This is a genomic window from Neolewinella marina, assembly GCF_002631205.1.
GTDB lineage: Bacteria > Bacteroidota > Bacteroidia > Chitinophagales > Saprospiraceae > Neolewinella > Neolewinella marina.
Genome location: NZ_PDLO01000002.1, coordinates 1 through 115343, shown reverse-complemented (window position 1 = coordinate 115343; position 115343 = coordinate 1). Strand labels below are relative to the sequence as shown.

The 115343-nt window shown below is 62.6% G+C and carries 91 protein-coding genes (1 of these 91 running past the window's edge); 46 read left to right on the top strand and 45 right to left on the bottom strand.

Going from position 1 to position 115343, the window contains the following annotated elements; genetic code table 11:
* Positions 1-767, bottom strand: partial view of a T9SS type A sorting domain-containing protein gene (locus tag CGL56_RS06000; protein ID WP_099105629.1) — the 5' portion only. The gene continues 229 nt to the left of window position 1, outside the view; the window shows 767 of its 996 coding nt (coding positions 1-767); its start codon is at positions 765-767; its stop codon lies beyond the left edge, outside the window.
* 263 nt (positions 768-1030) lie between these two features.
* Positions 1031-2053, bottom strand: coding sequence for a T9SS type A sorting domain-containing protein (locus CGL56_RS05995; protein WP_099105628.1), 1023 nt, complete (start codon positions 2051-2053; stop codon positions 1031-1033).
* 340 nt (positions 2054-2393) lie between these two features.
* On the opposite strand from CGL56_RS05995, the gene metG reads away from it, so the two are divergent.
* The 5 genes from metG to CGL56_RS05970 all read left to right on the top strand — a co-directional run bounded on the left by metG (position 2394) and on the right by CGL56_RS05970 (position 8333).
* On the top strand, positions 2394-4532 hold the full coding sequence (metG, locus tag CGL56_RS05990) for a methionine--tRNA ligase (protein ID WP_099105627.1): 2139 nt from the start codon (positions 2394-2396) through the stop codon (positions 4530-4532).
* Positions 4533-4689: 157 nt separating this feature from the next.
* Positions 4690-5715 carry an acyltransferase family protein gene (locus tag CGL56_RS05985; protein WP_099105626.1) on the top strand — a complete coding sequence of 342 codons (1026 nt, stop codon included), beginning with the start codon at positions 4690-4692 and terminating at the stop codon, positions 5713-5715.
* A gap of 58 nt (positions 5716-5773) precedes the next feature.
* Positions 5774-6436, top strand: a complete 663-nt coding sequence (locus CGL56_RS05980) for a phosphatase PAP2 family protein (protein WP_099105625.1) — start codon at positions 5774-5776, stop codon at positions 6434-6436.
* Between the two features lie 118 nt (positions 6437-6554).
* Entirely contained in the window at positions 6555-7298 is a 744-nt protein-coding gene (locus CGL56_RS05975) for an electron transfer flavoprotein subunit beta/FixA family protein (protein ID WP_099105624.1), read from the top strand.
* Positions 7299-7373: 75 nt separating this feature from the next.
* Positions 7374-8333, top strand: a complete 960-nt coding sequence (locus CGL56_RS05970) for an electron transfer flavoprotein subunit alpha/FixB family protein (protein WP_099105623.1) — start codon at positions 7374-7376, stop codon at positions 8331-8333.
* A 9-nt stretch (positions 8334-8342) separates the two neighbouring features.
* On the opposite strand, the gene CGL56_RS18210 is transcribed toward CGL56_RS05970, so the two are convergent.
* The 4 genes from CGL56_RS18210 to CGL56_RS05950 all read right to left on the bottom strand — a co-directional run bounded on the left by CGL56_RS18210 (position 8343) and on the right by CGL56_RS05950 (position 13882).
* Positions 8343-8897 carry a T9SS type A sorting domain-containing protein gene (locus tag CGL56_RS18210; protein ID WP_099105622.1) on the bottom strand — a complete coding sequence of 185 codons (555 nt, stop codon included), beginning with the start codon at positions 8895-8897 and terminating at the stop codon, positions 8343-8345.
* A 1455-nt stretch (positions 8898-10352) separates the two neighbouring features.
* A complete protein-coding gene (locus CGL56_RS05960; protein WP_099105621.1) occupies positions 10353-11924 on the bottom strand; it encodes a helicase HerA-like domain-containing protein in 1572 nt (523 codons plus the stop codon).
* A gap of 8 nt (positions 11925-11932) precedes the next feature.
* Complete coding sequence (locus tag CGL56_RS05955; protein WP_099105620.1) at positions 11933-12832, bottom strand: DNA/RNA non-specific endonuclease; 900 nt, start codon at positions 12830-12832, stop codon at positions 11933-11935.
* Between the two features lie 24 nt (positions 12833-12856).
* The gene (locus CGL56_RS05950) at positions 12857-13882 is read right to left on the bottom strand and encodes a DUF2279 domain-containing protein (RefSeq protein ID WP_099105619.1); all 1026 of its coding nucleotides are present in this window, start codon (positions 13880-13882) and stop codon (positions 12857-12859) included.
* Positions 13883-14041: 159 nt separating this feature from the next.
* Between CGL56_RS05950 and rpe the strand changes: the two genes are divergently transcribed.
* From rpe to CGL56_RS05920, 6 genes are all read left to right on the top strand, one after another.
* The gene (rpe, locus tag CGL56_RS05945) at positions 14042-14716 is read left to right on the top strand and encodes a ribulose-phosphate 3-epimerase (protein ID WP_099105618.1); all 675 of its coding nucleotides are present in this window, start codon (positions 14042-14044) and stop codon (positions 14714-14716) included.
* Between the two features lie 94 nt (positions 14717-14810).
* Entirely contained in the window at positions 14811-15395 is a 585-nt protein-coding gene (gene cysC / locus CGL56_RS05940) for an adenylyl-sulfate kinase (protein ID WP_099105617.1), read from the top strand.
* Positions 15392-16300, top strand: coding sequence for a sulfate adenylyltransferase subunit CysD (gene cysD, locus CGL56_RS05935; protein WP_099105616.1), 909 nt, complete (start codon positions 15392-15394; stop codon positions 16298-16300). The genes cysC and cysD overlap by 4 nt, the downstream gene beginning before the upstream one ends.
* 55 nt (positions 16301-16355) lie before the next feature.
* Entirely contained in the window at positions 16356-17618 is a 1263-nt protein-coding gene (gene cysN / locus CGL56_RS05930) for a sulfate adenylyltransferase subunit CysN (protein WP_099105615.1), read from the top strand.
* A 12-nt stretch (positions 17619-17630) separates the two neighbouring features.
* Positions 17631-18449, top strand: a complete 819-nt coding sequence (locus tag CGL56_RS05925) for an MbnP family protein (RefSeq protein ID WP_099105614.1) — start codon at positions 17631-17633, stop codon at positions 18447-18449.
* 96 nt (positions 18450-18545) lie between these two features.
* On the top strand, positions 18546-18809 hold the full coding sequence (locus CGL56_RS05920; protein WP_099105613.1) for a YkoF family thiamine/hydroxymethylpyrimidine-binding protein: 264 nt from the start codon (positions 18546-18548) through the stop codon (positions 18807-18809).
* Here the strand turns inward: CGL56_RS05920 and CGL56_RS05915 are convergent.
* Both CGL56_RS05915 and CGL56_RS05910 read right to left on the bottom strand, forming a co-directional pair.
* Positions 18806-20128 carry an ABC transporter permease gene (locus CGL56_RS05915; RefSeq protein WP_099105612.1) on the bottom strand — a complete coding sequence of 441 codons (1323 nt, stop codon included), beginning with the start codon at positions 20126-20128 and terminating at the stop codon, positions 18806-18808. The two genes, CGL56_RS05920 and CGL56_RS05915, sit on opposite strands and share 4 nt — an antisense overlap.
* A gap of 6 nt (positions 20129-20134) precedes the next feature.
* Positions 20135-21109: an ABC transporter ATP-binding protein gene (locus tag CGL56_RS05910; protein WP_099105611.1), complete on the bottom strand. Its 975-nt coding sequence runs from the start codon at positions 21107-21109 to the stop codon at positions 20135-20137.
* 185 nt (positions 21110-21294) lie between these two features.
* On the opposite strand from CGL56_RS05910, the gene CGL56_RS05905 reads away from it, so the two are divergent.
* Together CGL56_RS05905 and CGL56_RS18430 are read left to right on the top strand one after the other, a co-directional pair.
* Positions 21295-22191, top strand: a complete 897-nt coding sequence (locus CGL56_RS05905) for a diacylglycerol/lipid kinase family protein (RefSeq protein WP_099105610.1) — start codon at positions 21295-21297, stop codon at positions 22189-22191.
* A 13-nt stretch (positions 22192-22204) separates the two neighbouring features.
* Entirely contained in the window at positions 22205-22360 is a 156-nt protein-coding gene (locus CGL56_RS18430) for a VOC family protein (protein ID WP_245184094.1), read from the top strand.
* A gap of 224 nt (positions 22361-22584) precedes the next feature.
* Here CGL56_RS18430 and CGL56_RS05895 read toward each other — a convergent pair whose 3' ends face one another.
* Together CGL56_RS05895 and CGL56_RS05890 are read right to left on the bottom strand one after the other, a co-directional pair.
* Positions 22585-24636, bottom strand: a complete 2052-nt coding sequence (locus CGL56_RS05895; protein ID WP_099105609.1) for a ComEA family DNA-binding protein — start codon at positions 24634-24636, stop codon at positions 22585-22587.
* A gap of 3 nt (positions 24637-24639) precedes the next feature.
* Positions 24640-25581 carry an NAD(P)-dependent oxidoreductase gene (locus CGL56_RS05890; protein ID WP_099105608.1) on the bottom strand — a complete coding sequence of 314 codons (942 nt, stop codon included), beginning with the start codon at positions 25579-25581 and terminating at the stop codon, positions 24640-24642.
* 73 nt (positions 25582-25654) lie between these two features.
* Between CGL56_RS05890 and CGL56_RS05885 the strand changes: the two genes are divergently transcribed.
* Positions 25655-28276, top strand: coding sequence for a TonB-dependent receptor (locus tag CGL56_RS05885; RefSeq protein WP_099105607.1), 2622 nt, complete (start codon positions 25655-25657; stop codon positions 28274-28276).
* Positions 28277-28371: 95 nt separating this feature from the next.
* Positions 28372-29490, top strand: a complete 1119-nt coding sequence (gene dnaN, locus CGL56_RS05880; protein ID WP_099105606.1) for a DNA polymerase III subunit beta — start codon at positions 28372-28374, stop codon at positions 29488-29490.
* Positions 29491-29553: 63 nt separating this feature from the next.
* Here the strand turns inward: dnaN and CGL56_RS05875 are convergent, their stop codons facing one another.
* Positions 29554-32832, bottom strand: a complete 3279-nt coding sequence (locus tag CGL56_RS05875) for a S41 family peptidase (protein ID WP_099105605.1) — start codon at positions 32830-32832, stop codon at positions 29554-29556.
* A gap of 286 nt (positions 32833-33118) precedes the next feature.
* Between CGL56_RS05875 and CGL56_RS05870 the strand changes: the two genes are divergently transcribed.
* Positions 33119-34312, top strand: a complete 1194-nt coding sequence (locus CGL56_RS05870) for a M16 family metallopeptidase (RefSeq protein WP_143470634.1) — start codon at positions 33119-33121, stop codon at positions 34310-34312.
* Positions 34313-34340: 28 nt separating this feature from the next.
* Here CGL56_RS05870 and CGL56_RS05865 read toward each other — a convergent pair whose 3' ends face one another.
* The 5 genes from CGL56_RS05865 to CGL56_RS05845 form a co-directional block, all read right to left on the bottom strand.
* On the bottom strand, positions 34341-36095 hold the full coding sequence (locus CGL56_RS05865) for a sulfatase family protein (RefSeq protein WP_143470633.1): 1755 nt from the start codon (positions 36093-36095) through the stop codon (positions 34341-34343).
* Positions 36096-36247: 152 nt separating this feature from the next.
* Entirely contained in the window at positions 36248-37489 is a 1242-nt protein-coding gene (locus CGL56_RS05860) for an Nramp family divalent metal transporter (RefSeq protein ID WP_099105602.1), read from the bottom strand.
* 70 nt (positions 37490-37559) lie between these two features.
* Entirely contained in the window at positions 37560-38297 is a 738-nt protein-coding gene (locus tag CGL56_RS05855) for a phytanoyl-CoA dioxygenase family protein (protein ID WP_099105601.1), read from the bottom strand.
* Positions 38298-38404: 107 nt separating this feature from the next.
* Entirely contained in the window at positions 38405-39874 is a 1470-nt protein-coding gene (locus CGL56_RS05850) for a potassium/proton antiporter (RefSeq protein WP_099106074.1), read from the bottom strand.
* 151 nt (positions 39875-40025) lie between these two features.
* Positions 40026-41327, bottom strand: coding sequence for a serine hydrolase domain-containing protein (locus tag CGL56_RS05845; RefSeq protein WP_099105600.1), 1302 nt, complete (start codon positions 41325-41327; stop codon positions 40026-40028).
* Positions 41328-41542: 215 nt separating this feature from the next.
* Between CGL56_RS05845 and CGL56_RS05840 the strand changes: the two genes are divergently transcribed.
* A complete protein-coding gene (locus tag CGL56_RS05840) occupies positions 41543-42625 on the top strand; it encodes a DUF3616 domain-containing protein (RefSeq protein ID WP_099105599.1) in 1083 nt (360 codons plus the stop codon).
* 14 nt (positions 42626-42639) lie between these two features.
* Here CGL56_RS05840 and CGL56_RS05835 read toward each other — a convergent pair whose 3' ends face one another.
* Positions 42640-44832 (bottom strand): T9SS type A sorting domain-containing protein, encoded by a 2193-nt coding sequence (locus CGL56_RS05835; RefSeq protein ID WP_167641621.1) that lies wholly within the window; start codon positions 44830-44832, stop codon positions 42640-42642.
* A gap of 497 nt (positions 44833-45329) precedes the next feature.
* Positions 45330-47810: an FtsK/SpoIIIE family DNA translocase gene (locus CGL56_RS05830; protein WP_099105597.1), complete on the bottom strand. Its 2481-nt coding sequence runs from the start codon at positions 47808-47810 to the stop codon at positions 45330-45332.
* 904 nt (positions 47811-48714) lie between these two features.
* Here CGL56_RS05830 and CGL56_RS05825 point away from each other — a divergent pair.
* Complete coding sequence (locus tag CGL56_RS05825; RefSeq protein ID WP_099105596.1) at positions 48715-52224, top strand: sulfatase-like hydrolase/transferase; 3510 nt, start codon at positions 48715-48717, stop codon at positions 52222-52224.
* Here CGL56_RS05825 and CGL56_RS05820 read toward each other — a convergent pair.
* The gene (locus CGL56_RS05820; RefSeq protein WP_099105595.1) at positions 52221-53729 is read right to left on the bottom strand and encodes a DASH family cryptochrome; all 1509 of its coding nucleotides are present in this window, start codon (positions 53727-53729) and stop codon (positions 52221-52223) included. The two genes, CGL56_RS05825 and CGL56_RS05820, sit on opposite strands and share 4 nt — an antisense overlap.
* Before the next feature lie 92 nt (positions 53730-53821).
* Here CGL56_RS05820 and CGL56_RS05815 point away from each other — a divergent pair, with 92 nt between their 5' ends.
* Entirely contained in the window at positions 53822-54622 is an 801-nt protein-coding gene (locus CGL56_RS05815; RefSeq protein ID WP_099105594.1) for an alpha/beta hydrolase, read from the top strand.
* Between the two features lie 2 nt (positions 54623-54624).
* Here CGL56_RS05815 and CGL56_RS05810 read toward each other — a convergent pair whose 3' ends face one another.
* From CGL56_RS05810 to CGL56_RS05790, 5 genes are all read right to left on the bottom strand, one after another.
* Positions 54625-55773: a mechanosensitive ion channel family protein gene (locus CGL56_RS05810; RefSeq protein ID WP_099105593.1), complete on the bottom strand. Its 1149-nt coding sequence runs from the start codon at positions 55771-55773 to the stop codon at positions 54625-54627.
* A 56-nt stretch (positions 55774-55829) separates the two neighbouring features.
* Positions 55830-57095 carry a hemolysin family protein gene (locus tag CGL56_RS05805; RefSeq protein ID WP_099105592.1) on the bottom strand — a complete coding sequence of 422 codons (1266 nt, stop codon included), beginning with the start codon at positions 57093-57095 and terminating at the stop codon, positions 55830-55832.
* A gap of 19 nt (positions 57096-57114) precedes the next feature.
* Positions 57115-58113, bottom strand: a complete 999-nt coding sequence (locus tag CGL56_RS05800; protein WP_099105591.1) for a sugar phosphate nucleotidyltransferase — start codon at positions 58111-58113, stop codon at positions 57115-57117.
* A 63-nt stretch (positions 58114-58176) separates the two neighbouring features.
* The gene (porQ, locus tag CGL56_RS05795; protein WP_099105590.1) at positions 58177-59223 is read right to left on the bottom strand and encodes a type IX secretion system protein PorQ; all 1047 of its coding nucleotides are present in this window, start codon (positions 59221-59223) and stop codon (positions 58177-58179) included.
* Between the two features lie 35 nt (positions 59224-59258).
* Entirely contained in the window at positions 59259-59918 is a 660-nt protein-coding gene (locus CGL56_RS05790; RefSeq protein WP_099105589.1) for a toxin-antitoxin system YwqK family antitoxin, read from the bottom strand.
* Positions 59919-59961: 43 nt separating this feature from the next.
* Here CGL56_RS05790 and CGL56_RS18045 point away from each other — a divergent pair, with 43 nt between their 5' ends.
* Together CGL56_RS18045 and CGL56_RS05780 are read left to right on the top strand one after the other, a co-directional pair.
* Positions 59962-60639 (top strand): hypothetical protein, encoded by a 678-nt coding sequence (locus tag CGL56_RS18045; RefSeq protein WP_143470632.1) that lies wholly within the window; start codon positions 59962-59964, stop codon positions 60637-60639.
* A gap of 9 nt (positions 60640-60648) precedes the next feature.
* The gene (locus tag CGL56_RS05780) at positions 60649-61215 is read left to right on the top strand and encodes an FKBP-type peptidyl-prolyl cis-trans isomerase (protein ID WP_099105587.1); all 567 of its coding nucleotides are present in this window, start codon (positions 60649-60651) and stop codon (positions 61213-61215) included.
* A 519-nt stretch (positions 61216-61734) separates the two neighbouring features.
* Here CGL56_RS05780 and CGL56_RS05775 read toward each other — a convergent pair.
* Entirely contained in the window at positions 61735-62346 is a 612-nt protein-coding gene (locus CGL56_RS05775; protein ID WP_099105586.1) for a DUF4294 domain-containing protein, read from the bottom strand.
* 61 nt (positions 62347-62407) lie between these two features.
* Positions 62408-63256: a hydroxymethylglutaryl-CoA lyase gene (locus CGL56_RS05770; protein ID WP_099105585.1), complete on the bottom strand. Its 849-nt coding sequence runs from the start codon at positions 63254-63256 to the stop codon at positions 62408-62410.
* An 83-nt stretch (positions 63257-63339) separates the two neighbouring features.
* Here CGL56_RS05770 and CGL56_RS05765 point away from each other — a divergent pair, with 83 nt between their 5' ends.
* Positions 63340-63561, top strand: coding sequence for a hypothetical protein (locus tag CGL56_RS05765; RefSeq protein ID WP_099105584.1), 222 nt, complete (start codon positions 63340-63342; stop codon positions 63559-63561).
* Positions 63562-63564: 3 nt separating this feature from the next.
* On the opposite strand, the gene CGL56_RS05760 is transcribed toward CGL56_RS05765, so the two are convergent.
* Together CGL56_RS05760 and CGL56_RS05755 are read right to left on the bottom strand one after the other, a co-directional pair.
* Positions 63565-65922 carry a TonB-dependent receptor gene (locus CGL56_RS05760; RefSeq protein WP_209280336.1) on the bottom strand — a complete coding sequence of 786 codons (2358 nt, stop codon included), beginning with the start codon at positions 65920-65922 and terminating at the stop codon, positions 63565-63567.
* 7 nt (positions 65923-65929) lie between these two features.
* The gene (locus CGL56_RS05755) at positions 65930-66541 is read right to left on the bottom strand and encodes an L-threonylcarbamoyladenylate synthase (protein ID WP_099105583.1); all 612 of its coding nucleotides are present in this window, start codon (positions 66539-66541) and stop codon (positions 65930-65932) included.
* Between the two features lie 196 nt (positions 66542-66737).
* Between CGL56_RS05755 and hscA the strand changes: the two genes are divergently transcribed.
* Complete coding sequence (gene hscA / locus CGL56_RS05750) at positions 66738-68621, top strand: Fe-S protein assembly chaperone HscA (RefSeq protein ID WP_099105582.1); 1884 nt, start codon at positions 66738-66740, stop codon at positions 68619-68621.
* A 7-nt stretch (positions 68622-68628) separates the two neighbouring features.
* Here the strand turns inward: hscA and CGL56_RS05745 are convergent, their stop codons facing one another.
* The gene (locus CGL56_RS05745; RefSeq protein ID WP_167641622.1) at positions 68629-70527 is read right to left on the bottom strand and encodes an ATP-binding protein; all 1899 of its coding nucleotides are present in this window, start codon (positions 70525-70527) and stop codon (positions 68629-68631) included.
* Between the two features lie 10 nt (positions 70528-70537).
* Positions 70538-71329, bottom strand: coding sequence for an alpha/beta fold hydrolase (locus CGL56_RS05740; protein WP_099105580.1), 792 nt, complete (start codon positions 71327-71329; stop codon positions 70538-70540).
* A 157-nt stretch (positions 71330-71486) separates the two neighbouring features.
* Here CGL56_RS05740 and CGL56_RS05735 point away from each other — a divergent pair, with 157 nt between their 5' ends.
* From CGL56_RS05735 to aat, 3 genes are read left to right on the top strand one after another with little or no spacing between them, the layout of a single operon-like run.
* Positions 71487-71957 carry a redoxin domain-containing protein gene (locus CGL56_RS05735; protein WP_099105579.1) on the top strand — a complete coding sequence of 157 codons (471 nt, stop codon included), beginning with the start codon at positions 71487-71489 and terminating at the stop codon, positions 71955-71957.
* A 28-nt stretch (positions 71958-71985) separates the two neighbouring features.
* Complete coding sequence (locus CGL56_RS05730) at positions 71986-72282, top strand: ATP-dependent Clp protease adaptor ClpS (protein WP_099105578.1); 297 nt, start codon at positions 71986-71988, stop codon at positions 72280-72282.
* 4 nt (positions 72283-72286) lie between these two features.
* A complete protein-coding gene (aat, locus tag CGL56_RS05725; protein ID WP_099105577.1) occupies positions 72287-72973 on the top strand; it encodes a leucyl/phenylalanyl-tRNA--protein transferase in 687 nt (228 codons plus the stop codon).
* A 17-nt stretch (positions 72974-72990) separates the two neighbouring features.
* Here the strand turns inward: aat and CGL56_RS05720 are convergent, their stop codons facing one another.
* On the bottom strand, positions 72991-74406 hold the full coding sequence (locus CGL56_RS05720) for a Gfo/Idh/MocA family protein (protein ID WP_099105576.1): 1416 nt from the start codon (positions 74404-74406) through the stop codon (positions 72991-72993).
* A gap of 158 nt (positions 74407-74564) precedes the next feature.
* Between CGL56_RS05720 and CGL56_RS05715 the strand changes: the two genes are divergently transcribed.
* Positions 74565-75881 (top strand): NAD(P)/FAD-dependent oxidoreductase, encoded by a 1317-nt coding sequence (locus CGL56_RS05715; RefSeq protein ID WP_099105575.1) that lies wholly within the window; start codon positions 74565-74567, stop codon positions 75879-75881.
* On the opposite strand, the gene CGL56_RS05710 is transcribed toward CGL56_RS05715, so the two are convergent.
* Entirely contained in the window at positions 75878-76627 is a 750-nt protein-coding gene (locus CGL56_RS05710; RefSeq protein WP_099105574.1) for a SpoIIAA family protein, read from the bottom strand. The genes CGL56_RS05715 and CGL56_RS05710 overlap by 4 nt on opposite strands.
* A 237-nt stretch (positions 76628-76864) precedes the next feature.
* Between CGL56_RS05710 and CGL56_RS05705 the strand changes: the two genes are divergently transcribed.
* The 5 genes from CGL56_RS05705 to CGL56_RS05685 all read left to right on the top strand — a co-directional run bounded on the left by CGL56_RS05705 (position 76865) and on the right by CGL56_RS05685 (position 84141).
* Positions 76865-77977 carry a glycosyltransferase family 4 protein gene (locus tag CGL56_RS05705; RefSeq protein ID WP_099105573.1) on the top strand — a complete coding sequence of 371 codons (1113 nt, stop codon included), beginning with the start codon at positions 76865-76867 and terminating at the stop codon, positions 77975-77977.
* On the top strand, positions 77967-79037 hold the full coding sequence (locus tag CGL56_RS05700) for a hypothetical protein (RefSeq protein WP_099105572.1): 1071 nt from the start codon (positions 77967-77969) through the stop codon (positions 79035-79037). Before CGL56_RS05705 ends, CGL56_RS05700 begins: the two co-directional genes overlap by 11 nt.
* An 83-nt stretch (positions 79038-79120) precedes the next feature.
* Positions 79121-81538, top strand: coding sequence for an endopeptidase La (gene lon / locus CGL56_RS05695; protein WP_099105571.1), 2418 nt, complete (start codon positions 79121-79123; stop codon positions 81536-81538).
* Between the two features lie 77 nt (positions 81539-81615).
* Entirely contained in the window at positions 81616-82263 is a 648-nt protein-coding gene (locus CGL56_RS05690) for a carboxypeptidase-like regulatory domain-containing protein (protein ID WP_099105570.1), read from the top strand.
* 45 nt (positions 82264-82308) lie between these two features.
* Positions 82309-84141 (top strand): ABC transporter ATP-binding protein, encoded by a 1833-nt coding sequence (locus tag CGL56_RS05685; RefSeq protein WP_099105569.1) that lies wholly within the window; start codon positions 82309-82311, stop codon positions 84139-84141.
* 191 nt (positions 84142-84332) lie between these two features.
* On the opposite strand, the gene CGL56_RS05680 is transcribed toward CGL56_RS05685, so the two are convergent.
* Positions 84333-86132 carry a glycoside hydrolase family 15 protein gene (locus CGL56_RS05680; RefSeq protein WP_099105568.1) on the bottom strand — a complete coding sequence of 600 codons (1800 nt, stop codon included), beginning with the start codon at positions 86130-86132 and terminating at the stop codon, positions 84333-84335.
* 247 nt (positions 86133-86379) lie between these two features.
* Between CGL56_RS05680 and CGL56_RS05675 the strand changes: the two genes are divergently transcribed.
* The 3 genes from CGL56_RS05675 (at position 86380) to CGL56_RS05665 (ending at position 91827) form a co-directional block, all read left to right on the top strand.
* Positions 86380-89508: a PD40 domain-containing protein gene (locus tag CGL56_RS05675; protein ID WP_099105567.1), complete on the top strand. Its 3129-nt coding sequence runs from the start codon at positions 86380-86382 to the stop codon at positions 89506-89508.
* A gap of 142 nt (positions 89509-89650) precedes the next feature.
* The gene (locus tag CGL56_RS05670) at positions 89651-90697 is read left to right on the top strand and encodes a glycoside hydrolase family 43 protein (protein ID WP_209280337.1); all 1047 of its coding nucleotides are present in this window, start codon (positions 89651-89653) and stop codon (positions 90695-90697) included.
* Between the two features lie 95 nt (positions 90698-90792).
* Positions 90793-91827 (top strand): FAD:protein FMN transferase, encoded by a 1035-nt coding sequence (locus CGL56_RS05665; RefSeq protein ID WP_099105565.1) that lies wholly within the window; start codon positions 90793-90795, stop codon positions 91825-91827.
* 89 nt (positions 91828-91916) lie between these two features.
* Here the strand turns inward: CGL56_RS05665 and CGL56_RS05660 are convergent, their stop codons facing one another.
* Positions 91917-92984, bottom strand: coding sequence for a branched-chain amino acid aminotransferase (locus CGL56_RS05660; protein ID WP_099105564.1), 1068 nt, complete (start codon positions 92982-92984; stop codon positions 91917-91919).
* Between the two features lie 119 nt (positions 92985-93103).
* Here CGL56_RS05660 and CGL56_RS05655 point away from each other — a divergent pair, with 119 nt between their 5' ends.
* On the top strand, positions 93104-93547 hold the full coding sequence (locus CGL56_RS05655; RefSeq protein WP_099105563.1) for a hypothetical protein: 444 nt from the start codon (positions 93104-93106) through the stop codon (positions 93545-93547).
* A gap of 107 nt (positions 93548-93654) precedes the next feature.
* Complete coding sequence (locus CGL56_RS05650; RefSeq protein ID WP_099105562.1) at positions 93655-94059, top strand: DoxX family protein; 405 nt, start codon at positions 93655-93657, stop codon at positions 94057-94059.
* A gap of 350 nt (positions 94060-94409) precedes the next feature.
* Here CGL56_RS05650 and CGL56_RS05645 read toward each other — a convergent pair whose 3' ends face one another.
* Positions 94410-95372, bottom strand: a complete 963-nt coding sequence (locus CGL56_RS05645) for an ATP-grasp domain-containing protein (RefSeq protein ID WP_099105561.1) — start codon at positions 95370-95372, stop codon at positions 94410-94412.
* Positions 95373-95572: 200 nt separating this feature from the next.
* The gene (locus tag CGL56_RS05640) at positions 95573-96562 is read right to left on the bottom strand and encodes a Gmad2 immunoglobulin-like domain-containing protein (protein WP_167641623.1); all 990 of its coding nucleotides are present in this window, start codon (positions 96560-96562) and stop codon (positions 95573-95575) included.
* A 156-nt stretch (positions 96563-96718) separates the two neighbouring features.
* Between CGL56_RS05640 and CGL56_RS05635 the strand changes: the two genes are divergently transcribed.
* Positions 96719-97543, top strand: coding sequence for an alpha/beta hydrolase (locus tag CGL56_RS05635; RefSeq protein ID WP_099105559.1), 825 nt, complete (start codon positions 96719-96721; stop codon positions 97541-97543).
* Here the strand turns inward: CGL56_RS05635 and CGL56_RS05630 are convergent.
* The gene (locus CGL56_RS05630) at positions 97540-99990 is read right to left on the bottom strand and encodes a TonB-dependent receptor domain-containing protein (RefSeq protein ID WP_099105558.1); all 2451 of its coding nucleotides are present in this window, start codon (positions 99988-99990) and stop codon (positions 97540-97542) included. The two genes, CGL56_RS05635 and CGL56_RS05630, sit on opposite strands and share 4 nt — an antisense overlap.
* A 219-nt stretch (positions 99991-100209) precedes the next feature.
* On the opposite strand from CGL56_RS05630, the gene CGL56_RS05625 reads away from it, so the two are divergent.
* The 5 genes from CGL56_RS05625 to CGL56_RS05605 all read left to right on the top strand — a co-directional run bounded on the left by CGL56_RS05625 (position 100210) and on the right by CGL56_RS05605 (position 103811).
* Positions 100210-100737 carry a hypothetical protein gene (locus CGL56_RS05625; protein ID WP_143470631.1) on the top strand — a complete coding sequence of 176 codons (528 nt, stop codon included), beginning with the start codon at positions 100210-100212 and terminating at the stop codon, positions 100735-100737.
* Positions 100738-100741: 4 nt separating this feature from the next.
* A complete protein-coding gene (locus CGL56_RS05620; protein ID WP_099105556.1) occupies positions 100742-101047 on the top strand; it encodes a hypothetical protein in 306 nt (101 codons plus the stop codon).
* A 41-nt stretch (positions 101048-101088) separates the two neighbouring features.
* Entirely contained in the window at positions 101089-101277 is a 189-nt protein-coding gene (gene rpsU / locus CGL56_RS05615) for a 30S ribosomal protein S21 (RefSeq protein ID WP_099105555.1), read from the top strand.
* Positions 101278-101397: 120 nt separating this feature from the next.
* The gene (locus CGL56_RS05610) at positions 101398-102966 is read left to right on the top strand and encodes an AAA family ATPase (protein WP_099105554.1); all 1569 of its coding nucleotides are present in this window, start codon (positions 101398-101400) and stop codon (positions 102964-102966) included.
* Between the two features lie 86 nt (positions 102967-103052).
* Complete coding sequence (locus CGL56_RS05605) at positions 103053-103811, top strand: (Fe-S)-binding protein (RefSeq protein ID WP_099105553.1); 759 nt, start codon at positions 103053-103055, stop codon at positions 103809-103811.
* A gap of 12 nt (positions 103812-103823) precedes the next feature.
* On the opposite strand, the gene CGL56_RS05600 is transcribed toward CGL56_RS05605, so the two are convergent.
* Complete coding sequence (locus CGL56_RS05600) at positions 103824-104672, bottom strand: transporter (RefSeq protein ID WP_143470630.1); 849 nt, start codon at positions 104670-104672, stop codon at positions 103824-103826.
* A gap of 26 nt (positions 104673-104698) precedes the next feature.
* Between CGL56_RS05600 and CGL56_RS05595 the strand changes: the two genes are divergently transcribed.
* On the top strand, positions 104699-105424 hold the full coding sequence (locus tag CGL56_RS05595; protein WP_099105551.1) for a polyprenol monophosphomannose synthase: 726 nt from the start codon (positions 104699-104701) through the stop codon (positions 105422-105424).
* Here CGL56_RS05595 and CGL56_RS05590 read toward each other — a convergent pair.
* The 6 genes from CGL56_RS05590 to CGL56_RS05565 form a co-directional block, all read right to left on the bottom strand.
* Positions 105421-107220: a DUF5060 domain-containing protein gene (locus CGL56_RS05590; RefSeq protein ID WP_099105550.1), complete on the bottom strand. Its 1800-nt coding sequence runs from the start codon at positions 107218-107220 to the stop codon at positions 105421-105423. The genes CGL56_RS05595 and CGL56_RS05590 overlap by 4 nt on opposite strands.
* Positions 107221-107272: 52 nt before the next feature.
* Complete coding sequence (locus tag CGL56_RS05585) at positions 107273-109669, bottom strand: S9 family peptidase (protein WP_099105549.1); 2397 nt, start codon at positions 109667-109669, stop codon at positions 107273-107275.
* A 150-nt stretch (positions 109670-109819) separates the two neighbouring features.
* The gene (locus CGL56_RS05580) at positions 109820-110173 is read right to left on the bottom strand and encodes a hypothetical protein (protein WP_099105548.1); all 354 of its coding nucleotides are present in this window, start codon (positions 110171-110173) and stop codon (positions 109820-109822) included.
* 122 nt (positions 110174-110295) lie between these two features.
* Positions 110296-111135: a M15 family metallopeptidase gene (locus tag CGL56_RS05575; protein ID WP_099105547.1), complete on the bottom strand. Its 840-nt coding sequence runs from the start codon at positions 111133-111135 to the stop codon at positions 110296-110298.
* A 224-nt stretch (positions 111136-111359) separates the two neighbouring features.
* Positions 111360-111746, bottom strand: coding sequence for a hypothetical protein (locus CGL56_RS05570; RefSeq protein ID WP_099105546.1), 387 nt, complete (start codon positions 111744-111746; stop codon positions 111360-111362).
* Positions 111747-111771: 25 nt separating this feature from the next.
* The gene (locus tag CGL56_RS05565; RefSeq protein WP_099105545.1) at positions 111772-112350 is read right to left on the bottom strand and encodes a DUF3575 domain-containing protein; all 579 of its coding nucleotides are present in this window, start codon (positions 112348-112350) and stop codon (positions 111772-111774) included.
* Between the two features lie 168 nt (positions 112351-112518).
* On the opposite strand from CGL56_RS05565, the gene CGL56_RS05560 reads away from it, so the two are divergent.
* A complete protein-coding gene (locus tag CGL56_RS05560) occupies positions 112519-113811 on the top strand; it encodes an ATP-dependent DNA helicase (RefSeq protein ID WP_099105544.1) in 1293 nt (430 codons plus the stop codon).
* A gap of 63 nt (positions 113812-113874) precedes the next feature.
* On the opposite strand, the gene CGL56_RS05555 is transcribed toward CGL56_RS05560, so the two are convergent.
* The gene (locus CGL56_RS05555) at positions 113875-114378 is read right to left on the bottom strand and encodes a cupin domain-containing protein (RefSeq protein WP_099105543.1); all 504 of its coding nucleotides are present in this window, start codon (positions 114376-114378) and stop codon (positions 113875-113877) included.
* Between the two features lie 136 nt (positions 114379-114514).
* Here CGL56_RS05555 and CGL56_RS05550 point away from each other — a divergent pair, with 136 nt between their 5' ends.
* Positions 114515-115180 (top strand): hypothetical protein, encoded by a 666-nt coding sequence (locus CGL56_RS05550; protein ID WP_099105542.1) that lies wholly within the window; start codon positions 114515-114517, stop codon positions 115178-115180.
* Positions 115181-115343: the final 163 nt, after the last annotated feature.

Sequence of the window (115343 nt, the reverse complement as noted above, 5' to 3'; positions counted from 1 at the left end):
GTGGGGGCGGCCTGGTCGTCGGGGTACTCGGATGTGATGACGGCGTAGACCGCTGCGGTGCCGTCCAGGTCGTACTGGGTCAGGCGGTAGTAGTTGGTGCCTGGGCTCGGGGAGGCGTGGCGGTAGCGGTAAGTGAGGGTGGCGGTGCTTTGGGCGAATCCGGAAATTTGCGTAATTGGAATGAAGTTCCGTCCGTCGGTGCTGTGCTCCACTAGAAAGGAGTGATTATTGACCTCCCGCTCCGTCGTCCATTCCAACTCCACGCTGTTGCGCGCGGAGCGGGCCTTCCAGTCCACCAGGGTGATGGGCAGGATTGCTTCGCCGCCTCCGGCAGGGGGGGCTACCGTTGCGGAGCCCGACATGCGGTTGGCGAAGTCGGAATAGTTGCGGCCCGTTTGGTTGGGTTGGTACAACACTCCGTAAGCCGAGATGCTGGAGTGTACGTGCTTGCCGAACTCTGCGGTGACGGTGGTCCCCCGGGCCACGGTGGGGGGTTGGGCAAAGGTGAGGTGGGACTTGAATTCGGTCCGGATGATCACGTCGACCGAGAAGGTAACGGCCGATAGGTCGGCCGCAGCGATGGTATAGGAAACGTTGTCAACCACCAGGGTGCCGGTGAATATGCCGTTAACCAGCGCAGGGTTGCTACCCTGGCTGCAAATCGTACGGAAACTCTGGTTGAGGTTGGTGCTGTTGATGGTACACAAAGCCTGGCCGTTCATCACGGCCACAAGACCGACGAGGAATAGGCTGAAAATGTGTTTCATGAATAATGAGTCTGGTGCCCGATCCCGGGAAATTCCGGCAATCGATCGTATCAAGGGGACTATCCCGCATTGAACATAGGATTTGACGCCGCGATATTCACTAAGTCATATTTAATGTAAGTACATTAATTAAAATATTTGCTAGCCTGCTGCCGGACGGAGCCTAAACCAAAAAAGCTCCTGCGGAAAGGCAGGAGCTTTTGATTTTTTGGGGGGGGGTAGGGGTGCGTCCGCGGCAGCGATTGCCGGAACCCAGTGATGGCTTACCGCACCAGCAGCCGTTGCCCCTGGCTGCCCACCCGCAAAAGATAGACGCCGGGCTGCAGGGAGTTTGGCAATTGGAACTGTGCGTCGAAGGCATTGGTGCCGACCGGAGTAGAGGCGATGAGGCGGCCGTCAAGGTGGTACAGGTTGGCGGTGGTGCGGGCCGACGGGGCCGCGAAACGAATGGCCTGACCGGCGGTTGCGGGGTTGGGGTAAATGCCGGTGGTCGGCGTTACGCCCTGGAATTCCGAGGTGATAACGGGGTAGGTGGTGAAGCTGCCGTCCAGGTCGTACTGGGTGAGGCGGTAGAAGTTGGTACCCGCCGCCGGTGTGGCGTGGTAGTAGTTGTAGGTAAGCTTGCCTTTGCTGTTGCCGGCGCCGGACTGCTGGGTCAGGATAGTGAAGTTCAGTCCGTCGGTGCTGTGCTCTACCACGAAGAAGTCGTTATTAGCTTCCCGCAGGGTCGACCACCGCACTTCCACGCCTTCGCGCAGGAGGCTGGCTTCCCATTCGAGGAGGGTGATGGGCAGCATGGTCTCTCCGCCACCACCCGGGGCGGGGGCGGGGCCGGGAACGGTGGTGCGATTGTTCTCCGGACTGGTCATCAGGGCGGCCAGGTCATTGTAGGAAGTGCCGTTGTTGCTCCGCGGGGTATACTGTACCCCAAATACCCAGATGTAGCCGCTGTGTACGTGGTGAGCTTCGGAAACCGTAGTCGTGGTACCGTCGGCGATCATCGGATCCGCGGCAAAGGTCAAATTAGTGTGGCGGGCAATCCAGATGTCGAAATTGCCGGCGAATTCAATTCCTGCCAGGCAGTCGGCGCTGATGGTGTAGCTGGTGTGGACTTCGAGGCTGCCGGTAAACACACCGTTTACCAACGCTGGGTTGCCACTATTTACGCCGGTGGTGCAGGCGGTACAAAAATCCTGGTTGGCATTGCTGGCGTCAATGACGCATACGCCTTGGGCGCCCAGGACGAGGGATAACCCGGTGAAGAGAAGGGTGTAAAACAGTTTCATGTTAAGGTCTCTGGTGTATGATCCCGGGAAATACCGGCGATCGAATCCGCTTAGTGTAAAACCTGAATTAAGCGTGATTCCCTTATAAAACGCTGATTATAACCGGGAATTGCCCACGTCAGGGGTTTTCCCGGCGGGGGAATCGTTTTATGTATTTACATAAATTTATCGGTGCTGGAACCGGTTTCAATCCCCCCAGTGACCGCTTTTTCCACCCTGGCAGAATATCGTTTGGTATTACAGCCCCCCTATTTTTTAACATATTACTAGCCGAAACCCGAGGCAGGTAATTTTTCCAGGAAGGCGGACGGTGTCCCGATTCTCCATTTACTTTGCGGCCATGCCCCACCTGCTCACCTCCGCCCTGCCGTACGCCAACGGCCCCCTCCACCTCGGACACCTGGCCGGCGCCTACCTGCCCGCCGACATTTACGCCCGTTACCTCCGCCTCATGGGCAAGGACGTACTCTGGGTCTGCGGCAGCGATGAGCACGGAGCGGCCATCACCCTGCGGGCCAAGAAGGAGGGGATCAGTCCGCGGGACATCATCGACAAGTACCATACCTTAAACAAGGAGAGCTTCGCGGCCCTCGGCATCAGTTTCGATTACTACCACCGCACCAGCGCCCCCCTCCACCACGAAACCAGCCAGGAATTTTTCCGCACCCTGGACAAGAAAGGCGACGAGTTCATCGTGCGCAGCACCGAGCAGTACTACGACCCCGAGTTCGGACAATTCCTCGCCGACCGCTATATAAAAGGTACCTGTCCCCGCTGCGGCTTCGCCGAAGCCTACGGCGACCAGTGCGAGCACTGCGGCAGCGACCTGAGCCCCACCGAACTCATCAACCCCGTGTCCACCCTGAGCGGAACCCAGCCGATCCTGCGGGAAACCAAGCACTGGTACTTCGACCTGGCCAAGCATGAGGAATTCCTGCGTACGTGGATTCAGGAAGGCACCGTCGACGGGGAGCAACAGCACGATCCGGCCCAGTGGAAGAAGCACGTCATCGGCCAGTGCATGAGCTGGCTCAACGAAGGCCTGCAGCCCCGGGCCATCACCCGCGACCTCGACTGGGGCATCAGCGTACCCCATCCGGAGGCGGAGGGCAAAGTACTCTACGTCTGGTTCGACGCTCCCATCGGCTACATCAGCAGTACCCGGCAGTGGTGTCTGGAAAACGGCCGCGACTGGAAAGACTACTGGCAGAACCCGGATACCGAACTGATCCACTTCATTGGGAAGGACAACATAGTTTTCCACTGCCTCATTTTCCCGGCCATGCTGCGGGCCCACGGCGGTTACGTCCTGCCCAAAAACGTGCCGGCCAACCAGTTTCTCAATTTCGAGGGCGACAAGTTCAGCAAGTCCCGCGGCTGGGGCATCGAGCTCCACGAGTACGTGGAGGAATTCAAGGACTTCCCCAACGGGGAGGACGCCCTGCGCTGGGCCCTGATCCGCAACCTGCCCGAACAGCAGGACGCCGACTTCACCTGGGACGGCTTCACCGAATACTACGACAAGGACCTGGCCGACAAACTCGGCAACTTCCTCAACCGCGTGACGGTGCTCACCCACAAGTTTTTCAACGGCAAGGTGCCCACCCCGGCCGGCGGCGCGCGGGTGCAGGAGCGGCTCAGCGAAGCCCTGGAACGGATCGGCTCCCACATCGAAGCCTTCCGCTTCAAGGACGCCGCCACCGCCTTCGTGGAACTGGCCACCTTCGGCAACACCTTCCTGCAGGAGGCCGCCCCGTGGACGCTGGCAAAAGCCGACCCGGACGACCCCCGCATCGCGGAGGTGATGTACGACTGCCTGCAGATCGCCGCTGTACTGGCCCTGACCGCCCACCCCTTCGTGCCGCTGGTCAGCGCCAAGGTGAGAACCGTACTCCGACAGGAGATCGTTGAGAACGGCGACTGGGCCCAGGCTCGCGACCAGCTTTCCGCCGGCAAACCCCTGCTCCGCCCCGGCCACGCGATCGGAGAAGCCGGAGTACTCTTCCCCAAGATCGTCGACCGCAAGGACGACCGCCTGCTGCAAATCATCCAGCGCCAGCGCGATAAACTCACCGCGGCTTTGCAGGAGCGCGACGCCGCGGCGGCGCCGGTAGCGGAAACCCCCGCCAGCGCCCTCCCGCCCGCCAAGCCGGAGATCAGCTTCGAGGACTTCACCAAGTTGGACCTGCGCACCGCCACGGTGCTCACGGCGGAGCCCATCAAGAAGTCGAACAAGCTCTTGCACCTCACCATCGACCTCGGGGGTGGGGAAACCCGCAGCGTGGTCAGCGGCATTGCCAAGCATTTCGATCCGGCAGACCTGCCCGGCCAGCCCGTCGTGGTGGTCACCAATCTGGCCCCCCGCAAGATGGCCGGGGTGCGGAGTGAGGCCATGATCCTGATGGCGGAAGACGGAGAGGGTACGCTCCAGTTCGTATCTCCCCCAACCGGTTTTGGCAACGGTTGGACGGTTCGGTAGGGGCGGACGAACGGGGATGGGGCGAAAATGTTTTGAACGGTAGGGAAAATGGGAGTTTTGGCTCTTTTTCCCCTTGATTGGCGTGTTGCAACAACCTAAATTGATGGGCAGAGACACTTGCTTCATTCGCAAACCTTTTTAGGTTACGCCATACACTATGAGAATTCACAAGATCGACCTGTTGCGGTCGATTGGGCTGTTGATGATTATTGCTGCCCACTTATCGCCCCCGGCCCTGCTGCACCAGTTGAGGAACTTTGATGTCCCGTTGATGGTGCTGATTTCAGGAGCTTCCTTTCAGACCAGTCACCGCTCCGGGGAACTATATCCCAGGTACGTGTGGAAGCGTTTCAAACGCCTGATCGTGCCCGTGTGGATTTTCCTCACCTTGCGGTTCGTGGTTTTCTACCTGGCTTCTCCCAACCACCCCATTATGGATCCGGCCGGTATTCGCGACAGCTACCTGCTTTCGGACCGGATCGACTACCTCTGGATCATCCGCGTATTCTTCCTGGTGGCCCTGGTAGCTCCCCTCCTGTATCGCCTGAATCAGAAGATCCGCTCGGGGCGCGTTTTTTTCTCGCTGCTTTTCTTTGGAATGGGGGCATATCAGCTGGCCCGGCACCTTGAACTGGAGACTATTTTTGGTGCCATGTTCACCGGGTTCGCCCATTCGGCCCTTTACTACCTGATTCCATACGGCCTGGTGTACCTGCTGGGTATGCGGCTGATCAACCTGAGCAGACCGGTGCAGTGGCGATTGTTCTGGTTCTTTATGGCCTCGTTCGCGCTGTGGGGCATCGGGCTGGCCCAATTCACCGGCGACTGGGTATCCACCCAGCAGTATAAATACCCCGTTGCCTTTTACTATCTGTCGTACGCCATGGCCGTTTCCCTGTTGCTGTGGATCAAGGGGGAAGACATCTGGTCCAGGTTGGGCAACTGGGGCCGGCGTTATATCCATTTTATTTCCCGGCACTCGATCTGGCTCTACCTTTGGCACATTCCCCTGGTGCGGGCCGCCGGCTACGTAGACCTGCCTTTTGAGGCGGAATACCCCCTGGTTATTGTCCTGGCCACTTGTCTTGCCGCGCTCCAAATGCGGGTCATCGAGGCTTTGGTTCTGTCGTGGGTTTCCAATCGGGCCGTCATCAAGAATGTCCGCCTCATGCTCATGGGGTGACTAAAGCCCGTGGTTCGTCAGAACCTTTTGGCCTGCGGCCGCTATCTAAGGAACAGCTATGCCGTTCCAACCACATCCACCACGTGAGTTTGCCATTTTGTGTACCGGCTTCGGGCTGCTGGCCCTGGCCCTTTGGATCGACCGCCGCAACCCTGAACCGGTATATTCCCCCTATAGCGGGGAGTACCAGGGGGACGAGATCAACCCCTTTGACCGCCTGGGGTATACCGTGCGCGATGAGCGGGCCGGTAACCTGGCGGATGCCGGGCTGTACGGAGGACCGGCGCTTCCTTTGTTGCTCTCCTTCGACCGCCGGACCCGCCCGCATTACCCCCTCATCCTCCTGCTCTGGTTCCAGACCCTGCTGCTCACCTTTTCCCTGACGAGCCTGATCAAGAACGTCGCCAACCGGCCACGGCCCTACATCTACAATGCGGACTGGCACCCCGAACGGGAACTTTCCCGCAAGGACCGGGCGGCCTTTCTGTCCGGCCACGCCGCCAACGCAACGGCGGGGGCGGTGCTCTTCGCCTACCTGCTGGAAGCCTACGACCGCCCCCTGGCAAAGTACGGCCGCTGGCTGGCGATGGCCGTGGCGGGAACCACCGCATTCCTCCGGGTGAAAGCCGGCAAGCACTGGCCGACGGACGCCGCCGCGGGCGTGCTGCTGGGCGGCGCGGTCGCGGGTGCCGTGATCCGCGGACACCGTACCGGAGCCTGAACCACCCATTGTGCTTTTTCCTCAACCATCCATTCCTTCCGACCGTTCCAACTGCGAAATTTCGCCGTGCACACTTTTGGGTGGACGGCAACTTTATATTTGTGCTTAAACGAGATCTATGAAATTGCTTGTCTGCGTCAGTAAGACGCCGGAGACCACCACCAAAATCCAGCTCACTTCCGACGGTAGCGAAATCGACCGCTCCGGAGTTCAGTACATCATGAACCCCTACGACGAGTGGTACGCCCTGGTGCGCGCCCTGGAACTGAAGGAAGCCGCCGGGGGCACCGTCACCCTCCTGAACGTAGGGCCCGCCGAGAACGACCCCATCATCCGCAAGGGACTGGCCATCGGAGCCGACGACGCCGTGCGCATCGACGTATCCGACGAGAAGGACAGCCTCTACACCGCCCGGCAAATCGCCGAGTACTCCCGGGACCAGGCCTACGACCTCATCCTTTTCGGCAAGGAAACCATCAGCTACAACGGATCGGAGGTAGGTGCCATGGTGGCCGAATTCCTGGACTGGCCCTACATCGGCGATGCTACCCACCTGGAGGTGGAAGGGACGGCCGCAACGGTTACCCGCGACATCGAAGGCGGTGAGGAGGTCATTGAAGTACAGACCCCGCTTGCGCTCAGCGCCGCCAAGGGAATGGCCGAGCAGCGTATCCCGAATATGCGCGGCATCATGATGGCCAAGCGCAAGCCCCTGGAAGTGGTCCCGCCCGTCGACTTCCCCGATACCACCCGGATCGCCGGTTACCACAAGCCGGCCGAGAAGGGCAGCGTGAAGCTGATCGATCCCGAGAACATGGACGAACTCGTCCGCCTGCTCCACGAGGAGGCCAAGGTGATCTAGCTCAGGAAGCTGCCCCCACCCGGCGTTGCGAACCCCCGCCACGCCCCATCCCCAAACGATAATAAAGAAAAAGATATGGTACTCGTATACGCGGAAGCGACCAACGGAGAATTCAAGAAGGTAGCCCAGGAGGCTGTCGTTTACGGCCGGAAGACGGCCGAAGTACTGGGCACGGAATGCCACGCTGTAGTGCTCGGCGACCACGCCGGCGCCGAAGCGCTGGGCAAGTTCGGCGCCACTAAAGTGCACCGCATCAGCGGCGAACCGCTGAAGAACTTTGACGCCGCGGTGTATACCGTAGCCCTGTCGGAAGCGGCCAAACAACTCGGGGCAACGGTCATCATCCTGCCCCACAACAGCACCGGCAAGAACATCACCGGTCGTCTGGCCGCCCGGCTGGAAGCGGGATCGGTGACCGGTGCCAACGCGGTCCCGGAAATGAAGGACGGATACTTCACCGTGACCAAACCGGTATTTTCGGGCAAGGCATTCGCCCACGTACAGTTGCTCACCGACGTGAAGGTGATCAGCCTGGCCGGCAACTCCATCCCCGTCACCGAAACCGGCGGCGAGGCCGCCGTTAGCGACCTCTCGATCGATCTGCCACAGCCGAAAACTAGGGTCGTTAAGCACCAGGTGGCCAGCGGTCGGGTACCCCTGCCCGAAGCAGAGCTGGTAGTCAGTGGAGGCCGGGGCCTGAAAGGCCCCGAAAACTGGTCGGTCATCGAGGACCTCGCCGAGGCCCTCGGAGCCACCACCGCCTGCAGCCGCCCCGTGGCCGACAGCGACTGGCGGCCCCACCACGAGCACGTAGGACAAACCGGGGTGGCCATCCGCCCGAATCTCTACATCGCCGCGGGCATCAGTGGAGCGATTCAACACCTGGCCGGCGTGAACAACAGCAAAACCATCGTGGTGGTCAACAAAGATCCCGAGGCGCCCTTCTTCAAGGCCGCCGACTACGGGGTAGTCGGCGACCTCTTCGAAGTACTGCCCCGCCTGACGGAGGCCGTCAAGAAGTACAAGGGGCAGTAAAGAATTGCATTAGTCGATTAGAATTCGCCGGGTCAGTCCCCGCTCGCCGTTGATGCGCAGGAGGTAAATTCCCTTCGGCAAGTCGGCGGCGGGCAGGGGCTGTATTTCCCCGGTCAGCGGGAAGGTGACCAGCATCCTGCCGGTGATGGAATACAGACTGGCCGTGTGGCCGGCGAAACCCGCCGCGCGCAGTTGAAGGGCTCCTGCGGGAGCCGGCTGGGGCCAGACGGACAGCACCTGGGCATTATCGGTCGCCTCTATAGTGATGATGTCGGAGAAATGGAAGGCCCCGTCAAAATCGATTTGCTTTAACCGGTACTGCAGTTCCGTACCCGGCACGCCAAAGTCGGTGAATTTGTAGTCCGCTCCCGTACTGCGGTTCATGGCAGGTACTTCGCCTACGGATGACCAGTTGCGCCCGCTGTCGACGCTACGCTGTACTTCAAACAGTTCCGCATCCTCCTCGGATTCGGTGGCCCATTCTAGTTGCGCCTCACCGCCCCTGCGTTCGCCCAGCCAGCTGGTGTAGGTGACGGGTAGGGGGGCAACTACATAGCTGTACATTGCCCCTCCATTGTTGTTTAAAGTTATAGTTCTAAGATTGGCATCTGCATCAGTAGGCACCACAATAGATGCATTAGCTGTGGTAGTAGTACCACCGGAGGAAAATACGTAAAAGTAAACTGTTTGTCCTACGTTACCGGCGCCCCCGGGAATGTTGCCACCATAAATATTGGTGCCAGTAGTATTTGACATGGCGACCACAGTTGAACCAGTCATATTCTGATTTGTAGAATAGCGAATCCACATGGTTTGCAAATTTGAGGTAGTTTGGGTGCCTAACTTTGCTGTAACCTGAACGTTTTGGTCATTTGTAGAGGGGCCATTGTTAACAGTGAAATTCACGTCAGTTATCTCACGTATTGGCCCGCTTAATCTCCAAAACACGAATGTGCCTGACTGGTTAGGTTGGGGGGTTTTGAAAACGTAAGTGTGTTGGCCGCCGACGGTTCTGTATGTAGCCGCTGTGCATGGATAAGTTCCTACTATTGTTTTTCCATCTTCAGATCCGACGGATGTTTGAGCACCGTTAGGGCAATTTAGAGGGCCAACTTCTTGTCTGACTCCCGTTGAACTTCTCGTCACTAGTCGAAAATTTCGGGGAGTACCGGTAGTTGTAGTTACCGTTCCTCGATAGGTTCCACCTGTTCCAGGTAGTTCGGTGAAAAGTACGTCACCATTTGGGTTGGGCGTGGTTGGCGTCACACTAAATGGTACATCTCCTTTAACGGCATATTGTCCGACTACAGGGAATGACCAAATCAGGGTGCAGAAAAAAACGAAGTAAAGGTTTTTCATAGCGAATTGTGTGTTCAAAGTGTGTGAAAGTCTCAGAGTGATAAAGGCGGTGTGCTAATATAGTGTATCGTTGTTATCATCAACAGGAAAGGTGATTATTGTTATTGGCCAGGCTTTCTGTTGATTGGGTAGTTTATTGCATGCCACGCCAGATGGACACTTGTACGTTGGTGGTACAGCGCGTCACACTACATAAAACTACTTGGCAGGGGTACCCAGAGGCGCATCATTGAATGGCCCACGCGTAACTGTACAATGAGCATTGACACCCAAAAGGTGCCCAATCAAGCTGGAGGCTAATGTTGCGACCATGAATACAGTGTGTTTCGGGTCAGAATGGTCACGTCACCGAATATTCCATAGCCAGGGTGGACGTTCGGATTGCACCGACCCTCCACCAATGCGCCAGCCTTTTGCTTCCAATGATGGCCAGGGCTGAGCCTCGAACGGCGATTTGGTGATGCAGGGGTGCGCAACCGGGACGAGCTGCCCGAAAATCGCAGAAAACAGGGCCGACCAATTGATCAGCGCGGGAAGAGATTGTGTCATGTGGCTGTTGTTCGAAAGCGTCTAACTGATTCGGACGTAGGATTTTATGCTGGTAACGGTACTACCAGAAATCTTTTTCCAGTTGCTGTATTTGCTGCCCACCAGCAGTAATCACCTCCGCCGCCTGATGCCCAGAATGCCCAGGATACCCCGCGTAACCTCCCGGGCTACCGTGCGGCCGATCTGCCGCGACATGGTACTGGACATGATATCCTCCAGCATCGACTTCTCCTGGCGGGGACGGCCGCGCCGCCGCGTACTTCCCGTGGAGGTTTTCTGGGCCTGTTTACGCTGTTCCTCCATTTTGGCCTGGTGCTCTTCGGTCCGGGCCCGCTCCAGTTTCTTCTCCAGGATTTCGTATGCGCTTTCCCGGTCGACCTCCTCGTTGTATTTCCGCGCCAGCGGGGAACCGGAAACCAGGCTGCTGATCTCGCGGTCGGTGAGTACGTCCATGCGGCTTTCGGGGGCGCGCAGCAGGGTGCGGACCAGTGGGGTGGGGCGGCCCTTGCGGTCCAGGGCGGTGACGAAGGCCTCACCGGTACCCAGCTCCGTCAGGGTCTGGTCAATGTCGTAGAATTCGCTCAGGGGGTAATTCTCACTGGCCAACTTGATGGCCTTGCGGTCCTTGGCGGTGAAGGCCCGCAGGGCATGCTGCACCTTGAGGCCCAGCTGACCGAGCACGTCGGAGGGAATATCGGCCGGGTTCTGGGTCACGAAGATCAGGCCGACCCCCTTGGAGCGGATCAGCTTGATGATGGCCTCCAGCTGGTCCAGCAGGGCGTCGGTGGCCTCCTCGAATACCAGGTGGGCCTCATCGATGAATACCATCAGCTTGGGGCGATCCAGGTCCCCCTCCTCGGGGAAGGTGGCATAGATCTCGGCCAGCAACTGCAGCATGAAGGTCGAGAACAGCTTCGGCCGGTCCTGGACGTCGGTGAGGCGCACGATGGATACCACCCCGCGGCCCCGGTCGTCCAGGCGGACGAGGTCTTCCACCTCGAAGCTCCGCTCGCCGAAGAACTTCTCGGCCCCCTGCCCCTCCAGTTCCACTACGCGGCGCATAATGGCACCCACGGAAGCAGTGGAGATGCGTCCGTATTCCTTTTCTGCGGCTTCCTTGCCTTCATTGGTCATATACTGGAGCACCTTGCGCAGGTCCTTCAGGTCGAGCAGGGGCAGGCCCTCATCCTCTGCGTACTTGAAGGCCACGGCGATGATGCCCGACTGGGTATCGTTCAGGTCCAGCATCTTGGAGAACAGCACCGGGCCGAACTCCAGCACGGTGGCCCGCAACCGTGCGCCGGGTTCGTCGCTCAGGCTGAGCAGCTCCACCGGGCTGCCGGCCGCGGCAAAGGGAATGCCGATGGCCGCGTGGCGCTCATCGATCTTGGGGTGGTCATTGCCGGGCACGGCGATGCCGCTGAGGTCGCCCTTGATGTCCATGAGCAGGCTGGGAACTCCCTCGCGGCTAAGCTGCTCGGCAATGATCTGCAGCGTCTTGGTCTTGCCCGTACCCGTAGCGCCCGCGATGAGCCCGTGGCGGTTGAGGGTGCCCAGGGGGATGCGGACCAGGGTGTCGCGTTGGGCTTCCTCCCCGAGCATGGCCCCGCCGAGGACGAACGATGGGCCCTCGAAAGTGTAGCCTGCGGTGATGGTCTGGCGAAAGGATTCAGTCTGCTGCATGGTCTGCTCTAATTTACGTTGTTCCACTTGGTAATGCGCCGATCGTAGGTGGCCGGGTCAACGTCCCAGCGGGCGGGGTCCGCCCGGGCTTCGATGGTGGCCTCCAGATCAGCGGGCATAAGTTCGGGAAAGAAGTCGATGCCGGTGATCTTTTCCACCTCGTCGATGCTCATAGCGTAGTGGGCCAGGGGGTGGGTACTGACTTCGTTAGGGATCACAAAGCCAATTCCCTTCTGTTCCGGGTCTTCCAGATCCAGAACCACCTTATAGTAGGACTGGGGAATGGCCACCCGGTTGTCGCGACCAATGTAGGCCCTCGGGGGCAGGCTGGTTACCGGTCCGGTGACCACGTACAGGCGGCCATCGTGGCGGGCCCACTCCCGCACATTTTCTTCCAGTTCCCGCCAGATGCCCTGGTTAAAGGCCGGTATCTGGGGGCTGATGTTGGAGAGGTAGAAGGTCTCGTCGGCCTGGTCCGCATCCCAGGCAAAGTCGGCAAAGGGCGCCAGGTGGCCCCGGTCGTAGCCACTCCCGCGAAAGTCGAAGTCGGTTGCCGACCCGGTGGTGACCAGCGGGTCCTCCCGGAAGTTGTCGCGGCGCGGGGTCCATTCCCGATCCAGGTGGTCACGGGTCAGAACGTAGGCCACCCACTCGGCCTGTTCCCAGTCTTCCAGGTAGGAGAGGGTGAAGCCCGTGTGTTCCACTACTTCCCCGCTGCCGCCGGCAGGTAGGAACCACGCTTCCGCGGCGTAACCGGAGTCGTACGGCACCGGCGTCCGCGCCCCGTTCCAGCGGTGAAAGGCCCAGACCATCCCGAAGAGGATGAGGGCAAAAAGGGTGATTTTAAGGATGGTTCCCCCGGAGGCCGAGCGGCCCCGCCGCGCGTGGTTTCTGCGTAATTTGGCCATGCCCCGCAAGGTAGGTTACCGCCCTCACATGATCCAGTGACCGTAGAAGCGGCCCCGGCTGTACTCGAGGGCGGGGGAGGGCACCTTCACAAAGTCAAGGATGCCAAGTACCATGCGCACCCACCTCTTGTTGGTAGGGATTCGGCTCAGGTAAAGGTCCGGGCTGAGGAACCACTGCCGGCGGCGGTCGTCGTTGCGGTAACTGAAGCCGGCACCGTCCTGTCGCCAGGTGTTGTAGTAGGCGCCGTAGACGTCCTCCACGCCGTAACCCACCGCCAGGTTCAGCCAGGGGGGCAGAAAACTCCGGGGAGCGAAGGCGGCCGGATTGACGGACAGCCAGATGGTTTGGGCGTTGTAGTCCTTCAAGTAGCGTTCAAAAGGGTTTTCGCCGAACCGCATGCGGGATACGTATCCCAGGTTACCTTCTACACCGTTGCGGCCGTAGAGTGGTACGTCCGGGGGTGGGCGAAAGTCATTGGAGACCTTCAGCAGCATCCGCTGCTCCTGCCACAGGGCGTCCTGGGCCGTAAAGACGAGACTACCGGCCAGGTTGGCGCCCATGTCGCCCAGGCTGAAGCCCCAGTTGGCCGAGAAGCCATCCATGGTCTCTATCGTGGCTTGCAGGAGGTTGGCTACGCCCAGGGCGGTGTAGCGGGCCGCGGGGCGCTTCAGGCCCGTCCACCGAAGTCCGGCGAAGGCCATCCGGTTGAAGGCGTAGGCCGTGAAGGCATGGCCGGCTTTGTCCATCTGTTCCCACTCCGGCCAGTCATTGAAGGTGTGGAATCGCTCCAGCTCGTAGCCCTTGTACCAGATGGAATAGAGCCCCACCCCGAAGCCCGCATACGTACTGGCGCCGATGGCCGCTGCCGTATAGAACCGGTCGGCGTGGAAGGTGTCCGCGGGCCGTAGCCAGCCATCGCCGGCCACGTCGGCCAAGGGGTCGCGTTCAGTATAGCGGTAACGCGGTCCGTCGCTGCCCTGGGCCAGGAGGGCGCTGCACACGGGTGCCAGGCACAACAGGAAAAGCAAAGTGGGTAAGGCTCGCGTCATCGGGAAAGCTGAGAATGGATAACGCCGCAAAGTTAAATTTAGCGTGAAGGGAGCGCGACTGCCGTTCTGTCAGACATCGGATGTCTGTCATTTTGACAGGCATCCGATGTCTGCGCCGAACACTTACCTTTGAGCATTCACCGAATCTCAGCATCGCCTATGTCTCACCTCGTAGCCCCCTCCCTGCTTGCCGCCGATTTCCGTCGCCTTGACCGGGCGATCGAACTGGTAAATACCTCCGAGGCGGACTGGTTCCACCTGGATGTCATGGACGGGCGTTTCGTGCCTAATATTTCCTTCGGGCAGTTTATCGTCGAGCAGATCGCCGCTGAGGCTAGTAAGTACGTCGATGTCCACCTCATGATCGAGGACCCGGTGCGTTATGTGGAAAGTTTCGCCCGCGCCGGAGCCACGGGTATCACGGTGCATGCGGAGGCCTGTACCCATCTCCATCGGGTGATCCAGGTGATCCGGGAGTCCGGTGCCAAAGCCGGTGTAGCCCTCAACCCCCATACTCCCGTGAATGTCCTCGACCACGTGATCGAGGACCTTGACCTTGTGCTCATAATGACCGTCAATCCGGGTTTTGGGGGGCAAAAGTTCATTTACCACAGCCTGGAAAAGGTGCGGCAGACCGCCGAGCTGATCGCGGTACGCAATTCGCGGGCGATCATCGAGGTAGATGGCGGTATCGGCCTACAGAATGCCCAGAAGGTGCTGGAAGCCGGTGCCCGGGTGCTGGTGGCGGGCAGCGCCGTCTTTGGCGCCGATGATCCGGCGGCGGTCATCCGTGACCTTAAAGCTATCGCACCCAACCCGATAGCCTACGTATAAACCGGTATATATGATGAAAGCTTCCTGTTTAAACCCGGCTTAACGGTACGGTCTAAGCTCAAAGCTGTTCTATCTTTGCGGCCTAATACTCAGTATGGCCGAGAATATTTATCCCATCGAAGACCAACTGGTGCAGCGCAGCGAGCGGGAAGCTGCCAATGGACACCGCGGTGCAGTAGTCTGGCTCACGGGCCTGTCCGGTAGCGGCAAAAGCACCATTGCCGCCGCCGCCGAACGCAAATTGTTTGAACGGGGCGTATTCGCCCGGGTCCTCGACGGCGATAACGTGCGCGACGGACTGAACGGTAACCTGGGTTTCAGCCTCGAGGACCGCTGTGAAAACACCCGCCGCGTGGCTGAGGTGGCTAAACTATTTGCCCAGACCGGTGCTGTTGTGCTCTGCTCTTTCGTCAGCCCCACCCGGGCCATGCGGCAGACGGTGGCCGACATCGTGGGCCCCGATGATTTTCTCGAGGTATTCGTCAACACCCCCCTTGAAATCTGCGAGCAGCGCGACGTCAAGGGCCTGTACGCCAAGGCCCGCGCCGGCGAAATCAAGAACTTTACCGGCATCGACAGCCCCTATGAGGCCCCCGAAAACCCCTTTCTGGAACTGCGGACGGCCAACCTGACCGTTGAGGAAGCCGCCAACCAACTCATCGAAGCACTCCCCCTATGACCACCAACTACCAGCTCAACCACCTCCGCGAGCTCGAATCCGAGAGCATCTTCGTGCTGCGGGAAGTCGCCGCTCAGTTCGAAAATCCCGTCCTGCTGTTCAGCGGTGGGAAGGACTCCATCCTGATGGTCCACCTGGCCGTGAAGGCCTTCCACCCGGCAAAGATCCCCTTTACCCTGCTGCACGTCGATACCGGCCACAACTTCCAGGAGACGATCGACTACCGCGACCGCCTCGTGGAGCGCATCGGGGCCAAGCTCATCGTCGGCTCCGTCCAGGAAGCCATCGACAACGGAATGGTCCGGGAGGAAACTGGCTACAACGCTACCCGTAACTACCTGCAGACTGCCGTCCTCCTCGACTCCCTGGAAAAAGGGAAGTACGACGCCGCCCTCGGTGGAGGCCGCCGCGATGAGGAGAAGGCCCGCGCCAAGGAGCGCTTCTTCAGCCACCGCGACGAATTCGGTCAGTGGGACCCCAAGAACCAGCGCCCCGAGCTCTGGAACCTGTTCAACGGACGCAAGCAGTACGGTGAGCACTTCCGCGTTTTCCCGATCTCCAACTGGACGGAGCTCGACGTATGGCAGTACCTGGCCGTGGAGGGAGTGGAACTTCCCAGCCTCTACTTCGCCCACGAGCGCAACGTATTCCGCCGCGATGGCATGCTGCTGGCCGAGTCCGAGCACCTGCCCCGCCGCCCGGAAGAGAAACTGGAAAGAATGACCGTCCGCTGCCGTACCATAGGTGACATCACCTGTACCGGCGTCTGGAAATCCGACGCCTCCACCCTGGAGGACATCATCGCCGAGGTCAGCATCGCCCGCCAGACCGAGCGCGGCGGACGCGCCGACGACAAGCGGTCGGAAACGGCGATGGAAGACCGCAAAAAACAAGGGTATTTCTAGAGCGGCCCACGCCGCCACTCGTCTTTCGTATATCGTACTTCGTAAATTTTAATTCATGGTTACTGCTCTAGAACACACCGAACTGCTTCGATTCACCACCGCCGGATCGGTGGACGACGGCAAGTCTACCCTCATCGGACGGCTGCTCTATGATTCGAAGTCGATCTTCGAGGACCAGTACGAGGCCATCTCCCAGACCAGCGCCAAGCGCGGCGAGGAGGGCGTCAACCTGGCCCTGCTCACCGACGGACTGAAGGCCGAGCGGGAGCAGGGAATCACCATCGACGTGGCCTACCGCTACTTCGCTACCCCGAAGCGGAAATTCATCATCGCCGATACCCCGGGACACATCCAGTACACCCGCAACATGGTGACCGGTGCCTCTACGGCCAACGTGGCCCTCATTCTCGTAGATGCCCGCAAGGGAGTGGTCGAGCAAACCCGTCGTCACGCCTTCATCGCGTCCCTGCTCCAGATCCCCCACCTGATCGTTTGCATCAACAAGATGGACCTGGTAGACTTCAGCGAGGAAGCCTACCAACGCATCAAGGACGATTTCAGCTCCTTCAGCCACCGCCTCGACGTCAAGGACGTGGATTTCATCCCCATGTCGGCCCTGCTCGGTGACAATGTCGTGGAGAAGAGCAAGAATATGGACTGGTACGGTGGTAGCACCCTGCTCTACTCCCTGGAGAACGTCCACATCGGTAGCGACAACAACTTTATCGACTGTCGCTTCCCGGTACAGACGGTCATCCGGCCCTATAGCGACGAATATCACGATTACCGGGGCTACGCCGGCCGGATCGCTGGCGGCGTCTTCAAGAAAGGCGATGAGGTGGTGGTCCTGCCCAGTGGTTTCACCTCCCGCATTGCCAAGATCGACACCTTCGACGGCGAGCTGGAAGAGGCCTTCCCCCCAATGTCGGTTACCCTGTTGCTGGAAGACGATATTGACATCAGCCGCGGCGACATGATCGTCCGGCCCAACAACCAGCCCGACGTGTCCCAAGATGTGGAAGTCATGCTGTGCTGGTTCAACGAACGGCCCCTGCAGCCGCGCGGGAAGTACTCCATCATGCACACTACCCAGGAGGCCCGCTGTATCATCAAGGATGTACGTTACCGCCTCGACATCAATACCCTCCACCGCGATGAGGAGAACAAGGAGATCAAGATGAATGACATCTGCCGGGTGCTGCTGCGCACCACCGCCCCCTTGCTCACCGATCCTTACCGCCAGAACCGCATCACCGGCTCCATCATCCTGGTGGACGAGCAAACCAATGAAACGGTTGCCGCGGGCATGATCATCTAAATCTCCCGACCCTTGCGCCTGCCCCTGATCACCGCCGTCGTTTTTGGCTGTCTGCTGTTCGGCTGCTACGAGGAGCGGGTAGGCTGCCTGGATCCTGACGCGGCGAACTACGACCTTCTGGCCGACGTGGCCTGTCCGGACTGTTGTACCTACCCTACGATATCCGTACGGGTCACGCCCAGCTGGGAAGATTCCGCCGTGGTGGTTGGTAAAACTTACTCTGACGGGGCAGGCAACGACTTCCAGATTGTCCGCTTCCGCTATTACCTCGGTGACCTTCATCTCATTTCCGCCGCGGCGGAATTGCCCCTGCCCCTGCGACCGGTTGAGGCGCTTGAATTGCGCGACGGCGATACCCTGTCGACCTCCATCAACGGCAATTATTTATTGGCCTCCACGAGCACGGTCACTACCACGGTCGGTACCCTGCAAACGGGCGATGCCACCATCAATGGATTGGCCGGGAACTACGGCCTGCCTGACCGCTATCGCTGGGTTATCCCCGGCAGTTTGCCCAGCGGCGATGCCCTGCGCACCCAGCCCGGCCGGCTGAACTACCGCGACGGCCGCGGCTACGTGCAGGCACGGCTCGAGTACACCCTGACCCCGGGGGGCGATACGCTTTCGGTAAGCTCCTACGGCAGTGTCCCATTCCTGCTGGACTTCGGTCAGGACCTGCAGCCACTACGGGGCTTCGATCTGCGCATCGACCTCCAGGCGCAGTTGGCTGACCTGCTGGGAGAAATCGACCTGGCGGCGGATTCCGCAACCGTAGCGGCGGGGCTCAGTCAGCCGGTGGACTTTCTGATTCCCGTGGGGCTGTCGCAGTAAAGCGGGGGCCGACTTCCGTCACCGCGTGGACAATCAGCCGTGGGGTTATATATTCACGGCTTCACCTTAACCCTTGCACCCGCGTACCCGCCGCCCATGAACGTTTCCGTAGAACTTTCCCTCTATCCCCTGACTCCGAATTACGAACCGGTAATCACCGACTTCATCAAGCGCCTCCGGGCCAGCGACGTCCAGGTAGCCACCAACCCCCTCAGCACCCAGCTGACGGGCGACTACGACACCGTCATGAAAGTGCTGACCGAAGCCATGCGGCCCACGCTACGGGGTGAGGCCGCCTGCTCCTTCGTGATCAAGCTCCTGAACGTGGCCATCGAACCCGGCCGCGTGGTGGAGGTCTAGTACTTCGCCGTGATCCAGCGGCCCATATCCTTGAGGCTGGACTTTTTACCGTAGTTCAGGATGCCGATGCGGTAGATTCGCGAGGCCATCCATACCATCAGGGCAGCGAATAGGAATACGACCACCAGGCTGAGGGCAACCTGCCACAGGGGCGGGTCGAACGCCAGGCGCGCCGGCATGACGATGGGCGCGAAGAGGGGGAAGATCGAGGACCATACCGCCAGGCTGGAATTCGGGTTCTGGATAGCCGCCATCATGATGTAGAAGGCCAGGATGACCGGGATGGTGATGGGGATGGTGAGCGTCTGACTCTCGCCCATATCGTCGCCCATGGCGCTGCCAACGGCCGCAAAGAGGGCCGCGTACATGAAGTAGCCGCCCAAGAAGTAGAGGATGAAGCAGGGCAGAATAAGCCACCAGTTCAGGTCGGAAAGTCCACCAGCCAGCTTCGCGACCATGGACTGCATTTCCTCCGGATCGATATCCGGGCTGTTTGGCATCTGGCTGGGTTCTGCATCGAGGCCGAAGAACAGCCCGACCAGAAAAAGCAATCCGGGAATCATGATCATCCACGCCAGTACCTGGGTGAGGCCCAGGGCTCCAACGCCGATGATCTTGCCCAGCAGCAGGGTGAAGGGGCGCACCGATGAGATCACGACCTCCACGATCCGGTTGGTCTTCTCTTCCATCACCGACCGCATCACCATCATACCGTAGACGAAGACGGAGATGTACATCAGGAATCCCATCACGGTGCCGATACCGGCCCCGATGGCCGCGGCCATGCTGCGGTCGTCGGACTCGCCCTCGGCGGTAGCGGTGAGGCTGCGCACGCTGATGTTGACGTCGGTGTCGAGGCTGGCCAGGGTGGACTGGTCGATCTCCAGGGCCTCGATCTTGTAGTCGCGCAGGGCGTCGGCCACCCGCCGCTTGATGCGCGACTGGGCATCAATGCTGAGGGTCTCGTCGCTGAACAGCTGCACCCGGAAATTGCGGCTGCGGGGATTGGTCACTTCGGGGATTACCAGGATGCCCGAGAAATCGCGGTTGTCCTCGGGGTGCTCCCGCAATTCATTGAGGGGCTGGTCCACGAAGCGGAAGTAGAGTCCGTTCTCGTCGGGCAGGGCACCCTGGAAGAGGTTGCCGTCGTCGATGACGGCGATCCGTTTGACGTCGTCGTTCTCGTAGCTGAAAACGGCGTTGGCGATAACCACGAAGAGGGCCAGCCCCACCGGGGTGAGGAGGGTGGCCAGGATGAAGGAGCGGCGGCGTACGCGGGTGAGGTACTCGCGGCGGATAACGAGCCAGAGATTCGACATGGTAGCTTAGTGGTTGGCGTGGGCGGAAGGAGTGGTGGCGGTCCGGGGCTCGGGGGTGGCGGACTTGTCCAGGCGGGTGACCCGCTTGATGAAGATTTCGTTGAGGCTGGGCAGCAGCTCCTGGAAGCCCTGGATCTGGACGCCCAGGTTGAGGAGACTGCGCAGCAGGTCGTTGCTGCTCTCGCCGGGGGCGAGCTGGATGTCCACGGTGGATACCGTCGGGTTCATCAGGTGGTGGCGCTCGCCGACCGCCGCGGGCAGGGCACCGGAGTAGGTCAGGCGGTAGCGGTGCTCGTTAAATTCCCGGCGGATGTCCCTCACCTTACCCTGTAATATGTTGCGGCCGTGGTCGATCAGGACGATGTACTCACAGAGTTCCTCCACCTGCTCCATGCGGTGGGTACTGAAGATAACGGCCGTTCCGTCGGCGTGGAGCCGCAGGATTTCCGCCCGCATCCGGTTGGCATTAACGGGGTCAAGGCCGCTGAAGGGCTCGTCCAGGATCAGCAGCTTGGGGTCGTGCAGCACGGTGGCGATGAACTGCACCTGCTGCTGCATGCCCTTGCTGAGTTCTTCGACTTTTTTCTTCCACTGTCCTTCCAACTCGAACTTGGCCAGCCATTCCCGGGCGCGGTCCTCGGCGTCGCGGGCGCTCATGCCCTTGAGTTGGCCGAGGTAGAGGAGTTGCTCCCCCACGAACATTGATTTGTAGAGGCCGCGTTCCTCGGGCAGGTAGCCGATCTGCCGGGGGTGATAGCCACTCAGCGGTTGGCCGGAAAAGTAGATGGCGCCGCTGTCCGGAGCCGTAATGGTGGTGATCATGCGGATCAGGCTGGTCTTACCGGCACCGTTGGGTCCCAGCAGACCCAGGATCGCATCCGGGGGCATGGCGAAGGATACGTCGTCGACGGCTACCTTCTCGCCGTAGGCCTTGCGGACGTTCCGAACCTCGATCACGGGTGCGCTGGATAGGTCAGTCATGGGGTAGAGCTTGTAACAGGGTGGCTTGGGAGGAAGGAAGGATTCCCAGGCTCACCGGAAAAGTCAAAATGAGTGATGGGGACCAAGATTACTCATAATACGAAGAATCCAGCCGAAAAAGGACGAGGGAACACCCTGCATAGACAAACGGCGGGGGCCAACATTCACTTCCGTACTATTGCAATATGATCTCCGCGCCCCACTTCATCGTCAACCCCGCCGCCGCCGGCGGGCGGGCAGCACGCTGGTGGCGCTACGCCTGGCCGGTGCTGCTGAAGCGGTTGCCGAAAGCCACCTTCTCCGTCGCCGACCGCCAACATTCCCTGGCCGATCGCCTCGAGTCCGCCGTCGGGGCCGTCCACCGCGAAATCGTGGGCGTAGGCGGCGACGGCACCCACCACGACCTGGTCAATGCAGCCGTAAATCGAGGACTCACCCAGGCCTGTACCTACACCCCGCTCCCCCTCGGATCCGGAAACGACTGGTGCCGTTCGCTGGGCGTACCCCGTCATATCCTGCAGTGGCTACAGATGGTGGAGGAGGACCGCACCATCCTCCACCGCATCGGCCAGCTGGCATACGGGGACGGGAACCTGCGTTACTTCGTCAACGCCGCGGGACTTGCCTACGACGCCGAAGTGGTACGCCGATCCGCCACGGCCGGTTACAAGCACCGCCTGCTGTACCCCTTCCTGACGGCCCTCCACCTGCCAACTTACCGCCCGCCGGCGCTGACCCTTACCTACGACGGCACCCGCGTGGCAGGCCAATTCCACACCATCGGCTTCGGTATGGGGCGCTGCAAGGGCGGAGGCATGCGCGTCCTGCCCCACGCCGAACCCACGGCGGATACCCTGGCTCTCACCTACGCCGTAGACGTTCCCCTGCACCGGATTGCCGCCAACGGCTGGCGGCTCTATACGGGGAGCATCGGCCAGGTCCCCGGCGTCACCACCACCCACGCCTCGGTAATCACGGTAGAAGGAACCACCGGTCTGGAGGCCGACGGGGAGTATCTGGGCAGCAGTCCGGTAAGGGCCGAACTCACAAAGGCCCGCCTCAAGGTCCGGTGCGGGGCATAACTTCGTCGGTTCCATGGACCAACAACTGCTGCACATCACCCCCGTACTGCCCAGTGCGGACATCCCCCGGGACGTACTTTGGTACGAGGAAATACTTGGGTTCCAGCCGGTGTTCCACGACGGGAGGTACGCCGTGCTGCAGCGGAACCGCCATTTTCTCCACCTTTAGTGGCACGCCGGAACGCCCGCCGACCCCCTGCTGGGCGGCTCCGTTATCCGCATCTTCGTTGGTGACATTGAGTCGTGGTTCGCGGAGATCGTCCGCCGCGGAGGTGTCGCTTCCGATGCCCTCCGCCGGGATACCGCCTGGGGCACCCACGAGTTCGGGCTGTACGATCCGAATGGCAACGCGGTGTTTTTCGTGGAGGATGTTTAACGCCCAATCTCCCGGCTTTACCACCGCCAGATCACCTGCCCCGCCACGTCGGTCCGGTGGGTGCGGTCGGTAGCCTCCTGCCCGCTGCCGAAGGTGGCACCGTCGGTAGTCTGACTGCGGGCCAGGCGAGCCTCAAGGGTCAGTCCGCGAATGCCCTTGTAGCGCACCAACAGGTAGCTCCGCAACCCTTCGCCGTAGTAGGGCAGCACGTAGGCGTTGTAGGTCAGGCCATTCTCATACTCGTAGAAGCGGACGTCGTATCCCGGCGTGGCGTAGGCGGCTACCCGGGCGGTGAGGCTCAGGGGGCCGGTGGGCCGGTAGAGGAGGTCCTGGTACACCATGCCCCCGCGTTGGGCGTATTCGGAGGCATACCGGGTATACCCCAGGTCGATCCGGCTGCGCCACTCCACCACCGGACTTAGATGGTAGCCCAGGTGCAACCGCGACTGGAAGCGGGTACGGTCCACCACAGCATCAACTTTCGCAAGGGCGTCGCGTCCCCGGCCCGCACCCTTGGTTTCTCCCCGGATCTCGAGGTAGCTGTCCAGCTTGCGGCGCACGGCGTAGGTCAGGCGCAGGCGGTATTCCCGACCGGCGGTGGGCGCATCGAGGTTGAAGCGCAGCCACTCGTGCCGCCAGAGGTCGTAGTAGGCATTGATGCGCCAGCGGGTGGCGGGGCGCAGCTCGAGCCCCAGGTAAATACCCTCCTCGTTGCGTCCGCCCCCCGCTTCGCCGAAGGGCTGGGCGCTGAGGGCCTGGTAGTTCCGACCGTAGTTGCGGTAGACCAGGGCCACGTCGGCGCGGCGATCCAGCCCCAGGTTGAGGCCGTGGAGCATGGCCGTTCCCGCGCCCACGGCACCTGCGACCTCGCCAAAGAAGGAAAAGTTCCTCAGGCGGTAGCGGTAGTCGACGCTCACGTTGTGCAGATCGCTGCCCTGGAAATAGAACTGGTTATAGGGTCGGGACGTGGGCCGGAGGGGGCGACTGAGGTGTTCCCCGAGTACGTTCAATCCCAGTTGCAGCCGCTCGAAGGGCCGGTAGCGCAGGCTGCCTCCGTAGCTGCTCTGCCGCAGGCTGTTGCGGTCGTCCCTTTCCCCTGCGGTACGGTGGTAGCCGCTGAGGTCCAGGGAGGTTACGCTTACGGAGTCGTGGGCCACGTTCGCGGTGCGCGCGCGTCGGCTGGCGAACAAGGTGAGTTCAGTATGCTTGCCCAGGGTCAGGGTGAGCCCCGCTCCCCGCATGAAGTTGAATTCGTTCACGCTGGCGTAGGGCTGAAGGGTAGGGGAGGTGCGCGCCACGCTAGTGGTGTAGCTGCTCTTGCCGAAGCCGAAACCCGTGTACAGGATCAGCCCCTGACCGAAACTGACCGAAAAATCGCCCAGGGCCAGGGCCTGTATTCGGGGGTTGAGATTGCGCAGGAAGAGGTGGGCACTGAAGTAGTCCACCCCGCCCCCCCGGCCGAGGAGTGCTTCTCCCGGGTCCTTTTCGGCCACCATTCCCAGGCTGAGTTGCTTGCCGTAGCGCTGACGGTATTTGGAGTAGAGGCGCAGTGGGCCTCCCGCGTAGGCAGGTTGGGGCCCCTGGTAGCCGCGTGCCCGCTCCAGTCGTGCTCCGGTCCTCAGGAAGAGCTCTCGATTGCCTCCGGTAAAGAGGGAGGTCAGGGGCACGTTCACGTCATCTAGTCCGCCCCCGACCCGCACGTAAGGCAGCAGGCGGCGGATGGTCTCCAGGTCCAGCCCTGGCACGGCCTGCAGTTCGTAGATGCTGATGAAGCCCCCGAGCCGTTCCCGGTAGGCCAGGAGGCGGTCGATCTGCGGGGGCGTGAGCAGGTAGAGGGCCCCGAGTTCTTCCGGTGTGGCGGCGTTCAGGTCGAGCGGTCGCCGGGCGTAGGTTTCCAGCTCGGCTAAGGCGGCATTATAGGTGAACTCGCCACCCTCCTCGGCCTGTTGGGCCACGACGTCCTCTACCAGTTGAACGATTTCCGCTTCCGTCTGTGCACCCACCGCAGCGCCAATCACCAGCAGAAGCAGGAGGGCGGCGGAGCGCGGGTGCCAGGGAAAAGCGATCATTCCTTACCAGCCCGCTTTGATGTTCTCGATGACGCCGTCGATCAGGCGGGTGCGGGCCTCCACGCTGGCCCAGGCCACGTGGGGGGTGAGCAGCAGGTGCTCCCGCTGCTTTACTCCCAGGTAGGGGTGGTCGTCCGGTAGCGGCTCGGTGGAGAAGGTGTCGACCGCCGCCCCGGCGATCTCCCGGGCGTCGATGGCCCGTGCCAGGTCGGCCTCCACTACGATGCCCCCCCGGGCCATATTGATCAGGTAGGCCGTGGACTTCATCCGCTCGAGCTCCGCGTAACCGATCAGGTGGCGGGTATCGTCGGAAAGGGCGCAGTGGATGCTGACGACGTCGGAGGTGGTGAGGAGTTCCTCGAGGTCCACTCGGCGGTAGGGCACGTCGTGGTCGGAGCCGCTGATGCTGTGGTACACCACTTCGGCGCCGTAGCAGGCGGCCAGTTCGGCTACCCGTTGGCCGATGGCGCCGAGGCCGATGATGCCGAAGCGCTTGCCGGGAAGTTCGTGAAAGGGGTGGCGCCACATGGTGAAGTCGCGCGCCTTGCTGTACGCGCCGTTGTACACCAGTTCGTTGAGGTGGAGCAGGTCCATGGCCACGGTGAAGTAGGCCGTAAGCGTGAGCTGGGCCACCGAATCGGTGCTATAGCCGGCTACATTGCGCACCGGGATGTTCCGTTTTTCCGCCGCCTTGTGGTCCACGTTGTTGGTGCCGGTGGCGGAGACGCAAATGAGCTTCAGTTCGGGGAGTTGCTCGATGACCTCCGCGGTAATTTCCAGTTTGTTGGTGATGATCACCTGGGCGTCCGCGGCCCGTTCGGGGACCTCCGAAGGCTCGGTAAGGTCGTAGGACGTAAAGTCGCCCACTTCATTCAGTCGGTCAAAGGCGGGAAGGTCACTTAGTGAAGAAGCGTCGAGAAAGACAATCTTTGGGGTTGGGGTCATGGTCGGGGCTTGAGTCGGACAAATTATAAATCCGGCGGTAAACAAAAGAATCCCTAGGGTCGCTTTAGTCGGTATGCGTCATCTTTCCATCTGTCAGCTGTTCTGCGCTTTTCTGTTTTCCCTTACCCTGACGGCCCAGGAAGCCGAAATATTCGGCACGGTAACCGGGATCGGGGGGGATACCCTGGTAGGGTGTTCGGTGCAAGTGGTCGGCTCGGTCATTGGCGACGTGACCGACGAGCACGGCCACTACCGCCTAGAGGTTCCGCCGGGGCGCATCCGTATCCTGGCCTCTTACATCGGCTACGAGAATTTTGATACCGTGGTGCGGGTGTCCACCACCGACCGGGAGCTTCACCTGGATATCCGCATGGGGGAATCCTTCGTGGAGATGGGGGAGGTAATCGTCTACGGTCGTCGGGCATCCGGCCAGGCCCAGGCCCTGCGGTTGCAGCAGTCGGCCATCACCCAGCAAACGATCATTCACTCCGAGCTCTTCAATAAATACCCCGACATCACCCTGGCCGAAACCGTTCAGCGAATGCCCGGCGTTACCATCACCCGCAATCGGGGGGAGGGGGAGCTGGTGCAGGTGCGCGGCCTTCCGGAGCAGTACACGGCCATCAGCCTGAACGGGCAGCGGCTGCCGGCCGTCCAGCCGGAAGCCGACCGGGCGGGCAGCCTCGACATCATCCAGTCCAACCTGGTTGAGCAGGTACGGGTGGTCAAGGCCCGCAGCGCTGATATGGACGCGGACGCCATCGGGGGAACGGTGGACTTCCGCATCCGCCAGCCCGAACGGCAGTTTGAGGTGCTGGTCCAGGGCGGTTTTGGGGAGAACTTCGGTTTCGACGGCTTCAATCCCCAGGGTTCCGGCATCCAGCAGGCGGCGGCGGTATTGAACTCCGAACTCAGCGATGAGACCATCTACGGACTAATGGCCGGCAGCTACTTCCGCCACGCCCGCGGCAACCGCATGCAGCGCTTTGACTACGGTGAAAACGGGGTGACGGGCCGGCAGATCAGCCGGGTGCGGCCCATTGATACCGACCGGGTAACCGCCAAGACGGGACTGATCGGGGCCGTGGAACTGCGCCCCAGCATCTACAACCGCCTGCGGCTGAGCTACAACTACAGCGCGGTGGACGAGGAGGTGCTGACCCGCGAGGCCAACTTCTGGGGGGCGGACGAGGAGCGGGAAACCCGTATTGCCAGCCAGTGGAAGGAGGAGCGCCGCCTGAATATGGTGGCCCTGGAGGTGGAGAACAACTTTTCAAAAACCCAGCTGGCCTACGCCCTCAGCTTCGCCAGTACCAGCGAGCGGCTGCCGAACCGCCTGCGGGCCTTCAATACCCTGGCCGGCGGCGGAGCGGAGCCCTTTTCAACGGAGGATTACCGCAACCTCACCCCCGAAGATACCCGCTACCCCGACCGGGGCCTGCCCCGTACCTCTACCGAGCAGGAGCGCCTCAACCTGGAAGAAGACATTGCCATCGGCGGCATCAACCTGACCCGGTTTACCAACGACGCCCGGACGAGCTTCCTGCGGGTCGGGGCCCGCTACCGCATCAAGGAGCGCAGCTACCAGGAATTCTATCTGCGGCGGGACGGAGACCGGGGTATACCCATCGAGGCCGGTGGTTACGCTGACGTAGCCACGGAGGATGACCTCGTAGAGAATCCCGACCTGGACGCCGGCCCCAACTACACCGCCAACGAAGAGATTGCCGCCGGCTACCTGATGTACGTCAATAACTGGAACGCCCGCCTTAGCACCTCGGTCGGATTGCGGTACGAGTATACCGACGTGGGCTATGCCCTGTCGCGCTCCCCCCTGACCGACTCTACCGGGTACAGCGACCTGTTCCCGAGCCTCAACGTCACCTACCGGATCCGGCGCGACCGGCAGTTCCGCTTCGCCTACTATGAGGCCATTGCCCGCGTACCCTACGCCACCCTGGTGCCGACCATCGACTACGCGGAGCGGCGACAGGCCCGCCTGGATGTGTTTTCCGTGGGCAACCCCGGCGTCGACCCCACCTACAGCCGGAACTTCGACCTGGCCTACGAGCGATACGGTCGCAACGACGGCCTTATCAGCATCGGGGCCTACGCCAAATTCCTGGAAAACCCCACGGTGCGCACCGCCGAATTTGCCCTCATCAATGACCAGCCCTCCCTGGGCTATTCCCTGGCCAATACCGCCGACGCGCGGTTGCTGGGCGTGGAGCTCGGTTTCTACCAGAACCTGGCTTTCCTCAACCCCACCTGGCGCTACCTGAACCTGAACGGCAACGTCAACTTCAACAACTATCGCATGGAAGGAATGAGTGGGGGAGAATCCACCCTGGCCCAGGCCCCCCGGCGGTCGGCCAACCTGAGCCTGGTGTACAGCAACCCCCGGCAGCGCCTCAACCTGGTTATCGCCGGTAACTACCGCAGCTCCACCCTTGACCTCTTGCAGGACGGACAACCCGTGTGGATCAACGCCGTGATCAGCCTCGACCTGGCCGCGGATTACGAACTATTCCGCGACATCTCCGCCTACGCCCGCCTCAACAACGCCACCGACCACGCCTCCGAACGCTACCTCGGAAAACCCGACCAGGACGATTCCCTGCTTCTCTCCTCCACCCAGTACGGGGTCTGGGGGGTGATCGGATTGCGCTGGCGCCCCGGGGGGTGGAGCGGGTAGCCGAATTCCTAATCCCGCATGTGGACCGCGGCGGACGCAGAGTTCTGCCTCCGCGAACCGTCTAAATGCGTAAGTTTGCCAAAAGCTTAGCAACTATGAAGTTTTCCGTTTCCAGTTCCGATCTGCAGAAGAAATTACAGCTCGCCGGCGGGGCCATCGCCTCCAATCCGGTACTGCCGATCCTGGAAGATTTTCTCTTCACCATTGAGGGCAACACCCTGAAAATTGCCGCCACCGACCTGGAAACCAGCGTGGTGACCAGCCTGGAAGTCAACGCCGACGGAGACGGTGAGGTAGCCGTACCGGCCAAGATTCTGATCGACACCCTGAAGGCCCTGCCCCAGCAGCCGATCACCTTCGACGTGAACGAAGACAACTACGGAATCTCCATCACCTCGGCCTACGGCAAGTACAAGCTGGCGGGCGAGCCCGGCGGCGACTACCCCAATATTCCCGAGCCCACCGAAGCCGATGAAGTAAGCGTCACGGCCGCCGCCCTGCAGGAGGGCATCAACAAGACCCTCTTCGCCACCAGCACGGACGAACTGCGGCCCGCCATGACCGGCGTATTCTTCCAGGTCGACTTCTCCAAGCTGACCATGGTGGCCACCGACGCCCACAAGCTGGTCAAGTTCAGCCTCAACGAACTCAGCGGCGAAGTAACCAGCAGCTTCATCATCCCCAAAAAGGCCCTGAACCTCCTCAAGGGAGCCCTGCCGCACTCGGACGTTGCCGTCACCGTCACCTTCGACAAGTCGAACGCCTTTTTCGAATTCGGCGATACCAAACTGGCCTGCCGCCTTATCGACGCCCGCTACCCCGACTACAACGCGGTCATTCCCGTCGACAACCCCAACGTGTTGCTGGTCAACCGCAGCGACTTCCAGAACAGCCTGAAGCGGATCGTCATCTACGCCAACAAGACCACCAACCAGGTCATCCTGAACATCGCCGACGGCAGCCTGACGGTCAGCGCCCAGGACCTGGACTTCAGCAACGAAGCCACCGAACAGCTCAGCTGCTCCTACGAAGGTGCACCGCTGCAGATTGGCTTCAACGCCAAATTCCTCGTGGAAATGCTCGGCGTACTGGAAGGCGAGGAAGTGCGCCTGGAAATGTCCACCGCCACCCGCGCCGGCATCCTCCTGCCCACCGAACAGCAAAGCGGACAGGACATTATGATGTTGGTGATGCCCGTCATGCTCAGTAATTAGTGAAGGAATGAATTAGTGAATGCGTGATTTGGCACCCATTCACTAATTCCCTCATTCACCCATTCACTTCCTGTCATCTCCCAAAGCCGGGCGGGGGTAGGGCGGATTCTTAACCTCCCGCGGAGATTGCTTTTCCAGCAGTTGCAGTACCTCCTCCACGGCCCGTTGCAACTGGGGATCTTTGCCTTCATTGAGGGAGCGAGCGTCCTGTCGTACGACGATGTCCGGCGCGATGCCCACGTTTTCGGCGATGTATTCGCCGGCTACGGGGTCGAAGACCGCATTGTCCGGGGCGGTCATCGCGCCACCGTCGATAAAGCCGTAGTGTACGGAGGACTTCACCAGTCCGCCCCAGGTGGTGGCGCCGATGAGGGGGCCGGCTTCCTGCTGGCGAAAGGCCCAGGGGAAGAAGTCGCCCCCGGAGCCCGCCCGCTCGTTGATGAGGAGGGCCTTGGGGCCGAGGATGCCCGCTGGCAGGGTGAAGGGATTTCCATCCGGGACCTCGTTGGTCAGGGCGGCGCGCAGGGAGCGCGTCATCAGGTCGACCATGTAATCGTCCAGTAGTCCGCCGCCGTTGAAGCGTTCATCGATCACTGCCCCTTCCTTGTCCTGCTGGGCGAAGTAGTAGCGGTTGAAGTTGACGAAGCCGGAGCCCCCGGTGTTGGGCACCCACACGTAGGCCAGTCGCCCGCCGGAGAGGGAGTCGACCATGCGGCGGTTGTCTTCCACCCAGGCCCGCTGCCGCAGGGCATTTTCGCTGTCGATGGGTTCGACCACCACTTCGCGGTTGCCGGAGAAGGCGGGGTTGTCGTTGAGGTGGAGCACCGTCTGCTTGCCTACGGTACCGTCGAGCAGGCGGTAAGGGTTGTCTTCCGCGGTGAGTTCCACCCCGTTGATGCCCACCAGATAGGTCCCTTCGCTCACCTCCAGGCCGGGCCGGTCCAGGGGGCTGGAGAGGTTGGGGTTCCAGCTTTCGGTGGTGTAGATGCGGGCGATGCGCCAGCGGCCCCGGTCGCGCGTGAGGTCGGCGCCCAGCAGGCCCACCTTCACCTTCTCGGTTTCGGGCATATCGCCGCCGAATACGAAGCTGTGGCCTACTGACAACTCGCCGCCCAGCTGGTCGAGGACGTAGCTCAGGTCCTCGCGGTGGCGGAGGTAGGGCACCAGTGGCGCGTAGCGCGCGTAGACCGCCTGCCAGTCGCGGCCGTGCAGCCCCGGGTCGTAGAAGTAGTCGCGCTCGTAGCGGTAGGCTTCCTCGAAGATCTGCTTCCACTCCGCCAGGCGGTCCAGCTTCATGGTCAGCTCTGGCTTGATGGCGTCCCCGGATTCGCCGCTGTCGGCGCCGGTCTTGGCCAGGGTCCATTTGCCGGCGGACTGGAAGAGGATCTTTTCCCCGTCGGCGGAGATGGCGAAGTTCCGGACGTTCTTGGCGAAGTCCTTGGCCTCCCGCTTCTTCAAGGTGAATTTCTTCAGGGTAGCGCCCTCCCCACCGGGGTTCTCCTCGGCCAGGAAGAGGGTGCCGGCCGGCCCGGCGGCGGTGGCGTAGTAGTTGGCCCCGGAAACCGGCAGGGCGATGGTGCGGCGGCTCACGCGGTCGAAGTCGATCACCACCCGGGGCGCCTTGCTGTCGTCGGCCTTGTCCGCTTCGTTTTCTTCCTCCTCGGAGTCAGTTTCCTCCTCTTCGTCGGTTGATTCCTTAGTCACCTCCTCCTCGTCGCTCTCCGGCAGGAAAGGGGAGTCGAGGTCGGCCGGCAGCACCACCACGTAGGCCTTGTAATTCGGGTCGGCCTGCATGGAGCTGGTGTTGGCCCACCCGGCCCCTAGCGCCAGGTCGGTACTGGCCAGGAGGTAGAGGTGCTGTCCGTCCCGGTCCCAGGCCGGCGAGAAAGAATCGGCGAAGGCGTCGGTGAGGGGGTGGATGGCGTTGTCCTGCCGGTCCCAAACCCAGATCTGGCGGAAGCGGTTGCTGCCGCTCTTGACGTAGGCCAGGTAGCGGCTGTCGGGCGACCACACCGGCTCGGTGCGGCCGCGGTCGATGTTGTTGGTGCCCGTGTCCACGGTGCGGATGCGCTTGGTGGCGAGGTCCACGACCCGGATGCGGACGTCGTCGTCCACGAAGGCGATGGACTTTCCGTCGGGCGACCAGGCCGGGTTCCAGGCCATCTTCGAGGCACCGATGGGGATGTTGGTGGTGTCGCCGCGGCCCGTCTGGTCCGCCAGGTGGAGGGCGTAGCCATTCCCGCCGGCGTCGGTGAACCAGGCGATGCGGTCCCCCTTGGGCGACCACACCGGTGCGCGATCAGCGGTGCCGGCGCTGCGGGTCAGGTTGCGGGAGTCGCCCTTCTCGGTGGGCACGGTGAAGATCTCTCCCCTTGCTTCCATCAGCGCCCGTTTGCCGGTGGGGGAAAGGGATACCGATCCGGCGGCCTCGCTCACGTCCTTCCATTCGGGTTCGGCCCATGGGAAATCACCGATCACTTCGATGTTCAGTTGCTCCAGGGCCCCGGTACCGGGATCCAGCCGGTGGAGGTAGCCGTCGCGTTCCACCATCAGTTGGCTGCCGTTGCCACTCAGCCACTTGATGTCGGAGCCGGTCAGTTCGGTGACCTGCCGCAGCTCCCCGCCGGTGACCTCGTAGGCCCAGACGTTCATCGTGCCGTCGCGGTCCGAGAGGAAGTAAACCACTTCGCCCAGCCAGGTGGGCTGGATGTCGGTGGTCTTTTCGTTGGGCAGGAGCACCTCCGCCTGGGTTTGCAGGTCGAGCAGGATCAGGGGGGTATTCTGTCCGCCGCGGTAGGCCCGCCATTCGCTGTCCCATCGGCTCATCTTGTCCAGGGCCAGGCGTTGGCCGTCGGGGGAGTAGCTGCCGTCGTAGCCCCATTGTTCACTCAGCCGTTCGGCGGGCCCGCCGGTAGCGGCTACGGTATAGAGGTGGTGGAAGGGCACGGGGGCCGATTCGCGGGTGGAGGCAAACAGGATGCGGGAGCCGTCGGGGCTCCAGCCGCGCACCTGGTCGTCCGCGGGGTGCCAGGTCAGGCGGGTGGGGATGCCGCCGGCTCGGGGCACCACGTATACGTCGTCGCTGCCGTCGCGGTTGGAAGTGAAAGCCAGCCACTGTCCGTCGGGGCTCAGGTGGGGATTGGCTTCCACGGCCGGGGTGCTGGTGATGCGGCGCACGTTCCCCCCGTTCAGGTCGGCGGTCCAGATATCGGCGCCGTAGACGAAGGCGATCCGGTCGGTACCCAGGTCGGGCTGCCGGAGCAGGCGGGTGCCCTGGGCGACGAGCCCGGTGGTGAAAAGGAAGGTACACAGCAGGAGAATCTGGCGCGGACGCAGGTGCATGGCAAGGTGGTTAAGCGGTGGGATTTGGTAAGTAATAATACGACAGCCCGCCACACTGTAACCGATGCGTGGGGAAATACCCGGATGGAATCCACGGCTTCCCCGGTGTTTGGCCCGGCACCCGCGCGCCGCCGCCCTGAACTACTGCCGGCCTCGTGGGTTTTTGTACTGTCCCTAACGAGCCGTCATTACCATCAAGAACCGCACCGCCCCCCTCATTCACCCGCCCCGGGTACCGCCCCTGCCGCCCGCCCGGGAATGGACGCTGAGCAATGGCCTGCGGGTGGTGGCCGTCCACGTGGAGCAGGCCCCCATCCTGACCGTCGAGATGATCTGGCGGGCCGGCCGCCCCTACGAATCCCAGCGCTTCCTGGCTGCGGCAACCAACGCCCTGCTCACTGAGGGTACCCGCCGCCACAGCGCCGCCGAACTGGAGCGGCTCTTCGAGCAGTACGGGACCAGCCTGGACACCCCGGACGACTACGACACGGCCAACCTGGCCCTGGCCACCATCACCCGCCACGCCGACCGATTGCTGCCCGTCATGACGGAGGTGATCGCCGAGCCGGCCTTCAGCGAACGGGAGTTCAAGCGCTACCGCAAACGCAGCCGGCAACAGCTCCGCGAGGACCTGCAGGACCCCGACTGGCTGGCCTACCGCCACCTGTCGGAAGCCGCCTTTGGCGCCGAGAACCCCTACGGCTACGGCGGCGGCAAGGAAGACTACGACGCCCTCACCCTGGAGGCCGTTAAGCGCCACTACCGTAATTTCTACGGGGCCGCCAACGCTACCCTCCGGGTGGTGGGGCAGCTGAATGCGGAGGTGGAGGCGCTGCTGGAGCGCACCTTCGGACAGCTCGCGCCCGGCCCGCTGGTGACGCCCCCCGATTACCGGGTAGCGGCCGCCCCCCCCAAACTGATCCAGGTGCACCGGCCCCGGGCCCAGCAGACCATGATCCGCCAGGGCCGGCGGGGGTTTCGGGTGACGGACGAGGATTATCCCGGACTGGCCGTGCTGGAAACCATCCTGGGCGGCTACTACGGCAGCCGACTGATGCGCAACATCCGCGAGGAAAAAGGGTATACCTACGGAATTGATTCCGACCTGGATACCTACCGTTACGACGGCACCCTGGGGATTGCCGCCGACGTGGCCAACGAAAACCTGGACGCGGTCCGCGCCGAGATCCGCACCGAGATGGAAAAACTGCGGCAGGACCTCATTCCCGCCGCCGAGCTGGATATGGTCCGCGCCTATCTGCTGGGAGGCTTGATCATGGACCTGGACGGCCCCCTGGCCGTAAGCAGCCGCTACCGCTCGGCCATCATCAAGGAGTACGACGCCCCGGAACACCTCCGGAGGCTGGACGATACCATCCGCCACATCAGCGCTCAGGAACTTCGTGACCTGGCCGGCCGCTACCTGCGCCCCGAACTCGACTGGGAGGTGATCGTCGGCGGCGGGATCGTGAAAGAATAAGGCCCCTTATCCCACCGTTCGCGGCCCGCTACCAACCCTCACTGACGCCGCTCTCGCGGTAGCCAATCCGTTGGGCCACCGCCCGCAGGGTATCGCCGCCGTCGAGGTCGAAGGCGAAGGGGCCGGTGTATACCCGCCAGCCCGGCCGGTCGCTGTCGTCGGGCAGGATGCGGTAGGCGATCTGGGCACCGGGGGTCTTGCTTTCCAGGATGAAACGGCCGATGCTGTCGCGCCGCAGCTGGGGCCGGCCGGTGGTGGGCATTTCCTCCTCACCGTTCCAGAAGCGGCGGATCATCTCCGGTTCGGGTTCCCCGCCGAGGTCGCCCACCCGGGTCAGCCAGGCGTCGGTGGCGCTGCGCAATTCTTCGAGTTTGTCCTGGTATTCGGGCCGGCTGGCGAGATTTTCCAGCTCGTGGGGGTCATTCTGTGTATCAAAGAGCTCCTCCACCGGCTTGCGGTCGCGGAACCACTGGGCCTGTACGTCGGTGAGTTGGCCGGCGTCGCGCAGCCGCAGCAGTTCCTGCATGCTGTTCATCTGCTCGCGGTAGGGGAGGGGCAGGTAGTAGGGGCGGTCGGGGTAATAGTTGCGCAGGTATTTGAACCGGTGGTCGCGGGCGGCCCGGATGCGGTCGTAGTGCTCGTCCAGGCGGTCGGAGGCGGCGAAGACATATTCCCTTGCCGGCGCCGCGAAATCGCCGAAATTGGCCTGCCCCTGTAGGTAGGCCGGCGGTTCGATACCGGCCAAGCTGAACACCGTGGGGGCAAAATCTACGAAGCTGAACAGCAGGCTATCGATCTCTCCCGCGTGGCGGTCACCCGGCCAGGCTACGATCATGGGTACGCGGATGCCGGAGTCGTAAAGCAGCCTTTTTTGCCGGGGCAATGGCCCGCCGTGATCGGTGTACCAGAAGATGACGGTGCTGTCGGTGAGCCCGTCGGCCTCCAACTGGTCGAGGAGTACGCCCACCTGCTCATCCATGATGCGAATGTTGTCGTACACCCGGCGCACGTCCCGCCGCGTCAGCTCGGTGTCCGCGAGGTAGGGGGGCAGGGGCAGTTCATCGTCGGCTACCTCAATTTGCGGTTCTGGGCGTTCTCCTTCGGGGTATACGTCGCCCCAGCCGTAGATGGTGGAGGTGTCGTTCTCGAACCCGGGCCGGAAGCGCAGATTGCCCTTGCTGGTTTGCCACACCTGACTTTCGTGGGTGATTTCCAGGTTGAAGACGCTGAAGAAGGGCTGCCCCGCCGGCCGGTGGCGCCAGTGGGCGCGGGGCCCCTGCTCGTCCCAGGCGGTCTTCGGGGCGTGGAACTGGTAGTCTGTCTTCTGGTTGTTAGTGGCGAAGTAGCCGTGTTCCCGCATTACCTGCGACATCATCTTCACCTCCGGGTCGACCAGGGCGCCGTACTCGCCGGGCAGGCCGATGTTGCGCAGCCGCTCCTCGTTACCCAGGGTGCGCATGTGGTGACCACCGCCGCTGATGGGGTATACGCCCGTGGCGATGGCGAAGCGACTCGGTGCACATACTCCGGCCACGCTGAAGGTATTCGGAAAGCGGACGCCGCGGGCGGCCAGCCGGCTCAGGTTGGGCGTCTGTATGGTGGAGTCGCCAAAGGCGGCGATGAGCGGACTCAGGTCCTCGGCCACGATCCACAGGATGTTGGGGCGGGCGGGTACCGCGGGTGCCGGGGAATCATCATTTCCGGCCGGCTGGCAGCCCAGCACGAACAGTAACAGGAAGAGAGTGGCGCAAGCGCGGGTACAGGACAAGAGAGTGAATCGCAAGGCGGGAGTGGTTGTTCCGGTTAAGGTAATTCGTGGCGGATAATTGGGTAGGCCGGGCAACTCCTCCGACGAGCGTAGCGAGCAGGTAACAGCGGTAGCCAAATCGAGAATCGAGTATCGAGAATCAAGAATCGCATATCAACCCCTCCAGCTTACCCAAAAACCTCCAGCTGAACCCCCAGCAACACCAGAAACAGCAGCAGGCAGATTCCCAGCAGCGTATTGGTGATCCAGCCGTTGCGCAACGATCCGAGCCAGCGCGACTGGTTGTTCATATACAGCAGGGTGAGGGCCAGGAATGGCATGAAGGCCGCGCCGGAAACGGCGTATACAATGGCGATCCAGGCTGGGCGCTGAAAGACGGTCAGCAGAATAGGCGGCAGCGCCAGGTAGAGGAGGAACCAGCGATAAGCCGGGGTTTGCCGCAGGGGTTGGGCGGGGAGGTCGATGTTCGCGTACCGCTTCCGGTACCGGCCCCAGAGGTCAGCGAAAAGGTAGGGGACTCCGCTGTATACTCCCACCATGGAGGTGAGTACGGCGGCCCAGAAGCCCACCAGGAAGCTCCAGTATCCAACCTGTCCCATCACCGTAGCCAGTTGTCCGGCGATGCTGGTTACCAGGGCATAACCGCCCACGGCTTCCGGGCGTACTCCGGCCGCGATGACGGTTACCGCCATCCCGAAAAGGGCCGTCAGTACGTAGGCCACCCCCAGGTCCATTCTGATTTCCCCGATGCGCACGTCTCCCAGCTGCCGCTTTTCGCGCAGCCAGTAGGCGTAGCACATAATCGTCAGGGTGCCCCCCACGGCGCCCACCAGCGCGAAACTGAACAGCAGGCCGTCGGTAGTCCCGGGCACCGTAGGAATGAAGGTGTTGGACACCACCGCTCCGTAGGAAGGCGCCACTACCACCGCGCAGCCGATTACCACCGCAAACAGCAGGGCGATCACTCCCTTCATCACCTTCTCCACCCCCCGGTAACCGCCCCAGCGGACCAGCGCCAGGCCCAGCACGGACTGGATCGCCCCCCAAACTGTTGCGCCCGTCTTTTCGGAAAAGGGCAGGGGGAAGATGCTGTTGGCCACCACCCCGTTGTAGGAGATAAGGGTGCCCGCCACCAGCAAGGCCCAGAAGCAGAGGTAGACACCGAAGGTGAGGGCGACGATTCTCGGGAGCCGTTCCACCCAGCCCTCCAGCAGGGTGGTGTTCGTGGCGAGTTCCCAGCGGGCCAGTCCCTCGTTGAGTGCGAACTTCAGTACCGCCCCGACCGCGATCGCCCAGAGCAGGGTGAGGCCGTAGCGTGCCCCACTCAGCGACGAGATCACCAGGTCGCCCGCCCCGACGCCGGTGGCGGCCACCAGCAGTCCGGCGGAGAGGGAGGGCAGTTTGGGCATGAAGGGAAGGTAGGGTTAAGAAACTCCTCGCGGGAAAGGATTCGCAAGGTGTAATGGGGCGGTTAAAACCCTACACATCCAGTATCGCCCGGCCCCTTTTCCCGATCCGCTTTCGGGTTTCCGGGGTGATGTACTTCCGCTGGTCGATCTGCTGGGGTTGGTCCCGGGTGCAGAAATAGCTGTGGATGCTCCGGCGGTCGCGGTCGGTGTGGTTGGTGGTGCCGCCGTGCCAGACGTGGGAATTGAAGATTACTACGGAACCGGCGGGCGCGGTGATGAGGATTTCATCCGGGTGACTGGCGTGGGGATCGGGCATGGCCGCTTCCGGCAATTCCCTCGACCGGTGGGTGCCCGGCACGATCCGGGTGGCGCCGTTGCGTTCGGTAAAATCATCGAGGATCCAGATGCTGTTGCAGACCTTGAAACTGTCTTCCGCCACGGCATTCTTGTAGTCGACGTGTAGCTTCTGTTGGCCCTTCCCGGGTTTGGCCGCCCGGTAGTTCAGGGAGGACAGCTTGTACTCGGCACCCAGCACGGCCTCGATGGCGGCCAGTACCCGGGGGTGGGTGTAGCAGATATCGAATACGGGCCCTTTGTTGACCAGGTCCGCCAGCCGGTCGGCTCCTTCTTCCTTCGGGTGGCGGATGTACTTTGATTCGGCCAGCTCGGCTCCGGCGCGGTCGCCTTCCTGTTGCTGTAGTTCCGCCAGGCGGGCGTTGATTTGATCGACCTCAGCGGGCGTGAGCAATTGGCCGAGGTTGAGGTAGCCGTGGGTATCTAGAAAGTCTTTTTCCTGAGGGGTTAGCATGGTGAGGCCAGTGGTAAAGGGGTGAGGGTCTGGGCTGCGGGCAGATGTCCGGGATTAAGATAATTATTAGTTATTCATACGTCCCCCGGGGTAGCAGGAATCCAGCCTCAGGCGTTGCCCCCCTTCAGCGTTTTGGCCACGGCATCCAGTACGCCCGGCCCGTCGGCCAGGACGATCAGGGAATCCCCCGTTTCCAGTTTCGTGGAACCATTGGGCAGGAGGTAATTACCCTCCCGCTTGATCATGGCGATGATGGCGTTCTTCGGGAAGCCCAGTTGCACGATTTCCTTTTCCACCGCGTAGCAGTCCGGGGTGATGGTAAACTCCTGCATCTCGGCCTTGGGGTTATCCGCCAGCAGGAGGTCGGTGGCGTTCAACTTCTTCGCCTGTTCGGGCAGCGCCACCTTGAGCCACTTGGCGAACAGCGAGAGGGTGGTGCCCTGGATGAGGACGGAGGAAACGGAAATGAAAAAGACGATGTTGAAAATGGCGGTGGCCTTGTCGATGCCGGCCAGCAGGGGATAGGTAGCGAAGACGATCGGTACCGCCCCCCTCAGCCCCACCCAGGAGATGTACAGCCGCCTCCTCATCTTCATCCGGAAGAACATCAGACTGAGCAGCACCCCTACGGGTCGGGCCACGACGATCAGGAAGAGGGAGACCAGCAGCCCGATGCCGGCGTAGGGCATCATCTGGGAAGGAAAGACCAGCAGCCCCAGGGTAAGGAACAGTACGATCTGCATGAGCCAGGCCAGCCCGTCAAACATCTTCAGGATGGTCCGCTTGTGGATCAGGTCCTGGTTGCCGAGATAAACCGCGCAGATGTAAATCGCCAGGAAGCCGTTGCCGCCCACCGCGTCGGTGGCCGAAAAGGTGATGAACATGAGGGCAATGACGAGCACGGGGTAGAGCCCTTCGAAGTCAAGCTTGATCCGGTTGATGATCTGCTTGCTGAGGTGGCCGAAGGCAAAGCCCCCGACGCCGCCCAGGGCCATCTGCAGCAGGAACATAGGAATCACGGAGGCCAGGCTCTGGTCCTGGTTCACCACCAGCGTCAGGAAGGCCAGGGTCAATACGTAGGCCATGGGGTCGTTACTGCCGCTTTCCAGCTCGAGGGTAGGGCGGAGGTTGGTTTTCAGGGCCAGGTTCTTCGACCTCAGGATGGAAAACACCGCCGCGGCATCCGTTGAGGATACGATGGACCCCAGCAGCATGCTTTCGTAGATGGTGAAGTCGGTTACGTACCAGACGAAGGTCCCGAGGGAAACCGCCGTGAACAGGACGCCCAGGGTGGACAAGGCCACGCCCTCCCGCAGGATGGGTTTTACGGTGGCCCAGTTGGTGTCCAGTCCGCCGGAAAAGAGGATGAAATTGAGGGAAACGATGCCGATAAACTGAGCGAGGCTCGGATCGTTGAAAAAGATTCCGCCGATGCCGTCGGACCCCGCCAGCATGCCGATGGCCAAAAACAGCAGCAGGGTGGGTACGCCGAACTTGTAGGAGGTCTTGCCCGCGACGATGCTGATCAGCAGCAGGATAGAGCCGATCAGCAGGATATTTTCAATGGTCAGGTTCATGGTTTCGGGGGGGTGACGCAGCCACGGGTCATGGCGGAGTGGAAATGAAAGCGGGACCGCAAGGGGTTCCCGCTGCACAGCAAACGCCGCAAAGTATCAATTGGCACTAGCTCATCCTCCTCCTTTCCAGTAAGAAATTGGGCAGAAAAAGCTACTTCACCAGTCCCTCGAGGCCCCTGAAGATCTTGCGGCGCTCCGCCGGGTCACCGGGTCGGTTCAGGAAGAGGAAGAGCTGGGCAGACGGGGGCTCGGATACGCTGAACAGTTCAAATCCCCGCACGGAGCCGTCCACTTCCACGGATGACCCACGGAAGCGGCGGGAATGCTCCGCATCGAAGACCTGGTCTCCCCGGACCAGGGTGTAGAATCGCCGCAGGTCCCCGAGGGTGGAGTACATCCCCCCGCTGCCCTTGATCAGCCAGGAGGTGGGGCCCCAGTTCGGGGGGATATTGGGCAGGCCCACGAACTGGGGGCCGCCGCCCACGGCGAAATCCTCAAGGGAGAAGTCCTGGCGGTCGCCGTATTCGCCGGTGCGCTCCATTCCGGCGGGGATAAAGAAGTTCTCTTTGAGAAAAGCCATATACGATTTCCCGCTGACCAGCTCCACGATGGCCGCCAGCAGTCCGTAGGCGCCGTGGGAGTGGGCGCGCCCGGTGCCGGGGGCGAAGCGCAGCGGCTGGGACAGAAGTCGGTTAACGGCCTCCTCACGGCCAATCCACTGCAGGTCGGCGTCCCAGTCTGAATCGTTGTGAAAGAAGTCCGGCAACCCCGACTGGCCCGTCATCAGGTGACTCAGGGTCATGTCGCGCTTGTCAGCGGGCACCCCTTCCAGGTGCACCCCCAGGGTATCGTCCAGGCTCAGCTCGCCCCGCTGGTCCAGCAGCAGGATGGCCGCAACGGTGAAGTCGATCGGCCGGGATCCGATGGCGAAGATGGTGGACGTATCGTTGGCCACGCCCAGGCTTTCGTTGGCCATTCCGAAGGGTTGCTCGATCAGCACCTTGCCGTCGGATTCGACGTAGAGTAGTCCGGCCATCCCCCGCTCCAGCATATACTTCACGGCGCCTTCCGGATGCTCCGGATCGAAGGTGAGCCGCTCTTCCGGTGGCAGCACGGACAAGCCGGTCACCCGCCGGGCATCGAAATCATAGGCGACGAGCAGCCGCTTTTCCACGCCGTTGCCGATGAGGGTCAGGATGGCCCCGGCGTCCTCGACATCGAGCATGATGCCGTCGCGCAGTCCGGCGAGCTCCCGTTGCAGGGCGCGTATTTGGGCTACGAGGGCCGGGCGGTCGGCCACCTCGCCCATGTAGGTATCGATGAAGGCCGTGATGTCGGCTGTGTTTTCCTGGTCCAGCAACCGCTCGGCGGCCATGGCGGCGGATTCGATTCCCGTGTCCTGGGCGGAGAGGGAGGCCGAGCAAAGCAGCATCAACAGTAAAATGACTCGCATAGTGGTGTAGTTGGCTCGGGTATAAGTTAAGGCACCGGGTGGTTTCGCTTCGTGCCGTCCTACGCCCAGGGCAGCAGGGGCGCAAAGTCGCGCCTGAAGGCCAGGTAGCGTTCCCGCTCCTCGGTGGCCGGGGGCGAGGGAAACCTGACCAATCGTCCGGCACCCGCGCGCCGCCGCCCGTGCACAAAACGGCCGCGCCGGGAATTCTAGAGGGTATGAAAATGAAGCGACGGGACCCCATCCGGCAGGTCAGGCTGACCTTCAACCACCGGGCTGCAAACATCGAGGAAATCCGCGGCCAGTTGTCTACCTCGGTGGTGGTGGACCAGACCCTCTTCGTGGCCTACGACGAAAGCTCGGCCATCGAGCGGCTACTCGAAGAAGAAGGAGGCTACGGCAACCACGAGACCTATGAACTGGCCGACTTCTTCGACCTGCCCGACGGCAGCGAGGGGGAGATGGACATTGAGGGGTTGGCCTGGGAGGAGCCCTACCTGTGGTTTACCGGCAGTATGTCGCTTAAGCGTGCCACTCCAGACGAGGACGATGACGACCAAACCGGCGCCGCGGCCCTGGGCACCATCACGGTGGACCGCAACCGCTTTTCCCTCGGGCGTATCCCCTGTCGGGTAAACCGGAAAACGGGCACCTGGACGCCCCTGCATCAGGTCACCATCGACGGGAAGAAACACACGGCCAAACTGCTCGAAGGGGGCTCCGACAGCACCGTCCTGACTGAACTGCTGAGCACCGACGCCCACCTGAGCCCCTTCATGCACATCCCCTGCAAGGACAACGGCTTCGACATTGAGGGGCTGGCCGTTCACCACGGTCGCATCTTTATCGGACTGCGCGGACCGGTCATCGGAGGCTGGGCCGTGGTACTGGAGTTCGGGGTACATGAGCGGGGAGACTTTCTCCACCTGGACGGCCGCGGCCACCACGACAAGCCATACCGCAAGCACTTTGTCAAACTGGCCGGCATGGGCATCCGCGAAATCAACATCGACCCGCGCACCGGCGATGTGCTATTGCTGGCCGGGCCCACCATGGACCTTGACGGGACCATCAGTGCCTGGTGCATCCGCGGCGGCTTCCCGGAGAAGGAAGTCACCGTCTGCCACCACCCGGAGCGGCTGTACGACGTCACCCACGGCGGGCAGCACGCCTACGGAAAGGACAAGGCGGAAGGCATGGCCATCCTGGCCGACGGCACCCACCTGGTCATTTACGACAGCCCCCTCCCCGAACGACTGGTCGGAGAGGGGGCGGTGCTGGGGGATGTGTTTCACCCCTGAGGGGAGGTACCTGGCTAGCGGGTCACGACGATGCGCTGGGTCTGCCATTCACCACTAAGCATGAGGCTCAGGATATAGGTGCCGGGGGTGAAGCGGTCCAGGGGAATGTCGATGGTATTCCTTCCCGGCGTCACGGCGACTGGCCGGGTAGCGACCACTTGTCCCGTGAGCGAAGTCAGGCGCAGCAGGGCTTCCGCTCCGCCGCGGTGCTCGAAGGTGAGAACGGCGCGGTCGGTGGCGGGGTTGGGGTAGACGGACAGCCGGATACCAGCCGGTTCGCGGATCACCGAGACGATGGAGCTGGTGGACTCCGTACCGTCCAGGTCCACCGTGGTGAGGCGGTAGTAGGCCTTTTCAATGGGGTGCTCGTCGGTAAACCGGTAGTCGAGGTATCCGTCGCTGTTGCCGGCCGCCGCTACGGTGCCGATCACTTCCCAGTTGTCGGTGCCGTTGTGGCTGCGTTCCACCCGGTGGAAGTCGGTGTCGGCTTCGTAACTGCTGGTCCACTCCAGGAGATTGGTAGCCCCGTCGGCTTCAGCCGTGAAATCGGTGAGGGAGATGGGCAGCGACATATCCCCCCCGCCGGCGTACGGCGAGGTAGTGGTGAGGGTGAAATGGTCGATGGGTGTGCCGTCCTCCCGCAGGGCAATGCCCAGGACGTGAAGACCGGTCGTGGGTATTTCGATGGTCAATACCTCTGAATAGTAGGTAGTCCAGGCATTCGGACTCAACTCATCCAGGTGCTGCTCCCGGATCTTGATGCCGTCCAGGTAGTAGGTAAAGGAATTGTTCGACCCATTCGGCGCGGCGTGGCGGACGTAGAGGTAATGGGTGCCGGTCACTACGAAGTTGATGTCGAACTCCTGCAGGGGCGCGAGGTCCGACCGGGCGCCGGACATGATGAGGGTGTCCGCCGCGTCGTTCTCCACGATGGCGTACTTCCGGCCCTCGGCGGTAGCGTCGCTGACGTAGGCCCAGCGCAGGCCTTCGTACTGTCCGGTGCCGGCGCGGTTACGGGAGGGGGTTTCCATGGGGAGCTCGACGATGTTCCCCACCTGGGCGCTCTGCTTGTAGACCAGGTCCGGCGGGGTTTCGATCGTGGTGTGCTGGCCCAGCCCGGAGGGAGCGTAGGCCGGATCGGTCGTTACGATGATCTTGTCTATGGGGGTGTAATCCTCCCGCATGTAGATGCTCATGATTACTACCTCACCGGCCGAGGCGGCAAACAGTTCCGGGGCCACCTGCCATTGCCAGGCATCCACGATATCCAGGTGAAAGGCACTGACCAGGCGGTCGTTGATGGTAATCCAGACGGAGTTGTCGTCCAGCATGGCCTTGTGGCGCAAATGGATATAGTGGTTGCCGGTATGGCCGATCTCGAGCTCAAAATCCAGGCGGGGAGCCTGGCGGAAGTTGGAAGAGTCACTTATTTCAGCAGCTTCCGCCGTGGTCATGTACTTTCCCCCACTGGCCCCGGTGTCGTTGGTAGACACCCAGTTGCGGCACTCGTAGGTGCGGCTTCCGTAGACGGTGTTGGTGGCTTCCTCGGCCTCCATCACGAGGATGCCATGGCCGGTACGGGAATCTTCGGAATAACTGATGCGGCCGTTCTGTCCCTTGACCTCCCGGCTGTAAACGGTTTCGGTAACGTTGGGTCCGAAGCGGTAGTAGGAGGCTCCCGCGGTGGAGGTGATGATGATCCGGTCCAGGTAGAGGCCGTCTTCCCGCTGGTGAACGGTGAAGGTATGGATGCCGGTGGAGGTGACACTCATGGTAACCGGTGCTACACCCCAGACCCACTCGGTGTTGGTCACGTCCAGGTGCCAGGCTTCCAAAAACAGGTTTCCGTCCAGGCTCAGACGGACGGAGTTGTCCGCGTCACTGTCGGCGCGGTAGCGGAAATGGACGTAGTACGTCCCGGTCTGCAGGAAATCGATCTCGTAATTCAGGCGGGCCCCATCCGCCGGGAGGTCGTACATCTCATTGCCGGTGGTCGGTATGCGCACGTAAGCACCATTTCCCGCCTGGTTGGTGGTGAATTCTTCCCACGCTACCTCCGGTCCGTGGCCCGCCCGGACCGAGGCGCTGCTGGTGGTGGGGCGCTCGGCTTCCATCACTACTCGGTCTCCTCCATCTACCACTTTTTGGGTGTAGGTTACCGCGGTACCATCGTGGCAGCCGGGGGAGGCCATTGCCGGGGTGGCCACGGCGAGAAGCACCGCAGTGGGCAGCAATAGCCGCCACTCGCAGTATCGTGAAAAGGGACCCCGAAGGGAAGTGAGTAGCATTCTTATCATAGGCCTCCATATCCAAACTGTACAACAGGTGTATATACACCAATATCTCAGTAAACCAGGGGTTATCACTTCCGAATTCCTTTACGCGGAGCCTCATCCGGTGAAGGGGAAATGATTAACCTCGGGGAAAATCTTAATTATCTAATTCACCCTGAATCGCAATCTGCGTCCAGGAACCCCGGGCAGGAATACAACCGATGACCGGCATTCCCTTGCCAGGAATTAAATGTCGAAACGTGGTAGCTGTTGCTTATCCTCCGCATAAACGGAGGGGATGTCAATGCCTATATAACCCGCCATACTGTGCGGGATTGCTTGTCTCCAAAGTTTTAAGGGTCCTTTTTACGGAATGGGGCAGTACAGACAGTAAGCGGTGCGATAGGGGTGGTCAGCGAACCGAAGCCGACCTACCCCCGGTTCCTCAGGTCGTCGATAAAGCGCGTGAGTTCCATCTCGTCGTACACGAGTACTTCCCGTGGCTTGGAGCCCTGGGAGGGCCCTACGATGCCGAGTTGCTCCATCTGGTCCATGATGCGGCCGGCGCGGTTGTAGCCGAGCTTGAGGCGGCGCTGTACCATGCTGGTGGAGCCGTGCTGCTGCTGGATGATGAGGCGGGCGGCCTCCTCGAACATGTCGTCGAGGTCGGCATAGGTGAGGGCGCCGGAGCCGGCCATCTCCTCGTCGGTATTGTACTCGGGCAGGAGGTAGGGTTCCACGTAGCCGCGCTGGTTGCCGATGAAGTTAATGACCTCTTCCACTTCGGGGGTGTCCACGAAGGCACCCTGCAGGCGTACCACGTCGCCACCGTTGCTCAGCAGCATATCGCCGCGACCGATGAGCTGGTCGGCGCCGCCGGCGTCGAGGATGGTGCGGGAGTCGACCTTGGCCGTCACCTTGTAGGCGATCCGGGCGGGGAAGTTGGCCTTGATTACCCCGGTGATGATGTTCACCGAAGGGCGCTGGGTAGCGATTACGAGGTGGATGCCTACGGCACGCGACAGCTGGGCCAGGCGGGCGATGGGCATTTCCACTTCCTTGCCGGCGGTCATGATGAGGTCGGCGAATTCGTCGATCACCAGTACGATGAAGGGCAGGAACTTGTGGCCCTTCTCGGGGTTCAGGCGGCGGGCCACGAACTTCTCGTTGTACTCCTTGATGTTCCGCGCGGCGGCCTTCTTCAGCAGGTCGTAGCGCTGATCCATCTCGATACAGAGGGAGTTCAGGATGTGGATCACCTTGGTGGTTTCCGTGGTGATGGGCTCCGTCTGACCGGGCAGGAAGGCCAGGAAGTGGCTCTCGAGCTTGGCGTAGGGGAAGAGTTCCACCTTTTTGGGGTCGATCATCACCAGCTTCACCTGGCTGGGGTGCTTCTTGTAGAGCAGCGACATGATGATCGAGTTGATACCGACCGACTTACCCTGACCGGTGGCGCCGGCCACCAGCAGGTGGGGCATTTTGGCCAGGTCGGCGATCAGTACCTCGTTCTTGATGGTCTTGCCGAGGGCCAGGGGGAGGTCCATCTTGGCGTTGCGGAACTTTTCGCTCTCCAGCACCTCCCGCATGCTCACCATCTGGGGGTTGGTGTTCGGCACTTCGATACCGATGGTGCCGCGGCCGGGGATGGGCGCGATGATCCGGATGCCGAGGGCGGCCAGGGAGAGGGCGATGTCGTCCTCCAGGTTCTTGATCTTGGAGATGCGTACACCGGGGGCGGGCACGATCTCGTAGAGGGTGACCGTGGGCCCGATGGTGGCCCGGATCTTGGTGATCTCGATCTTGTAGTTGAGCAGCGTCTCGATGATCTGGTCCTTGTTGGCCTCCAGTTCGGCGCGGTCCACCTCGTGCTTGCTGGTGTCGCCCTCCACGAGCAGCTGCAGGTGGGGCTTTTCGTAGGCGGGCAGGTCCAGCGTGGGGTCGTAAGGCTCGGTGTGGTCGTGGTTTTCCTCGGTCACGGCCAGGCTGGTGTCGATGCCGTTGTCGCCGTCGGCCACGATGAGGTTGTCGGCGCCGGCCGCCAGCGGGTCGGGGTTGACGAGGGTGACGTCGCCCACGGATTCCAGGGGCATTTCCATCTGGTCGCCGCGCACTTGCTCCAGTCCTTTCTCGGAAAGGGTGCGGGGCCCTTCGATCTCGAAGTTGCCGCGGTCACCGGGCGTCAGGGAAGGTGGGTTGGCCGGACGGTCACGGGCAACGGCGGGGGGCGCGGCCGCTGGTGCCGGGGTACGGGCCGCCGGGGGCGCCGGGCGACGCGGCTTGCGGCCCAAGCGCATCAGCTCCGAGAAGTGGTCGATTACGTCGTTGCGGATCTGACCGGGAGAGCCGTTGAAATCAATGCGCGCCTCGAAAATGAGGTAGAGCCCGAACAACAACAGCAGCAGCAGGATGACCCCGAAGCCACCGAGTACGCCGCTGAGGTGGGAGACCAGGTAGTCGCCCACGCCGCCGCCGAGGGGGAAGTCGGTCAGCCCGCCGAAGGCAAAGCTCAGCAGCACCGCCAGGCCGATCGTGAACAGCATCAGCTTCACGAAGAGGTTGGCCATGGGCTTCAGGGGCGCCCGCCGCAGGCGGTTCAGGCCCAGCCGGCCAATGAAGTACACCAGCAGGAAGCTCGGCAGCCCGAAGCAGAAATAAATGAAGAAATTGGACAGAAAAGCGCCCAGCCTCCCGAGCCAGTTGTCCACCGAGGCGGCGTCCTCGCTCAGCAATTTCCAGCTGAAACGCAGTACGCGGTCCTGGTCGATCTTCCAGGTGAACAGGTAGGAGACGAAGGCTACCGTGAGGTAGACGGCGATGAAGAGCAGCAACAGCCCGAAGAGTTTCGGAATGCGCTCGTCTCTCAGTCCCATTCGGAGACCCAGTTGTCCGCTCTTTTTTTGTGCTTTGGCCATGCAGTAAGTGGCTTGTGGGGCCGGGCGGCGAAATTACGATAAAAGGGGAGAACGCCGGGGGCGGGGACAAGGAAGTTAACAATTGGCACCTCCGGGCCGTCGGGGCTGTGGATACGGACGCTCCCGAGTGTTCCGCTGAACTGGGCACCCCGCGAGGTCCTGCCGGGTAGTCGGGACTGTGGCCCGGCCGGGAACTGCAATACGGACGCTCGCGGGTGCGCCGCTGCGCTGGGCACCCCGCGAGGTCCTGCCGGGTAGTCGGGCCTGTGGCCTGACTGCGATAAAACACTCCTAAAAATCGACTAGGCGAGGACCTTGCAGTGTGCCCGCCCTGGGCGGCTAGCACCTGCTAGTGTCCGGTGTCTTGAGCAGCATGACGGCTGAAGCCGTCGCTACGGGTGCCAGCCGGGTTGTCGGGCCTGTGGCCCGGCGCACGCTTCAGCGCCGCGGCAAATCGGCTAGGCGAGGACCTTGCAGTGTGCCCGCCCTGGGCGGCTAGCACCTGCTAGTGTCCGGTGTCTTGAGCAGCATGACGGCTGAAGCCGTCGCTACGGGTGCCAGCCGGGTTGTCGGGCCTGTGGCCCGGCGCACGCTTCAGCGCCGCGGTAAATCGGCTAGGCGAGGACCTTGCAGTGTGCCTGCCCTGGGCGGCTAGCACCTGCTAGTGTCCGGTGTCTTGAGCAGCATGACGGCTGAAGCCGTTGCTACGGGTGCCAGCCGGGTTGTCTGGCCTGTGGCCCGGCGTACGCTTCAGCGCCGCGGTAAATCGGCTAGGCGAGGACCTTGCAGCGTGCCCGCCCTGGGCGGCTAGCACCTGCTAGTGTCCGGTGTGGAAACCATCAGAACCATCCACCCCTCCACAGCAGGATACCCCCTACCACCAACTGTACTAAGTTTAGGGGTCATGTACCGAATCCTCCTCCCCCTGCTGCTCACTTTTGGGGCCGCCGGACTTTGCGCCCAGTCCGACGACCGCCCCAACATCATCTTCATTCTCACCGACGATCAGCGCTACGATGCCATCGGCTACGTCGGCAACCCCCTGGCCCATACACCGGAAATGGACCGGCTGGCCGAAGAGGGCACCTACTTCTCCCAGGCCGCGGTGACCACCCCGATTTGCGCGGCGAGCCGCGCCTCCATCCTTTCAGGGGTATACGAGCGTACCCACCGCTTCAACTTCCAGACGGGCAACCTCCGCGAGGAATACATGGCTGACGCCTATCCGGCCGTACTGCGGAGGGCGGGCTATCACACCGGCTTTTACGGGAAGTACGGCATCCGCTACGATGGCGAGGACCGCCTGTTCGACGAGTACGATACCTACGACCGCAACAACGCCTTCCCCGACCGGCGGGGATACTACTACAAGACACTGGACGGCGACACCGTCCACCTTACCCGCTATACCGGACAGCAGGCCCTGGATTTCGTGGACCGCAACGCGGATCAGGACAAACCCTTCTGCCTGAGCCTCAGCTTCAGCGCGCCCCACGCCCACGACCCGGCGGAGGAGCAGTATTTCTGGCAAACGGAAACGGATGGATTATTGCAGAACGGGGACGTCCCGGCACCCGCGCTCGCCGCCCAAAGCTACTTTGACGCCCTGCCCCGGCCCGTCCGGGAGGGATTCAACCGACTGCGGTGGACCTGGCGCTACGACACCCCGGAAAAGTACCAGCACAGCGTCAAGGGATACTACCGCATGATCGCGGGCATCGACCTGGAGATCGGCAAACTCCGCAAGAAACTGGCCGAGAAAGGCATCGACAAGCATACCGTTATCATCGTGATGGGCGACAACGGCTACTTCCTGGGCGAGCGACAGCTGGCGGGCAAGTGGCTGATGTACGACAACTCCGTACGCGTGCCGCTGATCGTCTACGACCCGCGGGCCCCACAGCACCACGACAGCGAGGCCCTGGCCCTGAACATCGACGTGCCGGCCACCATCGTGGACCTGGCCGGCTTGCCGGAACCCGGCACCTACCAGGGAAAGAGCCTGTTGCCGCTGGTCAAAGGCGCAGCGACCGGGGGGCTACGCGACACCGTCCTGATCGAGCACCTTTGGGAGTTCGACGAAATCCCGCCCAGTGAGGGCGTACGGACCAAAGACTGGAAGTACTTCCGCTACCTCAACGACAAGCGCGACGAAGAACTCTACCACCTGGCATCAGACCCGGCCGAAACGAACAACCTGGCTACCCAGGCCGAATACCGGGAGAAGCTGCTCGAATTCCGCCGCAAATGCGACGAGCTGGTCGAGCGGTACAGCGATGACTACTCCGCGGCCCCCACCGACCTCTCGGTCGAGTACTTGCGACAGCCCAGGGGGCTGCCCCTGCGGGACGGCAGGCCGGAATTCGGCTGGGTGGTGCCGGAGGGTTCCGTAGTGCAGGGCGCCTACCAGATCCTCGTGGCAGGCAGCCGGGAAATGATCGATAACAGTGTCGGGGACGTCTGGAACAGCGGTCGCGTAGGCAGTAGTACCTCGATAGGCGTTGAGTACGGCGGTCCGGAACTGGAGGCGGGGAAAACCTACTTCTGGAGGGTTCGCATCTGGGACGATGTCAACCGCCTCACCCGCTACTCCGACGTCCAGGAATTCACCGGTCCGGCCAGGGACCCGGGAATGGGGTATCTGACCACCGAAAACCGCTTCCAGGTAACCCGGATCGAGCCCGTGGAGATGCGGGCTACGGACGGGGGATACTTCGTCGACTTCGGCAAGGATGCCTTCGCCAATATGGAGGTGAGCTACACCGCGCGGCGCCCGCATACCCTCACCGTAAGGGTAGGGGAGCTGCTGAAAGATGACGGGACCATCGATCCCGAGCCGGGGGGCACCATTCGTTTTCAGGAAGTCGAGTTGCCCGTAAGGAAGGGCACCCACACCTATCTCCTGCCCCTGGTACCCGACAAGCGCAACACCAAGGAAATGGCGGTGCAACTGCCCGATTCCTTCCCCGTCCTGCTGCCCTTCCGATACGCGGAGATTGAGGGCGTGAAGGGAGCAGGGCTACGGGGGGTTACCCAGCTGGCCTACCACGGGTACTGGGAAGACGACCAGAGCTCTTTCACGAGCAGCGACACCATCCTCAACCAGGTCTGGGACCTGTGCAAGTACACCATCAAGGCGACGACCTTCGCCGGACTGTACGTCGACGGCGACCGGGAGCGCATCCCCTACGAAGCGGACGCCTACCTCAACCAGCTGAGCCACTACACCACCGACCGGGAGTACGCCATCGCCCGCCGCACCATCGAATATTTCATGGAGCACCCCACCTGGCCCACCGAGTGGCAGCAGCACGTGGCGCTGATGTTCCACGCCGACTATATGTACACCGGCAACACCGAACTGATCGAGCGCTACTACGAAGACCTGAAATACAAGACCCTCATCGGGCTGCTGGGGGAGGACCACCTGATCAGCTCCAGCCGCATCACCCCCGAATACATGCGCAAGTTGGGCTTCGGCGATCGGGACGAGAAACTGCGGGACATCGTCGACTGGCCACCCGCCCAGAAGGACACCGGCTGGAAACTGGCCACGGCCGAAGGGGAACGCGACGGCTTCGTATTCATGCCCAATAACACCGTCATCAACGCCCTCTTCTACCGCAATCTGAAGATCATGGCGGAGTTCGCGGGTGCCCTGGACAAACACGAAGAGCAGCTCGAATTCGAACTGCTTGCCCTCCAGGCCCTGCGCGCCGTGAACGAAAAGCTCTTCGACAAGGAGCGGGGCATCTACGTCGACGGAGAAGGCACCGACCACGCCTCGGTACACGCCAATATGTTCCCGCTGGCCTTTGGCATGGTACCGGAACCGTACGTGCAATCGGTAGGGGAGTACATCAAAAGCCGCGGCATGGCGGCCAGCGTTTACGGCGCCCAGTACCTGATGGAAGCGCTCTACAACGCCGGCATGGAGGACTACGCCCTTGAGCTGCTCACCTCCACCTCCGACCGCAGCTGGTACAACATGATCCGCGCCGGCTCCACCATGACCATGGAGGCCTGGGACCTGAAGTACAAGCCCAATCTCGACCTCAACCACGCCTGGGGAGCCGTGCCGGCCAACATCATTCCGCGCTTCCTGTGGGGCATACAGCCCAAGACACCGGGCTACGGGGTGGCGGTCATCCATCCGCAAATGGGCAGCTTGAAGGAATCAACCATCACCGTGCCCACCTTACGGGGGAAGATTGAAGGAGTGTACGAGAACGTCAGTCCCCGCGCCCAGAACTACACCATCACCCTGCCCGCCAACATGGTGGCCGAGTTTTCCCTCGACCTGAAGGAAAACCAGGTGCTCACCCTCAACGGGAAGGCCGTCAACCCCGCCTTCCCGACCCTGCGGCTGGAGCCGGGGGTAAACCGGATCGAGGTAAGGGTGAATACCTTCTAGGAGATTGCGCGGCGCCCCCCGCGGCCCCGCCCCCTCCGCCCGGTAGTCGGCTTGGTGGCGGGCTTGTCGCGGTAGCGGGCGCTGGGCACCAGGGGTTGCGGATAGTTACGGCCCAGATCGAGTCCGTAGTCCGATTGCTCGTTGGCGGGCAGGGCGTCGGGCTGGTGGACGTACTCCGCGGGCAGGGCCGCAAGTTCCGGGCACCAGCGGCGTACGTATTCCCCCTGGGGGTCGTAGCGCTCGGCCTGGCTCAGCAGGTTGAAGTAGCGGTCTTCCCGCGGGTCGGAGCCTACCCCGGCGACGTAGTTCCAGTTGCACCAGTTGCTGGTCACGTCGTAGTCGATCAGCATGTGCTCGAAGTACTCGGCCCCGAGGCGCCAGTCCACCTTGAGGTCTTTGACGAGGTAGCTGGCCACGTTCTGCCGGCCGCGGTTGCTCATGAAGCCGGTGCGGGCGATTTCCCGCATGTTGGCGTCGACGAAGGGGGTGCCGGTTTGCCCCTCGGTCCACCGCTTGAGCAGGGACTGGTCCTTGGTCCACTCCGGGTGGCCCTCCTCGCGGAAGCCGCTCTTGTGGAAGATCTTGTCGCCGTGCTTCTTGCCCATCAGACGGAAGAAGTCGCGCCAGAGCAGTTCGTAGATCACCGCGTAGGTGCTGTCGTTTGCACCGTTCTTGGCCTCGTAGGCGCGGATCTCGGCGTAGACCTGCTTGGGGCTCAGGCAGCCGAGGGCCAGCCAGGCGGAAAACTTCGTGCTGTAGTCGCCGCCGATCAGGCCATTGCGGGTTTCCTTGTAGGTGGAGATGGCCTGGCTGCCGAAGAGGTAGTAGGCCAGGCGGTCGAGACCGGCCGTTTCGCCACCGTGCCAGTCGATGGCTGCGCGCTCGTCGTGCGGGGGCTCCGGAATGCCGAAGTCTTCAAGCCCGGGAATCTCCCCGGGGTCGATGCCGGTGTTCTCGGCCAGGGGGACGCGGGCCGGGGTGGGGATGGGTTCGCGCACGGGCGTGAGCCGCTCGGTTTCCTTGCGGAACTGGCTGAAGGTATCCGGCGTCTGGGTGATGGGGAAGGGCAGGTCGGAAGTGTAGTACAGCAGCTTGCCACGGGAGTAGTACACCTCCCGGCCGATGGTCCAGAGGTTCTGCTCGACCAGGTTCTGTACCCTCAGTTCCTCGCTGGTCCGCTCGCGGTTGCAGAACACCCAACTGGCCTGACACTGCTTCGACAGCTCGGGCAGGATGTCTTCGGGGTGGCCGGTGCGCACCACCAGCTCGGCGCCGCGCGCCCGGAGGTTCTGGCGCAGGTCGGCGACGCTTTCCAGGATGAACTTCGCGCGGTGGGGACCGATCTTTGGCAGGCCGGTCAGGGGCAGGGTGCCACGCCACTCGCGGGGGTCAAAAATGTACACGGGGAGGAGCTCGTCAGCGTGCTTCATGGCGTCCGTCAGCGCTTCGTTGTCGTGCAGCCGGAGATCCCGCCTGAACCATACAATTGCCGCTCGTTTGCTCATGTTTCCGTGGTGTTGATTGCTGAGAACGTAACCCGGTGGGGTACGTATGGTTGTGGCCGGCGCCACTTTCCGGCGGGGCAGTAACTTCCGGCATGCGAACCACCTTTCTCGGCCTTCTGCTGGCCCTCTGCACCTGCGGCAGCGCCCAATCGGCGTACGAAACCCTGACCGACCTCAACTACCGGCCCGACAGCACCGACGCCTACATCCAGGAGCGCTGCGTGCTGGACTTTTACCATCCGACCGACAGCAGTGGCTTCGCTACCGTGGTCTTTTTTCACGGGGGCGGACTCAGCGCGGGTGCCAAATTCATCCCGGAAGCCTGGCTCGACCAGGGCATTGCCGTGGCCACTGCCAACTACCGCCTGCACCCCCGGGTGAAGAATCCGACCTACATCCGCGACGCCGCCGCCGCGGTAGCCTGGGTAATGGAACACATAGAGGAGTACGGCGGCGACCCGGCCAGGATCTACGTCAGCGGCCACTCCGCCGGCGGCTACCTGACCAGCATGATCGGGCTGGATACCACCTACCTCGCCGTCCACGGCCGCCACCCCGACAGCCTGGCCGGCCTCATCCCCTTCAGCGGGCACACCATTACCCACTTCACGCCCCGGCAGGAGCGGGGGCTGGAGTGGAACGACGTGGTGGTCGACCGCTACGCGCCCATCAGCCACCTGCGGCCCGACGCGCCACCCCTGCTGATCATCACGGGCGACCGGGAGCGGGAGCTCTTCGGGCGCTACGAGGAAAACGCCTACTTCTGGCGGATGCTGAAGCTCAGCGGCCACCCCAATACCTGGCTCTACGAACTGCAGGGCTTCGACCACGGCGGCATGGCGCGGCCGGCGAGTGTACTTACGTTGGACTTCATCCGGGGGCGGCTGCCCTGAGATCAGGAGCGGTCGCCTTCCTGTATGGGCAATTCGCTGGCCGCGGGGGTCCGCTCGTTCGTGGTAGTGGAGGGGCTCATCTCCAGTCGCGTCTTCGGCAGGTGGTCGGGGTAGTGCTGCTGGATCCAGCCGATAAGGTGTTCGCGGATGGCGCAGCGCAGGTTGAAGGTCAGGCCGGAATCCGCCGCGCTGGCGATGATGCGGATGGTCATCACGTCGGCGTTGTTGTCGGTGACCGCCACGCCGAAGACCTGCTTGTCCCAGAGCTCCTGGGTTTCCACGAAGCGCTGGGCCTCTTCCCGCAGTTTCTCCACCGGAAAGGTGTAGTCGACGTACATGAACACGCTGCCGATCAGCTGGGTGGTGCTGCGCGTCCAGTTCTGGAAGGTTTCGTCGATGAACACGTTCAGGGGCACGATCATGCGGCGCTGGTCCCAGATCTTGAGGGTGACGTAGGTGAGGGTGATCTCTTCCACGCGGCCGAACTCACCGTTCACGATCAGGGCGTCGTCGATGCGGATGGGCTGGGTAAAGGCGATCTGGAAGCCGGCCAGCAGGTTGGCGATCGACTTCTGGGCCGCGAAACCGATGATGATACCACCCACCCCGGCGGAGGTGAGCAGGGCGGTGCCTACGCTGCGGACGGCGTCGAACTGCAGCAGGACCAAGGCAAAGGTGACGATGAAGATGACAATGCCCACGATGCGCTGGATGTACTGCAGCTGGGTCAGGATCTTGCGTTCCCGCAGGTTGTTCTGCTCGTCGATGCTGTAGCGGTGGCGTACGGTATCGGCGGCAATGTTGACGATGCGGATCAGCAGCAACGCCCCGGCGATGTAGAGGATGGTCCGGGCCACCAGTACCAGGGGGCGGAGATACCAGGGATCACCCGGCTCGGCATCGGGGTCCACGGCCTGCAATCCGTTCCAGAATACGACGATGAGGGCAAAGGTCACCACCCAGAAAAAAGCATTCCAGGACCTCTTGCGAATGGTGTCGAGGGTGTAGCTGTCGGACCGCTTGGCCCAGCCGGCCACGACGGCAAAGAGGATGGAAGTCAGGATGGTCGAAAGGATCAAGGCTATGCCAACGAAGACGGCCATCTGGACGTAGAGGGGCGTCGTGTTGATATATTCAGTGATGTATTCCATGCGGATTCGGGGGCTAAGTCAAAAACGGGTAACGGGTCAGCCTCCGACGGGTTCGCTCAGTCGGGATCTCCCGGGGGCAGCAGGTGCAGGCGGACCACCTCGATGCGGGTATTGCTCACTTCCAGCATCTGGAAGTGGAAGCCTTCGAGCTCGATGCGCTCGTCCGGTTCGGGTACCCGCTCGGCCGTGGTGACGATGAAGCCGGAGAGCGTCTGGTAGTCGCCTTCGGGCAGGCCGATGTTGTATTTGTCGTTGAGGTAGCTGATCTCCAGCCGCCCACTGAAGCGGTAGTAGCCGTTGCCTTCGTCGACTTCCACGTAGTCGTCCTCGTCGTATTCGTCTTCAATCTCGCCGAAGATCTCCTCCAGCAGGTCTTCCATGGTGACCACCCCGGCGATGCCGCCGAATTCGTCCACCACGCAGGCGATGCTCAGCTGGTCCTTGACGGCCCGGTCGAGGAGGTCGGCCACCCGGCCCACTTCGGGTACGAAGGTCAGCTCCAGGATGCACTGCCGGATGTTCTCGGGGTACTCCAGCAGTTGCTGGTGGTGGACGTAGCCGAGGACATTGTCGGCGTCGCCGTCGATCACCAGCAGGCGGCTCAGGTGGGTGTCGATGAATTTCTGTTCCAGCTCCTCCACCGTGGCGTTCACGTCGATGCTTTCGATCTCGGTGCGGGGCACCATGCAGTCGCGGATGCGCACGTCGGCCAGGTTCAGGGCATTGCCGAACAGCTTGGTGTCGATGGCCGCCTCCTGCTCTTCACTGGTCTGGCTGCGGTTCACGAAGTTCTCCAGGTCGAGGCGGGTCAGTACCGTATCGAGCTCCTCGCTTGGCCGCTTGAAGAAGAGCCGCAGCACCCAGTCGCTGGTGGTGGTCATTACCCGGCTGGGGAGGTAGAGCAGGACCTGGAACGCCCGCAGGGGAAGTGCCCAGAAGTAGAGGGCGTTGTCGGAGTACAACCGAAAAATGGTCTTGGGCACATACTCGCCGAAGATCAGCACCGTGATGGTGATGACCAGGGTATTGAGCAACAGCACCGCAATGTCGGACCCAATGCCCAGGTAACCGTTCAGTACGAAGGTGAGCGGCACGGTGACCAGGGAGGTGAAGGCCACGAGGGCAATGTTGTTGCCTACCAGCATGGTGCTGAGGAACTGGGCGGGTTGCTCGAACCAGCGCGTGAGGATGCGGCTGCGGGTGTTGTTCCGCTTCTTCTTCAGTTCGACCCGCAGCTTGTTGGCCGAGACGTAGGCGATCTCGGCGCCGCTGAACAGGGCGGACATCAACAGGCAAATGATAATGGCGACTGCCAGGCTCATGGGGTGAATTTAGGCAAATCTATCCGCCGAAGTCGATTTCGGTGTTGTCGCCGATGTTGAGGCTCTGCCGCATGCCGCCGATGCTGGCGTCGTTGCCCACCACCGACTTACGCAGGACGATGTCGTGGATGCGGGCGTAGTCTCCGATGATGCTGTCCGAAACGATGGCGTTCTCCAGCTTGGTGTTGGCACCGACGGTCACGTGGGGACCCACGATGGAATTACTGATCACGCAGTCCTTGCCGATATGTACCGGGTGAATGATGATGCTGTTGTCGTAGGGTGGGGGATCGTCGGTGGCGAAGCCCGGCCGGTCCAGGAAGGTGGCGTTCGTCTGCAGCAGCACCTCCCGCCGCCCGCAGTCGAACCAGTTGTCCACCCGGATGGTGCGCAGCTCAACGCCCCACTCCAGCATCCGCGCCAGGGCGTCGGTCAGGGGGTACTCCCCGATGCTGCGGATCTTGTGCTCGAGGTTGTGGGCGCAGGCCTCTATGAATTTCTGTACCTCGCGGATCTTGTAGCAGCCCACCATGGCCAGGTTGGAACGGGGGATGGTGGGCTTCTCGATGAGCCCGCGGATGTTTCCCTCAGGGTCCTGCTCGATCACGCCGAACTGCCGGGGATCCTCCACCGTCTTTACCCCGATGCAGCTCACCTCGGAGTCGACGAATTCGCTCAGGTCGGCGTCGATGATGGCGTCGCCGAAGAAGATGATGATCTCATCAGCGTCCACGTAGTGGTCGCGCGCCAGCCATATGGCGTGGGCCGAGCCCATCCGCTCTTCCTGGTTGACGAAGACGGTATCCAGCTGGGGGTACACCCGCTCGATGTATTCGCGGATCTTTTCGCCCAGGTAACCGATGATGAAGATGAAGTCCGTCACCCCCAGCTCTACCAGCTGGTCAACGATGAAGCTGAGAATGGGTTTGCCGGCCACGGGGATCAGTGGCTTGGGCTGGGTATAGGTTAGGGGTCGCAGACGCATGCCCGCCCCGGCAACGGGGATGATGGCTTTCATGGGGGGAAGGTACAATAGGTGGAGAGTACTCTAATACGGAAGGACAAACAAAAGGTTCCACCGCTAGCGCAGGGCGGTGCCGAGGGTGAGCTGGTTGACGCCCCCGCCGAGGTGGTAGCTGCCCCGCCCGTAGGCCAGCTGGAACCGCCGGGTGTACCAGGCGAAGCCGAAGCTGTAGCCGGCCGCCGACCGGAATTCCGACAGCCGCAGCTCCCGCCGCAGTCCGTGGTTGTAGCCCGCCCGCAGGCGGAAATTTCGTCGGGGCCCAATGAGCAGCTCACCGCTCACCACGAAGTGGCGCGCCAGGTTGTCGAAGAACAGCGCCCCTGGGCCCCGCCCGCCGGCCTCGGCGCCGTCGGGGGTGAGCAGCTGGAAATCGTCGGTGGCGTCGGGGTCGTCGTAGAGTACGTTCCAGCGGTCCAGGTAGCGGTACATGACCGAAAACCGGAAGGGCAGGTACTTGAGTTCCCGGCTCAGTCCGGCTTGCAACTCGAAGGGCATGGGCTCGCGAACGTCGTCGTAGCGAGTGAGCTGACGGCCGAAGTTGCGGGCCACCAGGGTGATGCCAAAGCGGCCGGAGGTGTCGCGGTAGTGGACGGCGGCGTCCAGCCCCACGCCCAGGCTGCCATAGCCCGCCAGCTGGGAGGCGATCACCTTCAGATTAGCCCCAACCGTGAGTCGCTCCTCGATCTGCCGGGCGGCACCCAGCGTCAGCGCATAGTCGGCCGCGCCGAAGGTGCCCAGGTCCTGGCCGGTGGGGTCGCGGCGCACCAGGTCGTTGCCGTAGCCCACGTACTGCAGTCCGGCGGCCAGGGTGGTACCCCATTCGGGGCGGTGGCGGGCGTAGGCGAGGTAGCTGTTGTGGATGCCCGCCGGCAGGAAGGCGTGGCTGAGGGTGAGGGCCCCGTGGTGGTCGGGGTTCAGCAGGGCGGGGTTGCGGGCGGCGAGGGTCAGGTCGTCGTCCTGCACGGCGATGTGGTGCCCCCCCAGGGCCGCTACGCTGGCGGAGTTGGGCAGGTTGAGGAACTCGTAGGCGGAGATGCCCCCGATCTGCGCCGACAGCGGTGCCGCGGCGGACAGGAAGAGGCAGAACAGCACGGGGATTCGCATGGCCACAAGGTACGCAAGCCGGATGCCTTGCCGCCCTAATTCGTGGCCCCGGCGTCGGCCGGCCGCGTCATATTTGGCGCTTCGGAGGGGGGCGGGGTGCCGTCAGCGGCCCGCCACACCGCGGTGCAGATACCGGCCTCGCAGTTCCGGATGGTCGTCAACTGTCCGCTTTCGTCGAACTGCCAGAGCATGCCCTGCTCCTTGCCGTCGGCGTAGGCCCCCGCCGCCCGGGGTTGTCCGTTTTCGTACCACTCCCGGAAGGGCCCGTTCTCGCGGTTATCGGCGAAGGTGACCACCTCCCTGACGGTGCCGTCCGGCCAGTAGCGGGTCCACACCTTGCCCATTACCCCCCCGATGTACTGCCCGTGCAGCCGCAGGTTGCCCACTGAATCGTAGGTCATGTACTCCCCTTCGAACTGCCCCTCGCGGTAATTCTCCACGATCTCCGGGTGCCCGTCGGGGTAATAGGTAGTGCGCGTTCCGTCCAGTTGCCCGTCCACGTAGAGTTCTTCGGCGATGAGGTTGCCGGCCGGATCGTAGCGGCGGGCGAAGCCTTCCCGTTCCCCGGTTTCGGACGACACTTCGTATTCGGTACGGAAGCCCAGGGCGTCGGTTTCTTCCCGGGTTTCGCGGGCGCGGCCGCAGGTGCAAAGCAGGGTGAGCAAGAGCAGGGCCGTCAGGGCTCGAATCAGCATGGCACAGGTTGTTTAACTTCGTGAATACAACTCCCCCCCGATCATGTTCGTCCCAACGCTGTGCCGCCTGCTTCTCGTATTCTGCCTCCCCCTGGGAATGGCCGCCCAGCAGACCGCGGCCCAGTATCTGGAATCCTCCAGCCGGGCGGTAGATCCCGACCGCTACCGGGAGGTGAGGGGCGATCCCTATCGCTACGCCACCTTCCGCCCCGGGGTCCTCTACGACGCGGCCCTGAAGCGCTACGCCGTGGACTCCCTGAACTTCAACGGGTTCACCAGTCAGTTTGAGTACCGCCACGAGGGGAAGCTGCGGGAGCTGGCCAACCGCCACTTCCTGCGGGTACACACCACCGGCGACGAAGGGGAGGAGCACATCTACGCCTTCGGCATCAACCCCAAGTTCCCCAACAAATACGCCGAGTTGGTCTACACCGGCGACTTCGTAACCGCCACCCTGGTCTACGACGTTGCCAACGACGTGAAGGTGGTGCAGGACGTGGGTAAGACCATGCGCCTGCGGCGCTTCACCCCCAGCCCCCACTACTACGCCTTTGTCGACGGCGAACTCACCACCCTGCGCCTGAATCCGCGCCGCTTGCCCTCCGACCTGGGCCTCAAGGGGCCCGTCAGCCGCTTCATCCGGGAGCATAACCTCGACCCGCAGCGGCGCGCCGACCTGCTGCGCATCCTGGCCTACGCCGATGAACTCTACAATGGCTAAGTTGGTCCCATGAAAATTTATCTATCCTTCCCCCTGGCCGTAGCCCTCATGCTTGGCCTTGGCTCCTGCGGCCCCGCCGAAAACCCCACCGAAGAGGCACGCCCGGAGGCCGAGCGCTCCGCCATCGAAGCCCGGCTGATCACCGAACTCAGCCCCTCTGACGACCGCGCCGGCCGCCAGCGCAACGCCATCATCAACCGCGCCATCGACCGCAATTACGATGTCTACGCGGCCCCGGAAGGCTATTTCTACGAAATCCTGGAAGAAGGCTCCTTCAATCCGCTGGATAGTGGCGACATAGTGACGGTCCACTACACCGGTAACTTCCTCGACGGCACGGAATTCGACAACAGCCACCGCCGCGGCACCCCCCTCCGCTTCCGCGTCGGCGACCTCATCCCCGCCTGGAACCTGGCCCTGCAGCGCGTCCGTCCCGGTGCCCGACTGCGCATCCTCACCCCGAGCGACCTGGCCTACGGCGCCGCCGGCCTGGCCGCCCCCAACGGCGATACCCTGGTGCCCGCCCACGAACCCCTGGAATTTCTTATTGAGGATATTCAGATCTGGGAGGAGTAGTCTCTGGGTTGGTGAGTTGGTGAGTTTGCCGTCAGGGGGTTGTCCCTCGCTTTGTTCGGGTCGGGTAACCAAGGGGTTAAGGGGCTAAGGGGGCAATAGCGTTTCATTTGCCCCTCGCTTCGCTCGGGTCGGGTCACCAAGGGGTTAAGGGGCTAAGGGGTCAATTGCGTTTCACTTGTCCCTCGCTTCGCTCGGGTCGGGTCACCAAGGGGTTCCGGGGCTAAGGGGTCAATTGTGTTTCATTTGCCCCTCGCTTCGCTCGGGTACGTCAGGCAAAGGGTCAATAACTAAAGGGATTAAGTGGGCAATTGGGTCACTACCGCCCTTTGCTTCGCTCTGTTGCGTGCGCCACCAAAAGCACGTGTTTCCCTTGGCCCGGCCCGAGCGAAGCGAGGGTTAAATGTCCTGCCCTTGTCCCCTTGACTCCTTAGCCCCTTAGCACCTTGACCACAGCAAAGCGAGGCAAAAACGCCCACCAATTCAATAATTCACCCACTCAAAAACTCACCCCCAAACCCCCTACCTACGCACCTGCCGCTCCGGCAACTCATAGCTGACGTCAAAATCGTCGAGCACGGCGTCCAGGATGCGGTCGTCGCCGATGGTGTACTGCTGTTTGAGCTTGTGGCCGTAGAAGCCGGCCAGGGTAGCCCAGTAGCGGGCGGTGAGTCCGCCGCGGAGCTCCTTGATGAGGTCGTAGATCGGCTCGTCGGTTTCCCTCTCTATCATGGCGATGAGGACCTTGCCCTGGGTTTTGGACATCTTCTTCAGGGGCTCTTCAAACTTCTGTTCGAGTTCGTCCTGCAGGCGCTTGATGTAGCGGCGGCGGTCGCGCTTGCTCATGTTCTGGGTCATGTACTCCGTTTCCCGGAAGATACGGATGGCGTCCACGGCGTAGGGGTAGGCGCGCTGGGCGTAGATGCGGTAGCGGCGGTAGAGCTTGTACTCCTCATCGGAGTCAAAGAACTCCGGGGAGCTCACCGAGATGTCGTCCAGCTGGGCAATGATGATGGTGTCGCCGCAGTCGTCCAGGGTATAGGGATAGTACTGTCCGTTCACCTTGGTGTACCCTTCCTGGGCCAGAGCGAGTGCGGAGAACAGTAGGAGCAGACTGGTGAGGATTAGACGCATGGGGTAAAGTTCCGGGGGATAAAACGCTGGGCAGTACCAAGATAACGCTTCCGCGCCAAGCCTAGCGGAAGACGTCCAGCGAGGCCTCCAGGGACTGTGCGAATTGCGTGGTGTCCACCCCGGTAGCCTGACTTCCAAAGTATTCAACGAGGCGCTCGGTGGGCATATTGCCGGTGAGCTCGTCGCGGGCCATCGGGCAGCCGCCAAAACCGCGAATGGCCCCGTCGAAGCGGCGGCAACCGGCCTCGGCGGCGGCCACCACCTTCTCCCGCCAGGTGTCGGGGGTGGTGTGCAGGTGGGCGCCGATCTCCAACTCGGGGTAGCGGGGAATGAGGTTGGCAAACAGGTAGGTGATGCTGGCTGGCGAGCTTACTCCGATGGTGTCGGAGAGCTGGAAGATGGTGATGTCCAGGGCCGCCAGGCGCTCCACCCACTGCTCAACCACCTCGGCGTTCCAGGGGTCGCCGTAAGGGTTCCCGAATCCCATGCTCAGGTAAACGACCATCTTGCGGCCGGCGGCCACGGTGAGTTCCTGGATCTGCTTGACCCGCTCGAGGCTGTCGGCCAGGCTGGCGTTGGTATTCCTGAGCTGAAAGGTCTCGCTCACGCTGAAGGGGTAGCCCAGGTAGTCGATCTCGGGGTGGGAGAGGGCCGCCACGGCGCCGCGGCGGTTGGCCACGATGGCGAGCAACTTCGTCCGCGTCTGGCTCAGGTCGAGGCCGGCCACCACCTCGGCGGTGTCCCGCATCTGGGGGATGGCCTTAGGAGAGACGAAACTGCCGAAGTCGAGCGTATCGAATCCGCAGGCGAGCAGCCCCTGCAAATAAGCGACCTTCACCTCGGTAGGGATGAATTCGTGGCGACCCTGCATGGCGTCGCGCGGACATTCGATGAGCTTGACGTTAGTCAAAGATGGATAATTTTGCGGCTAATATCACCATTGCTGCGACAACACCCCCGGCCCCCGGGTAGTTTCCTTCTAAACGCGCCCCCATGTTCAAGCATTCCACCACCCTCACCGTCATCGGCTTCGTGCTCCTGTTCCTGGGGCTGGTATCCCTGCTGCTGAATTTCGTGGGCGTCGACATTTTTTTCCTGACCTGGCTGTACGAGCTCGGCGTGGGCATCTCCATTTTCGTCCGCTTGCTGATGATAATTGGGGGGATCATTCTGATTTATCTGGCGCAGACGGACTGGGAGCAGGAGGAAATTTAAGCTTTACCACCGTAGCGTGGCCGCTAGCGCCGGCAGCAGCGGCAGCTGGTTGACCCGCCCGCCCCTCAGGCGATCCACGTAGAAGGTGTTTTCCCGGTTGTAGGCATTGGTTACCGTCCCGGTGATCTCGAGGTTGGCGTTTCCGCCGAGGGGCAAGGTGCGCGTCAGGCTCAGGTCGAGGCGGTGGAGGTCACTCAGCCGCCCTCCGTTCCGGTCCGCACTGAGCAGCACCGTGGGGGAGCCGTTGCCCGTCAGAAAATCCGCCAGCACGGGATTCCTGTCCAGTCCGGAATCCTGGATAATGCCCAAAGTCTGGGTGAAGGGGAAAGCGGACCCGAAGGTGAAGCGGAAGCCCGCATTCCAGCGTTGCTGCGGTCCGAATTCGTGGCTGCCGTAGAGGTTGACGGTGTGCCGCCGGTCGTAGCTGGTGGGGTAATCCACGCCGTCCTCGGTGCGGTTCACCCAGGCCAGTCCGTAGTTGCCGGCCAGCCGGAGCCCGCCGGAGCGGTATTCCAGGGCCACGTCGGCGCCGGTGGCCGTGCCGCTGAGGGCCACGAAGTCCGGGTCCGTCGCCCGCAGTTTTCCCCGATTGAGTTCCAGCAACCGCGTGAAGCCCTTGTAGTAGCCCTCCAGGTTGAGGGTCAGGGCGGAGGAGGCTTCCCATTCGAGGCCGCCCACGGCGTGCACCGCCCGCTGGAGGTTGTCGGAGGCCCCCGCGATGCTGCTTTCCGGTCCTACGAGGTAGCCCTGGAAGAAATTGACGATGTCCAGGTCGTTCTGGGTGGCGATGAGGTTCTGGCTGTACCAACCGCCGGCGGCCTTCAGCCGCAGCCCGTCGTTCAGGGCGTACTTCATCCCCAGCCGCGGCTCCACCGACACGGTGTTCAGGGAGGCGTAGTACTGCACCCGCAGTCCTGGTTCCACGATCAGGTCTCCGAGCCGCCGCTTGTAGCGGGCGTAGCCGTTGAGCTCCGAGGTGAAGTCCTCCTGCCGGAAGGTGACCCCGCCGTCGTTCAGGAAGGTGAAGTCGGTGTTGATCCCGTTGAATTCAAAGCCGTAGGCCAGTTGGTCCGCCCCGCCGAACCAGGTGAAATCCAGGCGGGCGGTGTAGTGGGCGATGCCACTGCTGCGCGGCCCCCGGTCCCCCTCCCTCAGGGCGATATTGTAGGCGGAGGCGGCCAGCACCCCGTCGATGACGATGTCGCTGGTGGGAGGCACCAGCGTGAAGCGCCCCCCGCCCCCGGCGTTGCTCCAGTTCAGGCCGGTTTGTTCGCCGAGGGAGAAATCGTCCGTAAACCGGAAGCCGAAGAGGTCCAGCTGGGAACCGTTGCCTCCGGAGACGGTCAGCTTTCCGTACAGGTCGCGGTAGTCGTAGGGCAGGGCCGCGCCGGTGGCCGTACTGTCCGACCCGGCGGTGAAGAAGTTGTCGGGGGCGGCGTAGCCGTAGAGGCGCTCGCCGGTGTAGGGCAGGAGGCTCTGCTTACCAGTAAGCAGAAAGGAGACGCTGCCACCGGATTCTCCGAGGGGGCGCAGTGGGCCTTCCACCAGTGCCCGCGCCTGGAAGGGGCTCACCGCTGCCAGTCCGGCCAGGCGCCGCTTGTTGCCGGCCCGGGTGCTCAGGTCGACAATGGCCGAAATGCGCCCTCCGTACTCGGCGTTGAAGCCGGCGGTATGCACCTCCGCTACCCCAATGGCCTCCGTCTCGAAGACCGAGAACAGTCCGATGCTGTGGAAGGGATTGTAAAGGGTCATGCCGTCCAGCAGGATCTTGTTCTGCACCGGACTGCCCCCGCGGATGTAGAGTTGACCACCCTGGTCGCCACTGCTGACCACCCCCGGCAGCACGCTCAGGTACTGGGCCAGGTCGGGCGTGCCGCCCACGGCGGGAACGTTGAGGATGTCCTCGGCCATGACCGTCAGTCGGGACACGGCTACGTCATCCCGCTGCCGCTGCCGCCGGGCGGAAACCTGCACGGCGGTCAGGCTGACGGCGGCGGGGTCGAGCAGCAACCGGAGGTATTCGATCTCGTTCGTGGCGGACAGGGTAACCAGTGTGACCGTGGAGTCGTAGCCCACGAAGGTGGCCAGGAGGCGGTACTCACCGGGGGTGAGCTGGCTGAAGGAGAAAAATCCTTCGGCATCGGTGTTCGTGCCCCGGGGTTCGTTGCTTCCGGAGCGGGAGAGCTGTACGGTTGCGAAGGGTACGGGGGCACCGTCGGCGGCGTCGAACAGCTTGCCGCGGATGATTCCGTTCTGGGCGCGTACGCAGGTGCCGGCCGCCGCCGTGAGGCAAAGCAACAGCAACAGCAGCCGGAACCGCCGCCGCGATGCCCCTCGCGGGGAAAAGATAAACCTGGGCAAGGGCGGGTTACTTGAGTACCCCGACTCCTTCGCGTTGCAGCAGGGCTTCCTCCCCGGTACAGTCGATGATGGTGCTGGCTTCGTTGCCACCGATGCCGCCGTCGATCACGGCGTCGACCCGCTTGCCGAAGGCTTCGTTGATCTCGTGGGGGTCGGTGTAGTATTCCTTGACCGAATCGCTGTGCTTGACACTGGCCGTGAGGATGGGGCGGCCCAGTCCGCGGACCAGGGCGTCGACGATGTTGTTGTCGATGATGCGTACGCCGATCGTCTCTTTGCGGTTCTTGAGCACCTTGGGGGTGCGGTTGTTTGATTTTAGGATAAAGGTGAAGGGACCGGGCAGGTTGTGCTTCATCACCCGGAAGATGTCGTTGTTGATGGTGGCCGAGTACTCGGTGACCTGGCTGATGTCCTGGCAGATGAAGCTGAACATGGCCTTGTTGGGGTCGATCCCGCGGATCTGGGCCACCCGCTCTACCGCATTCTTGTTGGTGATGTCGCAGCCGATGCCATACACGGTATCCGTGGGGTAGATGATCACGCCGCCCGCCTCGAGGATGTCGACCATCTGCTTGATGAGGCGTGGCTGGGGATTGTCAGGGTTGATACTTACTAGCATAGCGTGGGTTTTGTGGCAATATACATACGAAGGCCGATCGTGCCCCCGGTCTTTTGCTCCATCAAGTGACGGACGGCCGTTTATGTTCGCGGCAAGCCCCGGGAAGGCAGCGGAATTGCGTGGAAACACCTTTTCAATTCCCGGAAGTCTCCCGCCGCCCACCCAACCAGCTGCCGCTTCCGCGCGTATTCCCACTATGGCAAAGTATAGCATCGACCTGCAGGCAGGAAAAGTTAAGGAAGACGAAGCGGTTTCATCCGTAGGAGAGACAATCGTCGGCATCGACCTGGGAACCACCAACAGCCTGGTGGCCCACGTCAGGGACGGCCACGCCGTGGCCGTTTCCGGCCCCGACGGCAAGAGCGTACTCGTCCCCAGCATCGTCCACTTCCCCCGGGAAGGAGGTACCGTAGTGGGGGAGGAGGCAAAGTCCCTCTTGGAGTCCGATCCGGAACGCACGATCTACTCCGTGAAGCGGCTGCTGGGCAAGAGCTACGGCGACCTCACCGCCGTGAAGGACCGCTTCGGCTACCGGATCATCGATGAGGACGAGGACCGGCTGGTCAAGATCGCCGTGGCCGGCCCCGATGGCCGCGACCGCTACTACAGCCCCATCGAGCTGTCGGCCGAGATCCTCAAAACCCTCAAAGCCCGCATCGAATCCGAACTTGGTACCACCGTCAGCCGGGCGGTGATCACCGTTCCCGCCTACTTCAACGACGCCCAGCGGCAGGCCACCCGCGACGCCGGCAAGCTCGCCGGACTGGACGTACTCCGTATCGTAAATGAACCCACGGCGAGCAGCCTGGCCTACGGCATCGGCCTCACCGACGAGGACGAAGGGCGCACCATCGCCGTATACGACCTCGGAGGTGGCACCTTCGACGTCTCCCTGCTGCGCATCGAGCAGGGCATCTTCGAGGTACTGGCCACCAACGGCGACACCTTCCTCGGGGGCGACGATTTCGACCAGGCCATCGTCGATCACTGGCGGGAAGGCTATGACCTGGACCTGAACAGTCCGGAAGCGCGGGGCGGCATCCGCCTGCTGGCCGAACGCGCCAAGAAGGCCCTCTCCACGGAGGAGCACTTCACGGCGGAATTTGCCGGCAAGGTGCTCAGCCTTACCCGCACCGAACTGGAGAGCCGCCTGGCCCCGCTGGTCGAGCGGACCCTGGGCTCCTGCGAACGCGCCCTGAACGACGCCGGACTGGAACGGTCGGCCATCGACCACGTCATCATGGTGGGCGGTAGTACCCGCGTGCCGCTCGTGAAGCGCCGGGTCAGCGAATTCTTTGGGAAAGAGGTGAACGACAGCCTGGATCCCGACCAGGTCGTGGCCCTGGGCGCCGCCATCCAGGCCGACGTGCTGGCCGGCAACCAGAAGGACGTGCTGCTGCTCGACATAACCCCCCTGAGCCTGGGCATCGAGACGGTGGGCGGGCTCATGGACCCCATCATCCCCCGGAACTCCAAGGTGCCGACCAAGGTGGGCCGCAAGTACACCACCAGCGTCGACGGACAGGTGAAACTGAAAGTGGCCGTCTACCAGGGCGAACGCGACATGGTCGCCGACAACCGTAAACTGGGAGAATTCATCCTCGAAAATATTCCCCCGATGCCGGCCGGCATCCCCCAGATCGAGATCCACTTCTACCTCGACGCCGACGGCATCCTCCGGGTAAAGGCCACCGAGAACCGCAGCGGCACCGAGCAGAGCGTAACCATCAAGTCGCAGTACGGCATCAGCGAAGAAGAGATGGCCCTGATGCTCATGGACAGCCTGCAAAACGCCGAGGCCGACATGGCCGCCCGCGCCCTGGCCGAGGCCCGTACGGAAGCCAACAACGTGCTGTTGAGCGCCAGGAAATTCACCCGGCAGAACGATAGCTGGCTCACCCCTGAGCAGGTGGAGGAGATCCAGCGCCACGTCGATGCCCTGGCGGAAAGCGTGGAGGGTTCCGACAAGGACGAGATCAACCGCCGCCTGGAGGAGCTGAACACCTATACCGCACCGCTGGCGCACGAGGCGCTGGACCGCAACGTAGCCGCGGCCATGAAAGGGCAGGATTTAAACTAGAATAGGGTTACCACTGCTGCCGCCCCAGCTGCCGCGTCAGTTGCTGGAGGCGGTTCTGCACTTCGATCTTCATGGTGCGGTCGGCGGACCGGCCCGCCCGCAGGTCGTCAACGATCTCCTGCAGGTTCTGCTTGACCTCGTTGGCCTCCAGCAGCTGGAGGGTGGTCTTGAGCTTGTGCTTCAGGTCGCCGATCTGTTCCACGTCGTCCTGGGCGAATGCCTGGTCCAGGTCCGTAGCGGCCTGGGTAAGCTCTTTCTGCAGGATGCCGGAAAAGGCCTGGAGCTCTTCGGGGTCATTGTCCAGGGTACTGCGCAGTTCGCGGAAGTTCATGGTGGAGGGAATGAGGTAGCGCCGCACGATGGCGTGTAGCTGCCGGGGGTCAAAGGGCTTGAGGGTGAAGTCGTCGATGTTGGCGTCGCGCATCTGCTCGGTTATGACCATGCGCGCACTGGCTGAAAAGGCGATGATGGGGGTCAGTGACTTGGGCGGCGGGAGTTGACGGATCTTTTTGGAAGCCGTATAGCCGTCCATCACCGGCATCTTGAGGTCCATCAGGATGAGGTCGTAGTCCTTCTGCTGGAGGCAATGGAGGGCTTCCTTTCCATTGGCCGCCAGGTCGAAGCCGACCTTCCACCTTCGGAAGTAGCGGGCCACCAAGAAGGAATTCGTACGGTTGTCCTCCACGATGAGCACCCGGCCAGTGCCGATGATGGGCAGCTCGCCGATACCTTGAGTAGTGTCGGCCGGAATCTCCCCCTCGGGCAGTACCACCTCAAACCAGAAGCGGGAGCCCTCGTTGGGGGTACTCTCCACCTGGATCTCACTGTCGAAATACTCAAGGATCCGCTGGCAGATCGACAGCCCGAGTCCGGATCCCCCGTACTTCTGGTGGATGTGCTGAGTGGCCTGACTGAAGGGTTCAAATAACTTTTCGAGGTGTTCGGGCTGGATGCCGATGCCGTCGTCGGCGACCGAAAAGCGGATGTGATGGCCGTGGTCGTTTTCGCCCAGGGACTCCACGGTGATGCGCACCTTGCCGCCCCGGGCGAACTTGGCCGCGTTGCCGATCAGGTTGGTGAGTACCTGGTTGAAGAGGGTGGGGTCGCCCACCAGTCCGCGGGGTACCCGGTCATCGATCTCGATGTGGTAAGCGGTGGTCTCATCCGCCCCGCCGAAGCGAAAGCTGTCGACGATGGAGTGCACCAGCCGGCGGGGGGAGAAGGGCTTGTGGGAAACCTTCAGTTCTCCGAGGCCGGATTTGGCCACCACGAGGATATTCTTGAACAGGGAAAGGAGGTGGTTGCCGGACTGGGCCAGGATCGACTGCAGCCGTCGCTGGTTGGCGTCCAGCTCGGTAACCCCCAACAGATCGGCCGTGCCGATGATGGCGTTGAGGGGCGTGAGTACCTCGTGGCTGATGGTGGACAGGAAGGTGGTTTTGGCCCGGTCTGAATTTTCGGCCCGCTTGCGGGCTTCCAGCAGTTCCCGTTCGTACTTCTTTCGGTCGGTGAAGTTGGTAACGATGATGCTGTTGAAGCGCGTGCGGCCGTCCGGGGCGAGGTGCTGGGTGGCCGACAGCAGTACGGGGAGCTTGCCACCATCCTGGCGCACCAGCGTCAGGTTAATCTCACGGACGCTGCCCTGGATGCCGAGTAGGGGGGCCAGGTGGGTGTCAAAGTAAATCGCCCCTCCGCGGTTCAGGATGTCCTGAAAGGTGCGTCGGGCGCCGCGAAATTCTTCCTCTTCGTAGCCCAGCCATTCCAGCAGGGTGTCGTTCACCACCAGCATCTGGCCGTCGGGATCGGTGATTACGTAGCCGCAGGGGGCGTTATCGACGAATTGGCGGGCGTGGTCCTCAATCGTTCGCGATGTCTCCGCACTTAGCGACGGGTTGAGGAAGTGCATGGTGAGCAAATTAGAGGAACGATTCGATGGAATCGACGATTTCATCCGGGGCGCTCAGGTGGGGGCAGTGGCCTGTAGCGTTTAAATACAGAATCTGAGAGTCGGGTATTTGTTCGACTGTGTACTGCCCGACCTCCACCCCGGCGATGCGGTCGTTGCGGCCCTGAAGCACGAGGGTAGGGACGCGGTACCCGGGCAGGTCCTCGCGGTTGTCGCTCAGGAAGGTAGCCTTGGCGAAAACGCCGGCCACGTCGGGGTGCATCCGGCAGAACGATTCCCGCAATTCCTCGGACAATTCCTCCCCGTTTTCCGGGCCCATGATCACCGGGGCCATGGCGCTCGACCAGCCGCGGTAATTGCTGTCGAGGCTCTCCAGCAGCTCCTCAATATCGTCGCGATCGAAGCCACCGCGGTAATTCCCGTCGTTCATATAGTGAGGGGAGGGGCCGATCATAACGTGCTTGCTGAAGCGGCCGGGCAACTTGTGACCCGCCAGTACCCCGATCATGCAACTTACCGAGTGGCTGACCAGGATGATGTTGTTGAGCTCCAACCCCTCGCAGATGCTGACCAGGTCGTCGGCGTAGCCGTCCAGGGCAGCGTAGCGATCCGGATCGAAGGGTTTTTGGGCGTCGCCCGCGCCCACGTAATCGAAGAGGACAACCCGGTAGCGGTCCTCAAAGTGGGGGGCCACGTGCCGCCACATCTGCTGGTCGCAACCGAAGCCGTGGGCAAATACGATGGGCTGCCCGTCGGGGACGCCACTTTCGTTGATGTTGTGGTCGACAATTACGGAAGACATATGGTGAGGCTTGGAAGTGTAACGTAGCTTGGGTCAACCCCTTTGCCGGGGCGGCCGCAAAGAAAACAAAGGCCGGATAAAGCGACCCGCCGTTCGGCACCCACAATAAACAATCCCCAATGGACTTTGTCTTTACCACCGCACAGAAATTTACCCCATGCCCCTGAAAATCGGCGACAAAGCGCCCGCCTTCCAGCTGTACTCCGACTCCCGCAGCCTGGTCCGCCTGGAAGACTACAGCGGCAGCCCGCTCGTGCTCCTGTTCTTTCCGCTGGCCTTTTCCAGCGTCTGCACCCAGGAATTATGCACCGTGCGGGATGCCCTGCCGGACTACGGCAAGCTGGACGCGGCGGTGGCGGCCGTCAGCGTGGACAGCCTCTACACCCTGGCGCAGTTTAAAGCCGGCCAGGGGCTGAACTTCCCCCTGCTCAGCGACTTCAATAAAGAAGTGAGCCGGCAGTATGGCTGCCTCTACGACACCTACGCCTTTGATATGCACGGCGTCAGCAAACGGGCGGCCTTTGTGCTGGATGGGGAGGGAATCGTCCGTTACGCGGAAGTCCTGGAATCGGCCGGCAAGCAACCCGATTATTCTGCTATCCGGGCAACTTTGGCGGCCCTCCAGTAGTTTTTTCCAGAATTAGCGCCTTGAACTTATGAGTATTTATGCATCCGGCCAGGAAGACGTCCTGTTAGACGAAGACATCAGCATCGGCACCGGGGAGCCGGCCGACCTGATCGTGTTCAACGACGATCACAACACCTTCGATTGGGTGATGCAGAGTTTTGTGGAGATCCTCGGCCACTCCTCCGAACAATCCGAACAGCTGGCCCTGATGATCCACCTGAAAGGGCGGGCCACCGTCAAATCAGCCGCCTTCAATGAACTGCGGCCCAAAAAGGAAGCCCTCTGCGACCGGGGCCTCAGCGCCGTGATTGAGGGCAAAGGCTAAATTAATGTCCTTCTACCGCCTCGACCCCCGGTTCCCGGAGTTGTTCCCCGATCCGTTGCGGTCGAACGGGGAAGGCCCCGCCTGCTTCGGCGGTGACCTGAGCCCCGAACGCCTCTTCAGCGCCTACCGCCTCGGTTATTTTCCGTGGTTCGCCGAAGGGGAGCCCATCCTGTGGTGGCATCCCGATCCCCGCTTCGTCCTCTTTCCGGAGGAGCTGAAGGTGAGCAAGAGCATGCGGCCCTATTTCAACCAGCAAAAGTACCGGGTGACCTACGACGAGCGCTTCCGCGAAGTGATGGAGGAGTGTCGCAAGATCTACCGCCCTGAACAGCGCGGCAGCTGGATCACCGACGACCTGATCGAAGGCTACGTGAGCCTGCACCGCATGGGCATCGCCCACAGCGTGGAAGTCTACGAAGGCGACGAACTGGTGGGGGGACTGTACGGACTGGCCCTCGGCAAGGTCTTCTTCGGGGAAAGCATGTACTTCAAGCGGCCCAACGCCAGCAAATTCGGCTTCATCAGCCTCGTCAAGCGTCTAAGGGAAAGGGGGTACCGCCTGGTAGATTGCCAGCAGGAAACCGGCCACCTGAAAAGCCTGGGGGCCAGGGCCATCCCCCGCACCGCATTCATCGACCATCTGGCGGAAATAGACGCCGAGGACACGGAGCGGGGGAAGTGGCAGCTATAGCCTGGTGACCCGGGGGGCTAGAACTTGCGCATCTCGCCGGGGCCTACGAACTGGTTCATTTCGTCGACGTTAGTGACGCGCATTTCCTCGCCGTCCCAGAGCAGCCGCGTACGTCCGCGGATCTCGTATTCGTCGGCGCTGCCGCCGGCCTTCGGGAAGCGGTACTCGTAGCCGCGCACGGCCAGATTGCCCATCAGGATGGTTTCGGTGAGAGGACCGGCCTTGCCGAGGTGGCTGCTGGGCTGGTAACCTTCCTTGATGCCGTTGATCCAGTCCATCTCGTGAGAAGTCTCCACGCGGGGCAGGGTCTCGGGTACGTTGATTTCCTCCATGCGGCTGGTGGGCAGCAGGCGGGGGTTCTGGCCGTAGGTGTTGGCCATCAGCTTGCCCTTGTCGCCAACCATGATGATGCCGCTGCCGCCGTCGCCCATCTGCTCGTCCACGCCGAGTTCTTCGGGGCGGCCGGGCAGGATTCCGCCGTCGGTCCAGATGAGTTCCACGGGTGGCTTCTCGCCGCGGGCGGGGAACTTCACGTGGATCTTCGCCGCCGGCGGGCAGGTCTCGGGGGTATAGTCCGGGTTCCAGTTCTGGCTGAAGACCTGCACCACGCTGGCCTCGGCGCTATCGGGGTAACCCAGGTCAAGGATGTAGAAGGGGGTATCCACGATGTGGCAACCCATATCGCCGAGGGCGCCGGTGCCGAAGTCCCAGTAACCCCGCCAGGCGAAGGGGTGGTAGGCGTTGTTGTGGGGGCGCATGGCGGCCGGTCCGAGCCAGAGGTTCCAATCAAAATCGGCGGGGATGGGGTCGGTACCCTGGGGCACGCGGCCACCCTGGGGCCAGATGGGGCGGTTGGTCCAGGCGTAGACGGTATGCACGTCGCCGATCAGGCCGGCCTCGTAAAGCTCCTGGGTGCGGCGGATGCCCTCGCCGCTGGCACCCTGGTTGCCCATCTGGGTGACGAGGTGGGGCTTGCTTTTGGCCATTTCGGTGAGCATCCGCACCTCGGCGATGGTGCGCGCCAGGGGTTTCTCGATGTAGACGTGCTTGTCGAGATTCATGGCGGCCAGGCCGGCAATGGCGTGGGTATGGTCGGGGGTGGTCACCACCACGGCGTCGAGGTCCTTGCCGTACTTCTCCAGCATCACCCGGAAGTCGCGGGTGTAGGAAGCCTTGGGATAGGCGGCGCGGGTTTCGGCGGCGCGGGAGTCGTCGACGTCACAAAGCGCGACGATGTTCTGGCTCGCAAGGTTTTTGAGGGTACTGGTGGCCTTGCCGCCGGCACCGATGGCACCGATGTTGACGGTATCCGAGGGGGCTTTGTAGCCCTTGCCTCCGAGGACGTGGCGGGGTACAATGGTGAAGGCAGCGGCTGCAGTAGCGGCCGTGCGAAGAAACTGCCGACGATTCGTCGGGATTGTCTTTTTGGGCATGATCGGGTGGTTAATAACGGCCAATATACATATTGGGAAGTTTCCCCATTTACCGGCAACCACCAATTTTTGTCTTATTACAGTCCCTCACGGCGTATAACACGGCACCCGCGCTCCGCCGCGAACCTTATGTACCGCCACGGGCTTACACCGAGCATATGGATCCGACTACCAAAATCAACATTCCGGAAAGCGAACTCGAGCGCATCGTCATCGTCGGCGGCGGCTTCGGTGGGCTGCAGATGGCCCGCAAACTGGTCAAGGCCAATTACCAGGTCGTCCTGATCGACCGCAACAACTACCATCAGTTCCAGCCCCTGTTTTACCAGGTGGCCATGGCGGGGCTGGAGCCGAGCAGCATTGTCTTCCCCTTCCGCAAGTTGTTCCAGGGGCGGGAGAACATCTTCATTCGCATGGCCGAGGTCACCCACGTCGATCCGGTAGCCCGTCAACTGCAAACCCCGCTGGGGCACTGCAACTACGACCACCTGATCGTGGCCACCGGTGCGGATACCAACTACTACGGCAATGAGGAACTGGCCCGGCGTACCCTGCCCATGAAGTCGGTGTCCGAAGCCCTCTACCTGCGCAACTCCATCCTCGACGACTACGAGGACGCCCTGACCACGCCTTCCTACGATGACCGCCAGGAGCTGGTCGACATCGTCATCGTGGGCGGCGGGGCCACCGGGGTGGAGCTGGCCGGCTCCCTCGCCGAGATGAAAAAACACGTCCTGCCAAAGGACTACCCGGAGCTCGACGTGGAAGCGGAGTTCGACATCTACCTGGTACAGTCGGGTGACGTCATCCTGAAGGGGATGAGCGCCAACAGCAGCGCAAAGGCCCTGAAGTACCTGGAGGACCTGGGGGTAAAGGTGCTGCTGAACAGCCGGGTGGAGTCATTCGACGGCAAGCAGGTGACCCTGGACGACGGTAGTACCATCGTCTCCCAGAAGGTGATCTGGGCTGCGGGCATCCGGGGTGAACCCCTGAAGGGACTGCCCCCGGAAAGCATCACCTACGGCAATCGGCTGGCGGTCGACCGCTTTAACCGGGTAAAGGGCACCGAAAACATCTACGCCATCGGCGACGTGGCCTATATGGAAGAACCTGCGTTCCCGAAGGGGCACCCCCAGGTGGCCCAGGTGGCCATTCAGATGGGCGAGCACCTCGCCCGCAACTTCCGCTACCGTCACCTGAGAGGGGAGGAGTGGGAGCCCTTCCACTACCGCGACAAGGGCAGCATGGCCACCATCGGCCGCGGCCGGGCGGTGGTCGATATCCCCAAGCCGGAGTTCCACTTCGGCGGCGTCATGGCCTGGCTGGTGTGGCTGGTGGTGCACCTGTTCGCCATCCTGGGGTCGCGCAACAAGGTGTTCGTCTTCCTGAACTGGGTGTACAACTACATCAACTACAACCAGAGCCTCCGGCTCATCATCCGGCCCCGGAAGGTACCGGCGGAGCGCACGCCCTAGTCCAGCCAGGCGATGGCCCGCTTGCGCTCTACGGTGGAGAAGGCCGCCAGGTCCAGGCCGGGCGTGAGCAGGTCGCTGAGTTTCACGCTGGTCTTGAGCCACGACTGGTCGCCGATGATGGCGACCCGCTCGAGGTCCTTGTACAGCTTCAGACTGGTCTTCAGGTCTTCCCAAAGCGTGCGGGCGTTGATGCCGTCGGTGCTGACGATCTCCAGCAGGATGCGGGCCCGGCCGTAGTGCTTCACCTTTTCCTCGACCAGCAGGTTGATCCGGTCGTAGTCGGCCTGGGTTAGCTTGCCCACGATGGCCAGCCCCAGCAGGCGGGGATCGCCGAGGTCTACCTCCTTGACGGCCGGCGGACGCTGGACATCCTCCTCCTCGCGGTCCTGCTGCAACCACTGGTGGGCAATCTCGCCCTCCTTCAGGCGAAAAGTCTTCACCTCCATGCGCGGGGTCAGCCAGTCGATGCCCTCACTGAGGGTAGAGAGCCAGCCGTGATCGGTCAGGATGGCGTATTTCTCCACCTTGTCCAGCAGCTCCTTCTTGGTCTTGATGGTGTTCCAGAAGGATTCGTAGCTCGAGAAACCGCTCACGTTCTTGATGTTGCCGAGCAGCCGCAGCCGGCCGTGGGTAAGCACCTTGGCCTCCACCGCCATGAGCAACTTGCGCATCCCTTCCTCGTCCACCTCGCCGTCGAGGGTGAAACCGAGCATGTTGTCCTGGGAAAGGGGGAAGATGGTAACCATATCGTTGCTTTTCTGGGTAAACTACGGTAAGTGGGCTTAGGATTACCACCTTTCCAATTTATCGACGAGCCGCCCCCTGCGGTCGATGTGGAAAAGCAAACGGCTTATTTCGGAACCTCTGGTGAGTTCCGTCAGTTAGACCAACAATTGTAGGAAATTCTCAAATGTCGGCACTTCCGGCGGTCGAGGAATCCAGCTTTTGCCCCGCCCCCTCATCCCCGGAACAGCCCCAGAACCATGAAAATTGCCGTCATTGCTCACCTCAAGTTTCCCATCTCCGAACCCTTCCACGGAGGACTGGAAATGCACACCCACGCCCTGGTCCAGCAGCTGATGGCCCGGGGGCACGAGGTGACCCTTTTCGCCCTGCCCGACTCCGATCCCAACTTCCGCACCATCGCACCGCCGCTGCAGGCCACCGACCAGCTGGACGATGCGAAGCGGTTCCGGGAGGAGCCGGTATTCGGGCGGGACTTCATCAATAAGTTCTACGCCTACTCCGCCGTCCTGCGCAAGATCGGCCAGGAGCCCTTCGACCTCGTCCACAACAACAGCCTGCACTACCTGCCGCTGGCCCTGGGGCACACCCTGCACTGCCCCATGGTGACTACCCTCCACTGCCCGCCCTTCGAATCCCTGCGGGCCGGGGTGATCCTCGCGAGTCCCTACGCCGGCAACCACTTCGTGGCCGTCAGCCAGAGCCTGGGGCGGGAGTGGGCCCCCGACCTGCAGCAATACTCCGTCATCCCCAACGGCATCGCGGTGGACGGCTGGGCCTTTTCCCCGGCGGCTACGGAGCGGACGGCCTTCTGGTTCGGCCGGATCTGCCCGGAGAAGGGTCCGGAGTACGCCATTCGCGCAGCCCGGCTTGCGGGATTCCGCCTGCGGCTGGCGGGTTCCATTTACGATCAGGACTACTTCGACCGTACCATCGCCCCGGAACTGGGAGGCGACGTCGAATACATCGGCCACCTGAACCACGCCGAGGTTTGCCGGGAAGCCGGCCGGGCCGCGGTGGGCCTGTTCACCTCCGTATGGGAGGAGCCCTTCGGACTGGTGCTGCCCGAGCTGCTGGCTTGCGGTACCCCGGTAGCGGCCTTCGACAGTGGAGCGGCGCGGGAGATCCTCGACGAGCGCTCCGGCATAATTGTCCCCAAATGCGACGTTGCCGCCCTGGCGGACGCCTTGCCCAAGGCAGCCGCCCTCAACCGCGCCCACTGCCGGCAGCGGGTGGACCACCACTTCACCTTCGACCAGATGATCGACCGCTACGAAGCGCTGTACCACCAGTTGGTGCCCGGTTTGTATTCCACTACCGCCCACCGAAGCCCGTCCGTCAGTGTCGCCTGATCCCGTAGCCTTTTACGTTCACCACCATGGCTCGGGCCACGCCACCCGCACCCGGGTACTGGCAGCGGCCCTCCCGTCGGAGGTACCCGTCCACGTCTTTACCTCCGCCCCGGAGCGGTTCAAGGGGTGGGAGAGGGGTACCGTACACACCCTGCCGCCGGACGTGGCTCCCGACCGGGATCCGGCCCGGGACCTGCTCGAAGACCAGGTGCTGCACTACGCCCCCGTGGAGGTCCCCGACGTTTCCCGGCGCATGGCGCTAATCGCCAATTGGATCGCGGAACACCGCCCGGCCTGGTTCATCGTCGACCTGTCGGTGGAGGTAGCCCTCTTTGTCCGCCTCTGCGGGGTGAGGGTAGCGCTGGTGCGGCTGCACGGCCACCGGGATGACCTGGCCCACCGGGGGGCTTTCGGTCTGGCGGACCGTCTCCTGGCCCCCTTTCCGGCGGAACTGGAGGATGCCCATACGCCCGCCTGGGTCCGGGGCAAGACAACCTACCTCGGGGCCTTCAGTCGCTACGACCACCGCACGGAGGATCGCCTCAGCTGCCGGCAATTGCTGGGGTTGCCGCCGGACGCGCGCATCGCTACCGTCATCAACGGCAGGGGCGGCGGCGCGCGGGTGCCGAGCGAGTGGGCGAAAATCGCCGCGGCCGTACCGGACTGGCTGTTCCTGCTGGTGGGGGAGGTGGACCCGGATTCCGCGACCGGTCCCGGGAACCTGCGCGCCGCCGGCCGACAGTCGGATACCTTCCCCTGGCTGCGGGCGGCCGACGTGGTAGTGGGCAGCGGCGGCACGAATACCATGTTCGAGATCGGTGCCGCCCGGGTGCCTTACCTCAGCCTGCCCGAACCCCGTCCCTTCGACGAACAGCACTGCAAGATGGAAGCGCTGCAGCGCCATGGGCTGACCCGGATCGTGCCCCCCGGCCTGCCCCCCGCTGCCTGGCGGGAATGGCTGGAAGCGGCCCGCGAACAGGAGGTCAAGGGGTGGGATGACCTCTTCGCCAGCCCGCCGCTGTCGGCCATCCTGAAAGAACTGCTGGTCCGCCCCCGGTAAGTATCGCCGTTTCCTTGCTTACCTTTGCCCATTGCAAAATAGCGCAAAGAACGACCGTGGCCCGACCAAAGATTACGATACAAATGGACAAGCGAGGAATTGACGAGGATCCCGATATGCTGCCCTTCCTGGGATTGGAGGACGGCGACGAGGAGCTGGTAGACGGCGATACCCCGAGCCCCATCCCCATTCTGGCCCTGAAGAACGCCGTCCTGTTTCCCACCATCGTCACGCCGATCAACATCGGACGTGACCGCTCCATCAACGCCGTGAACAAGGCCGCGGAAAGCAACCGGCTGGTGGCGGTCTTCGCCCAGCGCGACCTCAATGTGGAAGAACCCGAGGTGAAAGACCTCTACGAAGTGGGTACCCTGGCCCGCATCCTAAAAATGCTGCGCATGCCCGACGGCAGCCTCACCGCCGTGCTGCGGGGCGGGCAGCGGGTGCGCCGCACCTCCATCACCCAGGAAACCCCCTACATGGCCGGCACCATCGAGCCGCTGGAGTACGGGGAGCCGACCGAGGAAATGACCTTCCAGGCCACCGTCGACAGCATCCGCGACATGGCGGTGCGGGCCGTGGAGCTGAGTCCCAACATCCCCACCGAAGCGCGGGTGATGCTGGACAACATCAACCGGCCCAGCCAGCTGCTGAACTTCATCGCCAGCAACCTCAACGCCGAGATGAAGGCCAAGCAGCAGTTGCTGGAGACCAACGACCTGGCCAAAAAGGCCGAAGGCGTGCTGAATGAACTCCGGCGCGAGCTCCACATCCTGGAACTGCGCGACCAGATCGAGAACAAGACCCGCGGCGACATCGAGCAGCAGCAGCGGCAGTACTTCCTGAACCAGCAGATCAAGGCCATCCAGGACGAGCTGGGCGAAAACCCCAACGACCAGCAAATCAGCGAACTCGAGGCCCGCGCCGAAAAGAAGCAGTGGCCCAAGGAAGTGGCCCAGACCTTCGACCGCGAACTGGTGCGCCTCAAAAGGATGAACCCTCAGGTGGCCGAGTTCAGCGTGCAACTTTCCTACCTGGAAATGCTGCTCGACCTGCCCTGGCAGGAATACACCGAAGACAACTTTGACCTGAAGTCGGTCGCCCAGGTGCTCGACAACGACCACTACGGGCTGGAAAAGATCAAGGACCGCATCCTGGGCCACCTGGCCGTGCTGAAACTGAAGGGCGACATGACCGCCCCCATCCTGATGCTGCTGGGCCCTCCGGGGGTCGGCAAGACGAGCCTGGGCAAAAGCATCGCCCACGCCCTCGGCCGCAAGTTCGTCCGCATCAGCCTCGGCGGCCTCCACGACGAAAGCGAGATCCGCGGCCACCGCAAGACCTACATCGGCGCCATGCCGGGCCGTATCGTACAGTCGCTCCGCAAGGTGGGCAGCGCGAACCCCGTCTTCATCCTGGACGAGATCGACAAGATCGGACAGAGCCACCGCGGCGACCCCTCCTCGGCCCTGCTGGAGGTGCTGGACCCCGAGCAGAATTCGACCTTCCACGACAACTACCTCGACCTGGACGTGGACCTGAGCAAGGTGCTCTTCATCGCTACGGCCAACAGCCTGCAGTCCATCCAGCCGGCCCTGCGCGACCGGATGGAGATCATCCGCCTCAGCGGCTACTCCACCGAGGAGAAACTGGAAATCGCCAAGCGCCACCTAGTACCGAAGCAGCGGGAAGCCCACGGCCTGAAGGCCCGTCAGGTGAAGATCCCCGTCACCACCCTCCGGGAGGTGATCGACGGCTACACCCGCGAAAGCGGCGTACGCTCCCTGGACCGGCAGATCGCCGGCCTGATGCGCCACGCCGCCAAGGGCATAGCCATGGAAGGGGAGGAAACGGTCAAGATCGACAAGGGCAGCCTGGAGGACGTACTCGGGCCCCGGATCTTCGAGCGGGAGCCCTATCGCGTGGGCAACCAGCCCGGCATCGCCATCGGCCTGGCCTGGACCCAGGTGGGCGGCGAAATCCTCTTCGTGGAAGCCAGCCTGAGCCCCGGCAAGGGCAGCCTGCAGCAGACCGGCAACCTGGGTACCGTGATGAAGGAAAGCGCCACCACGGCCCGTTCCTACCTGCGGGCCAACGCCGCGGCCATCGGCATCGAGCAGGAGGCGCTGAAGTCGCAGGACCTCCACCTCCACGTTCCGGAGGGCGCCACGCCCAAGGACGGTCCCAGCGCGGGCATCACCATGCTCACCGCCATGGCCAGCGCCTTCACCAACCGCCCCATCCGGCCCTACTTGGCCATGTCCGGCGAGATCACCCTGCGGGGCCGCGTCCTGCCCGTCGGCGGCATCAAGGAGAAACTGCTGGCCGCCCGCCGCGCCGGCATGAAGCAGGTCATCCTGAGCCGCTCCAACGAACGCCACGTCCGCGAAGTGGAGGAGCGCTACCTGAAGGGGCTGGAAGTCAGCTACGTAGACAATATGCTGGAAGTGCTGGAACTGGCCCTGATGCCGGCCGAAGACGACAACTCCCGCGATAAATAATTCGTTAACATCTGCGAGGCACCCAACCCCGGCCGCCACCGGGGCGTCCTTTATCGCGACTCACGTTCCCCCCGCTTATGAAGTACCTGTTCTTTCTCCTGCTCTGTTTTGGCTTCTCGACGGCGGCCCGCGCCCAGTTGGTCGACCAACACGGTGAGCCGCTGGTACAGTTCTCGGGGATGGTGCTCGACGGGACCAACAGCCAGTTGCAGCCCGTGCCCTACGCCACCGTACTGATCAAGAACGACGGCCGCGGCACCTACGCCAACCTGGAAGGGTTCTTCAGCATCGTGGCCCACAAGGGGGATACCATACTGTTCAGTGCCCTGGGCTATGACGACGTGGAGTTCGTCATCGACCCGGAACTGGAGGACGACAAGTACAGCCTGGTGCAGCTCATGACCTACAACGCCATCGACCTGCCCGAGGCCGTGGTCTTCCCCTGGCCCAGCCGCGAGCACTTCAAACTGGAATTCCTGGCCATGGACGTCACCCCCGAGCTCCAGACCCGCGCCTCCGAGAACCTCTCGGCCGACAAGCTGGAACGGCTGCAGGAAACCGTACCCCGGTCCGGCGCCGAGAACAGCAGCTACTACCTGCGGCAGCAGGCCCGGCAGACCTACTACATCGGCCAGAAGCCCCCCATGAACATCTTCAGCCCCATCGCCTGGAAGCAGTTCTTCGACGGCTGGAAGCGGGGCGATTTCAAGCGCAAGGACGACTAGCCCGGCGCCCAGCAACCTCTGCCCGCGGCCCGCTGTTAGCTAGCCATGCCACCAGTAAAAAGCCGCGGCGGAACTGCAGAGGAAAGGACCTGGCGTGACCAGCTCACGGCCCTCCGGAACATTCCCCCCTTCTTCCGGCTGATCTGGAAAACGAGCCCCTCGCTGACGGTGACCAACATCGTCCTGCGGGTGCTGCAAGCGGCCCTGCCTACGGCGATCCTCTACGTCGGCAAACTCATCATCGATGAAGTGCTGCTCATCATCGACGGCACCGGCAGTACCACCTTCCTGTGGAAGATGATCGCCCTGGAGCTCGTCCTGGCCCTGGCCTCCGACCTGCTCAGTCGCGGCATTAGCCTCGTCGATAGCCTGCTGGGGGACCTGTACACCAACCAGACCAGCGTCGACCTGATGCGCCACGCGGCCATCCTCGACCTCTACCACTTCGAAGATTCGGAGTTCTACGACAAGATGGAACGCGCCCGCCGACAAACCACCGGCCGGTCCACCCTGATCTCCCAGCTGCTGGCCCAGTTCCAGAGTACGGTTACCCTGGTCGTGCTCGGCGTCAGCGTGGCCGCCTTCAACCCCTGGCTGATCCTGCTGCTGGTGGTGGCCGTCATCCCCAGTTTCGTGCAGGAGAACTACTTCAACCAGCAGGTGTACAGCCTCACCCGCAGCTGGACGCCCGAGCGCCGCGAACTCGACTACCTGCGCTACATCGGCGCCAGCGACATCACCGCCAAGGAGGTGAAGATCTTCGGGCTGGCGGATTTCATCACGGAGCGGTTCCGGGAACTGTCGATGAAGTACTACCACGTCAACCGCAAGCTGGCCATCCGCCGGGCGGGGTGGGGGGCTTTCTTCAGCGCCGTGAGTTCGCTTACCTACTACGGCGCCTACGTGCTCATCATCTTCCAGACCATCAACGGCATCATCACGGTGGGGTCGCTGACCTTCCTGGCCGGAGCCTTCCGCCGCATGCAGACCGGGCTACAGACCATCCTTTCCCGCTTTGCCACCATCGGCGAGAATGCCCTTTACCTCCAGGACCTTTTCGACTTCTTCGCCATCCGGCCCAACATCGCCGACCGCAAGGGGGCTATCCCCTTCCCGGAAACCGTCAGGGAGGGCTGGGAATTTCAGAACGTCAGCTTCAAGTACCCCAACAGCGAGAACTACGCCATCCGCAACCTTTCCTTCCGCCTGCCCGCCGGGGAAAAGGTGGCCCTGGTAGGGGAGAATGGTGCCGGTAAAACCACCCTGGTGAAGCTGCTGGCCCGACTGTACGAACCCTCCGAAGGCCGCATCCTGCTCGACGGCCGCGACCTGCGGGAGTACGAGATCTCTTCGCTGCGGGATAACGTGGGCGTCATCTTCCAGGACTTCTTCCGCTACCAGATGACCGCCCGGGAAAACATCGTCGTCGGCCGCGTGGAGGAGAGCGACAACGAGGACCGCATCACCGACAGCGCCCGCAAATCCCTCGCCGAAGAGGTGGTGGAATCCCTCCCCGATGGTTACAACCAGCTGCTGGGCCGCCGCTTCGCCAACTCCGTCGACCTCAGTGGCGGACAGTGGCAGAAGATCGCCCTGGCCCGTGCCTACATGCGCGACGCCCAGTTGCTCATCCTCGATGAGCCCACCAGCGCCCTCGACGCCCGCGCCGAATATGAGGTGTTCCAGCGCTTCACCGCCCTCATCCAGGGCAAGACCGCCGTCCTGATCAGCCACCGCTTCAGCACCGTCCGCATGGCCGACCACATCCTCTTCCTCGAGTACGGCGGACTGGTAGAAGAAGGCAGCCACGAAGAACTCATCGCCCTCGGAGGACGCTACGCCGAGCTCTTCGACCTGCAGGCCGCCGGCTACCGCTAATGTGTACAGTACGTCAGTCCAACAGTGCGATATAGCTACGGTACCCTTAGGGCAGCGCGATAATTGTTTTTCATTTAGTTGGGGTGCATTATGATCAGGCAATAGAATGACAGAGGCACTGCCCTGGAATACTACCTACTGAAAGACTACCATACTGCCGTACTACTATACTGCGATACTGCCGTACTAGATTACCGCTTCTTCTTATTAATCTGAAAAGCAGCAGAGATCAGACTAAGGTGGGAAAAGGCCTGCGGGAAATTCCCCAGTTGCTCCCCGTGCAGTCCGATTTCCTCGCTGAGCAGTCCCAGGTGATTGGCGTAGCCCAGCATCTTTTCGAAGACGACCGTAGCCTTGTCGAGCTGTCCGATGCGCGCCAGGCATTCCACGTACCAGAATGAGCAAATGGCAAAGGCCCCCTCGTCGCCCTCCAGCCCGTCCGCCGCCCCGTGCTCGAGCTTGTAGCGGAAGATCAGTACGTCGGCCGATAGGTTCTCCTCAATGGCGTTGAAGGTGCTGATCCACCGGGGTTCCTGGCTGCTCACGAAGCGCAGCAGGGGCATCAGCAGGGCGCTGGCGTCGAGCACGTCGCTGCCCTTGTACTGCACGTAGGCCTGGAGGTCCTCGTTCCAGTAGCCGTCGTAGATCTCGGCGTAGATATCGTCGCGGACCTTGCGCCACTCCTCGTAGGGGCAGGGCAGGCTGCGGTCGTCGGCGATCTTCATGGCGCGGTCGATGGCTACCCAGCAGCAGACGGCTGAGTGGAGGAAGCGCTGCTTGCCGCTGCGGACTTCCCAGATGCCGTGGTCCTTGTCGTGCCAGTGCTCTACCACGTACTCCACCAGTACCACGATCGACTGCCAGAAGGCGTGGGTGATGCTGCCGCCGGCCTTGTTGTAGAGGTAGATGGTATCGATGAGCTCGCCGTAGATGTCGAGCTGCTTCTGGTTGTAGGCCCCGTTGCCGATCCGCACCGGCCGGCTGCCGTGGTAGCCCTCCAGGTGTTCCAGCGTCTCCTCCTCCAGATTTGTCTCCCCGTCCACGGCGTACATCAGCTGCAGGTGGTGCATGCACTTGTCGCGGATCCAGTCCATGAATTGCTCCGCCTCATGGGTATAGCCCAGCCGCAGAAAGGCGTACATGGTGAAGGCCGCATCGCGGATCCAGGTGTAGCGGTAGTCCCAGTTCCGGGGGCCGCCCATCTTTTCCGGGAGCCCGAAGGTGGCCGCCGCGATGGTGCTGCCATAACGGGCGGAGGTCAGCAACTTCAGCGCCAGGGCGGACCGCAGCACGGCTTCTCGCCATACGCCGTCGTAGTGGCATTTGGCCGACCAGTCCGTCCAGTACCTGCGGCACTCGTTAAAGCAATTCATCCAGTCCAGGTCGAAGTCGATGCCCTCCTCCAGGGTCAGGATGAAGTCGATGTTGTCGTCCTGGTGGAGGTCGATGATGCCGCTCAGGCCCTCATCCGTAATTTCCAGGTCCAGGTCGCAGAGCAGCAGCATCGTGGGTTGCTTCCCCTCCGGGTCGCGCAGTCGGTAGCCGCGCCCGCCGGGGTTCTTTTCGGCGATGACGCCCGCCTTGCCGTAGTTGTAGCGGGGGGCCACCTTCACCCGAACGCGGTGGTGACCGTAGACGCCCTTGAGGCGGCGGAAGACCGCGAAGTCCCGCTCCCCCTCCACGATGGGCATGAAGTCGGTAAGCTCGGCGATTCCGTCTTCGCCCAGGAAGCGGGTGATCAGGATATTGGTGCCCGGCAGGTAAAGTTGTTTGTTCTGTACGCCCTCGGTCACGCATTCAAAGGCGAAGAAGCCCCCCTTGTCGGCGTCCAGGATGCGGCCGAATACCGTAGGCGAGTCGAAACGCGGCAGGCACATGAAGTCGATGCTGCCCGTCACGCTCACCAGGGCCGTGGTGTGGAGGTTGCCGATGATGCCGTGCTCGGCGATGGGGAGGTAGCGGTCCGGGTAGGTAAAGGGGGAGGAGCTCATTGACTGCTTCAACGGCGAATTCCCCGGGGGGTTTAGAAATCGGGGCGCCGGAGCGCGGGTGCCGGAATTCCAGGAGGAAAGCCCCCGGCGGCCGGCCTCCTCCGCCGGACCCCGGCACCGGCGCGCCGCCGCCCGAACTACGGAAAATAACGTTTTGTTAAGTGTGTACGACAAGCGCGGCTTGGGGGGAGGCGCGTCTAGCGGGTGTCCATACAGTGAAAGTATTCCCTTAAGACCAGTCCATCCGATGAAAACCATATACCTCAGCCTGCTCGCCGCGCTACTGTCGCTGCCGCCCGCCCTGACGGGCCAGGGATTCAACTCCTTCGGCCAGAATAAACCGAACTACGAAAACTTCGAGTACGACGTCTACCAGTCGCCCAACTTCGAGCTCTATACCTACATCGACAACGAAGAGTGGCTGAAGAACTTCCTCAACGACAGTGAGGAGTGGTACCGGGTGCACCAGCTGGTGCTGAAGGATACCATCGACTTCAGGAACCCGATGATCATCTACGCGAACCACGCGGACTTCCAGCAGACCAACGCCATCAGCGGCCCCATCGGGTCGGGCACCGGCGGGGTCACCGAAGCCTTCAAGAACCGCGTCATCCTGCCCGTGGCCCATACCAACGCCCAGACCCACCACGTACTGGGCCACGAGCTGGTCCACGCCTTCCAGTACGATATGGTGATCCGGGGCGACAGCACCAGCCTGCGCGACCTGCAGAAGCTGCCCCTGTGGATGGTGGAGGGACTAGCCGAATACCTCAGCATCGGCTCCGTGGACCCCTTCACTGCCATGTGGATGCGCGACGCCGTGCTGAACGACGACGTGCCCAGCCTGAAGGACCTGAGCCGCGGCCGCTACTTTCCCTACCGCTACGGCCAGGCCTTCTGGTCGTTCGTCACCGGCCTGCACGGCGATGACGTGATCAACCCCTACTTCCGGGCCACCGCCAAGTGGGGACTGGAGCGGGCCACCGAACTGGTGCTGGGCTACGAATTCGACGACTTCAGCAAGCTCTGGGAAGACGCCCTGCGCAAGACCTACGCCGAGCAGATCGGCGACGCCAAGACCGACCGCTTCGTGGGCAAGGAACTGGTGGGCCCCGGCAACAACGGCGGCCGCATCAACGTCTCGCCCGAGATCAGCCCGAACGGCAAGTACATGATCTACCTCTCGGAGCAGGACCTGTTCAGCATCGACCTCTTCCTGGCCGACGCCCGCACCGGAGAGAAGATCCGCAAGATTCGCACCTCCTCCCTGAAGAGCCACGTCGACGAGATCAGCTACATTGAGAACAGCGGTACCTGGAGCCCCGACAGCAAGCAGTTCGCCTACGTGGCCGTGAGCAAGGGACAGAATATCCTGGTCATCGCCGACGTGGAAAGCGGCAAGGCTGAGCGGGAGATCCGCGTGGAGGACCTGCCTGCCTTCACCTTCCCGAGCTGGTCGCCCGACGGGGAATCCATTGTGGTATCCGGACTGGTGGAAGGTCAGACCGACCTCTTCGCCATCAACGTGCGCAGCGGCCGGGCCACTCAGCTGACCAACGACATCTACAGCGAGATTCACCCCAGCTGGTCGGCCGACGGCCAGACGATCTACTTCAGCACCGACGCCCGTGGCATGCAGCTGAAGGAGCGCCCCCACGGGGCCCTGCGCTTCAACCTGGCCGCCCTGGACGTGGCTTCCCGCGAGAGCCGCGAGATCAAGGTCTTCCCCGGCGCCGATAACCTGAACCCCGTAGAGGGAGCCGACGGCAAGCTGTACTTCCTGAGCAACCGCGACGGCTTCCGCAACATCTACCGCTACGATCCGGCTACGGATGGCGTGGAGCAGATGACCGACCTGCTCACCGGCGTATCGGGCATCACCCACTACGCGCCGGCCATGAGCATCGACCGCAGCAACAACCGGCTGATCTACACCTACTTCAACCAGAACGGCTACAAGCTTTACGGCACCATGGTCAAGAACATGGAGGCCAAGCCCGTGAGCAAGGACTCCGTCGACCTGACCCCGGCCACCCTGCCGCGGCTCAACCGCCGCGCCGCCCTGATCGTGGACGAGCTGCTGACCAACATGGACAAGGAGGACGTGATCGCGCTGTCCGACATCACCCGCCAGGAGTACAAGCCCAAGTTCAAGCTCGACTACGCCAGCGGCGGCGCCGGAGCGGGAGTGGGTGCCAACCAGGTATTCGGCACCACCTCCGGACTGGCCGGCGGCGTGCAGTTGCTCTTCAGCGACATCCTCGGCAACAACCAGCTGTTCACCTCTTTGAGCATGAACGGCGAGATCTCCGACTTCGGCGGCAGCGTAGCCTGGGTGAACCGCAAGACGCGGCTCAACTACGGCTTCAGCCTGAGCCGCATCCCGTACCGGAATTTCGGGACCATCGCCCCCTTCATGGATTCCCTGCAGGTGAGTGAAGACCAATACGTCAACCTCATCAACGCCCCCTACATCATCAGCCGCCTGTACCAGAACCAGGTGGGGGCCTTTGCCTCCCTGCCGTTCAATACCAACCTGCGGCTGGAGGGCAGTGTAAGCGCCAGCCACTACAACAACCGGGTGGACGAATACGCACGCTACTTCAACCCCGTGACCGGCTTTCCCATCAATGCCCCCGTACAGCCCGAGCGTCGCCGCGATCTGGAGAGTGAAAGCTTCAGTCTGGTGAACGGCGGTCTGGCCCTGGTGGGCGACAATGCCGACTTCGGCCTAACCGCCCCGATCCGTGGCCACCGCTTCCGCCTGGGGGCCGACCAGTACCTCGGGGAGTTCAACTTCACCGCGGTGAACGCCGACTACCGCCGCTACCTCTGGTTCGGCAAGGGTGCCCTGGCCTTCCGCAGCCTCCACTACGGTCGCTACGGTCAGGGGGGTAATGACCTCTTCCCCCTCTACGTGGGCAGCCCCTGGTACATGCGCGGCCTCAGCGCCAACAAGGCGGTGAGCGCCCTGGACGCCGCCGGCCGGAACATCAACGAGCTGATCGGCAGCAAGCTGCTGATCACCAACCTGGAACTCCGCATCCCCTTCACCGGCCCCGAGCAGCTGGCCCTCATTAAGTCGAAGTTCCTGTTCAGCGACCTGAACCTGTTCATCGACGGTGGACTGGCCTTCACCGAGTTCAGCCAGTTCAGCGGTCCGCAGTATACCCTGGACAAGGACGGGGAGATCATCGTCAACCCCGCCACCGGCGAGCCCTTCGTGGTGCGGCCCGGGGTGCAGCCCATCTTCACCGCCGGGGTGAGTACGCGGGTCAACGTCTTCGGACAGATCGTCGTCGAACCCTACCTGGCCCGCCCGCTGATCCAGGGCGGCAGCTGGAACTTCGGCGTGAACCTCCTGCCGGGCTGGTAAGATGCCCGATCCAGCGGATGGCCAAACAAGCCGCCGGCTTCCCCAGGGGAGCCGGCGGCTTGTCATTTGGGGTAGGGACGGATCGCTGACGGCAGGATTTCCGGGCTGGTGTATCTTGCTGAAGCCACCAACCCCTTCCCCTTTGTTCCGGCACCTCCTGCTTCCCTTCTGCTGCTTCTTATTGCTCACTACCGGCTGTCAACCGGGCACCGTACCGGCATCCGACCCTTCCGGACCAGCCACCTCCGGTAACCCTATTTTCCCGGGCTGGTACGCCGACCCCGAAGCGGTGATCTTCGGTGATGAGTACTGGATCTTCCCGACCTATTCAGCGGACTACGACCAGCAGCTCCACCTAGACGCCTTTTCCTCTCCCGACCTGGTCAACTGGACCAGGCACGACCGGATTCTGGATACCTCCATAGTACCCTGGGTCCGGCAGGCCATGTGGGCACCCGCGGCCATCGAGAAGGACGGCCGCTACTACCTTTTCTTCGCTGGTAATGATGTGCAGCGGCCGAGCCGGCCGGGCTGGGACCCCGACAACGACATCAACCACCACGGCGGCATCGGCGTGGCCGTAGCGGACCACCCCGCCGGCCCCTACCGCGACCACGTGGGCGGGCCCCTGCTCGACACCTTCTACCACGACGCCCAGCCCATTGACCAGTTTGTCTACCGTGGTGAAGATGGTGCCCATTACTTCTACTACGGCGGCTGGGGGCACTGCAACGTGGGCCGGCTGAACGAGGACTTCACCGGCTTTCTGCCCTGGGACGACGGACAGCTCTTCCACGACATCACGCCGGAGAACTACGTCGAAGGCCCCTTCCTCTTCCGGCGAAACGGCATCTACTACCTCATGTGGTCGGAAGGGGGATGGACGAATGCCACCTACAAGGTCGCCTACGGGATGGCGGATTCTCCCCTGGGGCCCTTCCCCCGGCAGGGCACTATCCTGGAGGCGGATACCACCATCGCTACCGGGGCGGGGCACAACAGCGTGATCCGCGTACCGGAGACCGACGACTGGTACATGGTGTACCACCGCCGGCCCATTCCCAACGAAGACCGCGATCACCGTGTCACCTGCATCGACCGGATGTACTTCAACGAGGACGGCACCATCCGTCCGGTGCAGATGACCTTCACCGGAGTGGAGGCCCGCCCGCTGTCGCAGGAGCAGTGACGACCCTCCCCAAATCTGCCAGCAACATTTGCCACGGCCGGGAACTATGCCGCGCCGGCACTGGTTGCATATGCCAAATTATCCCGCTGGATTCTATGAAACCTTGCACCCGCGTACCCGCCCTCCTGCTCCTCCTCGTGCTGCTTGTCGCCTGCGATAACCGCGACCCGAACGACTACCTGCCGGCGAACCGGATCAGTGGGGAAGCCATGGGCAGTTATTACCGGATCACCTACCTGGGCGACCGCGTCGGCGGGCTGCAGGAGAGCGTCGACAGCCTGCTGGAAGCCTACAATCTGGAACTTTCACCCTGGGAAGAGGAGAGCACGATTACCCGCTTCAACCGCAGCGACACTGGGGTGACGCTCGCCGGCACCCACCACTTCGTTCCCAACCTCGAACTGGCGGCGGAGGTGGTCCGGGCCACCGAAGGTGCCTACGACCCCACGGTAGCCCCCCTGGTCACGTACTGGGGGTTCGGGACGGCCGACAAGCGGAAGACTACCGTGGTCGATACCGCCGAACTGAACGCCATCCGCAAGCTGGTAGGCTTTGAACTGATCCGCTACGACAGCGGGTTCCTCCACAAGGAACTGCCCGGGGTAGCCCTGGACCTGAATGCCAGCGCGAAGGGCTACGGCGTCGACCTCATCAGTGAGCTGCTCACGGAGCTGGGGCGGCCCAATCACCTCATCGACATCGGCGGAGAAATGCGGGCCGGGGGGACCAAGAACGGCCGCCCTTGGACGGTGGCCATCCGGCTGCCCGAAGAGGATGCCCGCCAGGTGGCCGCCGCCGGAACCCTGCCCCTGGAGAATGGCCGGGCCATCGCTACCAGCGGTAACTACCTGAATTACTACAAGGTGGACGGGGAAACCTACAGTCACACCATCAACCCCCGCACCGGATACGTGGAACGCAACCGCCTGCTCAGCGCCAGTATCCTGGCCGACGATTGCGCCACGGCCGACGCCTACGCCACGGCCTGTATGGTGCTGGGCCCCGATCGCGCCCTTCAACTGATCGAGCAGCATCCGGAAATGGACGGGTATTTCCTGGTGCGAGGCACGAACGACTCATTGGAGATCCGGGCCACGGCCGGACTGCGGGAAAAGTTAGAGGAAGGCTAGGAGAGCAATTCCAGAACAATACCCCCCGAAAAGCAGAAGGCACGCCTGACCAAAGTCGGCGTGCCTTCTGCATGTAGCGGGGCGGGGTTTTACACCCGTACGATCCAGCCGTGGGGGTCTTCGACCTTGCCGGCGCGCAGTCCGTCGATGTAGCGCTTCAGCATGGGCCCGATCTTGCGGCCCTCGACGGGGGGCAGGGTCATGAGCTTATCCTTGTACTGCAGTTCGGAAACGTGGCTGACCACGGCGGCCGTACCGGCGCCAAACATTTCCTGCAGGGTGCCGGCCTCGGAAGCGGCGACCACTTCGTCGATCTCGATCACCCGCTCGGTAACGGGGATGCCCCGGTCCTTGAGAATCTGGATAAACATCTTGCGGGTGATGCCCTTCAGGATCGCTCCGTCGGTGGCAGGGGTGATCACCTCTCCGTCGATGACGAAGAAGATGTTCATGGTGCCTACCTCCTGGATCTGCTTGCGGTTGGGGCCACCCATCCAGACGACCTGATCGAAACCGCGCTGCTGGGCCAGGTGGGCGGGCAGCAGGGAACCGGCGTAGTTGCCGGCGGCCTTGGCCTCTCCGGTGCCGCCGGGGACGGCGCGGACGTACTCCTGCTCCACCACCAGTCGTACCGGCTTGGCGTAGTAGGGGCCTACGGGGGCAGTGAATACACAGAAACGGTAGGATTCACTGGGCCGCACGCCGATGAACTCATCGGTGGCGTACATATAGGGGCGGAGGTACAGGGCACTGCCCTCGGTGGGTGGGATCCAGTCCTTGTCCAGGGCCACCAGCTGGCTGATGGCTTCGACGAAGCGGTCCTCGGGGAACTCGGCCATCATCATGCGGCGGGCACTGGCGTTGATGCGCTTGGCGTGCTCGTCGGGACGCAGCAGCAGGGGGGTGCCGTCCTCGTGGAGGCTGGCCTTCATGCCCTCGAATACGGCCTGGCCGTAGTGGAGCACCATGCTGGCGGGGTGCATGGTAAAGTGGCCGAAGGGAATGATGCGGTCGTCGGTCCACTCGCCGTCACGGTAGTCGCTGACGAACATGTGATCGCTGAAGATCTTCCCGAAGGGAAGGTCATTGAAGTTTACGGTATCCAGGCGCGACTGCTGAACGCGCTCGACCCGGATGGAACTGGTAGTGGTGGTCATTGGGGCACTATTTGGTGTAAAGGTAAGACAAGCAGAAATGTACGGTCTACTTTTGGATGTACCATCCGCCCTCACCCCGACCAGGACAACCGGCTGACCAAAAGGGCTACCTTTGGCCCATGCTACCCTTTAATCTGATCGGACAGCCGGAGCGTTCCGACGCCCTGGCCAGGCTCTCGCCCGCCCGCGACCTGCCCCTCCTGGTGGTCTACTACGGTGAACTCTCGCGCCGCGCCTTCCTGCAGCGCATCCTGGCCGCGGCCGGCTACCGGGACCCGGGCACCGAACTCCACCTGCTGGAATGGCCCCTGGATCAACCACTGGACCTGGCCGGGCTGGTCCGCGAACTGGCCGTCACGAAGGTGATCCTCTTCGGCTACGATCCCGGCCGACTGGGGCTCCACTTCGAAGTGGCCAATTACTTCCCCCTTCAGCTAGGCGGCGTCCGTTACCTGCTGGCCGACAGCCTCGAATTCATCGAGCAGACCAAGGAAGCCGGCGACAGCCGGGCGGCGGGGGCGTTGTGGAACGCGGTAAAGCAGGGCTTCACGAGAAAACAGTAACCCATCCGCCCAAAAGCCGGAACCGTAGAGTGAATCGGGGGTAGGGTAGAACACCCTCCCGGGGTATAGGGGGCATTTCCTATTTTCCCCTCAAATAAACCTGATCCATGACTAAAGGGAATATCGATATCGCCTTACTCGTCCTCCGCCTCTGGTTCGGCCTGGAAATGGCTTTCGGCCACGGGCTGGGCAAAATGCTGAAAATATTCGCTGGCGACTTCAAATTCGGTGATCCGCTCGGACTGGGCCCCGCTACCAGTTTGGTATTGGCCGGGTCGGCGGAGTTCATTGCCGGTATTCTCATCGCCGTCGGCTTCTTCACCCGCCTGGCTACCGTTCCCTACATCTTCACCATGCTGGTGGCGGCCTTCCTGGTGCACTACGCGGGCGGAGATCCCTGGGGCCGCGTCGCTACCCCGCTTCACTATGCGGTAGCGGCCACGGCCATCCTGATCGCCGGCCCGGGGCGGTATTCACTGGACCATAAGCTGTTCGTGGAGAAGGTGCGGTAGGGGGAGCTTGCTGCGCTTCGCTCGTTAGAATTGCTCGCTACGCTCGCTGGTTAGACGCGCTTCGCTGGTTAGACGCGCTTCGCGCTGGTTAGAATCGCTTGCTTTGCTCGTTCGTCAATGGCGGATGTAAGAATCACGATCGTGCTGTGGTTAGTCTCCTGGTAGCGGGCGTGGTATTGCGAACAAAAAATCCCCCACCGGATGGTCTGACGGCGAGCGTAGTGAGCATCTAACAAACGAGCGTAGCGAGTGCCTCTAACCAGCGCGAAGCGCGTCCAGTAGCGAGCGCAGCGAGCAACTCCAACCAGCGCGCAGCGCGTCTAATAGCGAGCGCAGCGAGCCCAATCTCCTTACCGTCCGAAAGCGTAGGTGCCGTCCACCGCGGTGCGGATGTACTTGCCCCAGGTCAGGTTGTCGCGCCCGGGCTGCTGTTGCTGGGCCCGCTCGATGGCGTAGTTCGCCGCCGTTTCGATTACCCATTCGAAGTTCTCCTCACCCACGCTGAACTTGTCGGCGTCGGGGGCCGGATTGCAGAAGTCGATGGCGTAGGGGATGCCGTCGCGCACGGCGAATTCCACCGTGTTGAAGTCGTAGCCCAGCCAGTCGTTCAGCTTCAGGACGTAGTCGTGGATGGTGTTGAGCAGTTCCTGGCTCACGTCGTGGTGCACCCGGTAGCGGTCGAGGAATTCGTTGCGGGGCTCGTAGTGCATGATTTTCACGTGCTTGCGGCCGATGCAGTAGCAGCGGAAGTAGCTGGTGAAGTCGATGGCCTCCTGCAGCATCATCACGAGCTGACCGGTCTCTTTGTGGGCCTTCCAGAGCTCCTCGGCGTTTTCCAGCTTGTAGACGCTCTTCCAGCCGCCGCCGGCGTGGGGCTTCATGAAGGCCGGCCAACCGATGTAGTTAAAGATACTCTGCCAGTCCAGCGGGTAGGCCATGTTGGTGAAGCTCTCGTCACTGGTATCGTCCGGGTGCTCGTGGCTGGGCAGCAGCACCGTCTTCGGAACGGGTACGCCGGCGGGGCCCACGGCCACTACGTTGTTGAAGAACTTCTCGTCGGCACTCCACCAGAAGGGGTTGTTGATGACGGCGGTGCCAGTGGCGGCGGCATTCTTCAACAGGGCGCGGTAAAAGGGAACGTCCTGGCTGATGCGGTCGATGATGACGGCGTAGCCGGGGTTCAGCCCCTGGCCCACCTTGTCGATCTTCACCGGTTCGGCGGTGATGCCGTCCACGTTCTTGTCGTTGATCCGCTGGATGACCGCGGGGGGGAAGGAGCGCTCGCGCCCGTAGAGAATACCGATCTTTTTCATAGGGTGTCCTGATTGTGTGTACTGCCATAAACCCACCCCCCGGCAAATGTTTACGGGGGCGGGGCCGCGGGTGCCGGGCCGCCGGCCGACATCGGATGTCGCCGCGCCGCAAACGCAGGAATTGCGCCCAATTTAGGCGACCAGCCTCGGATATGGGCCGGTTTTCGCCCAAATCGACATCCGATGTCGGTCGCCGGGGATTAACGCCGGGAAAAAACCACCGGCAGCCGGTAGCTGCGCGCGTGCTCTTCGAGACCGGAAGGATTGTCCCGCTCGAAGACCAGGTAGCCCCGCGCATCGTCGGGCACAACAAATTCCAGGCGACCGGTAAAGGGTACCCAATCTTCGGTCATCCACTCGCTTTGGGCGGTGGCAATACCGGTCGCCACCACGGTACCATCCGCCCTCTCCAGGCGCACCGGGAAATCGGCTTCGAAGTAGTAGGGGCCCCGCGCTTCTCCGGAAAATTCCAGGGGGGAGCTTACCTCGGTATTGGGGCCGGGGGAGGTAACCCGGATCATTTCTTCGGTTGATTTCCCGTCGCCCTCGGTCAGGGTGATAGAGGCCAGCATGGCGTTGACCGTCTCCCGGGAGGCGGCGTCGACGGTGCCCGTACGGCTCACTATATCGCCGCCCAGGGGATCACACCCGCGCATGGCTTTGGCCGTGCCATCGGCACCCGCGCAGGTGACGGTGAGTTCATCCGTGCGGTACTGGGCAAAGACGAACCCCCCTTCCCGCCAGCCGGCCGGATGGTCCGCGGGATAGATCAGGTAAGCCCAGGGGGGGCCGTCCGCGAGCTGAAATACGGTAGACTGCTCCTCGTCGACGGCGAAGTTCAATTGCGGCAGCGGTTCCTCCGCGGCAGCCCAGGTCATGGAGCGGCCAGCCGGGGGCTCGGTGCCCAGCCCGCCGGGCCAGAGGCTCAGGTAGGGCAGGTCGCCCGGACCGTGAACGTCCAGCGGCAGGTTCAGGCCTTTTGACCGATCAAGGGGGAATAGGCTGACCACGATTCCCGCAGGGGCCCGGGTGTTTTCCACCGCCGTCCATTCCTCCGGGTACTGCAGCTGCGCGCCGATTTCCGGGTTGGCGTACGTCTTCCCGTCGGTGGGCGGGGATGAGGAGGTGTCCGAAGGGCCGGGGCAGGCCGTGAGGAATAGGATCAGGAAGCAGGATAGAAGCTTGTGCATGGTCACATTTGATTTACTCCGCGCGCCGGGCGCAGGGATTGGCAGTACTTGAGTTGATGTAATCCATCCACCACCGTGGGATTCGTGGGGCATACCGCTACCTAAGTTCGGAGAAACTTTGCGCACGCAGCTATCTTACGTGTCAAACCCCAGGCTATGAAACCAATTGCCCTGCTCCTGCTGTGGCTGACCTCCTTTACCGTGGCGGCTCAGCCGGCCGAGGTGGTAACCTACAAACAGCTCGACAGCTCCGCCCTCCAACTGGAAATCCTCTTTCCCCCCGAAGGGGATCCAGCGACGCTCCGGCCGGCCATCGTCTTCTTCTTCGGCGGCGGGTGGAACCAGGGCACCCGCGAGCAATTCCGCCCCCAAGCGGAGCACTTCAACGAGCTGGGCTTCGTCTGCTTTCTCGCGGATTACCGCACCCGGAAGGGCCACGGCACCGACCCCTTTACCGCCGTGATGGACGCGAAGTCGGCCATGCGCTACGTGCGGGCCAACGCCGAACGCTGGCGGGTGGATACGTCCCGCATCGTCGCGGCGGGCGGTTCGGCCGGCGGCCACCTGGCGGCGGCCACCGCCCTGATCAACGACTACAATGACCCCGCGGATGACCTCTCGGTCAGCAGCCAGCCCGCCGCCCTGCTGCTGTTCAACCCGGTGGTGGACAACGGGCCGGCGGGATACGGCTACGAAAGGATAGGGGAGGCCTATTCCCGCTTTTCCCCCCTGCACAATATCGACGCGGATACCCCGCCAACCCTTTTCCTTCTCGGTACGGAGGATCACCTGATCCCCGTCGTCACCGCGGAATATTTCTGCATGGCCGTGGAACGCGTCGGCGGCCGCTGCGAACTGGACCTGTACCCGGGTGGCCGCCACGGCTTTTTCAACGTGAACCATACCGAAAACTTCCGCGCTACCCTGGAAACCAGCGACCGATTCCTGCGGGAGATTGGGCTGATCGGAGGGGCAGACTAGAAGTCGTCCTCGCCGCCACCGCCCCCGCCACCGCGGCGGCCACCTTCCCGCTGCTGTCCGAGCTGGTTGAGGCTGTACTGAAAGCCAAGGTATACGATGCGGCTTTCGCGCTGGAACTCACTTTCGGTAACCAGGCCGCCGGTCTCCGTGGTGAAGCGGTAGCGGCGGGTGTTGAATACGTCCGTGGCCCGCAGGGTGACGGCCCCCTTGCCGTCCAGGATGTCCTTGCGGAAGCCAATGTCTAGGCTCTGGATGGCCCGGATGCGTCCCTGTGGGCGCACGCCCGGACTGCGGTAGAAGTAGGTGAACTGCCCCTTCACGTCCCAGGGAAGCTCGTAACTCCCCTGCACATTGCCGCTGAAGAGGTAGCCGTTCTGATCAATGCTCTCGTCCTGGTTGTTGCCGATAATTTCCGAGCGGTAGCCATTGGCGCTGAACGTCAGGTCGAGTTTCTCGGTAGGGCGGTAGGTGTTGATGATCTCCACTCCGTAGTCGCGGCCCCGGTCGAGGTTATCGCGGGTGCTCAGGCTCACGCCCCCCGGCAGTACGCGGGTGATGCGGCTGATGATGTCGTTCCGTTGGCGGAAGTATACCCCGCCGGTAAAGGTGCCCTTGCCGTACTGCTGTTGCAGGTTGAGCTCGAAGCTGTTGATGCGCTCGGGCAGCAGGAAGGGGTTGCCGGCGCGGAGGTTGAAGGGGTCGCCGCGGTCCACGAAGGGGTTCAGGGCCCAGGCCCGGGGCCGCTCCACCCGGCGGCTGTAGCTGGCCTGCAGGGTGGTGCTTTCGGTAAAGGCGTAGCCGGCAAAAACGCTTGGATAGACGCTGAAGTAGTCGTTCTCGAAGGTCTCAGGGTTGGGTTCCAGGAGGCGGCTGGTGGTGTAGGCCTGCTCGGCCCGCAGTCCCAGGTTGAAGGTGATGTTGTCCACCTTGCCCCCGAAACTGGCGTAGATGGCGTGGATGTCTTCCTCGTAGCGGAAGAGGTTGCTCAGGCTGTCCACCTTCTCGAAATCACTGATCCCGAACGTCTGGAACTCGGCGTCCTCCTCCAGCCGCTCCAGCGTTGAGCGCCAGCCGGTGGTGAACTTGAAGTCGCCCATGGTCTGCTCGTAATCGAGCTGTCCCAGCCAGCGTCTGCGGCCCTCCAGGGTGGGAGAGCGCTGGCGGTTCGTTTCCAGCAGGTCGTCGAAGGCGTCGACGATGACCTCATCGTAGTTCTCGATTTCGCTTTCGTCGTTGTTGCTGTACTGCAGCTGGCCGGTCAGTTGACGGCCTTCCTGCCGGAAGGTCTGGCTGTAGCTGGCCTGGATCTCGTAGTCGCTCTCGTCGTTCGGTTCGGTTTCGGTGCGGATGCTAGTGCGGTCCAGTTCGCCTTCGCTGTTGAAGAACTGCGTCGTGCGCAGGTTGCTGTTGTCGCCCTCCTCGAGCTGGTAGTTGCCCTGCAGCGCAATGAGTCCGCGTTCCCCGATGCTGTATTCAGTGCCGAGCTTGAACATCTGCGACTCGCGTACCCGGTCGCCCTCGAAGGTGAAGTAGCGGCTGAAGAGGCTGTCGCCCAGGGTGCCCGACTGGTCGCGGAAGCCCCGGAAAAAGCGTTCGTCGTAGCGACCACTGATGCCGGCGAAGGAGTTGAACCTTCCCTTGCGCCAGTTCAGGTCGAGGTTGCCGTCGAATTTGTTGCCGGTGCCGGCGTTCAGGTTTACGGTAGCGTTGAAGCCGTCGTCCTGCTTCTTTTTCAGTACAATGTTGATGATGCCGGCCGTACCCTCGGGGTCAAAGGCCGCGCCGGGGTTGGTGATCACCTCCACCCGCTCGATGCTGGAGGAGCTAAGGGACTTCAGGTAGGTTGCCGGGTCGGTGCCCACCAGTCCACTGGGCTTGCCGTTGATCAGGAAGCGCACCCCGCCGCTGCCGCGCAGGCTTACGTTGCCTTCGAGGTCCACCGTGATGCCCGGGATCTGCCGCAGGAGGTCTTCGGCGGAGCCGCCGCTGGAGGCCACGCTCTTTTCCACGTTGAAGGACTTGCGGTCCAGGCCCAGTTCCATAATGGCGCGCTCGGCGGTCACCACCACCTCATCCAGGTCGGTAGCCCCGCCGGCGGCAAGGTCGATGGCCCCCACTTCGATAAAGCGCTCGGAGTTATTGAGCTCCAGCATCATTTCCTCTTCTTCGTAGCCGATGAAGGTCACTTCCAGGCGGTAGTCACCGTAGGGGAGGTCCTTGATGAAAAACTTGCCGTCGATGTCGCTGGTGGTACCGGTCACCATTTCGCCACTCTCTACCCGGTATACGGCAATGTTGGCAAACCCCACCGGCTCATCGTTCGCGGCGTCCATCAGGGTGCCGCCGACGCCCCCGGTGTTGGGGGCCAGGGTAGGGGTGGTACCGTCGGTCTGGGCGCGGACGCAGGTGCAAAGCAAAAGGAAAAGCAGGGTGTAGAGGGGTTTCATGGTATTGGGGTCAGGGGATTTACCTGTTCTAACGTGGTCCCGGGAATACCGTTCAGGAAAGCGTAGAGGCAGCCCCCCGGATCGTCGAGCAAACTACCCGGATGATCGACCGGAGGCCGCGAGTGCCCCAATTCGGCCGCGATTGGCCCCATTTTCTCCGGGAAGCGACTATCCCACCGGCATCTGCGAACCCGCCAATAGGGCGGCGGTTATGCCACTATGCCGATTCCTGCTTCCCCCACCATCGCGTCCCTGTTGCGTACGCCCGCCGCGGCCCTGGCGGGGACGGACCTGCGCATTTCGCTGCCGCTGACCCGGTCGCTGCTCAACGAGGTCCTGGCGGCCCGCCCGCCGGATACACCGGTGCAGCAGCTGCTCATTGATCCCGAAAGTGGCAACCGTTTCCGGGTGCACCTCACGGCCCACGCCCCGGTGGTGGGTTCGGTAACCCGCCGCATCACCTTCGTGCCGGGCCCCGCGGTGGCCTTCCCGGATCAGCCCTGGTTGCGGTTCGACATCGTCGACGGACTGGGGTTCCTGGACCGCTCCCTCATCAGTCTGCTGCAGGGGCAGATCGAAGCCCGCCTCCCACAGGGAGTGGAGCTGACCAGCAAGTACCTCCGCTTGCACGTGCCGGCCCTGCTGACCCACTTGGGCTACCAGCAGTTGGTGCCCCTCATCCGCGAACTCGATCTCCACAGCGAAGCCAACCGGCTGATCCTTCAACTTCACCTCAAAACCGATTGACCCCATGCACCCCGTGCTCCAACACCTCATTGATAACGACTTCCGCGACCTCGCCGGCAGCCGCGTGGAGGGCCAGCTTTCCCTCTCCGACGACCTGATCAACCTGGGCATTCACGAATTGCTGGCACAGCTCACGGCACCCGCGCCCGCGCCCCCCGCTCCGACGGAAGTGCCTTCGCCCAAGCCTCAAACTACCACCCCCGCTCCCGACCCCCGGGCCCTGCTGGGTAAACTGGACGTCGAAAAACTGAATTATCGCACCGAAACCGGGCGAACCATCGTGGAAATAGCTTGCGCGATCAAGAATTAGTCGTTACCTTTGCGCTCCAATTCAAAAAATAGGAACGCTTAATGCTAATTATCAATGTACGTGAGGGCGAAAACATCGACCGCGCCCTGAAGCGCTACAAGCGCAAGTCTATCAACACCCGCGTCATCCGTGAGCTGCGCAACCGCCGCGAGTTCACCAAGCCTAGCGTTAAGCGCCGGAAGGAAAAACTGAAGGCAGAATACCGCCTGGAGAAGTACGGCGACCAGTAAGGTCCCGCGACTGCAGGAAGCCCCGCTTCCCGATCCGCGAACGGCTTTCGGAGAATCACCTCCGGAAGCCGTTTGTCTGTTTGTAGGCAAACCATCCTTTCCCGGCGCCGTTACCCCCGCATGACCGCTCATCGCGCACAAGACCTCCGCCTCCGCACCGAAGCCCTGCTCGACGCCCTGACCGCCGGACTCTACGAAAGAGACCGCGCCATGGGCCTTGCCCTGCTCACCGCCGTGGCCGGGGAAAGCATTTTCCTGCTAGGCCCCCCGGGCGTGGGCAAAAGCCTGATCGCCCGCCGGCTGAAGTACGCCTTCCGCGACGGGGTGAGCTTCGAATACCTGATGTCGAAGTTCTCGACACCGGATGAGGTATTCGGCCCCATCTCCATCAAGAAGCTCCGCGACGAGGACAAGTACGAACGGCTAACCGACCGCTACCTGCCCGGCGCCAACATCGTCTTCCTGGACGAGATCTGGAAGGCGGGGCCGGCCATCCAGAATGCCCTGCTGACCATCCTCAACGAGAAGATCTACCGCAACGGCGACGAGGACCTGAAGGTCAATATTCGCGGCATCATCACCGCCAGCAACGAACTGCCACCCCGCAGTGCCAACCTGGCGCCCATCTGGGACCGCTTCCTCGTCCGCCTGGAACTGGACCGGATCAGTGAGTACCGCAACTTCGTGAAGATGGTGGTGGATACCCAGGACGTGTACGAGGACAACGTGCCCCAGTCCGCCAAGCTCACCGAGGAAGAACTCGACGCCTGGTCCGCCCGCATCGACGCGGTGGAGGTGCCCGCCGAGGTGCTCAATACCCTGCAGCTGCTCCTCTACCGCATCGAGGAGTACAACGCTCAGCCCAACCACGCCGCCAACCCCATCATGATCTACGACCGGCGGTGGAAGAAGGCCGTCCGCCTGCTGCGCACCTCCGCCTTCCTGCACGGGCGGGGGCGGGTGAACCTTATGGACTGCTTCCTCCTGGAGCACTGCCTCTGGAATGGTCCGGAGCAGCGGGAAACCATCCGCGAGATGATCGTGGATGCCGTCCGCAAGCACGGCTATTCGGTGGCCGTCAACCTGGGCAACCTGAAGAAGGAGATCCGCGAGTTCGAGGCCGACGTGCGGGAAGAAACCCACATCACCCACGTACAGGAAGAGGAACAGCTGCTGCCGGTGCGGGAGAGCTACTACGAGCTGGAGAAGGACGTGAGCCAGTTCCGGGGCGTGCTGGTGGCCATTGAGCAGTTCCGCGGACTGAGCGATACGGAATTCACCAGCGTCAATTTCTACGACGAGGACCTGAACCTGGTGAACCGCATCCGCGGCCGGAAGGGGCCCCGGGAAAATACCATCGAGGTCAACTTCAACGGGACGGACATCGTCTTCCGCCTTCGCACTCGCCTGGCCGAACGGCGGGAGGTGATCCGCAAGAATCCCCACCGCGTCCTGCGGGATTTCTGGGACGAGCGGGCCGATCGGCTGCGCAAGTATATGGAGGAGCAGCTGGCGGCCATCACGGACCACGGTCCTCAGGAGTTGGCGGGCATCGCCGACCACCTCTTCGTCGACGCCGCCTTCGCTGGGGTGGTCACCGCCAACCTGGAAGAGGTGCGCGAGGCCCTTTCCGGCCTGCTGCTGCGGCTGGAGAAGCTGCAATTCGGCTACGGGACATCGGATGTCTGACAAAATGACCGGGCAGGACATCCCCGGATACCCAAGCCGGAAGCCCGACTTACCTTTCGGAGCGAACCCATTATTCCTCCGCGCACATGACTGTCGGCCTCTTCATTCCCTGCTACATCGATCAATTTTACCCCCGGGCGGGCATTGCTACCCTGGAGCTGCTGGAAAAGGTGGGGTGCACCGTGGTCTACCCCCGGGAACAGACGTGCTGCGGACAACCCCTCGCCAACAGCGGTATGGAAGAGGAGGCCCGGCCCATTTATGAGCATTTCGTGGAGACCTTTCGGGCATTCGATTATATCGTGTGCCCGTCTGGCAGCTGCGTCTATCACGTGAACCACCACTACGACGTGCTGCCACCGAGCGAGGAGGTAACCGACATCCGCCAGCGCACTTTTGAACTGGCCGACTTCCTGGTGAACGTCATCGGCCTGCAGAAACTGCCCGGTGCCCGCTTCCCGGCGCGGGTGGGCATCCACAACAGCTGCCATGGCCTGCGAGGACTGCGGCTGGGTGCCAGTTCCGAGCGGGTGGGGGCCGACTTCAGCTACTACCGCTACCTGCTTGGCATGGTGGAGGGGGTGGAACTGGTCACCCTGGACCGCGTCGACGAGTGCTGCGGCTTCGGTGGCACCTTCAGCGTCAACCAGCCGGAGCTGTCTACCAAGATGGGCAGGGACCGCATCGCCGATCACCTGCGCCACGGTGCCGAGGTGGTCACCAGTGGGGATATGTCCTGCCTCATGCACCTCGAAGGGCTGATGCGCCGGGAGAAGCTGCCCCTGCGCGTGATGCACGTGGCGGAAATCCTCAACAGTGCGGAAGCGGCGGTGCCGGCCCGCTAGCCGGGAAGAGCGTTACTCCGCCGCCTCGGGCACCAGCTTGATGACCAGCCCGAGGTTGTAGCGGCTGCTCTGGCCAATGTATTCCCCCCCGAGCACGTAGGCGCCCCCGGCCACCACGCCCGCCCAGGGCAGCACCGGCAGGTAAACCGTACCCCCCAACCGCCGCCAGCTGCTGCCGGAACCCGCCGTGGCGGTCTGTACCGCCGTGCCAGGTTCCAGGGCCGTGATGAACTCCATCCACCCCTCCAGGTAGAAGTAGCGGCTGCCGTAGCCGGTACGGAGCAGCAGGGGCCAGGTAGACCGGCTCTCGGGGGCGAACTGGAAGTCGATACCGGACTGCCCGTGCACGAAAAAGCCGCTGTCAAACTGGTACTGGTACACCAGCCGCCCGTGGAAGACGCTCGCCCGCTGCCCCAGGGCAGCGATGCCGGTGGTGGCGTAGTTGCCCACCGGGAAGCTGAGTCCTACGGCGGTAAAGACCCGCTGGGCCCCCTTGCGCTCCCGCTGGTCGAAGTTCTTGTACTTGATCCACAGGGAGGCGTCCTGCAGGCTACCGGAGCGGTCTTCAGTACGCAGGTAGGGCAGGGTGGCCACTAGGGCCGTCTGGTCGTTCAGGCCGGCTTCGACGAAGAGGCTGTACCCCGTGGTGGTGACGCTGCGGTCTTCCGGGGCTCCGCCGGCCCCTAAGTAGGTGTCGTAGCGCTCCACGCTGTAGGCCGGCGCGATGGCCACTTCGCCCCGGGCCACGGGGAAGCCGCCGATCGGTCCCTGGGCCGCCAGGTTGGGAGATACCAGCAGCAGGCTCACCAGCGCGGCGGGGCTCAGCCAATACAATGAAATCCGCCGTATCCTATCTATCATGTGGCTGTCCTATCTTTGGCCGCTTAATGAAATCTTCCTTGAGCGACAGTCTGGTAATTATCCCCACCTACAACGAACGCGAAAACATAACGCGAATGGTGGAGGCGGTATTAGGTCTGTCCGAGCCCTTTCACCTTCTCATTGTAGACGACGGCTCCCCCGACGGAACGGCAGATCTGGTGCGGGAACTGCAGCAACGGTACCCGGGTGCCCTCCACCTGCTCGAGCGGGCCGGCAAGCTCGGCTTGGGTACCGCCTACCTCGACGGTTTCCGCTGGGGACTGGCCCGCCCCGAAAAGTACCGCTACTTCTTCGAGATGGACGCCGACTTCAGCCATACGCCCGCCGACCTCATCCGGTTGCGGGCCGCCTGCCACGAGGGGCCGGCGGACGTAGCCGTGGGCAGCCGCTACACCCGCGGCGGCAAGGTGAAGAACTGGCCGCTCGACCGCATCATCCTTTCCTACGGTGCCAGTCTCTATACCCGCATCGTCACCGGCATGCCCGTCAAGGACCCCACCGCGGGCTTCATGTGCTACAGCCGGCCGGTGCTGGAGAAGATGGACCTGGACGAAATCCGTTTCATCGGATACGCCTTCCAGATCGAGATGAAGTACACGGCCCGCCAACTCGGCTTCCGCATCGTGGAAGTGCCCATCGTGTTTACCGACCGGATCGCGGGCAACAGCAAGATGCACAAGTCGATCATCAAGGAAGCCGTACTCGGAGTACTCAGCCTGCGCTGGCGCTAGCGCGGCCGCCGCTTCAGCAGACTGATCCAGTGACCGTCGCCCGGCGGCACCAGCTCGACCTCCCCGTCGCTGGCCTGTACCAATTCGCCATAGTCCTCCAGTTCGCCTCCCTCCCGGGGATTGAACCACCTTACGGTGTATTCTCCCTCCGTGCCGCTCAGGTCCAGGGTGGCCGGTTCGCCGAAGGGCAGGTTCACCACGTACACCTCTCCCCGTTCGGCGAAGCAGAATTCATTCTCCTCCCGCGTAAGTTCGTTGCGGGCCTCCATATTCCAGAAGGGCAGGTGGTCCGTGAAGAAGCGGCGGGCGTGGGCCGACCAGCGGTAGGCACGGTCGCGACTGCGCCAGTCTTCGAGGTTCAGGTCGTTGTGGGGGCTGCGGGCGCCAAAGTACCATTCCACCCCGGCCCCGCCCGCCAGCAGGTTACCCCAGAGGGTCAGCGCCCGCAGGCTGTCCTGGTTGTTGGGGGTGGCGTCGTCAGGGTCCAGTCCGCGCCACCAGGGCCCTACTTCGTCCAGGGTCATGATCCAGGGTGCCCCGGCCTCGGCGGACAGCTGGAGCCACTTTCGCGTCACGGCGTTGGCGGAGTAGGGGTCGCCGAGTTGCAGCGATAGCCCTCCGAGCCGCTGGTCGCCGAGCAGGGGAGCGTAGATTTTCGCGAAGGCCTCCTCCCCGGGGTGGGTGTGCAGCACCACGTAATTGTGGTAAGGGTCGTGGCGGGCGAACCAGTCCATCACTTCCCGCTGCTGCCGGTTGTCTTGCCAGCTCTCCGACCAGCTGTTGGGACCATTTTCCTCGCCCAGGTTCCAGGTCACGGCGCGGTGGTGGCCGAAGCGGGCCACGAGTTCCCGGAAGTAAAGTTGCCGCTCCGGGCCGGTTTCCCCACCGTCGAGGAGGGTTTCGTTCTCGGTTTCGTTCAGCACGAAGTGGAGCATCATGCCCAGGCTGTCGGCGTGGTCGAAGACGATTTCCCACTGGTCGAGCTTGCTCACGTCGAAGCGGAAACGCTCCTCGTGACTGGTGTAGGGCCAAACGTCCTTGCCGTCCCCGTTGATGTTCAGGGTGAGAAAGTAGATGCTGTTCACCCCGGCGGAGGCCAGGTAGCTGATCCCTCCGATGAGGCCCTTCCCGCGTCCGTTTTTCCAGGCGGGGTCGCGGGTGCCGTGGTCGTCTATATGGGCCGCGAAGACGTGCAGGCCTTCCGTTTTGCTCTCTCCTTCCCGGAAGGTGTTGCTGTGGCGGTAGGTGCCGTCGAAGTCCTCGTAACCGAGCAGGTTTTCCGGACTGTCCACCCCGGTTTTGAGGAAGTAATCGCCCGTTTCGGCCCACTGCAGGTAGCGGGGGTGATTGCGAACGAGGCGGCCGGTTTCTCCGGCGCGCGCCTCACCCACGAAGAAGGCGCCCGTGTAGCGCTCCACCACCTTTCCCTCCCCGGGTTCGGCTAGGTAGATGCTGTCGCCGGTCACGAGCCGGCCTTCGTAGGTCCACTCCCCGCTGCGGTCGGGGCGGAAGCGCACCTGCCAGACGTTGCCCAGGTCGGCGCTGCTCTCCGCGGCGTTGCCGTCGGCGGCGTAGAAGCCCGGCACCGTGATCTGGTAATCGTCCTGGGTGAAGGTGACGTCGAGGCGGTACTGCACGAAGGGGTTTACGGGAGCCGACTCGCCGGTTTCGGGACCCGGGAAGGACAGGGTCAGCTTTTCCCACTTATCCAGGTCGGGGTGGGTAAAGGTCATGGCGCTGCGGCAGCCGGAAAGTACGGTGGCTACCCCCGCCAGCAGGGAAAGGAATCGGAGCACGGCAACGGTTTCCGGTAAACTTACTTAAAGGCCACCATTTTCCGTTGGCAAACTACCGCTGGCGGTGGGCCTCCTCCCGACGTGCGGTGGCGGCTGCTTTCTCCGCGGCGGGGCGCTGGTGCATCTCCATCCAGCGGTGCATCTCCCAGAGCATATGCAGGATGCTCTCCTCGGCCGCGTAGCCGTGATCCTCGTAGGGCAGCAGGCACAGGCGGGCGTTCTTGCCCAGGTTGTCCAGGGCGGTGAACATTCGCTTGGATTGCACGGGGTAGGTACCGCTGTTGCTGTCCTCCTCTCCGTGGATGAGCAGCAGCGGGCTGTCGATCTTGTCGGCGTGTACGAAAGGCGACAGCCGGACGTAGGTTTCCGGAACCTGCCAGAAGGTGCGTTCTTCGGCCTGGAAGCCGAAGGGGGTCAGGGTGCGGTTGAAGGCACCGCTGCGGGCAATGCCCCCGGCAAAAAGATCGGTGTGCGCCAGCAGGTGGGCGGTCATGAAGGCCCCGTAGCTGTGGCCCCCCACGAAGATGCGGCGGGGGTCGGCCACTCCGAGTTCAACCAACCTGCGCACCGCCGCCTCCGCATTCATGCGTACCTGCTCGATGAAGGTTTCGTTGGGCTCCTCGTCCCCTTCGCCCACGATGGGCATGGCGAAGTCGTCGAATACGGCGTAACCGGCGGCCAGGAAGGGCAGGGGCGACAGCGGACTGATGCGCCTGAACTGATGGGCGCTGGTGAGTACCTGCCCGGCCTTGTCGGCGTCCTTGTACTCCTGGGGGTAGGCCCACATCAACACCGGCAGGGGGGCTTCGCGACCCGGCTCGAAGCCCTCCGGGGTGTGTAGCTCGCCACTCAGCTGTACCCCGTCGGCCCGCTCGTAGGTGATCAGCTCGTAGTTGGTATGCCGCAGCTGGGGGTAGGGGTGGGGAAAGTCGGTGATGCGCACCTCCTCGCCAGTCAGCAGATGCCTGAGGAAGAAGTTGGGGCGCTCACTGGCCTGCTCCCGGGCCAGCAGGAAGTAGTCGGGATCCTCGTCCAGGAAGAACAGGGGGCGCTCGAAGTAGGGAGGAGTGCTCTCCCACAGCCGGGTTTTCTGGCGGGTAGTCAGGTTAAAGCCGTCGATGAAGGGCTGCGGCCCCTCGGGGCGGTGACCGTTGCCGACCATCACCAGGGTGTCGCCCCCGTCGCGGGTGAGCAGCACGCTGTGGTCGCTGGGCAGGGATACGGTGACCACGCTGCCCGGGTCGTTGTAGTTGTCTTCCCAGTTGTGGTCGAAAAGCACTTCGGGCTGGCGCTGGGGGGCGTCCGGGAACCAGCGGCGCGTCACCTGCCGGCGGGTGGCCCACTCCCAGTCGACCACGATGGCCAGGTCGCCCCGGCACCACCGCAGGGCACCGAAGCGCATGGGCAGCTTAATGGTTTTCTGGGGCTCGCCGGTAAAGGGGGATTCCAGGTAGTAGAGTTGCTCGCGGTAGGGGACGTTCTTGCGGGGGTCGCCGCCGTCGAGGGCCTCAGTCCAGTACAGCTGGGCCGGGTGGTCGCTGCGCCAATTGAAGCGCCGCGGCTGGGTTATGACGGCCCCGAAGGCCGGGGGCAGGTGCTCCACGACGGGCCGCTGGGTGAGTTCCCGGATTACGCTTCCCTCCCGGTCCAGCAGCAGCACCCGGTCGGCGAACTTGTCGTAGGGTACGTTGAAGCTGAAGGGCTCCACCACGTAGGTAATCAGGAAGTACTTGCCGTTCGGCGAATCACCCAGGCCAGCAATAATGCCCGGCTCCGCCCAGGGGGTTTCGTGGCCCGTATCCAGACGGTGGAGGTAGAGCTGGCTGGAAGCGTAGTAGCGGAACAGGGCCACGTCGTAGTCGCTCTGCAGCAGGTTGGTGTAGGTGCGGTTCGAGCCCTCCTTGCCGGAGGAATCCTGGACGATGGGGCCGGTGACGTTCTCCGACATCGACGGCTTCTTCGCACCGGGGATGCGGCGCTTGATGAGGAAGCGCTCGTTGCCGATGAAGTCGTAGGGCACGCCACCAAGGCTGTTGTTGATGTCGCTTTCGCCTACCGGCTGGCAGTGGAGCGACTTGCGGTCGCAGGTCCAGAGCTGTAGGCCATCCTCGGTGACCAGGCAGAAAGCGATGCGGTTGCCGTCGGGCGACCAGGAGAAGTAGCGGTACATGCCTCCCTTGGGCAGCCCCTGGAAGGAGCGGTCCTCCCCGGTGGAAATTCGGCGCAGCCGGGGGTGGTAAAAGCCGCGGCTGCCGTGGGGGGAAAAGCGGTCGGGATTGATCTGCCGCCCCGCGAGCTTGACCTTCGGCTCCTTCAGCTCCTCAACGCTGGGGTACATCGGCCGGTCCGCGATGATGATGTAGTCGCGGTCGGGGCCGAACAGCATGAGGGGATCCGGCTTCAGGTTGACCAGATCGGCGATTGCTTCGGGGGGGCGTTGGTAATTCATAAGACTGGGCGAGGGTGGCCGTGGGGCCACGGATTTCGAAAAGGGGTACACTGACCGGGGGCAGATCGCCAGCAAAACCGGAGCAGCGGTGCGGCCCGGGAGGGCCTTGCGCTAGTGTGTGCCTGAAATCAGTGGGGTGAGCCGGGAGGGTCAGTCTTCTTCCTGGTCGTAGCTGGCGTCTTGGGTGTCGATCACCATATTCGTGATGGTGTAGTCGCTGAACTTCTCGAAGTGGTTAAAGGCCAGGTTGTCGGGCCAGTTGGAGTCGTCCTCCACCCATTCGGCGAGCAGGTTTTCCAGGATGGGCATGAAGTTCTGCTCCAGCCAGTCCTCAGCTTCGTCCATCTCGTCGAAGTCGGGCAGCAGGTAGACGGTGGTGAGTTCCGAGGTGTCGTCGAAGTCGATCTCCTCCTCGATGGTGGGGTCTTCACGGATGGCCCAGCGCAGCAGGGCCTCACTAGGCGTAACGATGAGGGCGTAGCGATTGATGTCGTAAAGTTCCATAGGCAGTTCTTGTGTGTAAGGGTAAACGCGGGGTACCCCGCCATAAGTTTACCGCTATTTTGCCGGGGTAGGGGAAAGCTTGGCCTCCCGTGGACAACTTGTTGGTAGTCAGGCCCCGCTCCTTATTTCTTGCAGTCGGAATTCACGCCGAGGACGTAGTTTTCTACCACCCCGATCCGCGGGGCGGCCTCCGCACCGGCAAATCCGCTGATGTCGGTGTCCTGCAGTTCATTGGCCGCATAGTCGGTCAGGCGGGTGGCCAGCGGCCGGTAGCTCCAGTGCCAGCGCTCTTCCTCGTAGCCGTTAGGGCGTTCGGGACCCTTGGCCGTATAGGGCTGACAGAAGCCGTACTCCCCACCGTGGGTGGTAAGCCAGTCGTAGATCTTCTGTCCCTCTCCCTGCCGGAAATAGTCGTTGTTCAGGGCATTCAGGTCTATGTCCGTACCCCAGTGGTGGCGACTGGTGCCGGGCATGCTGGAGTAGCGTAGGATGGCCCGGGCGCGGTCGGCGGGGTCGGGGTAAACTTCATCGGCTTTTTCCTTGCCCTCGAGCAGGCGCTGTCCGTTCCACTTGGCTTCCCAGATCTGCTTCTGCCGGGCGAAGTTCCGGGTAGCGGAGACGATCCGCAGTCGTACCCCGTCGGCCAGGGCGGCGGCGTGCATCCGCTCGAAGGCGGTGTAGGTTTCCCGGTGCAGCAGGTAGGGGTCTCCGTCGGTGTAGCGGTCGGCCACCTTCACGAAGTCGGGGTGGGCGGCCGGATCGAACTTCCCGGTCAGGTATTCATAGGTAGGTATCCCCCCGATGCTGTCGCTGAGGCTGGGCGCGGGCGCGGGTGCCGTAATTCCCTGCTCAGTGGAATCGACCACCGCAGGACCCTTGTCCATTGTCTCGGGGGGGAGTGCTTCGCCGGTGCCGCAGCCCAGGGCGGCAATTACTGTCAGGGAAAGGAAGAGATGCTTCATAGGTCGGCGAAAATAGGGCACAGACCTGAGACGCAGACATCGGATGTCTGACAGGATGTCAGACATCCGATGTCTGCCAGAAAGTCCGAGAAAATGGTAAGAATGGGACGCGAACATGTGTCAACTTACCTGCTTCTTCCTGCATTTCGTAAAATACATCTATAGGCCAGCTAACCACATCGGATGTCTGCCGAAAAGTCAGACATCCGATGTCTGACAGAAAGTCAGCGTGCGACGATGGCCGACAGCTTCATCAGAAAGTAGACCTCGAAGCCCGTATACACCAGGTAAAGCCAGAAAAAGGGAACGATGAACAGCTTGCTGCTGGGCTCACCCAGGATGACGTAACCCACTACCAGCATGCCGCAGAGGAACATTTTGGCGATGGTGGAGGCCAGGAACACGTTGCTGAACAGCAACTTGTTCTCGGCACCCGCGCTTCGGCGCCCCAGGAAAAAGATGGCCACGCACACCAGAATGAAGAGCACCATGGTGGTGATGGTGAAGGGCAGGGAGTAACCGATGGGCAACAGCACATGGCTCAGTACAACGCCGGCACCGGCCAGCAGGGTCACGCCGCCCAGGAGGGCGAGAAATCGGGAGGTAAGCATGCCGCAAAGGTACAACGCAGGGACGCTAGCGTGCCGAACGCCGCCGCCCCGGATCCTGCTTCGTGAAGCGCCAGCCCACCAATATCCCCAGTCGCAGGTCGAGCCCCGACAGGTCCCCGATTACCTTCTGGTATACAGCCTCATCCTCATTGCCACCGAATGTAACCGACCGCCCGATGCCGGCATTCAGTTCGTAGAGAAAGCCGGAGGGTGCGATCCATTTGTGGCCGGAAAGCATGCCGATGGCGGCGCGCATGGCGCGGATTTCCTCATGGGACCAGATGTCGGTTCCCGCTACGCGCCCGACCTTGCCGTAGCCCCCGACGAAGAAGCGATCAAATCCCGCCCGCGGCGCGAAGTAGTAGCGGTATTCCGGGATGAGCCGCAGGCTTCGGTAGCGGTAGTCCTCATTATCCGTGTCGAAATACGCCAGGCTGGAATAGGCCGCACCGACGGAGAGTGCCGACTGCCCACCCAGGGGGAACTCGGCCGCCACGTTGATGCCGCCGCCGAGGGCGGAACCGACGTTGATCTTGGCATCCGTTTGGCCACTGAGGGCGGCGGAAAGGAAGAGGCAGCACACCAGCCACAGGAACTTGCTCATGGCCCGAAGAGGTTAAAGGGTGGAGAAACCATTTGAAATTAGTCCCTGGTCAGATGCTCCGTTGCCGGCCCCGCAGATTTATTTTTTGCGACCGTACCGGAGTACATCCAGTCCCTTTCCACCCCGCCCGTCGCCCGCGTCAACCTCCACTCCGTTACCTTCGCGCCCATGCCTGAACCCCTGCAACTGTCCGATGATTTTAACTACGCCCTGGAGCGGATGGAGTCCGGTGCCCACCTTTTCGTTACCGGCCGGGCCGGCACCGGCAAGTCGACCTTGCTGCAGATCTTTAAGCGCAGTACCCGCAAGAACGTAGTGGTCCTGGCGCCCACCGGCGTGGCGGCCCTGAACGTGGGCGGACAGACGATCCACTCCTTCTTCAATTTCCCGCCCCGCCTGCTACAGTCAAAGGACATCCGGCCCAACCGCCGCTACCAGCGGCTGTTCGCCAACCTGGAAACGCTGGTGATCGACGAGATCAGCATGGTGAGGGCCGACGTGATGGAGGCCATCGACTACGGCCTACGCCTCAATCGCGGCAGCGGCGAACCCTTTGGTGGGGTACAGCTGATCCTGTTCGGCGACCTCTTCCAGTTGCCCCCGGTAGTGAGCAGTGAGACGGAGCGGGAATTCTTCAGTCTCCGCTACGCGAGCCCCTACTTTTTCAGCGCCGACTGCCTCGACTACATCGACCTGGAAATGATCGAACTCCGGCAGGTGTACCGACAGGACAGCCGCCACTTCCTCCGACTCCTGGAAAGTATCCGCAACGCCACCGTGGACCGCGACGAGCTCGAGGACCTCAACGCCCGCTACCAGCCCGATTTCGAGCCCGAGGAAGGCAGCAACTACCTGACGCTGGCCGCCCGCAACGCCACCGTCACCCGCATCAACGCCAACGCCCTGGAGGCCCTCGACTCCCCGGAGCACCTCTACACCGCCGAGGTGAAGGGCAACTTCCCGGACCGCCTCTTCCCGGTGCCCCAGCTGCTGCGGCTCAAGGTCGGCGCCCAGGTGATGACCCTGCGCAACGACAGCGAGCGCCGCTTCGTGAACGGTACCATCGGCACGGTCAAGGAGTGCAAGCCCCGCTCGGTCGTACTCGAAATCGTAGAGAACGGCCGCCCCGCAGAGGTGGAGGTCGAATACGACGAATGGGACATCATCCGCTACACCGCCGACGGGGCCGACCTACGCAAGATCGCCACTGAAACCCTGGGCACCTACCGCCAGCTGCCCGTGCGCCTGGCCTGGGCCGTCACCATTCACAAGGCCCAGGGCAAAACCTTCGACAAGATCATCGTGGACCTGGGCCGTTCCGGGGCCTTCGAGCACGGACAGACCTACGTGGCCCTCAGCCGGTGCCGCACCCTTGACGGGATCGTACTGCGGCAACCCCTCACCCTGCGCGATGTGCTGGTCGATCCCGAGGTAGTGCAGTTTTATGAGCGGATGCGGTAATCTTTTTTGCGGCGGAGCGCCGGTGCCAAACCCAAGGGGAATAGCCTGGCCGCCCGCCCAACCTTACTGCCACACCTCCCGCATCACCCCCCGTTCACCGGTGGGGTCGTGGGCGGGTAGTGGCAGATCGTCCGGGGGACGGTGATCGGCGGCGTCGGTGATCAGGTCCCACGACCGGCCACCGGGGTAGGCGCCCAGTACCCGGTAGCCGGATTCAGTAGGTGAGGAATGTCCGGTGCCCGCCGGCAGCAGGACTACGTCGCCGGTACCAGCTTCCAGGGTATACCCTCCGGGGCCGCCGAGTTGAATGGTGCAGCTTCCTTCCACCATCACCAGCGCTTCGTGGGTGTTGCTGTGGTAATGGGGGTAGGGGTAGATGCCGGCTACCCACATGTTACCCCAGTTGGTGGCGTGCAGCCGCTTCTTTATCCGCTCGATCATTCCGGGGCGGTCGTCGGCGAAGGCACCGGGGTAGACAATGACGGGCAGGCAGCTGTTCGGGATCCATTCCCACGGGTCCAACTGGATCAGGGTGGCAGGGCCGCGCTGGGTGACTTTGGTAGACAAGACAAATCGCGTTTTCGGGGCAGTCGACCCTTGAACGGACGGGGTAGGGGGGCGGGTTCGCCACCGGCACGGACCAACGCAGTTATCAATTCGACGAACGGTAAACCCGGCGGCCCGCCAGTAGTGTTTGTTGGGTATGATCGTGCTACTCATCCTCTCCGTTCTCCTCGTCGCCCTGCTGGTCTACCTCTTCAACCAGTGGAGCCGCAACCGCATGCCCTCCCGCAAGCAGCGCGACCGCGTCCTGCGGGAAGTCCAGCAGGACATGGACGGCTGGAGTGCCGACCTGGTCAAAATTCACCGGGAGGAACTCGACTTGTTCAGCCTGACCCAGGAGAAACAGGTGATCAAGCGGGGCACCGGCACCACCGCCAAGGGCACCTTCACGACCATCTTCCACGAGCCCGTGGTGAGCTACAGCTACCGGCGCTACCTCGGCAAGCAGGTCAATGCCCTGCTCTACGCCCGCACCGCCGACCACGATTACGTCTACTGGACGGAGAAAGGCAAAACCCGCCTGGAAATCGATGGGCAGCCCGTAGGTACCATTGATGGCAGCACCTTGCTGGGTGAGCGCACCGGCATGGAACTGGCCCGCATCGAGGCCACCCCCCGCGAGAACTACCTGCCCGTCAGCGTCGGCAAACGCGAAGTAGCTGCCCTCAAAACCCTGCCCGTCAGCACGGACGACCCCCTGAGCCAGCGCGCCTTTGAATTCATCCCCGACGACCTCAACGACAAGGAAGAACAACTCCTGCTTTCCCTGACCGTGCGGGAACTGGTGGGGCGTAGTTTGGGGTAGGTTGCTGGTTGCTGGTTGCTGGTTTCTGGTTTCTGGTTGGCTGCCTGTCCGTGCCTAATATAGCTTGACGGATTAGTGTAAATGATTAGGCGGGAACAGGTCTAGCTGCCCGGTATTGTTTATTATCTGCGTATTCTGTTCGGTGTACACGTGTACACCCGGC

Bases quoted from the DNA above. Each gene is read 5' to 3' on its own strand.
- CGL56_RS05570 (WP_099105546.1), bottom strand. From the start codon at position 111,746: ATGCTTACCTCCCGATTTCTCGCCCTCCTGGGCGGCGTGACCCTGCTG.
- CGL56_RS05605 (WP_099105553.1), top strand. From the start codon at position 103,053: ATGACTGTCGGCCTCTTCATTCCCTGCTACATCGATCAATTTTACCCC.
- CGL56_RS05620 (WP_099105556.1), top strand. From the start codon at position 100,742: ATGCACCCCGTGCTCCAACACCTCATTGATAACGACTTCCGCGACCTC.
- CGL56_RS05560 (WP_099105544.1), top strand. From the start codon at position 112,519: ATGCCTGAACCCCTGCAACTGTCCGATGATTTTAACTACGCCCTGGAG.
- CGL56_RS05885 (WP_099105607.1), top strand. From the start codon at position 25,655: ATGCGTCATCTTTCCATCTGTCAGCTGTTCTGCGCTTTTCTGTTTTCC.
- CGL56_RS05890 (WP_099105608.1), bottom strand. From the start codon at position 25,581: ATGACCCCAACCCCAAAGATTGTCTTTCTCGACGCTTCTTCACTAAGT.
- CGL56_RS05765 (WP_099105584.1), top strand. From the start codon at position 63,340: ATGTTCAAGCATTCCACCACCCTCACCGTCATCGGCTTCGTGCTCCTG.
- CGL56_RS05600 (WP_143470630.1), bottom strand. From the start codon at position 104,672: ATGATAGATAGGATACGGCGGATTTCATTGTATTGGCTGAGCCCCGCC.
- CGL56_RS05650 (WP_099105562.1), top strand. From the start codon at position 93,655: ATGACTAAAGGGAATATCGATATCGCCTTACTCGTCCTCCGCCTCTGG.
- CGL56_RS05550 (WP_099105542.1), top strand. From the start codon at position 114,515: ATGATCGTGCTACTCATCCTCTCCGTTCTCCTCGTCGCCCTGCTGGTC.
- CGL56_RS18210 (WP_099105622.1), bottom strand. From the start codon at position 8,897: ATGTACAGCTATGTAGTTGCCCCCCTACCCGTCACCTACACCAGCTGG.
- CGL56_RS05970 (WP_099105623.1), top strand. From the start codon at position 7,374: ATGGTACTCGTATACGCGGAAGCGACCAACGGAGAATTCAAGAAGGTA.
- CGL56_RS05625 (WP_143470631.1), top strand. From the start codon at position 100,210: ATGCCGATTCCTGCTTCCCCCACCATCGCGTCCCTGTTGCGTACGCCC.
- cysD (WP_099105616.1), top strand. From the start codon at position 15,392: ATGACCACCAACTACCAGCTCAACCACCTCCGCGAGCTCGAATCCGAG.
- CGL56_RS05610 (WP_099105554.1), top strand. From the start codon at position 101,398: ATGACCGCTCATCGCGCACAAGACCTCCGCCTCCGCACCGAAGCCCTG.
- CGL56_RS05915 (WP_099105612.1), bottom strand. From the start codon at position 20,128: ATGTCGAATCTCTGGCTCGTTATCCGCCGCGAGTACCTCACCCGCGTA.
- CGL56_RS05805 (WP_099105592.1), bottom strand. From the start codon at position 57,095: ATGAGCCTGGCAGTCGCCATTATCATTTGCCTGTTGATGTCCGCCCTG.
- CGL56_RS05800 (WP_099105591.1), bottom strand. From the start codon at position 58,113: ATGAAAGCCATCATCCCCGTTGCCGGGGCGGGCATGCGTCTGCGACCC.
- CGL56_RS18045 (WP_143470632.1), top strand. From the start codon at position 59,962: ATGTTCGTCCCAACGCTGTGCCGCCTGCTTCTCGTATTCTGCCTCCCC.
- CGL56_RS05710 (WP_099105574.1), bottom strand. From the start codon at position 76,627: ATGGTTACCATCTTCCCCCTTTCCCAGGACAACATGCTCGGTTTCACC.
- CGL56_RS05920 (WP_099105613.1), top strand. From the start codon at position 18,546: ATGAACGTTTCCGTAGAACTTTCCCTCTATCCCCTGACTCCGAATTAC.
- CGL56_RS05655 (WP_099105563.1), top strand. From the start codon at position 93,104: ATGCTACCCTTTAATCTGATCGGACAGCCGGAGCGTTCCGACGCCCTG.
- CGL56_RS05830 (WP_099105597.1), bottom strand. From the start codon at position 47,810: ATGGCCAAAGCACAAAAAAAGAGCGGACAACTGGGTCTCCGAATGGGA.
- CGL56_RS05715 (WP_099105575.1), top strand. From the start codon at position 74,565: ATGGATCCGACTACCAAAATCAACATTCCGGAAAGCGAACTCGAGCGC.
- CGL56_RS05705 (WP_099105573.1), top strand. From the start codon at position 76,865: ATGAAAATTGCCGTCATTGCTCACCTCAAGTTTCCCATCTCCGAACCC.
- CGL56_RS05975 (WP_099105624.1), top strand. From the start codon at position 6,555: ATGAAATTGCTTGTCTGCGTCAGTAAGACGCCGGAGACCACCACCAAA.
- CGL56_RS05595 (WP_099105551.1), top strand. From the start codon at position 104,699: ATGAAATCTTCCTTGAGCGACAGTCTGGTAATTATCCCCACCTACAAC.
- CGL56_RS05675 (WP_099105567.1), top strand. From the start codon at position 86,380: ATGAAAACCATATACCTCAGCCTGCTCGCCGCGCTACTGTCGCTGCCG.
- dnaN (WP_099105606.1), top strand. From the start codon at position 28,372: ATGAAGTTTTCCGTTTCCAGTTCCGATCTGCAGAAGAAATTACAGCTC.
- CGL56_RS05585 (WP_099105549.1), bottom strand. From the start codon at position 109,669: ATGAATTACCAACGCCCCCCCGAAGCAATCGCCGATCTGGTCAACCTG.
- CGL56_RS05745 (WP_167641622.1), bottom strand. From the start codon at position 70,527: ATGCACTTCCTCAACCCGTCGCTAAGTGCGGAGACATCGCGAACGATT.
- CGL56_RS05690 (WP_099105570.1), top strand. From the start codon at position 81,616: ATGAAGTACCTGTTCTTTCTCCTGCTCTGTTTTGGCTTCTCGACGGCG.
- CGL56_RS05665 (WP_099105565.1), top strand. From the start codon at position 90,793: ATGAAACCTTGCACCCGCGTACCCGCCCTCCTGCTCCTCCTCGTGCTG.
- CGL56_RS05645 (WP_099105561.1), bottom strand. From the start codon at position 95,372: ATGAAAAAGATCGGTATTCTCTACGGGCGCGAGCGCTCCTTCCCCCCC.
- CGL56_RS05895 (WP_099105609.1), bottom strand. From the start codon at position 24,636: ATGATCGCTTTTCCCTGGCACCCGCGCTCCGCCGCCCTCCTGCTTCTG.
- CGL56_RS05780 (WP_099105587.1), top strand. From the start codon at position 60,649: ATGAAAATTTATCTATCCTTCCCCCTGGCCGTAGCCCTCATGCTTGGC.
- cysN (WP_099105615.1), top strand. From the start codon at position 16,356: ATGGTTACTGCTCTAGAACACACCGAACTGCTTCGATTCACCACCGCC.
- CGL56_RS05960 (WP_099105621.1), bottom strand. From the start codon at position 11,924: ATGCAGCAGACTGAATCCTTTCGCCAGACCATCACCGCAGGCTACACT.
- CGL56_RS05955 (WP_099105620.1), bottom strand. From the start codon at position 12,832: ATGGCCAAATTACGCAGAAACCACGCGCGGCGGGGCCGCTCGGCCTCC.
- CGL56_RS05660 (WP_099105564.1), bottom strand. From the start codon at position 92,984: ATGACCACCACTACCAGTTCCATCCGGGTCGAGCGCGTTCAGCAGTCG.
- CGL56_RS18430 (WP_245184094.1), top strand. From the start codon at position 22,205: ATGGACCAACAACTGCTGCACATCACCCCCGTACTGCCCAGTGCGGAC.
- CGL56_RS05680 (WP_099105568.1), bottom strand. From the start codon at position 86,132: ATGAGCTCCTCCCCCTTTACCTACCCGGACCGCTACCTCCCCATCGCC.
- metG (WP_099105627.1), top strand. From the start codon at position 2,394: ATGCCCCACCTGCTCACCTCCGCCCTGCCGTACGCCAACGGCCCCCTC.
- CGL56_RS05640 (WP_167641623.1), bottom strand. From the start codon at position 96,562: ATGCACAAGCTTCTATCCTGCTTCCTGATCCTATTCCTCACGGCCTGC.
- CGL56_RS05825 (WP_099105596.1), top strand. From the start codon at position 48,715: ATGTACCGAATCCTCCTCCCCCTGCTGCTCACTTTTGGGGCCGCCGGA.
- CGL56_RS05985 (WP_099105626.1), top strand. From the start codon at position 4,690: ATGAGAATTCACAAGATCGACCTGTTGCGGTCGATTGGGCTGTTGATG.
- CGL56_RS05840 (WP_099105599.1), top strand. From the start codon at position 41,543: ATGAAAATGAAGCGACGGGACCCCATCCGGCAGGTCAGGCTGACCTTC.
- CGL56_RS05855 (WP_099105601.1), bottom strand. From the start codon at position 38,297: ATGCTAACCCCTCAGGAAAAAGACTTTCTAGATACCCACGGCTACCTC.
- CGL56_RS05790 (WP_099105589.1), bottom strand. From the start codon at position 59,918: ATGCTGATTCGAGCCCTGACGGCCCTGCTCTTGCTCACCCTGCTTTGC.
- CGL56_RS05950 (WP_099105619.1), bottom strand. From the start codon at position 13,882: ATGACGCGAGCCTTACCCACTTTGCTTTTCCTGTTGTGCCTGGCACCC.
- CGL56_RS05720 (WP_099105576.1), bottom strand. From the start codon at position 74,406: ATGCCCAAAAAGACAATCCCGACGAATCGTCGGCAGTTTCTTCGCACG.
- CGL56_RS05910 (WP_099105611.1), bottom strand. From the start codon at position 21,109: ATGACTGACCTATCCAGCGCACCCGTGATCGAGGTTCGGAACGTCCGC.
- cysC (WP_099105617.1), top strand. From the start codon at position 14,811: ATGGCCGAGAATATTTATCCCATCGAAGACCAACTGGTGCAGCGCAGC.
- CGL56_RS05810 (WP_099105593.1), bottom strand. From the start codon at position 55,773: ATGGAATACATCACTGAATATATCAACACGACGCCCCTCTACGTCCAG.
- CGL56_RS05875 (WP_099105605.1), bottom strand. From the start codon at position 32,832: ATGCACCTGCGTCCGCGCCAGATTCTCCTGCTGTGTACCTTCCTTTTC.
- rpsU (WP_099105555.1), top strand. From the start codon at position 101,089: ATGCTAATTATCAATGTACGTGAGGGCGAAAACATCGACCGCGCCCTG.
- CGL56_RS05815 (WP_099105594.1), top strand. From the start codon at position 53,822: ATGCGAACCACCTTTCTCGGCCTTCTGCTGGCCCTCTGCACCTGCGGC.
- CGL56_RS05860 (WP_099105602.1), bottom strand. From the start codon at position 37,489: ATGCCCAAACTGCCCTCCCTCTCCGCCGGACTGCTGGTGGCCGCCACC.
- lon (WP_099105571.1), top strand. From the start codon at position 79,121: ATGGACAAGCGAGGAATTGACGAGGATCCCGATATGCTGCCCTTCCTG.
- hscA (WP_099105582.1), top strand. From the start codon at position 66,738: ATGGCAAAGTATAGCATCGACCTGCAGGCAGGAAAAGTTAAGGAAGAC.
- CGL56_RS05845 (WP_099105600.1), bottom strand. From the start codon at position 41,327: ATGCGAGTCATTTTACTGTTGATGCTGCTTTGCTCGGCCTCCCTCTCC.
- CGL56_RS05635 (WP_099105559.1), top strand. From the start codon at position 96,719: ATGAAACCAATTGCCCTGCTCCTGCTGTGGCTGACCTCCTTTACCGTG.
- CGL56_RS05755 (WP_099105583.1), bottom strand. From the start codon at position 66,541: ATGCTAGTAAGTATCAACCCTGACAATCCCCAGCCACGCCTCATCAAG.
- CGL56_RS05685 (WP_099105569.1), top strand. From the start codon at position 82,309: ATGCCACCAGTAAAAAGCCGCGGCGGAACTGCAGAGGAAAGGACCTGG.
- CGL56_RS05850 (WP_099106074.1), bottom strand. From the start codon at position 39,874: ATGAACCTGACCATTGAAAATATCCTGCTGATCGGCTCTATCCTGCTG.
- CGL56_RS05630 (WP_099105558.1), bottom strand. From the start codon at position 99,990: ATGAAACCCCTCTACACCCTGCTTTTCCTTTTGCTTTGCACCTGCGTC.
- CGL56_RS05775 (WP_099105586.1), bottom strand. From the start codon at position 62,346: ATGCGTCTAATCCTCACCAGTCTGCTCCTACTGTTCTCCGCACTCGCT.
- CGL56_RS05820 (WP_099105595.1), bottom strand. From the start codon at position 53,729: ATGAGCAAACGAGCGGCAATTGTATGGTTCAGGCGGGATCTCCGGCTG.
- CGL56_RS05980 (WP_099105625.1), top strand. From the start codon at position 5,774: ATGCCGTTCCAACCACATCCACCACGTGAGTTTGCCATTTTGTGTACC.
- CGL56_RS05575 (WP_099105547.1), bottom strand. From the start codon at position 111,135: ATGAAGCATCTCTTCCTTTCCCTGACAGTAATTGCCGCCCTGGGCTGC.
- CGL56_RS05905 (WP_099105610.1), top strand. From the start codon at position 21,295: ATGATCTCCGCGCCCCACTTCATCGTCAACCCCGCCGCCGCCGGCGGG.
- CGL56_RS05995 (WP_099105628.1), bottom strand. From the start codon at position 2,053: ATGAAACTGTTTTACACCCTTCTCTTCACCGGGTTATCCCTCGTCCTG.
- CGL56_RS05740 (WP_099105580.1), bottom strand. From the start codon at position 71,329: ATGTCTTCCGTAATTGTCGACCACAACATCAACGAAAGTGGCGTCCCC.
- CGL56_RS05565 (WP_099105545.1), bottom strand. From the start codon at position 112,350: ATGAGCAAGTTCCTGTGGCTGGTGTGCTGCCTCTTCCTTTCCGCCGCC.
- CGL56_RS05735 (WP_099105579.1), top strand. From the start codon at position 71,487: ATGCCCCTGAAAATCGGCGACAAAGCGCCCGCCTTCCAGCTGTACTCC.
- aat (WP_099105577.1), top strand. From the start codon at position 72,287: ATGTCCTTCTACCGCCTCGACCCCCGGTTCCCGGAGTTGTTCCCCGAT.
- rpe (WP_099105618.1), top strand. From the start codon at position 14,042: ATGTCTCACCTCGTAGCCCCCTCCCTGCTTGCCGCCGATTTCCGTCGC.
- CGL56_RS05730 (WP_099105578.1), top strand. From the start codon at position 71,986: ATGAGTATTTATGCATCCGGCCAGGAAGACGTCCTGTTAGACGAAGAC.
- CGL56_RS05580 (WP_099105548.1), bottom strand. From the start codon at position 110,173: ATGGAACTTTACGACATCAATCGCTACGCCCTCATCGTTACGCCTAGT.
- porQ (WP_099105590.1), bottom strand. From the start codon at position 59,223: ATGCGAATCCCCGTGCTGTTCTGCCTCTTCCTGTCCGCCGCGGCACCG.